The organism is Mesorhizobium sp. GW821-FHT04C10 (assembly GCF_059420305.1).
Map to the genome: position 1 here is coordinate 3,442,021 of NZ_JBWKTL010000001.1, position 110,604 is coordinate 3,552,624.

The following is a 110,604-nucleotide window of genomic DNA, read 5'->3' on the forward strand; positions in this document are numbered from 1 at the left end:
ATCGCCGCGCGGTGACCGAGGGCATTCCAAGGCTGGCGGCGCTGTTGAAGGCGTAGGCTTGGGGGAGCTTCGCCGCCGAAATGACGATCCGGCAGCGAAGCTTGTGGAGCAGGTCACCGTTTCACGGAAACGGCAAACCGCCCTAACTCTTTGTTTCCTGGAATTGCTCGAAGTCAGATGCGGTTGACGTCACGAGCTCCGTCGCGTCCGATTTCGTTCGAGCGGTAATTCTCGGCATCGGCGTCAAAGCCGGTCCAACCGTCGGCCTGGTATTCACCGCGCCGCTCTTCCAGGTTCACGGACTTGGCCTGCCCGAGAATCCTTTCAGCCTCGGGCACGAACTGGTCATCGACCTTGGCCGTGACCAATGTGCCGCCACGGCGCACGCCCTCCGCGTAAACGTGTGCATCGGTTTCAGACACGCCGGAGTCGGTCAGCGCGCCGACGATGCCGCCCGCGGCGCCACCAACCACGGCACCTCCCACCGCGCCGACCGCGGTGGCCGCCAGCCATCCGGCCGCCACCACCGGGCCGACGCCCGGAATGGCCATGAGGCCGAGTCCAGCCAGCAGCCCGCCAGCTCCGCCGATCGCAGCTCCAAGTCCAGCACCGCCCGCGGCGTCATCCGCGGTCCTGGAGCCGTCATTTTCGTGCCGGTTGTCCGCGTTGTTGGCGACGATGCTGATGTCGGAATGCGGAATGCCCGTGGCCTCCAGTTCGCCAACGGCATCGGAAGCGTCGTCATAATTGTCGAATAGTCCGGTTACGGTTTTCATGGTCTTGATCTCCTCGATTTCGGATTCAGTTGGTGCCGGCAACGACGTTGCCCTTGTAGTCCAGCGCGATGGTGGTGTTCTTGCCGCCCTTGCTCGCCTGTCCACGCCAGATGCCCTGGTCGTCCTTGGTCAGCTTCGAAACATCCGAGAAACCGGCATCCTGGATCCGGCCCTTTGCCTGGTCTTCGGTGAAGCTGTTCGCGCCCGAAAGCGGAGGGGCCTGGTCGGGCTTGTCGCCGACCGTGACCTTGGGCGTCTGCGAACTCGACGACTGGGTGCCCATGGTCGCCGCGATCTTTTCGATCATCTCCTGGTGCATCTTGAGCGTCGGCACGGTCTGCCCGGCGAACGTCTTCAGTTCGGCGTTGTCGCCGTCCTTGGCGTAGCTCTCGAACAGCTTCACGGCATCGGTGTGCGCGTCGCGCTGCATCTGGACGTAGGAGCCGTCGATCGGATCCTTGCCGTTCCGCAAGGTGTCGACATCACTCTTGTGCTTGGCGTCCAGTTCCTTGGGAACCGTCAGCTTCTGCTCGCCGGCGATCGTCTCCAGCTTGGCATTGGCCGCGCCGTGATCGTCGATCATCTTACGCGCAAAATCCTTGACGCTCTGATCCTGCGATCTGGTCTCGGCGATCTTGCTCGAATCTATTTCGAACATCGCACCGTTCGCTGCCTTGTCGACAAAGTCTTGCGCGCTGTCGGCAGCAAAGGCCGGCAGCGCGAAAGCCATAGCTGTGGCTGTGGCCAGTGAGGCCATAAGAAAGCGAGTTTTCATGAGGAAGGTCCTTGTTTATGCACATATGTGCTGAGGACTTAATCTGCGCTCGAGAGCTTTGTTCCGAGGGATAAGCAATAAAGCGATGTCGCCAATGACAAGAAAGTCGTTTCCCTACCTTTGCGATCAGCGAAGGAACTTGAAGCGGGGCGGGCTGCGCGGAAGCCACGTATCGGCGCTCCGTAGGCTTGTGGACGTCGCCACGAGCCGTTACGCCGGGACGCCGATCAAGAGCTTGATCTTCGAAAGCCTGGCGCGAGCCAGCTTGCGGATCGATTTCTCGAACCCTTCCTTGCCGCTTTCGATGACGAAGACCAATGTCTTGAAGTCCAGCATGAACTCGTCCACCGCCGCTGTGATCTCCTGCGACCTGCCCTTGAAGCGGCGCAGCAAAGCGGTCGCTTCTTCGATGCTGTCGCCGCCGGCGCCGTCGACGAGTGCTTCGAGCCTCTTAAAACTGTCCAATTCAATTCCTCCCTGACCGCGCCACAAACCCGGTCAGCAGTGGAAGGTTCCAGCTCGGAGCGGTCCCGCGAAAAGAAAATCGCTTCCGCCGTCTGAATTGCCGAGGTCCGACCTCTGTCGGCATTCTTTCGGCTTTGTTGGAACCTCCGTGGTCATCAGGGGTTGTCATTGCGTCTGAACCCCCGTCAGACATCTGAAAGCTCAATATCAGCTTTCCAAAGGCCCGCTGGATCCCCTCCTGGCGGGCTTTTTGTTTGAAGCTTGTTGTTTGAAGCTTGGGCCGAGGGCTGGCGATCCAATGGCGCGCCGACCGGTGCGGTGGGCTACGGGCCGTTATGCGTGCCCTTTATGGCGTCGCCTTCGAGCTTGGTGAACGGCACGAAGGACAGCGTGCCGCCATTGTAGATGTCGGCGCGCGTGACCTGGAACGTACCGTCAGCTTCCTGGTGCTTGGTGACCTTCAGCACATGCTGGGCGCCGGGCGGGCCGACCGGAATGACCATCATCCCGTTCGGCTTCAGCTGCTGCAGCAGCGGTGGCGGGATATGGTCGATGCCGCAGGTGACGATGACCTTGTCGAACGGGGCTTCTTCCTGCCAGCCATAATAGCCGTCGGCGTTGCGGGTGGTGATCGCCTTGTATTCGGAATAGCCCCTGGCGATCAGCGCGTCGTAGAGCGCGCGCGTCCTTGCCGCCAGCGGCTTGATGATCTCGATCGAGAACACCTTGTCGGTGAGGTTGGACAGATAGGCCGACTGGTAGCCGGAGCCGGTGCCGATCTCGAGCACCTTGTCGCCGGGCTTGATCTCCAGCGAATTGGTCATGCGCGCGACGCTGTGCGGACCGGTGATCGTCACGCCATAGCCGATATCGAGATAGTGCCACTCATAGGCGCGGCTCAGATTGGCCTTGGTGACGAACTCCTCGCGCGGCGTCATCAGATAGGCGCGCTTGTCGCGCAGGTCCCAGATATCCTTGTGGGCGAGCAGGGCCTGGAAGCGATCCCAGCGCTGGCCGAGGAAGCCGGCATCCTCGCCCCGGTTCTTCCTCATCCAGTCGATGAAGCCGGCGCGGCTGTCCATCGCCGGCATGGCGTTGGGATCATAGGCTACCGGCACATTGGCCTCGGCGGGCCCGGCCAGCAAGGTTGCGGCGGCGCCAAACAGGAATTGCCGGCGGTCGACGCGCAAGCGCCTGACCTCGATGCGTGTCTGGCGATCCTTCATGGCAGGATACCCCGCGGCTGACAGGTCAGTCCGAGGATCGTCCCGATCCGATGGTTTGACAACCGGGCCGGTCCATACATTTCGGTAAGATCGGCGAAACGCGCAAGTACGGGCTCAACCACCGCGAGTGTACGAAGGTCACTCGGGGGAGATGATTCCCGCGCGCCTGTATATTTCCGATTGTTTTGAAATTTCGAACGCCGGCTCGGGGAATATCGACTGAATTCTTGACCGGTACAGCAATGAAATTGTCGCGCAAGGCATAAACATCGCCAACTCTGGACAAGACGCAAGCAAGTTTCATACGGTGCATTTCCTGGAAGGCGCGGGAAGGGCCGGTTATTTTTGAAAAAGAACGTCTTCTCGTCGGTCGACCTGCCATCACATCTCGACGATCAAGCACGGTTCGCGCTCTGGCAGGATATCCATGTCGCGGAGATCTGGTCGGTCGAATATGCCATCTCGGCCAACCGGCCGTTCGCCGCGGCCATCGAGGCGACGGCGGTCGGGCCGCTGGTGCTGGGACAGATGGCCGGAACGATCCAGCATGCCAGCCGCAAGGCCCGCAACATCGCCGATGACGGCCGCGACGGCTATCTCCTGCTGATCAACAATGGCGACACCACGCTGAGCGGCGCCCAGGCCGGCCGCGACTACAGCGTCGGCAAAAACGAGGCCGCGCTGGTGTCGGCCTCCGAAGCCCTGGAAATGAGCGGCGGCGACAGCAATGTGTGGGCCAACATCGTCGTCCCGCGCGAGATCCTGGAGAATGCCTTCGCCCGTGTCGAGGACCGGCTGGCACTGACTGTCGCGGCCGACAATGAGGCGCTCGGCATGCTCAGGCGCTATTGCAGCTTCCTGGCGGCAGGCCCGGCCCTGGTCTCGCCCAACCTTGTCACCCATGCCACCGAAACCATCGTCGACCTGATCGGCCTGGTGACCGGCGCCAAGGGCGATCCCGCCGAACTCGCCGGCATGCGCGGCCTGCGCGCGGCGAGGCTGCAGGCCATACTGGACAAGATCCGCGACAATTTCGCCGATCCCGCCATCTCGGCTCAGCAGGTTGCCCAGCAGTTGCGGCTTTCCGTGCGCTATGTCCACGACCTCCTGCAGGAGACCGGGGTGAGCTTCGCCGAGCGCATTCTCGAATTACGCCTGCAGAGGGCCCACCGCATGCTGAGCGACCGGCGCAACGACCGCATGCGCATCAGTGAGATCGCGCTGCTGAGCGGCTTTTCCGACGTCTCCTATTTCAACCGCTGCTTCCGCCGCCGCTTCGGGTCGACGCCGAGCGGCGCGAGGTAAGGCAACTCGAGGAAAAGCGTGAAACGGCTTTCCCTTGGGATAGTCGGAGTTCGCCGTCGTCATGAGACGGTGAACCGCTCGACCGCATCGGACCCTTGGTCTCATCCGGCCGGTGCGAAACGGCCACACGGGGCGGGAAAGCACCACGGCACGCCCGAAGACAAATCCGGTGCGGTCCAGCCCAAGACGCGGGACGGCGAACAATGCAAGACACGTGATGTATCGCCGCGAAGCACTTCCGCGGTGGCGAGCATCTCGGGGACCGCGCACAAGCAATGAAAACGATACTTCTCGCCACAGCCTTCTTTCTCGGGCCCGCCGGCATGGCTTCAGCCGCCGACGCCGGCCTGCCGGTCTCGGCCGCCTACAACTGGTCCGGCGGCTATATCGGCGCGCAGGCCGGATACGGATGGGGCGACGCAAGGGTTGGTCAGACTTTCGCGCCTGACAGTTTTGGCGGCTACGGCTGGGGTTACGGCAGCCTTTCGGGCGGCTTCGGCGGCCTTTATGCCGGCTATATGAAGCAGTTTGACGGCGGCCTGGTCCTCGGCGTCGAGGGCGACTACAACTTCGCGAATCCCAAGGACACGACCGTCCATCAGGCGCTGGGCGTCTACGATCCCGGCTTCGGCGGTGTGCTGGAACTGAACTCGATCGGGTCCGCTCGTCTGAGGGCCGGCTACGCGATGGATCGGTGGCTTCCCTTCGTCACCGCCGGCGTGGCGATGGCGCACTACAAGCACAGCACCGTCTTCCTTCCGAGCGGAGATGTCTATGCCGATGTCGAGGACACCATCGCGGGCTATGCGCTGGGCGCCGGCGCCGAATATGCCGTCAGCGACAATTGGGTGGTCCGGGGCGAATATCGCTTTGCCGACTTCGGCCGCCACATCTCCATACGGCACTCGACCTTCGATGGGGCCGCCGTGAATCCCGATGCGATCGAACTGAAGACGCACGATATCCGGCTCGGCATCGCCTACAAATTCTGAACGGTGTCTCCGCTGATGCCGAATGGCCACACCGGTGCGTCAAGTGTGGCGGCGCACTCCAGGACAATTCGCATGCGGTCCAGCCCAAGACGCGGCACGGCGAACGATGCAACACGGGAAGGCCCGTCAGCGCCGCCGCGGTATCGGCCAATTGACGGTCATTTCGCCGGACGCGGGGTCCGGAACGCATATTTTTTCGGGGTTCTCAATGCATCGCTTTTTACTTGTCGTCGCTTCGCTGGCCGCCACGACCTCCGCTTTCGCCGCGGACGCCCTGCCGCCGCTGGCCGCGGAGACGGTGACGACGCCGCGGATTTCGGGTTACGGCGAACTCTATCTCGGCGGGCTGCGCTTTGTCGGCGACGATTACACGACTCGGTCCGGCGGTGGAGCAGCGCGCGTCAACATCGCATTCGCGCAGCGCTGGAACCTGCAGGGCGACCTGACCTACGACCGCATATGGGGTCACTACGACCCCCTCGATGATACACGCGGCGCGATCCATGGCTTCTATCGCGATCCCGACCGTTTTGCCGCCGGCATCTTCGCGGCCTACACATCGTTCGGCTTCGGCGACGACGTGACCGCCTACAACTATGCGGTCGGTCCGGAAGCCCAGCTCTACCTCGGTAACCTGACCCTTTACGGCCAGGCCAGTGTCGGCCAGCTCACCGTGAACGATTTTCACGGCGACCAATGGGGCGTGCGCGGCGTGGCGCGCTATTTCGTCCAGAAGAATCTTCGCCTCGATGCGGAGCTCGACTTCAACCAAACCGACTATAACGGCACCAGCGAGAACGTGATCGGTGCCGCCGTCCAGGCGATGTACCGGTTCGACGAAACGCCATGGGCGGTGTTCGGACGCTACGAATTCGAACAGAGGAAGTTCGAAACGTCCCCCGAGGGCCTCAAGTCCAACAAGTTCGTCATCGGCCTGCGCGCCAGCTTCGGCAGCGACACGCTGTTCGACGAAGACCGCAACGGCGCCACCATGGACACTTACCGGTCCTCCTCGGTGATCAACACGAAGTAACGCGGCTTGCCCTGCGCGGCGGATAGTGTCCGCCGCGCAGGGCCAGATCAAGGGAGATCCAGCGAAACCAGGCAAGGCATGTCAGCTGACACCGTCGCCCGTATTGACGGCGCCCGGTCCGAATCTACATTCGGAGCCTTGCGAGGAGGATTTGCATGGAAACCCAGGAACTGCATCGCGGCCGGCTCATAGACCATATCCAGCTGGTGGTAAGGGATCTCGCCGCCAGCCGGCGTTTCTACGAGGCGATCCTGCAAGTGCTCGATGTGCCGATCGGCGGGACGGCAGCGGATTATTTCTGGTGCGACGAGCTGTTCATCTCCAGTGCCGACAGCCGGGCCGCGCTGGGACAGCTCACCGGCCGTCACCATCTGGCTTTCCAGGCAAAGGACCACGCGATGGTCGACGCCTTTTACAAGGCCGGATTGGCGGCCGGCGGCAAGGACAATGGCGCGCCAGGCGAGCGGCCCTATCATCCCGGTTACTACGCCGCCTTCCTGCTCGATCCGGACGGCAACAACATCGAGGCCGTCCATCACGGTCCGCACGCGCGCAGTACCGCTTCGGTGAGGATCACCTTCTGAGAGACTGCCTGGACATTCCACCCTGGCGGCAAGAGCGAACTCGAAGCACTCTCCAAGCGTCGGCTTTTCTTTGATATCGTATCCTCGTATACGAGACCGGAATGAGCCGCCTCGAGGATTCGCATGAGCCCGTTGCCTGAAGCCGTGCCGTTTTTCAGCCAGTGGGAAACGCCCGACATGACGCTGGCCGTGATCGCCGATGGCGCCCAGGCCGCGTTGCGGCGGGATCCGCTGTGGCGAGGATCAGGCGCGGATACGCTCGACGAATACGCGGTCTGGGCCGACAACATCTGCGGCATGGCGTGCCTGAAAATGATCCTGGCGACGCGGGGCGAGATCGTGCCGACGATCGAGCTGGCCAGGCGATGCACCGGATATGGCGGCTATGTCGTCAATGAAGGCTCGATCAAGGGCCTGATCTACGCGCCCTTCGTGACCTTCGTGAAGGCGGAATTCGGCCTGGAGGCGCAGGTGATGACCAATGTCGCGACATCGGACATTCCGGCGATCCTCGGGCAGTCGCGCTTCTTCATCGCTTCGGTCAGCAGTTCGATCCGCTGGCCCGAGCGCGAGCCGCCATCGAAGGGCGGCCATCTGGTGCTGGTGACAGCGGCATCCGATGATGGTTTTCGCTTTCACAACCCATCCGGCCATACCAGTGCCACACAAGAGAACGCAGTGTTGGCGCCATATGATTTCGACCGTTTCTTTGCCAATCGCGGCATTGCCGTCGCCATTTGATTTTTGAGGGGTTTCAATGACCGGGAAGACAAGAGTTGCCATCCTCTATGGCGGGCGCTCGGCCGAGCATGAGGTGTCGCGCCTGTCGGCGGCCAATGTGCTGAAGGCAATCGACCGGACGCGCTACGAGGTGGTCCCGATCGCCATTACCAGGGACGGCAGATGGCTGCTGCAACCGTTGTCCGAGCCCGACGGCGACGGGGCAGGGGCCGCGATATCGGAAGACGGTATCGAGGTCGCCCTGTTGCCAGGCGGCAAGGGACGGCTGGTGGCCGTGCCGCACGGCGGAGCGCAGCATGACCTGCCGCCGGTCGACGTCGTCTTTCCCGTGCTGCACGGACCGTTCGGCGAGGACGGCTCGGTGCAGGGCTATGCCGAGGTCGCCGATGTCGCCTATGTCGGCTGCGGCATCCTGGCCTCGGCCGTCGCCATGGACAAGGACGTCGCCAAGCGGCTGATGCGCGAGGCGGGGCTTGGCGTTGCCCGCTCCGTGACCGTGCATCGCAACGACAAAGGCTCGTTCCAGGAAATTGCCGGCGCGCTTGGGCTGCCCTTCTTCGCCAAGCCGGCGCGCCAGGGCTCGTCCTTCGGCGTGAGCAAGGTGAATGACAGGGATGGCTTCGAGCAGGCCGTCGAAACGGCCTTCCGCTATGATGGCAAGGTGCTGATCGAGGAGTTCGTCGAGGGCCGCGAAATCGAATGTTCGGTGCTGGAGCGGGCCGACGGCTCGCTCACGGTGTCGCTGCCCGGCGAGATCATTCCGGCCGGCAAACATGGCTTCTACACTTATGAGGCCAAATATCTCGACGCCGACGGCGCGGTGGTCCAGGTACCCGCCAAAGTGCCGGCCGTGGTTGCCGACAGAGCCAAGGAGATGGCCGCGCAGGCTTTCCGGGCGCTGGGCTGCGAGGCCATGGCGCGCGTCGACTTCTTCCTGCGCGCCGACGGTTCGCTGCTGGTCAACGAGGTCAACACGCTGCCGGGCTTCACCGACATTTCGATGTACGCCAAGGCGCTGGCGGCGACAGGCATCGGCTACAGCAGGGTTATCGACGTGCTGATCGAGCATGCGCTGGCAAGGTACGCGGCGCGGTGAGTTGACTGATACCGTTCGGGAGCAATCTCCGCCCTCGCTTGCTTCTGGGTGGAAGCCGACGGCAATCGCTTTGACAGGATGTACAGATGCTCCCGTGCGGTATCATTTTTATGATCCCGCACGGTAACAAAGTGGCTTTGATTTCATCCCGGTAAAGCTTATGCTCCCGCTCGGGATCGGAATCATGACCAAGACCACACAGACACCCCCGCCTGAAAGCGCTGTCGAAATCGCGCGCCGTGCCGCACGATCCGCCCCCGCCGGGCAGGGGGATTTATTCGGGTCGCTGGCGCCGGCCGCCCCGGCTGACGGCGTTTCGAATAAGCATGATGGGAACCTTGAGGACCCCCGCGATGACTCCAGGCCTGTCCGTGCATCGCTGCCGCGGCGGCTTCCTTCGGTCCGCGACGATGACGGGGACGCCTTGGCGCAATCGGTCTTGCAGGACAGCGCCATAACGTCGCCGGCGGATCTCGGCCGGCTGGTGCGCGCGGCCCGTAAGCGGCGAGATTTCTCCCAGCAGCAGTTCGCCGATCTCGCCGGGGTCGGCCGGCGCTTCCTGTCGGAGTTGGAGAACGGCAAGCCAACACTCGAACTGGGGAAAGTCCTGAAGGTTGCCGGCGCTGCCGGCATCACGCTGTTTGCCAGGCAAGGCTGAGCTGACGGGTGCGTCAGGCTCCGCCCGGCCAGCCAACGCCGGTCAACTCCCGCGACACGTCCCAAAGCCGGGCGGCGACGGCGGTGTCGCGCGCGTGCCTGCCGATCCTTGCCTCGCCGACCGCGCCTTTCAGTTCGAACAGACCTTGCGGACCGTAATAGCCGCACGGCTTCGCATCGGGCGCGGTCGCGGCGAACAGCGTCGGCAGCGCGCCTGCGGCAGCCGATTGCGAAAGAACCGGCGCGAGCAGCACGCCGAGCCAATCGAAGGGTGAAGACCCGCCGCCGCGCCCCATGCGCGGACCGCTGGTCTGCAGGTCGGTGAGAGCGTAGCCGGGATGAGCCGCATTGCTCAGCAAGCCCCAGCCATTGATGTCGCTGCGGCGCTGCAGTTCGAAGGCGAACAGGATCATGGCGAGCTTGGACTGCGCGTAGGCGGCCCAAGGCCTGTAGCGCTTTTGCCATTGCAGATCGTCGAAATGGATCGCCGCCTGGATGCGGTGGGCGCCGCTGCTGAGATTGACGACGCGCGTCCTGTTGCCCTTGCGCAGCATCGGCAGCAGGCGTCCGGTCAGGGCGAAGTGACCGAGATAGTTGGTGCCGAATTGCAGTTCGAAGCCGTCGGCGGTTTCGTGGCGGGTCGGCGGGGTCATGACGCCGGCATTGTTGACCAGCAGGTCGATGGCCTCCCATTCGCCGGCGAGCTGGCCGGCGAAGGCTTCGACCGAGGCGAGGTCCGCGAGGTCGAGATGGGCATAGCGCACGGCGGCGCCGGGAACCGCGGCCTGGACGCGGCTCAGCGCATCCTTGCCCTTGGCTTCGTTGCGCCCGGTCATCAGCACGTCCGCGCCGGCTTGCGCCAGCGCCAGCGCCGTCTCGTAACCAAGGCCGCCCGTCGCGCCTGTGATCACCACCTTGCGTCCCTGCTGGGGCGGGATGTCGTGGGTGGTCCAGGCGCTCATGAGTGGCCCTCCCGGGACAGGAAGGAAAGGTCGACGCCCTCGATATCGACGGAGGTGCTGACCGGTGCCCATTCCTTCGCCGCCTGCTGGCGCGCGGCTTCTGCCTGGGCAAAGACATGCAAGGCGTCGCTGCCGAGGATCAGGTGAGCGGGCAAGGCATCGCGGCCGGCGAGATCGACGATGACGTCGGCGACCTTTCGCGGGTCGCCGATGGCATTGCCGACATAGGCCTTGAGCATGCCGAGCACCGCGCCGACGGTTGGCTCATAGTCGGGCAGCAAGGCCGGCGCGGCGGCCAGGGCGGTGGCTCCCCAATCGGTGCGCATGCCGCCCGGCTCGACCGAGATGACCTTGACGCCGAAGGGGGCGAGTTCCAGCGCAAGCACTTCAGTGAGGCCGCCCACCGCCCACTTTGCCGCCTGGTAGGCGCCGAGGCCCGGCGTGGCCGTCCGCCCGCCGACCGAGGAAATGTTGATGATATGGCCCGAGCGCTGGGCGCGCATGACCGGGATGGCCGCGCGGGCAAGATTGACGACACCGTAGAGGTTGGTCTCGATCTGTGCCCGGAAATCAGCCTCCCCGGTCTGCTCGAACGGGCTGATATGGCCGAAGCCGGCGTTGTTGACGAGAACGTCGAGGCGTCCGAACGTCTCCAGCGCAAAATCCACCGAGGCCTGCGCGGCGGCGGGGTCGGTGACATCAAGCGCGAAGCCGCGCAGATGCCCGGCGTAGCGCCTTTCGAGATCGGCGAGGCGGGTGACATCGCGCGCCGTCGCCACGACGCTGTTGCCGGCGGCAAGCGCCGCCTCGGTGATATCCAGCCCCAGTCCGCGGGCGCTGCCGGTGATCAGCCAGACTTTCGACATTGTCTTTTCCTTTCGGTGTGTTGGCAAATAAACGAGTGATTAGGCACTCATTCATTCGTGTTGATTTGGTCGCAGATTTGCGGTGGTCATGATCCGTGTGGTGCTGTTTGAGACCCGCCCGGAGCTACTTGGAGATACCGCTCCAGAAAAACGCGAAGCCGGCCTCCTTGTAGTGTTCGCGTTGCCGGGGATCGCGGGCGATGAATTCGAGCGTCGTCTCCGCGAGGGCCTCGAAAATGCCTCCGGCAAAGGCCATCGAGCAGCCCTTCAGCCCGCCGTCGTCGAGGCTTTCCTCGATCATCCTGTTGATGTCGCCGAAGGCCGCGTTGCCCTGCCGCCTGCTCTGCTCGGTGATCCGCTCCGAGACGCTGAGCTGGCGCATCGCCTTGCGCTTCATGGGAAATTTCGCACCCCAGTCGATGAAGTTGTTCCAGACGTGGTGGCTGCGGTCGCGCACGCTGGCCTGCGACGGATATGAAGTCAGCAAGGCGTTGCCGAGGCCGGTCTTGATCTCGAGGTAGAGCTGGTTGAGCAACTCATCCTTGCTGGCGAAGTAATTGAAGAGCGAGCCTTCGGAGAGGCCGGCCTCCCTGGCGATCTTGGCCGTGGCCGCGCCGGTTCCAAGCGTCGCCACCAGCTCGGTGGCCGAGGCCAGGATTGCCTGACGTTTTTCTTCGCTGAGGGGGCGTGCCATGTCCAAGCCATTTGAGTGAGTGGTCACTCATTTATTGACGTGTGTACAAAATGTCAAGCGTGTGGGAGCCATTCGGACCGGCGCCCGTTGGGGAGCAGCGCATTGCCGCCGGCCAAGGTTGCACGCCGGCTCAATATGTCAGACCATGGCCGTTGGCAGGGGAGATGTACCAAGTGGCGAACAATCGTCGGAATGGAATGGCGTCGCAGGGGCTGGACGACATTCTTTCGGCCGCCGCGCCCCACCCGCGAACATCACTGCCAAATGTGGCGACCACCGTCACCACGGTGGCTGCGCTGTATTTCGGGCGCGAGGTTTTCCTGCCGATCGCCATTGCACTGCTGCTGACCTTCGCGCTCGCGCCCTTGGTTTCGGCGCTCAAGCGGGTGGGCATTCCCCGGATCGCCGCTGTCATCGCCAGCGTGCTCGCCGCCTTCGCGGCACTTGCCCTGTTCAGCTTCATCGTCGCCACGCAGGTCAGCGAACTGGCGCAGAACATCCCGGTCTATCAGACCAACATCCTGGCCAAGATCCGCTCGCTCAAGGAAACCGGGGTCGGGGGAGGGATCATTTCGAGATTGAGCGGCGTGGTCGAGCGTGTCGGCCAGGAGATCGACAGGCAGGACGCCACGCTGCCGGCCGCCACGCCCGACAAGCCGCCGCGCGAGCCGGTGCCGGTCGAAATCGTCTCGCGCGAAAGGCCGCTCGAAGTCCTGCAGAACATCGTCGGTCCGCTGATCAGCCCGCTCGGATCGGCCGGGCTGATCATTGTCGTCGTCATCTTCATGCTGCTCGAGCGGGAGGATTTGCGCGACCGCTTCATCAGGCTTGTCGGCTATGGTGACCTTCATCGCACCACCGAGGCGCTTCAGGATGCCGGCAAGCGCGTGGGCCTCTATCTGCTCATGCAATTGGTCGTCAACATCGTCTACGCCATACCGATCGCGATCGGGCTGTGGATCCTCGGCATTCCCAATGCCCTGCTTTGGGGGTTGCTGGCGCTGGCGCTGCGTTTCGTTCCCTATATCGGCCCGGCCATCGGCATGCTTTTGCCGTTGTTCCTGGCGCTGGCCGTGGCGCCCGGCTGGGAGCTCGTGCTGTGGACGGCCGCCTTGTTCGTGGTGATGGAACTGGTCACCGGCAATGTCGTCGAGCCCTGGCTCTACGGTTCGCGAACCGGGCTGTCGCCGCTGGCGATCATCGTGGCGGCGATCTTCTGGACGTGGCTGTGGGGGCCGCTCGGGCTGGTGCTGTCGACGCCGCTCACCGTCTGCCTGGTGGTTCTGGGCAGGCACGTGCCGCAGTTCGAATTCCTCGACGTGCTGTTCGGCAACGAGCCCGTGCTGGAACCTCACGCGCGGCTCTACCAGCGGCTTCTGGCGGGCGATCCGGACGAAGCCACCGATCATGCCGAGGAGATGCTGGAAGAAAAGTATCTGGTCGAGTTCTACGACAAGGTCGCCGTTCCGGCCCTTCTGCTGGGCGAGCGGGACCGTGTGCGCGGCGTCATGGGTGACCTGCAAAGACGGCAAGTGGCGGCCAGCGCCCTGACGCTGGTGGCCAATCTGGAGGACGAGGCGAAAGAGGAAGCGGGTGAGGAGGATGAGCAGGCCGAGGAGGCGGGCGAGCCCGGTGACGCCGCCGATGAGGACGCGGCCGACCTGCCAGACGGCACCGGCCTATCGGTGCTTTGCGCCGGCGGGCGAGGCGAGCTCGACGATGCCGCCGCCGCGATGCTGGCGCAGGTGCTGGAAGTCCAAGGCGCGGCCGCGTCGAAGGCGGGCTTTGCCGACATGGAACCCGCCAGCATCCGCCGTCTTGAGCTCGAAGCCATCGATACGGTCGTGGTCGGCTTCCTCAACCGCGATTCCGTCAAGCATGCCCGCTTCCTGGTTCGCCGGCTGAAGCGGGCGAAGGCAGCACTTCGGGTGGGCGTCGTGTTCTGGTCGGAGACCGGCAACGGCGACAAGGAAGCGACCGCCAGGCTGGCCCAGGACATCGGCGCGGATTTCGTCGCGCATGGCATGGTCGGCGCGGTGACGGGCGCGCTGTCGAAAGAGCCGCCGATTGCGTTGAAGCTCGTCGCCAAACGGCGCCGGCCACGCGCTGCCCCTAGGAAGGTGGCTGCCGCGGCGGCTTAGGGGTGAAGCCAGCCGGATGGTTCAGCTCTGTCATTTCCTGAACGAGGATGCGGAGATGAGTGCACCGGAGGCCGTCGTGTCGTTAAGTCGACGTCCGCCCGACGGACGGAAATGCGGGAATGTCCGCGTTACCTGATTGGAGCCACCATCGGCGGCGGGAGGCGGCTGATCTTGTGGAGTGGCCAAAGGAGGAGAGGGCAAAGGAGGAGCGCGGCAGCGCCAAAATCGAGCGCGACGGCCGCGGTGCCGGCACAAGCAGCAAGTTTGCCACCGATCGCCGGCCCGGCGAGCATGCCGGCATAGTAGACGGTGTAGAACACTCCCATCCCGATCGAGCGCGTCTGCTGATTGAGCACGCGCGTCGGCAAACTCATGATCGCGCCGGCAGGCAAGCCGCACACGATCCCAATGGCTATGATGAGGGGCAGCACCGGTCCGTTTCGCGACAGAAGCAGCATCAGGAATGCAAAGGTGACACAGCCCGCGATGAGGACCGCGCCGCCGTGTTTGGTGCGATCAGCCAGGAAGCCACCCAGGGGGACCGAAAGCGCCGCCAGCCAAAGCACGATGCTGATCGTCGATCCCGCCGACGGATTGGACCAACCGCGTTCAACGAGCATCGACGGACCGAAACTGAAGACCATTGCGAAGCCGACATTGTAAAGGCACCAGATCAGGCCGGCGGCGACGAGAGCGTAAGTTACCCCTGCCGAAATGCCGCGGCGTTCACTTCCACTGAAGGATGGCACCTCTGGCGCGCGATAGATGAAGATCATCAGGCCGATACCGACGACAATCAGGACCGAAACAGCAATGCCGACGGCGGTCGTCCCGAATGTCGTCCCGATTGCAGGCAACAGCATGAGAGCGATGGCGATCCCCGCTGGCCAAGAGTTGATGTAGATGGCCATGGCGGTTGCGATTTCCCGGCCGGCAAACCATTCGGCGACCATCTTTGTCATCAGGACATTCAGCAGAATGCCGCCAGTGCCACCAATCAGTCGACCGCCGATTTGCAGGTTCCAGGACGTCGACGCCGTGGTCAGCATCTCACCCGCCAGCATCATCATGAGACCGGCGAGAACGGTCGCCTTGTCGCCGTAGCGCTCTCCGATGGCCGCGCCAGGCAGAGCCAACGCGATCCCCGGCGCAAGATAGAGACCAATTAGAATGCCGATGTCGGCCAGGTTCACGCCGGCAAGGGGCGCGACGGCGGCAACGCTCTGAAACTGAAACGCCATTGCGGTGCGGGCGACAAACAAGACAGCAAGGATCGTCCAGCGACTGCGCACGGGGTTCCCCACAATTCCTGGCTACGCAGGCCTGATGTTTTGGTTCAACCGGAAGAAATTGGTCGGATCATATTGCTTCTTTATGGCGGCAAGGCGCGCATAGTTCGCGCCATAGGCATCACGCACGCGCTCATCGCCCTCATCCCCGAGATTGTTGGCATAGACACCGCCGGTGGAGAATGGTCGGACCGCATTCCACAGATCGCGTGCCCAGCGCATATTCGCCTCGTCATCGGCAGGATTGTCCCAGATGGCGATCGGGAAGCAGTCGAGGGCGGCGTCGCGGTTGGCATAGGGGGAGTGCGACGCGGGCACGCGAGCGATCGCTCCGCCGACCTGCTGGAAAACCAGCAGGGACGAGTGGTTGGGAGCCCTCGCGTAGGCATCGAGCAGCGCCTCGATCGCGCCATCGCTGATCTCGCGCAGGAACTGCGCCTTCCAGTAATAGCGTCGCCCGCGTGGAAAAAGGCTGTCGCCCGCCGATTGAATCCGAAGATAAGGAATGGGCTGAAGGCGGCTTTCGACAGGGGATCCGAATTTCATAAGCGGTGCGATGACAGGCTCTCCCTCCTCGGGTGGCCCGACATAGCAGGCCGAGATGCTGAAGGCACGATCGCCAGAGGGCAGTGTCACGAGCGCGGCGTCGACGCTCATCTCGTCGGGGGCGTCGCGGGAGAATTTGTCGTAAAACCGCATGGCCTCGCGCGCATGATCGAAGACGTGCAGCACCGAGCCCACGAGAAGGGCCGGGCCGACCGTGTGCAGCCGGTATTCGAACGCCGTCACGATGCCGAAATTGCCGCCGCCGCCGCGCAAGGCCCAGAACAGGTCCGGATGCTCGCCGGCGCTTGTGCGCAGCAATTGTCCGTCGGCCGTGACGATTTCAGCGGCGATCAGGTTGTCGCAACTCAGGCCATGCTTGCGCCCGAGCTTGCCAAAACCGCCACCCAGCGTGAGGCCGGCAATGCCGGTGTCGCTGTTGACGCCCGTGGTCGTCGCGAGGCCGTGCGTTTGTGTGGCCGCGTCGAACTCGCCAAGGTTGACACCGGCTTCGGCCCTTGCGATGCGGCGCTCGGGATCGACAATAATCTTCTTCATGCGAGACAGGTCGATCACTATCCCATCGTTGCAGACCGACAGGCCGGCGACATTATGGCCGCCGCTGCGAACGGCTACGAGCCAACCTTTTGACCTGGCATGGCTCACGGCATGAACGACGTCGTCGGAATTGGCGCAAAAGACGATTGCGCCAGGCCGCTTGTCGATCGCTCCGTTCCAGACCGCGCGCGCCTGATCGTAGCCAACGTCCGTCGGCAATACCACTTCGCCTTGTAAGTGCTGTCGCAGTTGTTCGAATGTCGTGCTCGGAGAATGAGATCGGCCCGACAGCGTATCGGTCTGCCTGGGAATCTCCATCGTTACCGCCCTTGGCTCCAGCGAGACGATCATGGTCTCACAGGGGCCCGATCTTCTGCAAAGGCAAAATTCTTAGCTGGCAGATGAGGGGAATTCATCTAGATTGCCGATGTGAGCAACCGTCCGCCCCTCCGCGCCTTGTGCGCTTTCGAGGCCGTAGCCCGGCACGGCAGCTTCAAGGCCGCCGCCGCGGAACTCGGTGTGACGCCGACGGCGATTAGCCACCAGGTCCGCTTGCTGGAAGAGATATGCGGTTGCAAGCTGTTTCAGCGCAGGCCGCGACCGCTCATGCTGACGGGTGCGGGAGCGCGGCTGTTTCCGATCCTTCGCGACGGCTTTGATCTTCTTGCAGGTTCCCTTGCCGCAGTCGCCGAGCCCGATGCTCAAGCACCATTGCGGGTGACGAGTCCGAATGCCTTCGCGAGCCGATGGCTGGTGCCCCGGCTGCCGAAATGGCGGGAGGCCAACCCGGCGGTGCCGCTGGAGATCATCGGCACGGATGTGGTACTCGACCTGCGCGCCGGCGCCGCGGACGTGGCGATCCGCTATGCGCGTCGCCCGCCTATAGGCTTTGCAGCGCAAGAGGTGTGCCGCGATTCCTTCTTTCCCGTTTGCAGTCCACGATTGCTGGCAAGCGATGGACTGGCGATAGAGCGTGCCGCGGATCTCTTGCGTTATCCCCTGATCCATTTTGACTGGATGAACCGGGATCCGGACGCTCCTACCTGGCGCCGCTGGCTCGCGACGGCCCGTTCAATCGATCCGGACCTCAGTCCCGACAAGGGTTGGGACTTGAGCTTCCGCGAGGAACTGCATGCGATCGACGCGGTTGTCGCCGGGCAAGGCATTGCGATCTGCAGTGACGTCGTGGTTGGCCGTGAACTGGAAAACGGCTCGCTCGTCAAAGCGCATCCATTGTCTCTGCCGGGCTACAGTTTTTATGTCGTATGGATGCATTCCAGTCCGCGGTCCACGATCATAGAGTCTTTCTCGGCGTGGACGAGAACCGTCATATGAGATTGCCGAACATGGATAAGCTGCGCCGGCTTGCCGCCGAGGAACAGCGTTCATCCGATGAAGGGTGCCGAGGTTGGGCGGGCGGCTATGCGTCAATTACGAGAAGGAGGATCGGCACCTTGCTTCGGCAAGCGAGCTTGGAGCCGGAGCAATTACGAAGCCACAACAATCAACTGGTCAGTCTTGTCCCTACGGTCTGATAAATTTCGAATGAATCGAATAGGCTCCTTCTCGTCCGAGGACGGTTCCCTCGTCTCGCAACTGTCCCTCTACCGGTCCAGCATCGCCATGCCGCGCTCGCCATAGCGTGGGCCGGAGATTTTTCCCGGCGCGAGCGCCTCGTCGAGCGCGGCCATTTCGGCGGCGTCGAGCTTCAGCGAGGCGGCGGCGATATTCTCCTCCAGATATTTTCTGCGCTTGGTGCCGGGGATCGGCACGATATCAACCGCGAAATCGCTGCCCTTTTGCAGCAGCCAGGCCAGTGCGACCTGACCCGGCTTGACGGCCCGGGCGGCCGCGACGTCGCGCACCGTGCTCGCCGCCTCGACATTGGCGTCGTAATTCTCGCCCTGGTAGCGCGGGTCGTTGCGGCGGTAGTCGCCTTCGGGATAATCCTCGGCGCGCCTGACGTCGCCGGTGAGAAAGCCACGGCCGAGCGGTGAGAACGGCACCAGGCCGATGCCGAGTTCACCGAGCAGGGGGATGATCTCGGGCTCCAGATTGCGCTCCCACAGCGAGTATTCGCTCTGCACGGCCGAGACGGGATGCACGGCATGGGCGCGGCGAATGTTGGCGCTGCCCGCCTCCGACAGGCCGAAGAAGCGAACCTTGCCCTCGTCGACCAGTTTGCCGACCGCGCCGGCGACATCCTCAATCGGCACCGCCGGGTCTACGCGGTGCTGGTAGAGGAGGTCGATATGGTCGGTGGCGAGCCGGCCGAGCGAGGCTTCCACAGCTTCCCTGATTTGGCCGGGCCGGCTATCGACCCCAACCTGCTTGCCGTCTTCGATGCGGAAACCGAATTTGGTGGCGATGGCGACATGGTCGCGCTTGCCCTTCAGCGCCCGGCCGAGCAGGGCCTCGTTGGCGTACGGGCCATAGACCTCGGCGGTATCCAGGAAGGTGCAGCCAAGTTCAATGGCCCGGTGCAGCGTGGCGATGGACTCGGCCTCGTCCGCCGGACCATAGGACTGGCTCATGCCCATGCAGCCGAGGCCGATAGCCGAGACTTGCAGCCCCTGGCTGCCGAGTTTTCGTGTGGCGAGGGTCATGACTGGGCTTCTCCGGTTGCAAGCTTCCCGGATTATATAGGGCCCTTGTCAGCCCTGTCCCTGGATTACTGCATCGATGCCGGGTGACCGAGATCGAGTGGGGTGATCGCGCACTCCTCGTCATCCTCGACGAGATGGTTTCCAAGCACGACCAAGCCACTGTTCAAGGTGTCGAATTCGATTGCCGCGCCAAGCAGTTGGGCGGCCTGCAGCACCAGGTGCTCAAGGTCCTCGAGGGCGACGTTCTCGACCAGATTCCTCATCCGGACCTGTTCGGCCGTCGCCGAGATATTGACGATCCCAGCCATCTTGAATGCCTTCTGGACGGTTGAATTGACGTCGTCGCGCAAGCGCGTGGAGTAGTCATGCCGCATCGAAACCTCCCAGGGGGAACGGTTTTCTGTTCATATCAGAGCATGCGCCCAGTGTGACGGGATGACAAGTGAAATTCCAGAAAATACATAAATAAATCAGTTAGTTATGATAGTTACAGGAATGCGCATCCGGTGTTTGATACGCATCATGAGCTTGATGCGGGGAGCGCTCACTGGCCGGCCTTGACGCATCTTGAGAACTACCCTAATTATAAGCGAAATGAGTTAGATACTAACTCACCGTATTTTGGTCTTGAGCGGGGAAGGCGCACATGGCTGAACTGGAACGCCCGGAACGACTGCAGATCATGCTCACCGCCGACGAATTGGCGGCCCTGGAAAACTGGCGCTACGACAAGCGCATGCCAAGCCGCTCCGCCGCCGTCCGGGAGCTGTTGCGGCGCGGCCTTGCCTCGGACGGGTTCCTGACGGCCGAACAAGGCGTCAAATCGCAAGACTTCGGCGTCCTTCCCGAGGGCGACGGCAAGGAAACCGATCGGCCTTCGGAGTGAGGGCCGTTTCGGCCATGATGCGCCGCCTGTGCGAATTGCCCGGGGCGAGATTGCCTTGATCAATTTGCGCGCTACCTCATGCAAATGAGCGAGATCGTGGTGGTGACGGCTGACATCGGAACAACCGACCAAAAACAGACCGCAACCGCGGATGCGCGCCTTGCGGCGATCGTCGATTCCTCTTTCGACGCCATCATCAGCAAGGATCTGAACAGCATCGTCACCAGTTGGAACCTGGCGGCCGAACGCATGTTCGGCTACAGCGCCGAGGAAGCGATTGGCCGGTCGATCGTCATGCTCATTCCCGATCACCTCAAGAGCGAGGAAATCGAGATTATCAGCCGGGTTCGCGCCGGCGAGCGGGTGGCGAGCTACGAGACGACGCGAAAGCGCAAGGATGGAGTGCTCATCTCCGTCTCGCTGACGGTTTCGCCGATCAAGAACGCCAATGGCGAGATTGTCGGCGCCTCGAAGATCGCCCGGGACATTTCCGCCGCCAAGGAGAGCGAGCGCAAGATCAGGCTGCTGATGCGAGAGGTCAACCATCGCGTCAAGAACCAGTTCGCGGTCATCCTGTCGATGGTCCGGGAGACGAGCAAGCGCTCGAATGACCCGCACGAGTTCGAGGAACTGATCCGTGCCCGCATCATGGCGCTGTCGCGCTCGCATGATCTGCTTGTCACCTCGGAATGGGCCGGCGCCAGCCTGTTCGACCTGATCCAGGAGCATTTGAAGCCTTTCGGCCGCGAAGAGCAGATCCTGCTCTCCGGCCCGGTGCTGACGCTGCAGTCGAATGCGGTGCAGAATCTCGGCATGGCTTTCCACGAGCTCGGCACGAATTCGTCCAAATATGGCGCGCTGGGCAGCGAGGACGGCCGGGTCGAAGTCACCTGGACCATCGGCTCCGGCACCCACGATGCCGGTGCTTCGGGCGGGCGTGAGTTCCAGCTGCTTTGGAACGAGACATCCACGCCCCGTCCCGACGACAGGCGCGACGAGACCACACGCAAGGGGTTCGGCACCGTCGTCCTGCAGCGGGTGGCGCCGCAATCGCTTGGCGGTTCCGCCGTCCTCGAGCGGTCCGCGGGGCATCTCAGATGGCAGTTGGCCGCGCCATTGGCATCGATCATCGTGCCGCAACCCGGCGCCGAACCCGATGACGACGCCGCGCTCGGCTTCGGCATCTGACGCCCCGTCAAAAGAAGTTGGTGTCGCGCTTATCCGGCGGCGGGCAGCTGGCTGACGGTGATCTCCACTTCGATGGCGGAGCATGCGCGGTGCGCGTGGACAGCGACCGCTGCCTGAGCGGCGTTGCGCCGAGGTGGGGCGGCAGGTTTCTCCGCCGCCCCGGCCTGCCGGTCACCGATGATGCGGGAGATGCCTTTCGGCATCGACTTCTCCAACGGTGAAGCTCTGGAAGCCCGGCATGAGCTGCCATACTGCTGCAAGGCCTATGACCAGATAGGCCAGGCGGGCCAGCATGGCGCCCCCAAGGACCGTGCCGATTACGTCATGGCCGGTCACACCCATGGACAGCCAGTTGAGACCGCCAAGGATTATGAGGGCGAGCGTGACGAGATTCATGATGCGCATAAACGCCTCCTGATGTTGCCTGACAAAAAGACGCCTGCAAAAAAACGCCTGCCGTTTCAGGCGGTTCCATCGATCACGAGATTGTGAATAGCGGCTGCGGTCCGTGAACGGCCGGCCTTCTCGACCAGTCCCTACTCGACCAGTATGTGCGCTTCGCGCGCGGCCTCGACGAAGGCCTCCCTGGCGGTATCGGGGGATACGTCGCCGCTCGTCGCCCGGCGGCAGGCGCGCAGCGCGGACTGATGTTTCAGGCTGCCGGTATCGCGCCAATGGGTCGTGAGCAAGTCGATGGCCTGCTGTGTGTTGGACAGGTTGCGGGTGGCACCGGTGACACCGACGGAAACCACCACGGGTTTGGAAAACCAAGCAGTCTGCATTGGAGCCTCGACGGCGTTGCGGACATTAAACGTCCGCGCCGGTGCAAGGTTGCATCGCCGCCAATCACTGTCGCGTGAGGCTCGGCGGTCCCTGCCGGCGGCGAAGAACCATCCCTGGCCGGCGCCGGCAGCGCAGGGCCTAGAGGATGTTGGTCGTCACCTCGACGATGATCGCGGCGCCATCCAATGTGCCGCCGGGGACATGCACGACGCGCGAGACCCGCAGGTCCTGCGGGCTTCCGTCGACCGACAGCGAAACGCTTTCTCCGATCCTGGGCACCGCCTGGAAAATGGCGTCGGTGGCGTCCGGCCGGTTGTCGATGGATATGCGGCAGTTGACGGTCATGAAATGTCTCCTGTGTCTGGCCATGCCTCGGTCGTCAACGCAGGGTCGATGAAATGGTTTCAGGAGAACCGGTTCCAAAAGCGGAGTTCCTTGACGCAATTCCCTGGAATACCGCCTCACGGTGTCCTGGAATTGCTCCAGCCGGTCGAAGGGCTGGTTCCCGCTCATGGGCTCGAACCACGATTCACGCCTTCAAAGGGCGCTGTCCTACCATTAGACGAAGCGGGAGAAGCTGGAACGGTTATGGCGCGAGTACGGCAAAGCGTCAATTCGGTAAGTTGTTGACCGGCTCTTCGCAGCGGTAAACCGGGCAGTGTCCGTCGCGCGCCGGTATATAGGCCGACATCGGCACTTCGGGCCAGTCGCATTCATTGCCGAACTGCCTGACATAGCGGTCATAGGTGTTCGGGCCGGTGGTCAGCACCACCGCGTGACGGCTCTGGATCATGGCTTGGATCTCGGTGCAGCTCATGGCGCGGCTGTCGGGCCGCGCTTCGGCCAGACCGGTCGCCGCAAGCACGGCGCCCAAGGTCATCAACAAGATTCGAACGCGAGCTGACATCATTGTTTCTCTTCTAACGCGGTTTTGGACGAAAGCCGCTTCACTTTTGCCGGAGGTACCCCGAGCGGGCATCCTTTGTCCCATAGAACTCATTGTCCGTCCCGCCGGTTCCGCGACAGGCTACGCATGGGGCGTGGCGCGGCACGGCCGGCCTCCGGCGCAACCAAATCGCGTGTGGCGCATTGCTGGGAATGGACAGCAGGAAACCTTACGAAACACCGCAGTGGTGGCCCGGAGACGAGGGCCGCGAGGCCATGTGCTGTTCTTTCTGCGGCGGCCGCGACCACCGTTATGAGGAGTGCCCGCAAAGGGCCGACCCGCCCGCTGCCCCGTCAGAGGACGATGCCTGGAAATCTCGCTGATCCCGTCGCGGCCGACAACCGGACATGTCGTCGTTGGCTTTGATCCTGTCACCGCCTTGAGTGCCACCTTTTGCGCCGACAGACGTTGTCCCTGCGAATGGAAGGTCGCCACCGGCGGCCGCGCAGGAGAAGGAGGCCAAGATGAAACCTCTCGCCATCGCGTCCCTGATGCTGGTGTTGGCAGTGCTGCCGGCGGCGGCGCAGACGGCTCCGCAGCAGAACCCGGCCCAGCAGGCGGACAAATGCCGGGTCCAGCCAGAGCAAGGCAAGCAGCCGTCCGGCGACGGCAATCTGACCGAAAAGCTCAATGATTGCGGCGGCGTGCTGAAGCCGCCGGCCACCGGCGACCAGGGCATGGCCGCGCCGGCGCCCGATGAAGGCAATACGCCGGTGATCAAGCCCGGCCAAGTGCCCGCGCAGCCGCCGTCCAAGTAGAAGCGAGACCGGCGGCTTTATTGCCGGGCAACGGAACCTCGCCGACCGGGAAACGTTTCTTTAAAGAATTGGATTTGAAAGGACGGGAGCCTTGAGGGATATCGCCAACACCGCCACATTTATTGCCACGATCGCAATCGTGATCGCCCTGATGCTGATGGCGCCGAAGAGTTTCGGGTTCGAAAGCTCTCATCCTATTGTGGATGGCGACCTGCCTGCCCAATAAAAGACCTGCTCCGCAAAAAAGCAGGCGAGGGCATCGCCTGCTTTTTTGTTGGGCGAAACCGTCTCACACGTTTCCTGGACTGGTTCTAGCGAACCAGAACGCCGGCGTGATCGCACAGTGCGGTGAAGGCTTCCTGCGCCTGTGCCGCGCCGTCCTTGTTTTCCAGCGCCGCCTCCACCTTCTCGCGCGCGGCCTGGTAGAAGGGACCGCGGCTGGCATGCGGCCAGTCGATCAGGATCTCACTGGCGTCCTGAAGGCTCGCCACCTCACGGATCGTGTCCGAGCCGTGCGGCTTGATGCGCATTGGTGTCGACAGCATCACATCGGCCATTGTTTTTCCCGCCACCATTGTTCTCAGCTATTGGAGGATGTGTGCTTCGCGCGCGGCATCGATCATGGCCCGCATCGCCTTTTCCGGCGGTGTCCAGCCATCCAGCGCATCGCGGCAGCTGCGCAATGCCGCCCGGTATCGCCGGCCCTGGCCGGCCGGCCAGTCGCCGAGGCATTCCAGGCCCTCCCAGGCGCTGCGCACCACGCGCTCGTGCTCGGGGGCAAACTTCAGGCGGATCGGTCGGGGAAACATCTTGTCGTTCAACTGAAGTCTCCGTGACGGGTGCATGTGGCCATGCGGTTTGAAGGACCGCGGCATGCATGAGGGGCGCCGGATAACGTCGCTGGCAGGGGAGGGTTCCAGACCCGAAGGATCAATTTTCAATCGCCGGCGACGGCGTCCGACAAAGGTCTCGGCGCCGGCGGACCGGCGTCTTCGGCCTGCGGCCGGTCATGCTCGAATTGCTCGGCGCCGGGCAGGGCGTGCAGCCAGGTCTCGCGGCGGCTGATCCACAATTCATATTCGGGGGCAAGGTCGGTCGGCGCGACGTCGAGGCTGCCAAGCATGACCTCGGCCTCGGTGTCGCCGACCCAAGCCACGCGGCCGCCGCAGGTCGGGCAAAAGCTGCGCGTTCCGTAAGTGGCGACTTCGCCCGATGTCTCGAAGGCATCGCGCGGCCAAATGGCAAAGGCCGAATAGACCGAGCCGCCCGCCTTGCGGCAGTCCTTGCAATGACAGAGGCCGACCCGCGTCGGCTGGCCGGTGACGACGAAATGCACGCCGCCGCACAGGCAGGCGCCGGTCCTGCGTATGGTGTCGGACATGGTCGCGGCCCTCCGTTCTTGCGGCTCGCGGCAGCCGCCCTTTATCCGCGCGCCGCCATATGGTTGTCGAGCTTCTTGCGCGAAGGCCCGTAGCGCTTGATGATGGTCTGGGCTTCGCTCTGCGGGATGCCGTATTTGCGGGCAAACGCGGCAACCTCATAGGTTTCCTCGCTCGAAACCAGCTTGCGGTCCTGTTTGGTCTTGGATTTGTCGTCGGGCATGGCGGGCCTCGCTTTCTGTCAGCCGCATGGTCGCGCGGACATAATACCACGCGATGCCGCGATCAGACATAACAGCGATCGGCGCTGCTGGTTCCATGACGGCGCATCGCCCCGGCAGGAACGGCTTGCAAGCAGTTGTTCAGGCCGGCGAATGGACCGGGCCGGCGTCGCGGTGACCGGTGTCACCGCATTCGACGCAAGGCGCGCTGGCGCCCGGGCAGCCACGATGATGGGTGCCGGCGGGACAGCAAAGGCCGTTGGAGCTTGTCCAGCGCGGGCATTGGAAAACCTGTCCGCTGCCGCCGCAGCCATTACACTCTGCCACCGATAACCCGACCAGAAAGGATCTCGTCCCTAGCCTGACTCGCGCGCCCAATTCTTAACCCACCCAAAACACCGCATCAGACATAGCTGTGCATTAGCCCAAGCTAACGATACCACGATCACGGTTACGAACAAGTTTCGCGATTTTTATGGCGGGGGCCTCGCCCGGGAAGAGCGTTTGAAGCGGGGGGATCGCCTGCCGCCACCGTGGCGGCGGGCGGATGGCTTGTGGGTTTTCGGGTAAAATTCGCGAGGGGTGTCGGAACCGCCCCCGGCCGCACGTCCTTGGGAGCGAAACGGTTTTCAACCCTGGAGAAAGTCATGCCGTCGCAAATCGCTCAATCGCCGTGGCAGACCACGGCCCTTCTCATTGCCCGCCTGATCTTTGCCGCCGTCTTCCTCATGGCGGTGACCTTCAAGTTCATGGGCATGGGCGCCACCGCGGGTTTCATCGCCACCGCCGGCTTTCCCTTCCCGCTGTTCCTTGCCTGGTGCGCGGCGATCCTGGAGGTCGCGCTGGTGCTGTGTTTCCTGAGCGGCGCCTTCTTCACGCAGGCGGCCCTGGTCGCCGCGGCCTATGTGCTGTTCCTGGCCTTCGCCTTCCACGGCCCCAGCCACTGGGCCGGCAACCAGGCCGAGTTCGGCTTCTTCGTCGACCATTTTTCCTTCTTCGCCGGACTGCTGTTCGCGGCGGTGCACGGACCGGGACAGACGCTGGCGCTGAACCTGGGCTGGCCGGGCAGGGCTTGAGGGGAGCGAACCTCACATCTGGTCGTTATATGGCTCCTTCATCTGGCCGACCATGCGGGCCAGTTTCGAGAATGAGGGCATGTCCGCCTCCGGCTGGCATTGATTGGCGAGCTCCAGGAGCCGGATCGGGAAATTGACGGCGTCACGGCTCGACGCCGACATGCCCCCGGACCGCTCCTCGCTGGTCTCGCCGGCCTCGGCCTTGCGCAGGGCGATATCGATCTCCTCCGATGTCAGCACACCTTTGCGCACCAGCACATGGTTGATCGAGGCGACGGCCATCAGCAGGCCTTCGAGTTGCAGGTTGGCGACGTTCATGGCGATTGCTCCCTCTATTCACCGTAGCTGAAACGCGCCAGCCGCGTTTCCGATCCGGAGGCAGGCGAAGCCGCCCCAGATCCTGTCGGCGAACAGCAGGACCAGCAGCACCAGCAGGATCGCTACCGCCATCCCGGCCAGCCGATGAAGGCGCCCGGTACGGTCATCTTCAATCCGGACGACGGGCAGGTCGTCCGCCGCGGGAAACGATCTATTCCTGCGTCAGGCGCTCGCCATATTCGCGCCACAGCGCCTTGACCTCCTGGTTGCCGAGGCGCGGGATCGACGGATCGCCGCATGTGATGGCAACGGCGCCGATGTCGTAGTTGGGATAAGCGCCCGCGACGAAGCGGATCGCTTCGCCAAGCGAGTTCACGCGGATCACCGGATCGGCCTGGCCCTGGCCGGTACTTCGCACCCCGGAAACCGAGGCTGGAGCATGTCGCATCCTGAAAACGGATGCCATGGCTGGTCTGTCCATCGTCCTCTCCCACAAAGGCCGTGACGGGAATCATTCCATGAGCTTCAACTGATGATTCCACAGCTGCGGGCCGAAGAAAAGCCGGCTAGCCAATGCCGGATTTCGGCGATCTGCCGGTGGCCATCCGATTGTCCGGTGAGGGCAGTTGTGCCATGATGTCATCAATGGTGCTGATTTGCGCCGACGACCCGCCGCCGAGGCGGGTTTTGTTTTTCGGCCTCCCGCCGCCGCCGGCTTGTCGAAGCGGCCGCGCTCTGGCATCTTGCCAGTAATGGGAGATGTCTGGCATCTTACCAGTGATGGGAATGGGGTTCTCCCGAAACCGCCAGTGATGGCTGATGACTCCTGCCGCGAAAACCGCGGTGGGAATCTGTCGATTCCGCCGCCATGGCGGGCCGATGTGCTCGTCTCAGAGAGGATCGAGCATGTCTTTTTCGAACTGTCTTCTGGTCATGGCCGGTGGCGCCCTCGGCACGCTGGCGCGCTACCTCGTTTCCACCTGGGCGCTGCCGGTGAGCAGTGAACTGCCCTGGGGAACCATCATCATCAACATCAGCGGCTCGCTGCTGATCGGCTTCTTCGGCACGCTGACGCTGGCCGGCGGGCGCTATCCCGCCTCCGAAAGCCTGCGCCTGTTCGTGATGATCGGCCTGTGCGGCGGCTACACGACCTTTTCGTCGTTCAGCCTGCAGACACTCGACCTGTTGCGCGCCGGCGGCTTCGGCCGGGCGGCACTCAACATCGGCCTCTCAGTACTGCTGTGCGTGGGTGCCGTGGCGCTCGGACACATCATCGCCGCCCGGATCAATGGCGGCGCCACGCAGGTGGCGCAGAGCGTGATCGAGGAGGAGGCTTGAGGCGGCTTTGACTTAGGAATTTTTTCCTTGACCGGGTGAGGGCAGCCAAGCTATCATCTTGTCCATGGTGCTGATTTGCGCCAACGACCCGCCGCCGAGGCGGGTTTTGTGTTTTTGGCACCTTGTCATGTGACAGCGCTGAGGCTGCCGATTTTGAACGCCGGCGGGACAGCGCCCCCCTCTGTCCTGCCGGACATCTCCCCCACAGGTGGGGAGATTGGCTGTTATGCTGGCTTTCGCCAATCGCCTACGCTGCAAGATTGGCGAGGCGCCGAAGCTGCCAATCTCCCCCCAAGTGGGGGAGATGTCCGGCAGGACAGAGGGGGGCGCCGTAGAGCGCGACCTCCGCGAGAAATCCAATGACCCAACGCTACGCCACCATCATCACCGACGATGACGGCCGCGACATCGTCAGCGCAATCGGCGAGTTCGAGCACGCGCCGCCGCAGCCGCGTCTGGGCCGCGTCGAACCGGCCGCGTCCGGCGTACTGATCGGCATGGTGCGGGATGTGGGCGGCGGCTTTGGTTTTCCGCGGTCCGGCATTGGCGGGCATGCCATCGGTCTCGTCTTGGCGCGACTGAAGGCGCAGGCCAGCACGGCAAAACGCGCGGGTGCTGCAAAACCTGCCGCGGTGCCCAAGCCGAAGCGCGCCAAGCGGACGAAGAAGAAAACCGCCCGCTCGAAGAAGCCATCAGGATCGATGCCGAAGGCGGGCGGCGATACCGCTGCGAAGGCGATGGGCCAGGTCGATGGCTGACGAAGCCGACGCCGGGCCGGCGCGCCGCAAGACAAGGCCAGCAAGGCGCAAGCCGGTCCGCGAGACGGCCGCGCCGACGCCTCGTCCGAAGCGGACGAAAAAGACGCTCGGCGACGACTTTCTCGCCGCCGTGCGGGCCGATTTCCGCGCACATGGCGCCGGCGTCATCGCCGAGGTGCGGGCCGACAAGCCGGACCAGTATCTGAAGATCGTGCTGTCGGTGCTGCCCAAGGAATTCGATGTCGCCATCAACCATCTGGATGCCCTGAGCGATGAAGAGATCCGCAGCCGCATCCGCAGCCTCGAAGCCGTCGTCAAGCCGTTCCTCGAAGAACCCGCCGATCGCCGTGAAGACGGAATATCTGGCGCTGCTGGCGGAACTTGACCGCCGCAGACGCAACAACCAGCTGGCGGCGTACAGACCGTATCAGCGCCAGGCCGAATTTCACGCGGCCGGGGCGGTCAACCGCGAAAGGCTGTTCATGGCCGGCAACCAGCTTGGCAAGACCAGGGCCGGCGGCGCGGAATGGGCGATGCACCTGACCGGCCGCTATCCCGCGTGGTGGCAAGGCAAGGTTTTCGACACGCCTGTCCGGCTATGGGCCGCCGGCGTGACCGGCGAGGGCACGCGCGACAACCCGCAGCGCGTGCTGGTCGGGCCGCCGCAACAGCAGGCGGCCTGGGGCACCGGCATGATCCCGGCCGATGCCATTGTCGACACCATCATGGGCCGTGGCGCGCCGGGCGCGCTCGACAGCGTCGTGGTGCGCCATGGCGGCGGCGGCGATGTGCAGGCCGGCGAGAGCGTGCTGTCGTTCAAAAGTTTCGAGAAGGGCCGCGAGAAATGGCAGGGCGAGACGCTGCACGGCGTCTGGTTCGACGAGGAGCCGCCGCTCGACATCTATTCTGAAGGCCTGACCCGCACCAACGCGACCGGCGGGATAACGATCGTCACCTTCACGCCACTGCTTGGGATGTCGGATGTGGTGCTGTTGTTTCTGTCGGCGGGGGAGGTGGAGAAGATGGGGAAGGGGTAACCTTTCAGGACTTGGGTTCCTCGCCCCGCCAGAGGCGGGGGAGAGGTGGCCGCGAAGCGGACGGAGAGGGGGCTTCGCAGGGCGCTGGCTTAACAGGAACCGCTCGCCTCATCTCGCCAGGTCCGCGCCATCCCCCTCTCCGTCTCGGCTTCGCCGCGCCACCTCTCCCGCACTCAGTGGGGGCGAGGAACCCAAGATTTCCGAGGCCACCTCATGTCCCGTCACGTCACCTTCATGACCATCGACGATGCCGCGCATTATTCGGCGCAGGAGCGCGCGGCGATCGTCGCCGCCTATCCCGAACATGAGCGCGAGGCGCGCGCCCGCGGCATTCCGGTGCTGGGCTCGGGCCGCATCTTTCCTGTCGCCGAGGCGCTGATTGTCTGCGAGCCGTTCCGGCTGCCGCGCTATTGGCCGCGCATCGGCGCGCTCGATTTCGGCTGGGACCATCCTTCCGCCGCCGTCGAGCTCGCCTGGGATACGGAGGCCGATGTCGTCTATGTCACCAACGCGAACCCGTGCGCCTGGCGACCACGGCCAGCATTGCCCTTTATGGGCTACAGACCATCGACAGCGTGGCTACCGAAGTGGGCGACCGGGTGCTGGTGAAGAACCAGGCCGATGCCAGCGAGAACGGCATTTATACGGCGAGCGAGGGCCAGTGGTTCCGCGCCGCCGACGCGCGCACCGCGCGCACGATGCAGAAGGGCACGACGGTGCACGTGCAGCAGGGTGCGGCCGGCGGCGGCAACGTCTATGCCTTCCAGACCGACAAGCCCGTAATCGGGACGTCTGCCATCATCTTGGCATTCTATCTGTCCGATGACACTGTCGGTGACGTCAACGCCTCGGCGACAGCTGCAGCGGCATCGGCGACGGCTGCTGCTGGGTCGGCAAGTGCAGCCTCCACCAGCGCGACCAATGCTGCGAACTCGGCATCAGCGGCCAACACCTCCAAGACCAATGCCGCGACCTCTGAGACCAACGCCGCGACCTCGGCCACGAATGCGGCGAACAGCGCGTCGGCGGCGAACACGTCGAAGAACAACGCAGCCACGTCGGAAACGAATGCCGGCAACTCCGCGACTGCTGCGGCTGGCTCGGCAACTGCCGCGTCGGGATCTGCCACCACCGCATCGACGCAGGCCACGAACGCGTCGAACTCGGCGACGGCGGCGGCGGGATCGGCGACGGCGGCGGCCAATACCGTGGCGGCGGTGCCGTACACCTTTTCCACGACCACGACCGATGCAGATCCTGGCAGCGGCATATTCCGGCTGAACAATGCGACCATCGCTTCGGCGACTGCCGCCTATGTCGACAACCAGGACAGCGACGCCGTCAGCCAGACGGGTTTTCTCGATACGTTCGATGACAGCACGAACATCATCAAGGGAAAGCTGACGATCCGGTCAAAGACCTCGGCGGCGGTCAAGTATGTGTTCAACGTGACCGGTTCTGTGGTCGATGGGACGGGCTATCGAAAACTGACGCTTGCTTACGTCAGTGGGTCGGGATCGATTACGAATGGCATGGCCTGCTGGTTGATGTTCGATCGGACCGGTGACAAGGGCGCCGACGGGCTAGGGGCGGGGGATTTTACCGGGCCTGCTTCATCGGCGACGAGCAATCTCGTTGGCTTCAATGACACGACAGGCAAGGCCGGCAAGGATAGTGGTCTTGCCGCAGCGAGCGTCGCCACGGGTCCGGCATCCGCTGTCTCGGGCAACCTGGCAAGCTTCAACGGAACGGGAGGCAAGACGCTGCAGGACAGTGGCGTTGCGGCGTCCAATGTCGCGAAGCTCAACGCCGTCAACGCTTTCACCGCCGGCCAAGGCATCAATACCACCGTGGGCCAGGCCATCGGCGTAACCGGAGGCCCCACCACAGGGGCATCGGGCATCATCATCAACGCTGTCGCCGGGGTTGGCAATGCGGCGTTTATGTCGTTCAACCGGAACGGATCTTACGCGGCCCACCTCGGCATCGACACGGACAACGTGTGGAAGGTCGGCGGCTGGTCGATGGGCGGCAGCGCCTACAAGCTTCTGCACGAGGGTTTGGCCACGGGTACGTTCACGGGCGCTTACAGTTGGTCCGGGGCTCAGACGTACACAGGTCTTTCCACGATCGCGGGTGTGGTCTCGGCGGGTGTGTCCGATGGAACCATTGCCTCGGGCACCTACACCCCGAACCCGACCACCAGTAATTTTCGCACCGTCACTTTCAATGGGGCACTGACCTTGGCGGCGCCGTCTCTTGCCGGCGCGTACAACATGGAGATCGATATCACAAACGGGGCCTCGGCCGGGGCTATCACGTGGTCGGGGTTTGTGTCCGGGTTCCCCAAGGGGGATGCCTACGTCACCACCAGCGGGGCCAAGTTCAAGCTCCACATTTCCAAGACTGCTGCAGGTGTTACCGCTGTTCTGGAGGCCCTCCAGTGAGCCTCATCATGCCAGGATACATTCAGAGGGACCCAGACTATTACGTCACGGATTTCTCTGAATACACAGTGGGGGCGGCTCCCCCGGACTGGACATCGCGCCAGGTCGCAGGAGATTTTTCTGTCGCCGTGCAGTCTGTTGCCGGGTCGCTCAGCGGCAAAGCCCTTCGCTGGACCAAGACTGTCGCGAGCCGCCATGGCCTGTCCTGGGACAAGGTGCCTCCCGGCCCGGATGTCGAGGTACTTGTCCGCACGAGAATGATCGAGGCCGGTCTGAACGGCCAGATCTTGATGTGCCCCTGGGTCAGGGGCTCTGGCGGTGCGGGTACCGAGACTGGATACCGCTTCACCACAGGTGTCACGACTACCGGCTCGCTCTACTACCATCAGCCGTTCTCATTTGTATCGGGTACAGCTACAGCGTTCTCTACAGTCGTATCCCCAGCAGGCGGGACGCTGACAACCAATGCCTGGTACTGGATAAGAGCCCGGGCAATCGGGAACAGCTTCTCGCTGAAGGCTTGGCTTGCTGTCAACTCCGAGCCAGTCTCGTGGGACAGCACCGCAACGAACTCGGCCATCAGTGCTGGTGGCTGGATTGGTCTTCACGACTCCAGCTCAAATCCAGACATGGAAGTTGACTTCTACTCAGCTGCCCTCAACGGCAAAACCGCGCCATCTGTCAGGAGATAAAAATGCTTGCACTCATCAAAAACGGGGCTGTCAAAGATGTGGTTGCCGAAGGAGGTGGTTCACCTGTGAGGTCACAATCCGCACGACTGTCTCTGTCGAAGGGCCGCCCGACAATGACGGGAACCCAACCTGGATCGATAGCACCGAGGAGAGGACGGAAGTGGCATACACGAGTCCCGCCGTCGATGGATGGCAGGGGCATGGCTACAAGCTGATGACCATTGCCGACGCTGTGCCAGGCCCGGTCGGCAAAGTGATCGTCGATACGCAGGTCTGGTTGATCGAGGGCATTCCAACCTACGTCAACACCTATGAGGACGCGCCGCCCCCTATCGGCCCGCGGCGCGCGATGGTCGCCAAATCGACCGTGATGCAACGCCTGATCGACATCGACAAGATGGACCAGGCCTATTCCATGCTGACAGCGCAACCGAAGTTTTTCGCGCGATGGTTCGCGCCCGATCATCCCTCGGTCTACTGCGACGATCCCGACGCCATGGCGTTCGTCACGGCCCTCGATCTCGACCCGGCCACGGTGCTTGCGGCTGAATAACCGCCTATTTCAGTGGGCCGAACCACCGAGTGCCGAACGCGGCCTCGATTATCGTGATCAGCGAGAAGATTGCGATGAGCATGAAGATGCCGAAGCTGAACCATTTCAGAACCACGAACTGGAATAGCTGCGGTTGCCATGTGTCATGCAAGCCATGCAGCAGGGCGAGCGATAGGAAGATACCGGCAAGACTGCCGCATATCGCAAACCCGCGTTCTACCAGCCTTTTGATCATCACGGCTTAGGCTCCGGCTCCGTAAGCGGCTCTGCTCTCCAACTACCTCAAACTCCAAACTCAAACAACCTGCCGCTAGGGCGGAAAGGATATCGCATGGCTGTTTCCCGCGAAAAGGAATCGCTTGCTCGCGTGCTTGCGCATGGGGGCGGCTACAGCAACCATCCAAACGACCCGGCGGCCCGACGATGAAGGGCGTCACCTGATGCTCGGCTAAAAATATCAAGCGGCTACTGTTTTCGCGTCCCCCGACCTCATCCTGCGCCGGTTCGTAAACCCCGCAAGGATCAGCCATGGACCGCAGCGCATTTTATGCCGCTCTTCGCTCTCGAAACTCAAGCGTGTTCGGCACCAGCCTGACCACGAGACAGGCTCCTCTCTTCATCACCCGAAAGGACCACCCCATGGACCGCAACTTCGCGCGGGCGCTTGCGCTCGTCCTGAAATCCGAGGGCGGCTGGTCGGACAATCCGGCCGACCCTGGCGGCGCCACGATGAAGGGCGTCACGCTGGCGAATTTTCGCCGTTATGTGAAGGCCGATGCCAGCAAGGCCGATCTGAAAAAGATCGGCGACGACCAGGTCGCGACCGTCTATCGGCGGTTCTACTGGGACGCCGTGCTCGGCGCGGAGCTGCCTGACGGTGTCGACTACGCCGTGTTCGATTTCGCTGTGAACAGCGGGCCGGGCAGGGCGGTAAAATACCTGCAGGCAGCCGTGGGCGTCTCCCAGGACGGGCGCATCGGTCCGGCCACGCTGGCGGCAGCCAGGGCAAGACCCGCCGGCATCGTCATCGACCAGCTTTGTGATGCTCGTCTGGCGTTTCTCAAGCGATTGCCGACATGGGGGACATTCGGGCGGGGTTGGTCCGATCGGGTCAAGTCCGTGCGGGCCCAGGCCTTGCTGATGTCGGCTCCCGCGACAGTGCCCGCGCAGCCCGCGACGCCAGCGGTGGTTCCTGGGCCTGTCCCGCTGCCACCCGATGCCGAAACGTCCGCCCCCGAGGCGCCCGCGGCCGAGCCTGCGTCGGCGACAGGTTCGGGGATTCCGGTTGCCGCCAAGGCTGGCGGGGTCATCGCCGCCTGCCTGCTCATCGCCTATGCCGCCTGGCACCACATTGCCGTTGCCCTACAAGGGATATTCTGATCATGGCCACTGTCATCCAACCGACCATTCGCCCGACCAACAAGCTGACGGCCGCGACCATCGCGGCCGCGGTCCTGTCGGTTTGCGGCGTCTTCGTGCGCAACCTCTGGCCGTCCTGGTATGACGCCGAGACATGGGCGACGCTCCTGCCGATCGCCGTCTTTGCCATCGGCTATCTGGTCAAGGATGAGCCGAACCGATGAGCGCGCTGCTGTCCTTCCTGCTCGGCAATCCGACGCTTCTCGGCATCGGTGCGGCCATCCTTGCGACGCTCGGCTGGGGTGTTCGCCAGCGGCTTGCCGGCGAACGCAGTGAACGTGCCAGGCAGGCCGCCGCCGAGGCCGCCGCGCACGACATCGCGGACCAGGTCCAGAACGATATCGGCGCGCTACCGGCCGCCACCGCGCGAGAGGAGCTCAAATCATGGGCAAGGGATTGATGCTGGTGTCGGTGCTGGCCGCGATGGCCGGCTGCACAACCGTCAAGGGGGGGGTCTGCGCGGTGTCGAGCCCGCTGCGCCTGTCGGCGGCCACGGTCGATACATTGCCGGACGCCGAGGTCAAGGCGTTGCTGGCACACAACCGCAAGGGCGAAAAACTGTGCGGGTGGAAGCCATGACACTCGCGGCACTTACCCCGGACGCAGCGATGGTGCTCGGCCGGCTGGTCATTTCCGGCGCCGGATCGGTCTTTGGTCTCCTGATCGCAAGGGCGATGAGATGATGCACGATTTTTTCGATCTGCTCGGCATCAAGGGACCGGTCGTTGTCGCCGGCTTGGCCGGCGGCGTCTTGCGCGCGCTGTCGCGGCACCGCTACAAGCTCCGTGAAATGGTGGCATCGCCGATCTGCGGCGCGCTCGCCGCCGCCTATCTGACGCTGCCCCTGGTCCAATATTCCCGCGCCACGGGCCTGCCGCTGGCCAATGACGACACGACAACGCTGGCGGCGGCCTTTCTCATCGGCGTCTGCGCCATGTGGATTTCGGATATTCTGTTCGAGGTGATCGTGCGTAAATTCAGGCCAACCCCGGAGGAATAGCCGCAGGCGTTGCGGTGCCGGAAATCTCCACCTGACGGCTCGCGCCGGGGCGAGCTTTTTACATTTGTGGCATCTGACGGGCCGCTGCTATATCCAGAGCAGGGCTGCCGAACTCGCGGTGGCGTTGATCCCGTCCGGACCTGTGAATGCTTATTGAACGATACGACGGAAACCGCGAGGCTTTACGGCCTCTGTTTGCCCTGGCAGACGATTCCCCCATGCAGATTTCCAGCTATATCGATCGGGGCGAGGTGCTTGTCGCGCGCGATGGCAACAGGATCATTGGCCATGCGCAGATCATCGAGACAGGTGAGGGCGGTATGTTCGAACTCAAGAGCCTCGCGGTCCGCCCGGCAAGGCAGAGCGAGGGGGTGGGGCGTGCCCTCGTCGCGGCGGCAATCACCCGCTGCCGCGAGCGCGACGGCCGGCGCCTGATCGTCTCGACCGCAACGGCCGATATCGGCAATCTGCGCTTCTACCAGCGACAGGGATTTCGCATGTGCCGTATCGTGCAGGACGCGTTCGGGCCATCGACCGGTTACCCCGAAGGCTTGGCTGTGAACGGCATTCCGCTGCGCGACCAGGTGGTTTTCGAACGCGACCTCGGCGCGGATTGAGGGGTAGTGGATCCTCCACCTCGCGCTCCGGCTTCACGACAGTAGCAGACAGTCCAACAGCCCGCTCCGGTTCGCCGGAGCGGGCTTTTTTGCGTTTCGGCCTGAAGCGCGTCGCGGCGAAGTGCATTCATGCCACGCGCTTCAGGGCTTTGTTTTTTATCCATGGCGTCTTCCCAAAACCGAGGTCGCCTTTGCGCGACACGCATCAGGCCAGGATGTTGACGGCGCGGGCCGCGACCAGTGCGATCGTCAGCAGGGAGATCATCGCCTCGGCCATCATCAAAAGCTTCGCGCGCTGGGAGAGTGGCAAAGTGTCGGTCGGCGAAAACGCCGTCGCGTTGGTGAAGGCGAGGAAGACATAATCGACGAAGCCCGGCAGCCAGTCGCGGATCTCGCGGTCGTTCAAGGTCATTTGCGGGAACAGGAAATCGGAATGGGCGCGGTTGACGAGGCCGCAGGTCGGCGGCCCGCCGCGATCGGTGCTCCAGAACCACAGGGCAAAAATGATGACATTGGTGACCCAGATGTTGAGCGCGTCGATCAGCAGCGTCTGGCCGCTGGAGCCGGCATGGCCCGCCAGCAGCGCGCGCACCAGGAACACCAGCGAACCGCAGTTCATGACGCTGACGACGCCGGTCATGACCAGGGCCGTCCTGCGGATCATGACGCGGAACCGGCCGACCAGATACCAGTGCTCCTCCTCGACCGCCTTCTGGGTGGCGACCTGTGTCCAGGCCGTGGCGACCGACAGCGGCACGAGCAGCGCCGCCTCAAGGGCCGGCGCCAGCCAGCGGGGGCCGAACGAAAGATCGTTGATCACCAGAAGCTGCAGGCAGATGATGACAAGGACAGCCGCGCGCGCCAGCCAGAAATCGAACGCGCGGTGGTGGATGACGGCATGCTGGTGACGCATCGAGTATCCGGGAGGTTCAGACAGGATCAGATATGCGGGTTGTTCTGTCGGGGGAGGGCAACGGAGCGCTGAAATTCCCGCTCAATCTTGGTCTTGCAATGGCCTGCAAGTATACTTTTTCGTAAGCTTTGACGTTGGGGCTGTTCGGCAAACCGGTCGGTGTGATTTAAGCGCCGCATGACGGGAATTGACGACTCCATAGATGGTTGGCTGCCGGCCGGGTTGCCTGTCGCGGGCATCGACCGTTCGTCGGTCTGGTCCGGCCTGCTTCGTCATCCCTGGTATTTGCTGGCGCTCTTGTGCCTGGTGCAGATCGTGTGCTGGACGGTGGTGCCGGCGCTGATCGACCCCGCGCCGCCTGGCGATGTCGTGGAAGGTTTCATGTGGGGCCGCGAATGGGTGCTGTTGACCTACAAGCATCCGCAGCTTCCCGGCTGGCTGCTTGAAACCAGTCATCTTCTGACCGGATCGTTCCGCTGGCCGCAATATCTGCTCGCCCAGCTGACGATCTCGTCGACCTTCGTCCTGGTCTATCTGCTGGCCCGCGACATGCTTGGGCAAAGCCGCGCGCTGGCCTCCGTGCTTTTGATGCCGTCGGTCTATTTCTTCGGCTGGCCCACCCCGCAATTCAATCATGACTATGCGCAGATGCCGTTCTGGGCGGCCATATGCTGGCTGCTTTGGCGTGCCGGCCGCGGTGGTGGGCCGGGCTGGTGGCTGGCGCTTGGACTGGTGTCGGGCGTCGGACTCTATGCCAAGTTCTCCACCGGCCTGCTGGTTGCATTCGGCGCTCTCTGGCTGTTGTCCGACGCACGCGCGCGCAGCCGGCTTGCGACGCCTTGGCCATGGCTCGGCCTTGCCATTTTTCTCGCCGTCGCCGCGCCGCTGGCCATCGAACTGTACCGCATCGACTTCCTGCCGCTGACCTATTTCGCCGACCGCGACGCCTGGGTGACCGAACACCGTGCGCGCCTATATTACATCGGTGTCCAGGTGGCCGGGCTCTCCGGCTTTCTGCTGGTGCTGTCCATATCAGGGCTGCTGCGGCGCTCGCCTTACCCCGAAGCGCCCGTCGAACGCGGCATTCTGGTCTATCTCGTATGGATGGGGCTCGGCCCGGCGGTCCTGATCATGCTGGCCTCGTTGTTCACCGGCACCGGTGAATCCTGGGGTGCGCCGATGTACAATCTTGTCGGCGTCGTGGCGCTCGCCTTCCTCGGCCACCGGCTCGGCGCCTTCGAGATGCGAAGGTTGGCGATCTGCGCATTCGCCTGCATCGTCACCATGTCGGCCGCCTATGCGGCGATCCGCTGGACGGACTGCAATGTGCGGGGGCGCATGGACGCCGTCTGCTGGCCGGCGCAGCCGATCTCGGACGAGGCCGAGGCGGTGTGGCACGCGGCAGCACCCGGCCGGCTCGACATTGTCGGCGGCGATACCAATCTGGCCATGCTGGCTGGCCTCAATGCCTATGACAAGCCGTCGATCTTCACCGACCTCAACATGCGGTTCGCGCCGTGGATAACAGGGCGGCGCTTGCATGATCACGGCATGCTGATGGTCTGGTCGGGGCGTGGTGTGCCGCCGTCGCTGCGGGCATGGTTGGGCAACATCCCGGTCAAGACCGTTCTTTTCAACTGGTCGCGCGAGGCACCGCCCGTGCCAATCAATTTTGCCGCCATTCCGCCTGGCACGCGCTATCTGCCGCTTGCCGTGGACAGCCGAACCCGGCATCAGCGCAGCTGAAGCCTGTCGCGCGGTCCGATCGCGTTCCGCATCGTGATATTTCGTTCGTGCATGGCCGTACGCGGCCTGCAGGCGCCGCGTTCACTTCCAGTCGACTGGACGAAGCCGCCGACAATGCCCATTTATGGGAAATCCAATTTTGTTGTTGTGCAATTCAGGTCGGAAACGGCTACCGTTTCCCCCTTGAATTGCTTTCTTGAGGAGACGTGACATGGCGACTTCGACCGAACGCGCAGTGCTTGCCGGTGGCTGTTTCTGGGGCATGCAGGATCTGATACGGCGCTATCCCGGCGTCATCTCCACTCGTGTCGGCTATAGCGGTGGCGACGTACCCAACGCCACTTACCGCAACCACGGCACCCATGCCGAAGCCATCGAGATCAATTTCGATCCGGCCGTGATCAGCTATCGCACACTGTTGGAGCGCTTTTTCCAGATCCACGATCCGACGACGCGCAACCGCCAGGGCAACGATGTCGGGATGAGCTACCGCTCCGCGATCTACTATACCAGCGACGAGCAAAAACGCGTCGCCGAAGACACCATTGAAGACGTCGATGCGTCCGGCCTGTGGCCCGGCAAGGTCGTTACCGAAGTCGCACCTGCTGGTGCCTTCTGGGAGGCCGAGCCCGAGCATCAGGATTATCTGGAGAAATATCCCAACGGCTATACCTGCCATTTCGTGAGGCCAGGCTGGAAGCTGCCGGTTCGTGAGAAGGCCGTCTCATAGGTTTACGGATAGGCTTTCGCGCGGCATGGGGGTATAAATGCTTCGCCGATTGCCGCGCGACCAGCCATCGCATGGCGATTGACGGGAGGTGGCATTTACCGAAATGCGCGGGCTGATCTGACGGGGGTGAGCATGAAGAAGATCTATCGGAAGCCAGTCCTGGTGAAAAAGGGCCGCCTTTCAGACGTCACCGCCTTGATACCGCCTTCGCAAATCAAGGCCACCTGATCGACAGCCTTCATTGGCAAGTGTGGTCGGCCGCTCGAAAAGGCCTGGCTCGACCGCCGTTTGAATGGGGTGATCGGCTTGACGGGCGCTTTGAGAGGGTGCCGCTTTTGAGCCCGCAGACCGGGCAAGACCGGCTTTCGGCCGTGTTCATACTCGACGTCAACCACTATACCGGGCCGCTGCTGGCAGGGTGGCTTGAAGCTGGCCATCACATCGGTGCGATTGTTGTGCCGGGGTTGCGTCGGCGCCCAAAGCACTTCAGCACCGGCAATTTACGCCGAAGACTGAAACGCAGATTGCTGCTCAGACGCTATATCGGCGACACGCCGGCAAGGCTGATCGAATTTGGGCGACCTTATGACTGGGACACGCTCGGCAAGCAATTGTCGCAGGTCGAGGCCGCTGTGTTGATCTGCTATGCTTTCCCCACATTGGTCCCACCGCAATTGCTGAGCATCTTTCCCAAGGGCGGGCTCAATCTTCACCCGGCGCTGCTGCCCAACTATCGGGGCCCGCATCCTCTCCACCGCCTGGCGGTGGACGACCAGCATGCCGTTCATGGCGGTGTGACGCTGCACAAGATGTCCGCCGCCTTCGATGACGGCGACATCCTTGGGCAGGTGTCGTTTTCGGAAACAGACTGGGCGTCGCGGCGGGCCTTGATCGACGGCCTGGCAAGCGCGATGCGCACGCTGGTGAGCGAGGTGGCACCCGCCTACTGCAAGGGCAGCCTTTCGGGGACACGGCAGCCGGCCGGCGATTTCATCTGGGCGCGGCTTGAATCTGCCCACACGATGATCTCGCCGGCCATGTCGATCGAGCATGTCGATCGGTTGTGGCATGTGCTGGGCAATATTCCAGGGATCTATCTCGATGTCGCCGGCCGCAAGCTCAGGCTGGGGTTCCAGATCGGACGGCTAGGCTCGCCGACCGGACAAGTGCCGGTCGCACGATGGGGCACCGTGGAGTTCGATCTCGCCGATGGCAGGGTCCGGTATCTCGCCTATGGCCGCCTGCTCAAACGGCTCTTGAAATTGCGCGACGCTTTCGCGCGCTCTCAAGTCAAACGTCGCGTCCTGAAATAGCGGTCAGCGAGAAACGATCGAGCAAGGGACTTGCCGAAAGCAGACCACCCCGGTCATCAAGACCGGTAAACGCGGAAAAGTCGCGGCGCTTGCGCTCCGCGACTTTCCTGGCTGCTATCGAAATTACTTGCCGCAGTTGTTGTCGTTCACCGTCGGTGCGGTTGCGTTGCCGTTGGCATCGCTCTGCGCGCCTTGGGGATTGGTCGGGCAGTTCTTATCCGCATTGGAATTCATGTCGCCTGGCGCGGTGGTGGTGCTGTTGGTCGCCGCCGGATCAACCGTATTGGGTGAGGCCGGCGTGCTGGGGTCCACTGTGATCGACTGGCCGCTGCCGCCCGACCCGTCCGTGCCGTTTGCGCTATTGCTTTGCGCCATCGCGGATGTGGCAAGAGCAACGGTGAACGCCGAAGCTGCGAGGATTTTCATGAACATGGTTCTGTCTCCATTTCTGTGAACTCGTCGCGTTGCGACTGGTGGGTCAACCTCGCGGCTTGGCGAAGGTTCCCGATAAAATTCGCGCGGGGAGGACCCTCCGGCGTCCATCCCGTGATCAGATCTGGTGCAATGTTTTTGGCCCATTGCGCCGAAAAAACAGCTTCCCCTTCAGTTCGAATGGTGCTTTAACGCGTCCATCCACAGGGGTGCTCCGTACGGTCGGGGCTGAGACGGGGGCGGCAAGCCCACAGACCCTAGAAGCTGATCTGGGTAATACCAGCGGAGCGAGGCGGGCGATGTTTTCAGGCGCACAGATTTCCCTATATCCCATGGCCGACGATTTCGTCGGTGTCATCCTTGGTGCGCTCGGCGCACTCGATCCCTACCGGGACAGGCTCAGGATCGAGACCGACGACATCTCGACCTTGCTGGTCGGACCGCCCGAGGTGTTGTTCCCGGCGCTGCGCGATCTGTTCGTGGCGGCGGCGCGGAGCGGCAAGCATTGCGTGCTGTCGGCGGCCATTTCGCGCGGCTGCCCGGGTGAGCCGGACGATCCGATCTGCCGCTCCGACGCGTTTGGCGGACCTGTCGGGCCGCTCGGCCCACGCAAGGAAGCCGCCATCGCCGCGGTGCGCGATGCTGCTGCCACCGGCCAGCCGGCGGCGGCGCAATTCTCGCTCTATGTGATGGGCACCGGCGACCACATGGACGAGATCTATGGCTGCATCGATTTCCTGAAGCAGTCGGGCGTCTACGATCGCTCCAAGAACTTCTGCACCAAATTGCGCGGCGACACGGGCGCGATCTTTTCAGCGCTGAACGAGGCCTTCTGCCGCTTCGGGCCGGGTGCCGGCCACGTAACCCTCGACGTCACGGTTTCGGCCAACAGCCCGTCGGCTGTCTAAGCCGGCCGCGCTTCCGCGCGACCCCGTCAAAGGTTATGCCCGTGGTCTCATCATCAGTGCCGCGCCCGCTCGCGGAGTCCCTTGCCAAGGCAGTACCCGCCGTCATCTCGGTCGGGTTGCTGCTCGTGGCGTGGCAACTCTACGCTACCTATTCCGGTATCAAGCCGACGATCCTGCCTGCGCCGTCACGCGTCTTCGAACAGGCGATGCTCAATCGCGGGGCGCTGGTCGACAACGCTATTCCGACCATCCGCGCCACGCTGATCGGCTTTGCCTGTTCGCTCAGTGCCGCCTTTCTGCTGTCCATGCTGGTCGATTTCTTCCAGCCGCTGCGGCGCGCGCTGTTTCCTGTCTTCATCATCAGCCAGACCTTGCCGCTGGTGGCGATCGCGCCGCTGGTGGTGCTGTGGTTCGGCTTCGGGCTGGCCCCGAAGATCATGCTGGTCGCGCTGGTCACCTTCTTTCCCATGCTGGTGGCTCTGGTGCAGGGCTACGAGGCGACCGAGACCGAGATCGGCCAGATGCTGCGCGCCATGGGAGCAGGGCGCTGGCGCGTCTTCTTGCTGGCGCGGCTGCCTTCGGCGCTGCCCTATTTCTTCGCGGGCCTGCGGATCTCCATCACCTATGCGGTAGTCGGCGCCATCTTCGCCGAATATGCGGGTGCGGCGAAAGGGCTGGGCATCTACATGCTCAACGCCAAGAACAATTTCCGCCCCGACCTTGTGCTGGCCGCCGTCGGTGTCAGCGCCGCGCTGACGCTTGTCCTGTTCGGGCTGACGGCGCTCTTGCAGCGCTTTGCCATGCCCTGGGAACGGGCCGGTCGGCAGCCGGCGGGGAAGGGCGCGCGGAGATGAGCCGGCTCGAATTGCGGCATGTGCGCAAGGCATTCGGTGGGCTCGACGTGCTCGTCGATATTTCGCTCAGCGTTGGCGCCGGCGAATTCGTCTCCATCCTTGGGCCTTCGGGTGCCGGCAAGTCGACGCTGTTCCAGCTCCTGACGGGTGCCGAGCATGGCGAGGGCGACATGTTGTTCGACGGCGCGCCGCTCGACGATCATGGCAGGCATTTTGCCTTCATGCCGCAGCGCGACGCGCTGATGCCGTGGCGGCGCATCATCGACAACACGACGCTCGGGCTGGAAGTGCAAGGCACCAGGCGCAAGGTGGCGCGGGCTCGCGTCGCGCCGCTGTTTGCCGAGTTCGGGCTTGCCGGCTTCGAGCGGCATTTTCCGGCACAGCTTTCGGGCGGCATGCGCCAGCGCGCGGCGCTTTTGCGCACGGTGGTGCAGGAGCGCGACATGCTTCTGCTGGACGAGCCGTTCGGCGCGCTCGACGCGCTGACCCGCGCGGCCATGCAGCGCTGGCTCGAGCAGATGTGGCGGCACCATCGCTGGACGGCGTTGCTGATCACGCACGATGTGCGTGAGGCCGTGTTCCTGTCCGACCGCATCTATGTGCTGTCGGCACGCCCGGCCCGTGTGCTGCGTGAAATCAGGGTGCCGCTGCCGCGCCCGCGCGATCCGGCCGGTGCTGCCGCGCGACAGGCCGGCGCACTCGAGGCCGAGATCCTCGACATCTTGCTCAACCCTCAACCATCCAAAGGACACGACCATGACTGAATTGACGCGCCGGCAGGCTTTGCTGCTCACCCTTGCCAGCGGTCTTCCGCTGGTCGCGGGATCGAGCCGCTCCTTCGCGGCAACGCAAAAAGTCTCTGTCGCGCTGGACTGGACCGTCAACACCAACCACGTCGGGCTGTTCGTCGCCCGCGACAAGGGATTTTACCGCGAGGCCGGCCTCGAGGTCGACATCCTGCCCTACAGCGACACCGGCGCCGGCACGCTGGTCGCCAACCGCGTTGCCGATTTCGGCATCAACGGCACCATCAGCCTCTTCACCCAGAGGACCGCCGGTGCCGACTTGAAGGCGGTCTATGCGGTGGTGCAGGCCGAAACCGGCCGGGTGGTCTTCAATGCGGTGCGCAGCGAGATCAAAAGCCCGAGGGACCTCGACGGCCTGACCTATGGCGGTTTCGGCAGCGCCTGGGAAAATGCGCTGATCTCGACCATCATCCGCCATGACGGCGGCAAGGGCAATTTCGAGACGGTGACGCTCGGCACCTCCGCCTATGAAGCGCTGGCCAATGGCTCGGTCGACTTCACGCTGGAGGTCGCGACCTGGGAAGGCGTCGAGGCCGAACTCAAAGGCGTCAAGCAGCGCAGCTTCGTCTATGCCGACTACGGCGTCCCCGACGAGCACACGACACTGATCTCGTCGAGCGAAGCGTATCTCAAAGCAAACCCGGCATTGGCATCGGCCTTCGTCGAGGCAACGCGGCGCGGCTATCAGTTCACCGTCGATCATCCGGAAGAAGCCGCCGTGCTGCTGATCGCCGCCAACAAGGATGCCCTGACCAATCCGTCTTTGATCGAGGCGTCGCTGAAAGTGCTGATCGACGGACACTATCTGCGCGCGGAAAACGGTGCCATCGGTACGATGGACCCGGCCAAGATGGACGCGATCGGCGGCTATCTCTTCACTGCGGGCATTTTGCACGACGCCGACGGCAAGGTTCTGACGCAACGTCCGGATTTCGCCAGGTATTTCGCAAATTCATATCTGGGTTGAGGCTGGATGCGCGTCACCGGTGGCGCTCGGTGAGCTACGTCGGTTTGGCGTCGGGGCGCATCTTTCTCCAGCCTTCCGGTCGATCCCGTCAATCCTGATCCGGTCTTGCCGGTTAACCGCCCGGCAATGGTTGCATGCAATGGTCCCGCCGAGGGGATCATCGGGGTGTTTGCCTTGTTCACGTCAAAAAGTGGAACGCTTCCAAGCGCCGGCCGGGACAGGATCTTATCCGACGTGCGCAAGCGCGAGATCCTTGCCGACCTGCGTGAAGGCTTCTTTCGCGCCTGTGCCCTGGCCTGCGCGGGGCTGTTCGTCTATCGCGGCCTTTATCAGGTCGTGGAGGATCCGACCCGGCTCAACGCCGCCTTGGTGGCGATTTCCGAGATACTCACCTTCACCTGGCTGCTTCTGTCGCGGCGTCCGGTGACGCGTGACTGGAATCCGCTTACGGTCATCGTCTCCGTGAGCGCCAGTTTCGGGGTTGCATTGATCAGCCTTGAACCTGGCACGGCGCTCGTTCCAGTCTATATCGCGGCGCCGTTGCAGGTCGCGGCGCTGCTATTCGTCATCTGGGGCAAGATATCGCTTGGCCGTTCCTTTGCCATCCTGCCCGGCAACCGTGGCGTGATGACGGGCGGCGCCTACCGTATCGTGCGGCACCCGATCTATGCCGGCTACCTTGCCGGCCACGTGCTCTACCTGCTGTCGGCCTTTTCCTTCCACAACCTCGCGGTCTATGCGGTCATCACCTATTTGCAGCTGTATCGCATCCTGCGCGAGGAGGCCCTGCTGGCGGCCGAGCCGGAATATCGCGCCTACATGGAACGGGTGCACTACAGGCTGTTCTACCGGATATTCTGAGAGCAGGACTGTCGACGAAGAGGCTGGGGGCGATCCTGTCGGGCTTGGGGATGGCTGCAGCGCTTGCCCGAAGCGGTTCCTCGTTTCTGTCCTGATCGCTGAGTGATGTCCGATCTTCCGGGTTGCGCCAAGCGGAGATCAGCAATGGCGGGAGTGACGCTTCCGTGGAAAATCGTTTTTATCTCCAGATAAGCCACTATATCGATAATACGAACTCTTTGATGTAAAATTTTTCTTACGCATCTATTATATTTTTATTCATCTTATAATTTCTGTATTTTTTCAATAAACACCATGGCCTCCGTAAGTATACGTTGATTTGAAACCTGATCTCTCCTGTCACGTAGTTGAATCTGCAATCGGCTGTACGCCGACTGCCTTAGCGCAACGACAACAGGAGAGTGTTATGGCTTTTACCATCAAGACAGTCGCCAGTGTGTTGGCCGGTAGTGCGATAGTCGTCGTTCTTTCCTTGCCAGCGAATGCGGCAGGGCTGGGTGTCGGCGCCTCGGTGGGGGGTGGCGGCGGCGTCAACGCCGGTGCCGGAGCATCTGTTGGCGGGGGCGGTGGCGTCAATGCTGGCGCCGGTGCCAATGTCGGCGGATCTAACGGCGTCAACGCCGGATTGGGGGCCTCGGTCGGTGGAAGCAACGGCATCAATGGCGGGGCAAGTGCGAATGTCGGCGGCACGGGTGGCGTTACCGCCGGGCTCGGCGCCAATGTCGGCGCCACGAGCGGCCTCGGCGTCGGGGTCGGCATCGGCGGAACCAATCCGACAACTCCGTCCAACCCAAGCAATGCGTCGAAGGCGAGCCTCCCGGGTGTCGTGGCCCAGATGTCAGGCAGCCAGGTGGCGCGCATGAAGAAGCGGTGCGTCGACGTGCTTAGCAACGCAGGCACCTATGACCGCGATCTGCGTCAACTCTGCCTGCTGATCGCCCGTCGTTGAGGCAAGGGGCGCCAGGGACGGAAGTGCCAAACCAGCCGTGAGGCTTTGACAGCACTCTCCTGGCTACGGCCGGTCGGAAGCCCGCCATTCAGGCGGGCTTCCTGCGTGTCGAGCGCTTTCAATCACCGGCGCTTTGTTGTCTGAGATTTCATTCGCCAGCGAAAATCATCTCCGTGCGGATGTCGTGCCACAATCGCGCGGAACGGTAGGGCTGCTCGAACGTTCTCGTCTTCGAAACATCGCATGCAGCGATGTTAAAACCGGCGTGGCAGCGCCTACAGGAGCGGGAAAACCATGAGCTTAGGCACCATACTCATCATCATCCTTGTCATTGCGCTGCTTGGCGGTTTCAGCGGGCTCGGCGGCGGGCCGTTCTATGGAACTGGCTACTATGGTGGCGGCGGGCTCGGGCTTGTGCTGCTGATCATTATCGTCCTTGTCGTGCTAGGGCGGATCTAGAGGCCCACAAGGCTTCGGATAATCGCAATCTCGTGACCGTGTCCAGGTCGGAGCGCACCGGATTGTGATGAAAGCGAGCCGGCTTGTGATCCCAAATTTTTCGCGATTCTCGTATTGTGAATTCGGTCCACACCCCCCGTGGAAACAAGAGGAGAGGGTCCCACCCCTTTATCCTCCTCCAAGGCCCGCCCCGGCATCCGGAGCGGGCTTTCTTTTTTTCCCAAGGCAAGTGTTTTGAAGGGCAGGCAGCATTGGCCACCAACAACGAGGATTCTGGCCTAACCGCCGGCAACCTTCAGTCGGTGCCCTCAAGGGCTGTCCGCCTTGAGTTGAGGATCGTCCATTCGCTGCTCATCGAGCGATCGTTGACAGCACTGCCACGGCCGTATATTGAACAGGACTATACAGGTTCACTGAACAGGTGTGCATATGAAGCGGCGCGCGGTTCAATTGTCTCCCGGCACGGGCAAGCCCGAGCAGATCGCGACCGTTCTGGAACATGAAATCCGTTCCGGCCTGCTCGGTTTCGGCGACCGCCTGCAAAGCGAAAATGAACTCGTCCAGCGCTTCTCCGTCAGCCGCAACACGGTCCGCAAGGGTCTCGAGGAGCTGTCCAGCCGCGGGCTGATCACCACCAAGGTCGGCATCGGCTCCTTCGTCACCTTCGACGGCAAGCCGGTCGACGACGCCATCGGCTGGTCGCGGGCGCTGGCCAATGCGGGCGCCAATGCCGAGACCAGGACGCTGCGGCTGGAAGTGATCGAAGACGCCGATCTGGCAGCCTTGCTTAGCATCGAAAGCCCGTTCTTCATCGCCGTCGACCGCGTGCGTACCAATGCCAGCGACGGCCATGCGATTTCCATCGAGCGCAGCCGCCTGCCGCTGTCGCCGGAGCTGGAGGATGTGCCGCTGCGCGGCCTGCGCGAAGGATCGCTGCACCAGACGCTGCGCGGCGCCGGCCTGATCCCCGACCATGGCGAGGAATGGGTGGGCATCGAGATGCTCAATGCCGAGGATGCGGCCATCCTGGGCTGCCCGCAAGGCACGCCCTTCCTGCGCGGCCGCCGGCTGACGCGTGCGGCCGACGACCGGCCGATCGAATATGTCACCAGCCTGCTCAATCCCGCGCATTTCGCGCTGCATATGAGGTTCTGAGCGATGCCGGACAACATCACGCTTGATCGCGCCATGGGCGCGCTTGTCGGCGGAGCGCTGGGAGACGCGCTCGGCATGCCGACGCAACTTCTGTCGCCGGCCCGCATTGCCGAACTCTACGGCCATGTCGAGGATTTCATCGCGCCCTTCGCCGATCATCCGGTGTCGAAGGGGCTCGCGGCCGGCACTATCACCGACGATACCGAACAGGCGCTGCTGCTCGGCCGCATTTTGGTCGAGTCCGGCGAGCGCTTCGACCATGCGCGCTGGGTCAACGCGCTGCTCGACTGGGAGCGCGAGGTCAAGGCGCGCGGCAGCTACGATCTGCTGGGACCATCGACCAAGCGCGCCATCGATGCCATCAACAATGGCGTGCCAGCGGAAGAGGCGGGGCGCGGCGGCGACACCAACGGCGCGGCGATGCGCATCGCGCCGGTCGGCATCATGATGCCGCTGGAGCCACTCGATGCGTTGGTCGCCAAGGTGGCCGAGACCTGCCGGGCGACGCACAACACCTCGATCGCCATAGCGTCGGCCGCCGCCGTCGCGGCCGCCGTCAGCCACGGCGTGTCCGGCGGCGATTGGCGCGCCGCATCCGGCAGTGGCGTCGCTGCGGCGAGGCAAGGGGCGACGCTTGGCCATTGGGTGACCGGCGGCGACATCGCGGCGCGTATCGTCTGGGCGCAGGATCTGGTGCGCGGCAAGGTGATGAGCGATGCAATCCGGCTGATCACCGATCTGGTCGGCACCGGCGTCGCCAGCCAGGAATCCGTTCCGGCGGCCTTCGCGGTGCTCGAGCTTGCCGGCGGTGACCCCTGGCAAGCGGCTGAAATCAGCGCCAACCTCGGCGGCGACACCGATACGATCGGCGCCATCGCGGCCGGCATGGCCGGCGCCTGCACCGGCTTTTCGCGATTGCCCGGGGATCGCGTCGCCGGCCTCAGGGGGATCGACATGGCGGAGGTTCGTGCGCTCGCCGCCGACCTTGTTGCGGCGCGAACGTCCAAAACCGGTTCCGGCAAGGACGCCGCGGCATGAGCGGGCGTCTCGTCCATATCGGCAGCGCGGTGGTCGACTATGTCTACCGCATCGACGCCTTGCCGGCGCCGGGTACGGAGAAGACGGCATCCAGCTACGCGCAGGTCGCCGGCGGCGGCTTCAACATGATGGTCGCTGCCACCCGCACCGGCATGACGGTGGTGTTTGGTGGCCAGCTCGGCAGCGGGCCGAATGGCGATTTCCTGCGCGCCGCGTTCGCCGCCGAGGAAATCGGGACGCTGACGGCCCCATCGCCTCATATGGACAGCGGCAATTGCGTCGCCATGATCTCGAGCGACGCCGAACGCACTTTCGTGTCATGGCCCGGTGCGGAGAGCGTTCTCAACCTCGACATGATGGCACCGGTATCAGTGGCGCCGGGTGATTGGGTGTTCACCTCGGGCTATACGCTGAGCTACCCGGGCAGCCGCGACGCGCTCGCCGACTGGATCGAGGCGCTGCCGGAGAACATTCCCTTTGTCTTCGACCCGACGCCCGTCGTTTCAGACATTCCACGACCGATCCTGGCGCGGGTACTGGCCCGCTTGGCATGGCTGAGCTGCAACATGGCCGAAGCCGCCGAGATCGCCGGCCAGGGCGATGTCGAGACACTCGCGGCGCGGCTGCTTGCCGATCATTGTCCAAGGGCGGCCGGTGTCGTGATCCGCTCCGCCGCCAAGGGCTGCCATGTCAGGCTGGCCGACGGTTCGGCGCGAACCATTGCCGGTTTCAAGGTCGATGCCGTCGACACCAATGGCGCCGGCGACACCCATATCGGCGCTTTCGTCAGCGCGCTGGCGCGGGGTGCATATCCTTTCGAGGCGGCGCGCTACGCCAATGCGGCGGCCGCCATTTCGGTGACCCGTCATGGCGGCTCGTCGGCGCCGACCGACACCGAGATCCAGACTTTCCTGAGCCAGGCCGCCGCGACCGGCACGCCGGGCCAGAACCAGAAGGCCCATCAGACAGCCTGACAAGCCCCGCCAAGCGGGCAAACAAAGAGAGGAACCAACATGCGCATGCCAAGACTGACTGCTCTCTTGACGGCGACCGCCGTCTTCACCACCGCGCTCACGCTGGCCGCCAGTGCCGCCGAAGTGCATGTGCTCAACTGGAAAGGCTACGGCGCCGACGAACCATGGGCCGTCGAGGCCTTTGAGAAAGCGACCGGCAACAAGGTCGTCAACGACTTCTTCAATTCCGAACAGGAAATGCTCACCAAGATCCGGACCAATCCCGGCCTCTATGACGTGGTCATGATCAACGCCGCCTTCAACGACCAGGCGATGGCGGAAAAGCTGATCCAGCCGATCGATGTGTCGAAACTGCCGAACTATGCCGACATCAGCAAGGACAAGGCGGGTTCGCCGATGCTCGACCATGACGGCAAGGTCTATGGCGTGCCGTGGGTGTGGGGGCTGACCGCGCTCGCCATCAACGAAAAGTCCTTCGACAAGCCGCCGACGTCGATCGCCGAAATGTGGGATCCCGCGCATAAGGGCCGCGTCGTCATTCGCGACGACGCCGTCGAGGCGGTGCAGTTCGGCGCCATCGCCACCGGCCAGAACATCAACGACATCAAGGATATGGATGCGGTCAAGACGAAGCTCACCTCGCTGATGCCGCAGATCAAGACCTTCTGGAGCTCGGAGAACGACTGGAACCAGATGGTCGCTTCCAACCAGATCGACATCGGCACCTACTGGAGCGGCTCGGCCGACCGCGCCAAGACGCACTTCAAGCTGCCGGTTTCGCTGGTCATTCCGCAGGAGGGCGCTGTCGCCTGGCTCGACGCGTTCTCGATCCCGGCAGGTTCGAAGAATGTCGAAGGCGCTCAGGCCTTCATCAACTGGATGATCGACCCGAAATTCTATGTCGAATGGGTCACCAAGGTCGGAGCCCCCGTCTCTGCCAACACCAAGGCGGTGGAAGCGCTGCCCGAGGATGCCTTCAACCGCAAGGTCATGGGTGATCCCGAGGTTGCCAAGCGCATCCAGTTCCAGGCGCCGATCACCGACGCGCAGCGCGAGGCCTATCTGGCGCTCTGGCAGCAGCTCAAGGTCGACGTGAAGTAAAACGCACGTCCAGGCCAGCCGGCGGTTCGCGCCGGCTGGTCCTTCAATCCTGGGGAGGAGGCTTATCATGGCAGCGCAGGGTGCGCCGCGCAGCGGGCTGAGATCGGCCCTGCCGCTGCTGGCGCCAGCCTATCTCTGGCTGACGGTGGCGATCTTCCTGCCGCTCTCGGCCATGGTCTTCTTCTCCTTCATGACCGACCTGCCGCTGACGGGGAAGCCCTGGGCTTTCACGCTTGGCAATTACGCCGCCTTCTTCTCGCAGAGCCTCTATCTGACGCTGCTGCTCGCTTCGCTCAGGCTCGGCCTGGAAGTGACGCTGTGGTGCATCGTCATCGGCTATCCCGCCGCCTATGTGCTGGCCAAGGTGCTGAAGGGCCGCAGCCGCGAGGCGATCTTCCTGCTGGTCATCCTGCCGTTCTGGTCCAATGGGCTGGTGCGGATCTTCTCCTGGGCGATGGTTTTGCGCGAGGGCGGCATCCTCGATACGGTGCTCAATGCGGTGCTGCCGTTCAAGATCAACATCGACCTGATGTATTCCTATCCCGCCGTCATCATCGGCCTGGTGCACTCCTACGTGCCCTACATGGTGCTGACCTGTTATCTCACCTTGCAGGCGATCGACGACTCGCTGATCGAGGCTGGTCGCTCGCTTGGCGCCTCGCGGCTACAAGTGCTCAAGCGTGTGATCATCCCGCTGTCGATGCCCGGTCTCGTGGCGGGGGCCGCGCTCATCTTCGTTCCCGTCGTCGGCTCGTTCATGGAGCCGCGCATCCTTGGCGGGCGCACCGGCACCTTCTACGGCACCGTCATCGAGGACCAGTTCGTCGCCGTGTTCAACTGGCCGCTAGGTGCCGCGCTGTCCTTCATCCTGCTGGCCGTCGTGCTGGTCATCCTGGCAATTGCCTCACCAGTGCTGCGGAGGGCCGCGTGATGGCAACGACGCGTATCCTCGAAGGACTTGGCCGGATCTACATCTTCCTGCTGCTCGCCTTCCTCTATCTGCCCATCATCATCATGGCGCTGATGTCGTTCAACGTCTCGCCCTTCTACCAACTGCCGTTCGAGTGGACGACGGAGTGGTATCAATCGCTGTGGCAGAACGACCAGCTGATCGCAGCCACCTGGAACAGCCTGGAGATCGCAATCATCACCACGCTCATCAGCGTGGTGCTCGGCTCGGCGGCGTCGCTGGCGCTTTTTCGCTATGACTTCCGCGGCAAGAAGGTGCTGCAGGCGCTGCTCTTCCCGCCGATCGCCATTCCATGGCTGATCACCGGCACGGCGATGCTGATCTTCTTCTTCGGCGTCGGCATCGGGCGCGGCCTTTTCGCCATCCTGCTCGGCCATGTCGCGCTGGCGCTGCCCTATGTCATCGTCGTCGTCTCGGCCCGGCTGCAGACTTTCGCGCCGGAGCTGGAAGAGGCGGCACGCTCGCTCGGCGCCAACCAGTGGCAGGTGACCAATCGCGTCACGCTGCCCTGGATCATGCCGGGCGTCATCGCCGGTGGGCTGTTCGCATTTGCCGTGTCGTTCGACCAGTTCGTCGTTTCCTACTTCCTGTCGACACCCGGCCAGACGACGCTGCCGGTCGAAATCTACGCCGCGATCCGCAAGGGTTTCACGCCCGAGATCAACGCGGTCTCGACCATCATCATTGTCGTGTCCATGGCGCTCATGCTGCTCACGGCGCGCTTCTTCAAATTCGGCGGAGAGAAATAATGGCCGGCGTGCAGGTAGCGAACGTCTCGCGGAGCTTCGGCGCGCACAAGGCGCTGGACGATGTCTCCATCGATTTCGCCGATGGCGGCTTCTATGCGCTGCTCGGGCCGTCGGGCAGCGGCAAGACCACGCTGCTGCGCCAGATCGCCGGTTTCGATTTTCCCGATAGCGGCCGTATTTCCATTGGCGGCGAGAGCGTCGAGCGCGTGCCTGTTGAAAAGCGCCGCATTGGCATGGTGTTCCAGAACTACGCGCTGTTTCCCAATATGAGCGTCGCCGACAATGTCGCCTTCGGCCTGTCGGTGCGCGGCGAGGCCAAGGCGGTGATTGCGACCGAAGTACAGCGCGCGCTCGACCTTGTGCAACTCGGCAAGCTCGGCGGCCGCCGCCCGCACCAGCTTTCCGGCGGCCAGCGCCAGCGCGTGGCGCTGGCGCGCGCCATCGTCACCAAGCCGCGTGTGCTTCTGCTGGACGAGCCGCTCGGCGCGCTCGACAAGGCGCTGCGCGTCGACATGCAGATCGAATTGAAACGCATCCAGCGCGAGATCGGCATCACCACCATCTTCGTCACCCACGACCAGGAAGAAGCGCTGACCATGAGCGACCGCATCGGCATATTGCGCGACGGCAGGCTGGTGCAGGAAGGGCCGCCGGAGGAAATCTACGACCGGCCGAAAAGCGAATTCGCCGCCACCTTCCTCGGCGACGCCAACATCTTTCGCGGCGACGCGACCGGCAACGGCATTCGGCTGCCGGACGGCACGGCGATCGCCGCCGGCGTGGGGGCAACGCTCGCTGCCGGTGCCAAGGCGAGCTGCGCCGTGCGGCCCGAGCGAATTCGCATTGCCACTGATGGCGGGGCCTCCGATGCCGCCAATGCGAACATGCTGAAGGGCCAGGTCTCCAAGCGCATCTTCGCTGGCAACAACAGCACCTACTTTGTCGAGCGCGCCGGCCAGACGTTGAAGGTCATCGTGCAGAACACCGGCGCTGAGAGGCTGGCGGAGGGGCAGGATGTGGTGCTGCGCTGGTCACCGGAAAGCACGGTGCTGATCGCGGCGAGCTGATCCTCGTTCTGGCTCTTGCCAGACAGCGGGCAATAAGGAACAGCATAGCCGAGCATAAGCCCGGAGCATTCCGATGACGCCTGAACTGACCGCACGGGACCGATCCATCCTCGCCGGCGAGCAAGGCCCATCCGTTGCGGCGGCCATGAAGATCCTCGTCGCCTTTTCCAACGCGGTCGGTGCGCGCGGCCTGCTCGACATTTCGGGTGCCCATATCGATGGCTGCCTCTATCACGGCAAGGCCGGGCTCGATTTCGTCGAACGGTTGGTCGAGGGCGGCGGGCGGGTGCAGGTGCCGACGACGCTGAATGTCGGCTCGTTCGACCTCATCCATCCGGGCATGGTGAAGATGCCGGCGGCGCAAGAGGTGCCGGCGCGGCGGCTGATGAAGGCGCATCTGGAACTCGGCTGCCAGGCGACCTTCACTTGCGCGCCCTATCAGACGCGCTTCCGGCCTGAATTCGGCCAGCAGATCGCCTGGGGCGAATCCAACGCCATCGTCTTCGCCAATTCGGTGATCGGCGCGCGCACCAATCGCTATGGCGACTTCATCGATCTGTGCTGCGCCATGACCGGTCGAGCGCCGGCCTGGGGCCTGCATCTCAGCGAGAACCGGCGTGGTCGCATCCTGTTCAAATTGGACATCGCCGAGGCCGAACCAAGCGACAGCCTGTTCGTCGGCATCGGGCTGATCATCGGGCAAGCCAGTGGCGACCGCATTCCAGTCATATCAGGCCTGCCTCAGCCGCGTGATGAGGACCAGTTGAAGGCGCTGGGCGCGGCGGCGGCAACGACGGGTGCCGTGGCGCTGTTCCACGCGGTGGGCATCACGCCGGAAGCGGGGACGCTCGACGAACCGTTGCACGGCCACGCGCCGGAAGAGACGATCATCGTCACCCGCGCCGATATCGATGATGCGCTGGCCAGGCTGTCGATGGTGCCGGACGGAGCCCCGCTGGCGGCCGTGTCGCTCGGCACGCCGCATTTCTCGCATGAGGAATGGATGCGCCTGTTGCCGGTGCTGCGCGAGGCATCCCCTGGCAAGGGCATCCCGATCTACGTCAACACCGGGCGCGCGACGCTGACGCGACTGCAGGAGGAAGGCGCGCTTGCCGGCATGGAGGCATTCGGCCTGATCCCGGTCGCCGACACCTGCACCTATGTCACCGCGATTCTCGAGCGGCTCGACGGCGTGGTGATGACCAACTCCGGCAAATGGGCGCATTACGCGCCGGGCAATATCGGCGTGACCGTCGCCTTCGCCGACATGAGGGATTGCGTCCGCTCCGCCGCGGTCGGCCATGTCGTGAGGAGTGGTTCATGACGCGATCGGTGGAGCGATCCGGCACCTTCCAACTTGCTGGTAAGGCCGAGGGCCAAGCTTTGGTGTTTTCGCAGCCGCTCAGTTTCTGGGGCGGCATCAATGCCGAGACCGGCGAGATCATCGATCACTCGCATCCTGGCCTTGGCCTGAACGTGGCCGGCAGGATCCTGGTCATGCCGAGCGGGCGGGGGTCGTCGTCTTCGTCGTCTGTCCTGGCCGAAGCGATCCGTAGGGGCACGGCGCCGGCCGGCATTCTGCTGCAACGGCCGGACCCGATCCTGGCGGTGGGCGCCATCGTGGCGGAGTTTCTGTACGGGATCAGCATGCCGCTGGTGGTGTGTGAGGTTGCGGGGATTGTTCCCGGCGATGAGATCGCAATTGACGTTGGTGCGGATGGCGCGGCGGTTATCCGCAAAGTCTAGGGAGGGGTGCTTGGCTCAGGTCAGCGCCGCCCCTCATCGCCCTGCCGGGCGATGAGGGGCGGCGCCAACGCTTGTCAGCTCGCTGCAATCAAACTGACCTCAAACCTCAGCCCGCCATCAACCCCGCAGCCCCGCGCCGCCAATAGGCGGCTGCCAGCGTCCGGTCTCGTCCCAAGCCCAGCGTTTCGCGCCAATATTCGCGCACGATCCTGGCGGCACCGGCTTCCGCGGCGAACCAGCCGAAGGTCGAGCCGTCCTGCGGCCATGCCACCGAGCGGACGGCCTCGGCGAGCAGCTTGTCCTCGCCCGCCGGCACGCCATCCCTTGTCAGCCAGTGCAGTTCGATGCCGGTGACGTTGTCGATCTGCTGCTTCTCGCCCTCGTCGGCGATTTCGACAAAGGCGACGCCCCTGGTTTGCGCCGGCAGCGTTTCCAGCAGCCGCGCCAGCGCGGGAAGACCGGTTTCGTCTGATCCCATGACATACCATTCAGCCTGCCGCACCGGGCGGCCGACCGGTCCCATGATGCCGACCTTCATCCCGGCTGCCGCCTGCATGGCCCAGGCGGAGCCGATGCTGTCACCAGGATGGACGAGGAAATCGACATCCATGATGCCCCTGGCGACGTCGAGGGCGCGGATGGTGTAGACGCGCGCCACCGGGCGCCGGTCGTCAGCGGGCCAGACCGGCAGGCCATTGTCACCGAGTATCGGCCAGAGCGGATCGGGCACTTCCCCGGTTGGGAACAGCATGCGGATATGCATGCCGCCGAATTTGGCGAAACGACCGAGGTCCTGGCCGGCAAGACGGATGCGGCGCATATGCGGGGTGAGGTCACGAACCTCAATTACCGTCATCTCGCGGAACTGGGCGAGGCTGGTTTCGCCAGAGAGATCGCCGGTCCAGACGATCTCCAGGCTTTCCTCCTTGGCGTAGACCTGGACCGCCGTGGCGAGCAGGTCCTTGATGCGGGCGAGCCCATCACGATCGGGCGCGTTGGCCCGCATCACCAACTGCTCCATGTCGATGGAGGCACCGCCAAAGGCGAAGCGGAAATCGATGCGCCGGCCATGATGCGAAGCATCGGCCTCGAAGCTCCGCAGCCTGTCGCTGATGCTGTCCATGTAGTCCGGCAGGCGCCGCAGGTTGAGCCGCGCCTCGCAGGCAAGTTCATGCACCGATGCTTCGCTCATTGTCATCCTCCGATCCTGCCGGTGAGGGCCAGCTTGAAGGTGCGGCCCTTGCCCTGTTCCGTTGCAGCCGTTGTCGACCATGCGCTTTGCGGGTCGGTGTAGGCGGTGTTGAAGACGTTATCGACGCCGAAATCGAGCTTGAGATTGTCGTTGATGGTCCAGTTGGCGAAGACGTTGACGAGGTTGAAGCCGTCGTTGACCACGGGTACGGCGTTGGGATTGGTGCGGCTGGTGCGGGTGATCTTGCCGACGCTGAGATATTGCGCGCCAATGGCGAGCTGGTCCTCCAGCATGCGCAAGCCGATCGTGGCCGAGAAGCGGTCGAGCGGCGTGTTGTTCAAAGCCTGGCCGGAATAGACCCCGCTGACGACCTTGGCGTCGATCAGCGCGCCTGCAAGATTGAGGAAGCCCCAGTTATAGTCGTAGACCATCTCGGCCTCGACACCCCTGAGGCGCGCGTCGCCAATGTTGATTGCCGTGCGCGGCAGGACGGTGAGGTCGACGTCGATGTAGTCCTCGACATCGGTGTGGAAGACGTTGACCTTGGCGCGCAGCCGGTCGCCCGCCGTCAGCACATCGTCGTACTTCACGTTGATGCCGGCCTCCCAGTTCTTCGCCGTTTCGGGCTGCAGCAGGAGATTGGGCCGGTAGCTGTCGGCGCCGCCATGCGCGCCGCCGCCACGGAAGACATCCTGCAGGCCGGGTGCCCGATAGCCTTCGGAATAGGTGCCGTAGAGCTGGAAGCCTTCGAAGGGCGTGACACCGACGGTCACGCGCGGCGACCAGCGGTCGCCGGAGATCGAGGCCTGTTGCGGCGGCACGGAGCGGGTCTCGCCGTCGAGCTGATAGCCGTCATAGCGCAGGGCCGTGATCACCTGCAGCCAGTTCTCGTAGTCGCCCTGCCATTGCAGGAAGCCGCCATAGCCCTGCTGTTCGCCGGCGCCGAAATGCGCTGCTTCCGAGGAGGCCTCTAGATAGTAATAGTCGAGCCCATAGGTCAGCGTGTGGGCGATGCCCAAGGCGTCGAAGCGCGAGGAGTTCCTCACGTTGAAGCCTGATGTCGCGACATCATAGAAGCGGAAGTTGCCGATCGCCGAAGTGGGCCAGACCTGCGTCTGCTCGGCGCGGGTGCGGTTGTGATAGGCGTTGGCGCTGAGGTCGATCAGGTCGTTGTCGTCAGGCTTCCAGGTGTAGGCGGCGGTGTAGGTCTGGTTGGTCGTGTTGGTGTCGTAGCGGCTCAGTGTCGGCGAGGTCGAGCCGCTCGAACCGGTGATCTGGTCGTTGTAGCGCTGCAGGATGGCGCCGAGCTTCAGCTCATGGCCGTCGGCCGGACGCAGCGTCGTCTTCAGATAACCGCTTGTCACGCGCTCGCCGGTCCATGGCACGGTGGCGCCATTGCCGTCGGTGTAACTGTCGCGGTCGCGATAGATGAGGTTGCCGATGATGTCGGCATCATCGCTGAATCGGTAAGCGCCGGTGGTGCTGGTGGTGAAGCCGTTGCCATTGCTTTCATAGCCGAGCTTCTCGCTCAGCGCCCAGCTCTCATCTTTCTTGAGAAAATCGCCGGCGTCCTTGGTCTCGAAGGAGACGACGCCACCAATGCCGCCCGAGCCATAGGCGTTGGACACCGGGCCGCGAATGACGGTGGCTTCCTTGATCAGGTCCGGCTCGACATAGAACGAGCCGGAGCCATGGCCGACGCGCCAGTAATCCTGGCGGGCACCGTCGAGGGTGACGACAACGCGGCCATACTGTTCCAGGCCGCGAATGTTGATGGCGGTCGCCGGGTCGTCGCCATTCATCGAGGCGGCGACGCCGGGCGTGGTGCGGAAAATGTCGGCGGCGGTGTCGGGCTGGATGCGGTTGAGCTCATCCTGGTCGACGGCGCTGATGGCGGCCATCGATTCGATGACGGCGGTCTTGATCATCGTCGCCGAGATGGTGATCACGTCGAGCATGGTCGCAGGCTGGCTCTGCTTGGCAGTGGCCGGCGCCAGGCGGTCGCTCTTGGTGGCGGCCTTTTTCTCCTGTTCCTGTTCCTGGGCGTTGGCGAAAGGCGCGGCGCAGAGGCCGAGCACGAAGGCGAGCGCGGTGCTGGCCATCAAAGTCGTGTTTGTTGTCGTTGTCATGCAAGCCCCCAAGCAAATGCAAACTGCTGGCGGTGGCTGAACGGCCCTGGCTGGCATAATTGGAATCCCTCGACCCAAACGGTCAGAGCAGGGGTCACATATTAAAACATGATGACATGAGTCAACTTTAAATTTATAGGCCAAGCCAGTCATCGAAAAGGCAAATGGACAGGAGTGAACGATGCAGGGCAGCGTAGGCGAGGGCAGGCGGAGTCCATGGTTCCAGCCGGGCAGGATCGTGGCGGTGCTGTTTCTGGCGCTGTCGGTGCTGGCACCGTCCTGCGGCTTCAAGGCGCTGGCCGCCGAGAGCGTTGTCGATGCGCTGGGGCGAACCGTCGCGCCGGGGCCGGCAACGAGAATCCTGACGCTTGGCTCCGATGTCACCGAGATCGTCCATGCGCTCGGCGCCGGCGAGCGCGTCATCGCGGTCGACCGGGGCAGCAAATATCCGCCCGAGGTGACCGAGAAGCCCAATGTCGGTTATCGCCGCCAGCTTTCGGTGGAAGGGCTGGCGGGCCTGCGTCCCGACCTGATCCTGGCGGCCGAGGACAGCGGGCCGCCGGAAGCGGTGGAGGTGCTGAAGTCGCTGGCGATCCCGATCATCTTTGTCCCGCAGGACAACACGCCAGACGGCATCGAACGCAAGATCACGCTGATCGCCGCCTCGCTCGGGCTCGAGGACAAGGGCAAGGCGGTTTCCGCCGAGGTGCTCGCCGCCTTCCAGGCCGCCGCCGAGCTGTCCGCGAAAATCCCGCTGGAGCGGCGCAAGAAGGTGGTGTTCTTCCATGGGCTGGTGAAGTTGAGCGCCGCCGGCGCCGGCACCTCGGCCGACGCCATCATCCGCTATGCCGGCGGCCTCAATCCCATGGATGTCGTGCAAGGCTACAAGGCCGCCTCGGAGGAGAAACTGGTGGAGATGGCGCCCGATGTGATCCTGATGATGAGCGACGGCAAGGGCGGGCCGACGCCGGAGCAGGTCTTCGCAAACCGCGCACTGGCGGCCACGCCCGCGGCGGCCAACAAGGCACTGATCGTGCTCGACGGCGCCTACATGATCGGCTTCGGCCCGCGCACATCGGACGCGATCCGCGACCTGGCGAAGGCGCTTTATCCGGAAGGGTGACCGCTGATCGATAACGCTGAACGGGGCTGACGGTTGGAGGTCAGCAAGATGCCCTCCTTCGGTTGATCATCGCTGAGATTCGGGGGTTGGCGAAAGCGCCTCCTCCCTTCGTCATCCACGGGCGGAGCAAGGAGCGAAGCGACGCGGCGCAGACCCGAGGATCCATGCCGCGACTCCTGAACGCCGCAACGGGTGCAGAATTTTGCGCCGCTGTGCCTCTCGTTGATGTCGCGGCATGTATCCCAGGGTCTCCGCGACGCCGCTTCGCGGCTGCTACGCCCTAGATGACGAAGTTATGGACGCTTCGGCCAATAGCCAAGGTATGCCGCTATGCCGCAGACCCGCACGGCGGGCTCTTTGCGTCGGAGAGCTCCCCTCCCGAACAAACTTGCCGGGCCGGCACAAACCTTGGCACGATATTCTAGTCCTTGCGGTTGACCGCAAAGGCGTTCTTCAGCCTATAATTCTACTAAATTCATAGACTAACTGCGGTCGTTCAGCGCGCCCGTGGCATAGCCCGTGAAACAGGTGGAAAAGGGAGCGCATCGATGCCGAAGACAGAATCCAATCCGATCGAGCTTGGCACCAAGGCGGCAGACTTCCTGTTGCCCGACGCGCAGGGCGTGTTGCACCGGCTGGCCGATTTCGACGCCAGGCCGGCCCCGCTCGTCGCCTTCATCTCCAACCGCTGCCCGTTCGTCGTGCTGATCCGCGAGCAACTCGCCGCCTTCGCCAGGGATTATGCGGCCAAGGGGCTGCAGGTGGTGGCGATCAACGCTAACGACCATGAGGCGCACCCCGAGGAGACGCTCGCCCGCATCGGTGAGGAAGCTGAGAAATTCGGCTATTCCTTCCCCTATCTCAAGGACGCCTCGCAGCAGACGGCCAAGGCCTATGGCGCGGCCTGCACGCCTGATTTCTTCCTGTTCGGCGCCGATCGCCGGCTGGCCTATCACGGCCAGTTCGACGATGCGCGGCCGGGCAATGGCAAGGAGGTGACGGGTGCCGATCTGCGCGCCGCGGTCGATACGGTGCTGGAGGGCGGCAAGCCTGCAACCGATCAGGCGCCGTCGATCGGCTGCAACATCAAATGGAGCGCCGGCAATGAGCCGGTGTGGTTCGCGGGCGCGGCCCGTGCCGCCTGAAGCGGCCGCGGCCAGCCTTGAATCGATCGCCGAGTAGCCATGCCCCAGCCACAACGATCCGTGTCCGACAGCTTGCATCTGCAGGCCGATGTGCTGGTGCTCGGCGGTGGGCCGTCCGCGGCCTGGGCGGCGGTCGCGGCGGCTGAGAGCGGCGCCAAGGTCGTGCTGGCCGACAAGGGCTATCTCGGCACCAGCGGCGCCACCGCGCCGTCCAACACAGGCACATGGTGCGTGCCGCCGGGTGACAACAGGCATGCCGTGGTCGAGCGGCGCTGGCAGCGCACCGGCGAGCTTGCCGACCAACGCTGGATGCTGCGCTGCGTCGACACCGCCTACCGCAATCTGCTCCGGCTTTCCGAATGGGGTTATCCCTTCCCCAGCGAGGAGGACGGCCGGCTCTACATCGCCAATCTGCGCGGGCCCGACTACATGCGCTTCATGCGCCGCCGCGTGCTTCTGGCCGGCGTCACCGTGCTCGACCATCACCCGGCACTCGAACTGCTTTCGGACGGCGATGCCATCGTCGGCGCCGCCGGTGTCGCCCGGCAGGCGGGCCATGACTGGCGCGTCGACGCCAGTGCCGTGGTGCTGGCGACCGGCGGCTGCGCCTTTCGGGAGCGCATCCTCGGCGGCACCGGCCTGACCGGTGACGGCTATCTGATGGCGGCGGAGGCCGGCGCCAGCCTGTCGGGCATGGAGTTCACCGGCAAGTACACGCTGGCGCCTTATGGTTCGTCGCTGAACAAGGGGCTGCCGTTCCGCTGGGCCTCGTTCCATCGCGAGGATGGTTCGCCGATCCTGGGACCCACCGGCGAGCCGTTGCGCAACGGCATTGGCGACCGCGAGGAAGAGGTGGCGCGCGCGCTGATCGACGGCCCGGTCTATGCGCGGCTCGATCAGGCCGAGCCGGCGCTGCAGGGCTGGCTGCGCCAGGGCCAGCCGAACTGTTTCGCGCCCTACGATCGCGCCGGCATAGATCCGTTCACCGAACTGTTCCGCATCACGTTGCGCGCCGAAGGCACAGTGCGCGGCACCGGCGGCATCGACATCGTCTCCGACGATTGCGCCACCGGCGTGCCCGGTCTCTACGTCGCCGGCGACGCTGCCAGCCGCGAGATCATGACCGGTGCGGTGTCGGGCGGCGGCGCCGTCAATTCATCCTGGGCGCTGGCCAGCGGCTGGTGGGCCGGCAAGGGCGCCTCGACCCACGCCAAGCGTCGCGGCGGCAAGGCGTTCCGCAATGCTTCACGGCCGCTCGGTCAGGCTGGCTTGAGGCCGGCGGCATCGCCGCGCGCCGACATCGCCGCAAGCGAGGTGATCGACGCCGTGCGCAATGAGGTGACGCCGCTCGACGGGAATTTCTTCCGCACAGGCGCCGGCCTGGAGCGAAGCCGGGAGCGGCTGGAGAGCGTCTGGCGCGACGTGCGCGACCATCTGCAAAGCGAGGGGCTGGACCGGGTCCGCGCCCGCGAGGCGGCATCGATCGCCGCTGCCGGGCGCTGGTCGGTGGCGGCCGCGCTGCATCGCACCGAGAGCCGTGGCATGCATCGGCGCACCGATCTGCCGGGCAAGAGCCCTGATTTGGCGCATCGGCTGGTGATCACCGGCGTCGACCAATTCCGTATCGAAGGCGCCCCCGAGCGGCTCGCGGAGCTGGCGTCATGATCGAGATCGTCTCCGCCACGCGCTGCATCGAGTGCGACATCTGCGTCAAGGTATGCCCGACCAACGTCTTCGACGCGACTGACAACGGCGCCCCCATTATCGCGCGCCAGGACGACTGCCAAACCTGCTTCCTCTGCGAGATCTATTGCCCGACGGACGCGCTTTACGTCGCCGAATTCGCCGAAGGGCCGACCGGCATCAGCGAGGCGGAAGTCGAGGAGCGGCTTCTGTTCGGCTCCTATGCCCGGGCGCTCGGCTGGAAGCGCGGCAAGGCCGGCGGCTCGGAATTCGACCCGACGCACCACATCCGCGTGGCGCAATAGGAGGGGACAAGATCATGGACCGCATCGTCGTCAGCGACATCAAGAAAACCTTCCAGCTCAAGCCCGGGCAGTTCGTCACCGTCGACGGCGAGGCGACCGATCGCGTCACCGTGCTCGATGGCGTCGACCTGTCCATCCGCAAGGGCGAGTTCATCACGCTTGTCGGGCCGAGCGGCTCCGGCAAATCGGTGCTGCTCGACATTATCGGCGGGTTGACGCAGGCGACTGCCGGGGACGTTCAGCTCGACGGAAGGCGGATCACCAGGCCCGATCCCAAGACCGGCTATGTCTTCCAGCAATACGCGCTGTTCCCCTGGCGCACGGCGCTGGCCAACATCGAATACGCGCTGGAGGTGCGCGGCGTCGGCAAGGCGGAGCGTACGGCCACCGCCCGTCACCTGCTGTCGCTGTTCGGCCTTGCCGGCTTCGAGGACCGTTTCCCCAACCAGCTCTCCGGCGGCATGCAACAACGCGTCGCAATTGCGCGGGCGCTGGCCAGCAACCCTGAAGTGCTGTTGATGGATGAGCCCTTCGCCGCTCTCGACCAGCAGACGCGCGAGTTGCTGCAAGGCGAACTGCTCAGGATCTGGGGCAAGATCAAGACGACGGTCATTTTCGTCACCCACTCCATCGACGAGGCGATCTTCCTCGCCGACCGGGTGGTGGTGATGACCGCACGGCCAGGCGCGGTGAAGGAGATCATCGATATCGACCTGCCACGGCCGCGCGATGGCGATATCCGCGCCAGCATCGCCTTCAACGATTATCGCGCCCGCGTCTGGGACGTGCTGCGCGACGAGGTCAACAAGGCGCAGAAGGACTGGACGCTGTCGCCAGCCTTCAGCCATTGAGGAGCTAGAGCCATGGCCTATCTGACCGAAAAGCTTGGCCCCGCCATCGGTTTTCGCAGCGTTGCCGGGGCGGCGCCAAAGGTTGGTCGAGCCGCCAAGGCCCGACGGAAGAGTGCGCATTTCGGCACTTTCGTCTACGGCTTGCCGCTGCTCGGCCTGTTCTTCCTGCTGTGGGAGATCGCGCCGCGGTTGGGCTGGCTCAACCGCATCTTCTTTCCGCCGCTGAGCGAGGTGATGGTGGCGTGGTGGAACCTGCTCGCCTCGGGTGTGCTGATCGAACATATCGGCATCAGCCTGCAGCGCGCGGCGATCGGCTTCGCGCTCGGCGTGGTGGTGGCCATACCGCTTGGCCTCTTGATGGGGCGCTATGCGCTGTTCGAGAAGGTCAGCGACCTCCTGGTGCAGACGCTGCGCAACACCTCGCAATTCGCGCTGCTGCCGGTGTTCATCCTGCTGCTCGGCATTGGCGAGGAATCGAAGGTGGCGATCACCTTCTACTCCTCGGTGTTCTTCCTGCTGGTCAATACGATCAGCGGCGTCAAATCGGTCGATCCGCTGCTGATCAAGGCGGCACGCTCGATGGGCACGTCCGACTTCGACCTGTTCCGCAAGGTCATCCTGCCGGCCAGCATTCCCTCGATCGTCGCCGGCGCGCGGCTGGCGGTCAAATCCTCGCTGTTCGCTGTCATCGGCGCCGAGATGCTGGCGGCCAAATCCGGCCTCGGCTTCCTCATCCAGAACTCGCAGCTGATGATGGAGACGGCCGACATGTATGCCGGCATCCTGACGCTCACCGTCATCGGGCTCACCGTCAACTACCTGCTCGTCTGGTTCGAACGCTGGGCGACCGCCTGGAAGGGCCAGTCCGAGTCTTCGCTCATTTAAGCCATTCATTCCAATCAGGAAGGATTTTCCCATGACCAGCATCGCATTCGATGGATTTCGCCGGCTGCTCCTGAAGGGCGCCATTGCCGTCGTCATCGGCCTTGGGGGCATGCCCGCCTTCGCGCAGGACAAGCCCGATGTGATCCGCATCGGCAGCACCGCGCCCGGGCATCTCAAATTCATCCTCGCCCAGAAGGACGGCTGGTGGGACAAGGAATTCGCCAAGGACGGCATCAAGGTTGAACTGGTGACCTTCAATGGCGGCTCGGAGGCGACGACGGCGTTGGCCACCGGCGCCATCGAGGTGACCTACACCGGCAACAACCCCGCGCTGCGCGTCGCCGCGTCCGGCGCCGATGTCAAGCTGATCGGCCTGTCGAGCTATGTCAGGGCGGGCGGCTCCTACGTCGTCGTCAAGGCCGACTCGCCGCTGAAGACCCTGCAAGACCTCAAGGGCAGGAAGGTCGCCTATCTCACCGGCACGGTGCGGCATTCGAATTTCAGCAAGGCGCTGAACAGCGTCGGCCTGACGACGAATGACGTCGAGGGGCTGAACCTGCCTTTCGAGGCCTCCGGCCCGGCACTGCTGCGCGGTGATATCGACGCCATCGTCGAGACGGACTCGACAGCGGCCAAGCTGGTCGACACCGGCGAGGCGCGTGTGCTGTTCGACACCGGCACGCATCCGGAATGGAACGTGCCCAACGTCATCTCGGTCAATGGCGCCTTCGCGGCGAAATATCCTGACCTGGTCAAGCGGCTGCTGAAGGTCGATATCGAGATTTCACGCTGGGCCGACGCGCATCCCGACGAGACGATCAAGACCTTTGTCGAGGCGACCAAATCGTCGGAAAAGTCAGTGCGCAAGACCTATGCCGACGGCGTGTTCCACCAGGATCCCAAACTCACCGACGAGGCCATCGACGCCCTGAAGGGCGAGGAGAAATTCATGGCTGGCGCCGGGCTTTTGAAAGGTTCGATCGATTACGGCAAATGGGTCGACAAGAGTTTTGTCGACGCCGCTGAAGCCCAGCTGGCCGCCGTCCAATAATTGTAACCCGGACATTCATGAGGTCGCGCCAACCAGGCGCGACCGTCGTTTCCGGCAGCAGCTCGTCTGCCCGGTGATCCTGTCGCTGATGGCAATGGTGATGGGAATTGATGGTGCTGGCCTTGGCTGACCGGCAAGCCATGGCGCTATATGCTGTCCTCCAGGGAGGAATGGATGGCAGGCACGGATTTCGAACCAGATGTGAAGGTTCGCACCAGGGAATGCCGGATCGGCTGCGTCGGTGCGGGCATGATCATGGCGGAATGCCATCTGGCCGCCTATGCGCAGGCTGGCTTCCCGGTGGTGGCGATCGCCTCGCGGACGAAGGCCAGCGCCGAGAAGGTGGCCAGGCGCTGGGATATTCCGATCGTTCACGACACGCCCGAGCAATTGATCGAGGATTCCAAGGTCGAGATTGTCGACCTTGCCTTTCCGCCGGACCAGCAGCCGGCTCTCATCCGTCACGCGCTGAGGCAGCCCCACATCAAGGCGATCCTGGCGCAGAAGCCTTTGGCGCTGTCGGTTGAGGAAGCCGTCAAGCTGCGCGACGAGGCGGCCAGGTCCGGCAAGATCCTCTCGGTCAACCAGAATATGCGCTACGACCAGTCGATGCGCGTGCTGAAGCAGATCATCGACAGCGGCGCGCTGGGCGACATCGTCTTCGCCCAGATCGACATGCACGCCATCCCGCACTGGCAGGCTTTCCTTGCCGACTACGACCGGCTGACGCTCGCCAATATGAGCGTGCATCATCTCGACGTGTTGCGCTTCCTGTTCGGCGATCCCCAGGAAATCACGACGCTGACGCGCAAGGATCCGCGCACGGCCTTCGACCATTCCGACGGCATCACCGTGTCGACTTTGCGCTTTCCTTCCGGGGTGCTCGCCGTTTCGCTGGAGGATGTCTGGTCCGGTCCGCGTGAGCAGGGCTATCGTGACGACCAGCACATCAACTGGCGTGTCGACGGCACCAGGGGCGTCGCCAAGGGCACGATCGGCTGGCCGACGGGCGTCGCTTCGACGCTGACCTATGCCTCGACGGAGACGACGGGCGGCGAATGGGTGACGCCCAGCTGGGACACGATGTGGTTTCCACACGCCTTCATCGGTGTGATGGAGCAACTGCAATATGCGGTGAAGACCGGCACGCCACCGGCACTCTCCGTTGCCGACAACGTCAAGACCATGGCGCTGGTCGAGGCCGGCTACCGCTCGATGGCGGAAGGCCGCACCGTCCGGCTTTCCGAAATCCCGACCAACTGAAATACGGACCGCGCAAAAAGCGTGGCGGCTGAATCGCTTACCGGGAGGAGTTCACATCATGATGCAGGCAGGGATATTCACCGGCTACTTTCCCTACGAACTCGACGAGGCTGCCAGGCGCATCCGCGCGCTCGGTTTCAACACCGTGCAGCTCGATCTGCATTTCCGGGATATCGATCTCACCGCCGGGCAGATCACACGGGACAAGGCCAGAAAAGTGCGAGACACGTTCCGCGATCACAATCTGCCGGTGTGCTGCATTTCCGGCTATACAAACATCATCCATCCCGACAAGGCCGAGCGCGAGCAACGCGTCGGCTATCTCAAGGAAATCATCCGCAACGCGCGCGAATTCGGTTCGCCCTACGTGATTTCGGAGACCGGAACCTACAACACCGAGTCCGACTGGGTGCATGACCCCAGGAACAAGACCGAGGAGGGTTTCGAGGAATGCCGCAAGGTGATTTCGGACCTTGCCCAGACCGCATATGACCACGGCGCGGTCTTCCTGCTCGAAACCTATGTCAACAATGTCGTGGGTTCGGTCGAGGAGACGGTGAAGATGTTCGCGCAGGTCGACCATCCCGGCCTCGGCCTGCTGATGGACCCGACCAATTACTTCGAAGCGCATAACATCGACCGCATGGACCAGGTGCTGAACCAGGTGTTCGACACGCTGAGCGACAAGATCCGGATCGCGCATGCCAAGGATGTGAAGCGCTCGGGCAGCGACAAGACGGAGAAGCATGCCGACATCGGCGATGCAGACGCGCATGAGGGACTGACGTTCCGTGGTGTCGGCGAGATCGAGCTGCCGGCGCCTGGCCTGGGCTCGCTCAACTATGATCTTTATCTGAGGCGCCTCAGCGAAAAGCACCCGAACATCCCTGTCATCATCGAGCATCTGACCGAGGATGACGTGCCGCGCGCGAAAACATTCCTCGACGGAAAATTCCGCGCCAACGGTCTCTAAGTCCAAAGAGATAGAGCAGGATGTCGTCCAAAAACCGCTTCACACTTTTCGACATCATGCTCTCGAGGCGACGATGACGACGATGGCAAGAAAGCGCGATTACAGCCTGGTCGGCGAAAGCACACGCAGGGCGATCGAGACCGGCCTGGCCTCTGCCGAGTGGTACCACACCGACGTGCCGCGCAAGGCGATGAAGGAACTGATGCAGCGCTTGGACGGGCCGGCCATCCGCGACACGGTGATCTGGCTCGCTGTCATCGTGGGTTCGGCCGCCGGCATCGTCTGGTTCTGGGGTTCGTGGTGGGTGGTGCCGTTCCTGTTCGTCTATGGCGTGCTCTACGGCTCGTCGAGCGACTCTCGCTGGCACGAATGCGGCCACGGCACGGCCTTCCGCACGCGCTGGATGAACGATGTCGTCTATCACATCGCCTCCTTCATGCTGATGCGCAATCCCGTGCAATGGCGCTGGAGCCATGCCCGCCACCACACCGACACCATCATCGTCGGCCGCGACGCCGAGATCGCCGTGATGCGTCCGCCGGATCTGTTGAAGGCAGCGCTCGCCTTCACCGGCATTCTCGATTTCCGCTATTCGCTGCCGACGCTGGTGCGCCAGGCCTTCGGCACGCTGTCGGCGGAGGAGAAGAGCTACATCCCCGAAATGGAACAGCACAAGGCCGTGGTCGCCGCCCGCTGGCACGTGGCCATCTATGTCGCGACGATCGCTCTTGCGATCGCGCTGAGGTCATGGATACCGCTGGTGCTGATCGGCCTGCCGCGCCTTTACGGCACCTGGCACATGGTGACGACCGGCCTGCTGCAGCATATCGGCCTTGCCGACAATGTCGTCGACCACCGGCTCAACACGCGCACCGTCTACATGAACCCGATCAGCCGGTTCATCTACTGGAACATGAATTACCATGTCGAGCACCACATGTTCCCCATGGTGCCGTATCACGCGCTGCCCAGGCTGCACGAACTGATCAAACACGATCTGCCGGAGCCGAACCCGTCGATGTGGCATGCCTATCGCGAGGTCTGGCCAGTCCTGCTCAGGCAGCTGAAATACGAGGATTTTTATCTCAAGCGCGAATTGCCGCCGACGGCCAGGCCCTATCGTGGCGAGTTCCACGAGGTCGATATGTCGGCGGCCGCCGAATAGCGATCGCGAAGTGTTGGCAGGAGACCGAGATGGCCGATTGGGTTGAAGCGTGCGCGGTGGATGACGTCGAGGAGGAGGATGTCATCCGCTTCGACCATGGCGGCCGTACCTTCGCGGTCTACCGCTCACCGGACGATCAGTTCTTCGCCACCGACGGCTATTGCACGCATGAGAAGGCGCATCTGGCCGACGGGCTGGTGATGGACGACATCATCGAATGCCCCAAGCATAATGGCCGTTTCAACTACAAGACCGGCCAGGCCAAGGGCGCGCCGGTCTGCGTCAATCTCGCGACCTATCCGGTGAAGATCGAGGCCGGTAAGGTGATGATCCAGATTTGACGCGCGGCAACCGACCCAGCACCTGGCAAGCAATAGAGGGGATGTTCTAATGAGCCGAAAGAGACCGACCGTCGCCGATCTGCGCGCCATGAAGGGCAAGCGCCAGCTGACCATGCTGCGCGTGCTGACGCTTGATGAGGCGGAGGCCGCCGAACGGGCAGGGGTCGACATCGTGTCGGTGTCGCCCGAACTGGTGCTCAACCCGCAATATCGCGATGCCGCACCCAGCCTGTTCACCATGCCGGGCGAAAACTTCTTCGAGATCGGCACGGCGGATGATTTCCTGCGCTGGGCGTTCCGGCTCTACAAGGCCGGTGCCGACGCGGTCTATTGCAGCGCCGGCTATGCCACGATCAAGCGGATGGCCGACGATGCCATTCCCGTCATCGGCCATGTCGGCCTCATTCCGTCCCGCGCCACCTGGACCGGCGGCTTCAAGGCGGTCGGCAAGACCGCCGACACCGCCATCCAGGTCTTCGAAGCGGTGAAGCAGCTGGAGGCCGCCGGCGCCATCGGCGCGGAGATCGAAGTGGTGCCGGTGGAGGTGGCCAAGGCCATCTCGGAGCGGACCTCGCTGATCATGCTGTCGATGGGGGCGGGCACCGGCTGCGACGCGCAATATCTGTTCGCCGAGGATATCCTTGGCCAGAACCGGGGTCACATGCCGCGCCACTCCAAGGTCTATCGCAATTTCGCCGCCGAATATGACCGGCTGCAGGCGGAGCGGGTGGCGGCATTCTCCGAATATGTCGCCGACGTCAACAGTGGCGCCTATCCCGAGGACAGGCACATCGTGCACATGGACCCGGCCGAACTCGGCCTGTTCATGAAAAGGGTAGACGCAAAGAGCTGATTATTCGGTTTCCTGGCTGACCGTCGCAGCGCCTTGCCACGCTCCATCGGCGAGCATGGCGTGGAGCACCTCGGCGTCGGTTCCCAGCGGCCGGTCGTCTTTCAGCATCGATACATGCGCGCGCACCGCCGCATAGATCGAGCCGGTGCGTGGTCCCAGCGTCGACCCTTCACGCAGGTCGACGGCCTGGGCGGCGGCCATCAGCTCGAAGGCTATCAGCCGCCGCCACAGCGCGATCATCCCGGCGCATTTGGCAACGGCGAGGGGGGACTGGGTCGCATGGTCCTCGACACCTTCCGATACCGGCAGGAAGTCGAGCATCACAGGATTGGCCTTGTGGCGAATGGCGGCCAGGATCGATGTCGCCGTCTTCTGCAGCGGCACGAAGCCGGCCGACGCGCCGCCGACCGGCGACAGGTATTTCGCCAGGCCGTTGCGTCCCGAGCCGGTGAGCTGAATGAAGCGGGCGACGCTAGCGGCGGCGCATTGCGCGATCGCCAGGCTGAGCGTCTCGAAAGCGAGCGAAAGAGCGGCCGTGTGGAAATTGCCGGTCGACAGCACCAGTTCGTCATCGCCGAGCACCAGCGGGTTGTCGGCGGCGGCATTGAGCTCGATCTCGACGGCACGTTTCGCCTGGCCGATCGCCTCGATCAGCGCGCCGTGGATCGACGGCATGCAGCGGATCGACAGCGGGTCCTGCAGGGTGGTCGGCGCCGGCGGCTCGTCGCGGGCCAGCAGATCGTGCAGGGCCTTGGCGGCTTCCTGTTGGCCGGCGGCCGGTCGTGCCATGTGCAGGCGCGGATCGAGGATGGTGCGGTTGGCGCCAAGACCTTCCATGGTCAGCGCGCCGGCCTGCTGCTGCTGGGCCAGCGCCGACAGCGCATCAGTTACCGCCAGCGCGCCGCTGCCGGAGGAGACCGCCGAGGCGTTGATCAGCGACAGCCCGTCCTTGGGTGCCAGGCTGATGGGCGCAAGGCGGCCCATCATCAGCGCCTTGGCCGCCGGCATGCGGCGGCCCTGATAGTCGACTTCACCTTCGCCGATCAGCACACGGGCAAGCGCGGTCATGAGCACGAGGTCGCCGGCGCCGATCGAGCCGAGCGACGGCATCACCGGGTGGACACCCGCATTGAGCACGTCGACCAGAGCGACGAAGACAGCGGGCGAGAGGCCGGAGCCGCCGGCCGACAGCATCGCCAGGCGGGCGACCATTGTTGCCCGCACCGCCTCAACCGGTAGCGCCTCGCCGACCGCGCCGCTGCGCCCTTCCAGCAATTGGCGCTGGAAGGCACTGGCGTCGCCCTCGACCGCTGTGCCGAGATTGGCGCCGAGCCCGGTGTTCAGCCCGTATATGGGCTGGCCGGAGGCTGCGGCCTGGTCGAGCACTTTCCGTGCCTTGTCCAGCCTGCCGAGGACATCGGGGCCGATCTCCACCTTGCGGGCTGCGCGGGCGACGGTGGCGATATCGCCGACACTGACAGCGGCTCCGGTGAGGACGAGCGCGCTCATGCGAAACGCAGCCTCTGGCCGATGCCTTTTTCTCCTGCCTTGGCGAGCATCGCCTTGCCGAGCGCAATGTCGGACAGCGACAGGCCGCGATGCCAGAACAGGATGGTCTCGTCGTCGCTCTGCCTGCCAGGCTTGAGGCCGGCGGCGATCTGGCCGAGTTCGGCATGCAGCGTCTTTTCGCTGAGCCGCCCGGTCTCGACATGGGCCCGCAGCGAGCCGAACTTGCCGCCCTTGCACTGGCCCCAGTCGTCGACCACCATCTTCTGCATGATGTCGGTCAGCGACAGCTCCACCGCGCTCATCGTGCCATAGGGCACGACCAGCGCGCCGGGCTTGATCCATTCGGTCTTGAGCAGCGGCTGAGGCTCCGGCAGCCGCGAGGCCTCGACAACGATGTCGGCACCTTCGATGCAGCTCTTCCAGTCGGCGACCGCCGTCACTTTCTTGCCGAGGTCGGCGGAGAGCCTGGCGGCAAAGCCGTCACGGCTTTCCGGGCGGCGCGAATGGACGCGGATCTCGTCGAAGTCGAAGAGATGGTCAAGCAGGCGCACGTTCCAATAGGCGGTGCCGCGCGCGCCGATATGGGCGAGCACCTTGGAGTTCTTGCGTGCCAGATGCTTCGCGCCGATGGCGGTGACGGCGCCGGTGCGCATGTCGGTGATGACCGTGGCATCGAGGATGGCACGCGGCGTGCCGGTGCGCGGATCGAACAGGTTGAGAATGCCGAATTCAGAGGGCAGGCCATGCAGATAGTTGTCGACATAGTCGCCGACGATCTTCACGCCCGCCGCATCGAGTGGCGCCACATAGCCGCGCAGGACGTTGAAATGGCCGTGGAAGGATGGGTCCGGTTCCAGGTGAACACGCGGCTCGATCACGGTCTGGCCCTTGCCCTGAGCGACCAGGCCGGCCTCGACGGCGGCAATGATTTCGCCGTCGGTCATGGCAAGCGCATCGATGTCGAGAGCATTGAGGTAGTCGATGTAGATGGGCTTCATTTTATGCGCGCCCTTTTCCTTTGTCGCCCCGCTCATCCCATAGCAGGCCGCGAGGCGACACGAAAGTTTGTTGCGCTGGCTATGGACGCAGTCGGTCAAATGCTGTTCAACCCGGTTTCGACATGACTGCCATTCCCGAAACTGAAGCCTTACCGGCAACGGCCACCAGTGCGCGGCGCGTGGCGCTGATCGTCGCCATCGCCTTCTTCATGCAATTGCTGGATTCGACGATCATCTCGACCTCGTTGCCGCAGATGGGTGCCTCCTTCGGCGTGCCGGCGGTGGCGATGAGCATCGGCATCACGGTCTACATGCTGACCATGGCTGTTTTCGTGCCGCTGTCCGGCTGGCTTGCCGACCGGTTCGGCGCGCGCAACATTTTTCTCGTGGCGATCGCGTTGTTCACTCTGGCCTCGCTCGCCTGCGGCTTTTCGGAAAACCTGACCCAATTTGTCGCTGCTCGCGCCGTGCAGGGGCTGGGCAGCGCGCTGATGACGCCGGTCGGCCGCATTCTTGTCCTGCGCAATGCGTCGAAGTCCGAGCTGCTGAACGCCACCGCGCTGATCACCTGGCCGGCGCTGTTCGCGCCCGTGGTCGGGCCGGTGCTCGGCGGCTTCATCACCACCTACCTGTCCTGGTACTGGAATTTCTTCATCAACGTACCGCTTGGGCTGATCGGGCTGGCGCTGGTCGCCCGCTTCATTCCGGGTGACCGGGAAGCCGATCCCAAGCCGCTCGACTGGCCGGGGTTTTTCCTGACGTCGCTCGGGCTCGCCTGCCTGCTCTACGGCCTCGAGCGCATCGCGCATCCCGAGGACGGCCTGCGGCCGACGGTGCTGCTGATCGCGGCGGGCATCGTCATCGGCTGGCTGGCGGTGCGGCATCTCCGGCGCGCGGCTCATCCGCTGCTCGATCTCTCCTCGTTCAAGGTGCTGACCTTCGCCCTCTCGACACTCGCCGCGGGCACCATATTCCGGATGGCGATCAACGCCACGCCGTTCCTGCTGCCGCTTTTGTTCCAGGTTGGCTTCGGCCTCTCGCCCGTCGATGCCGGCTTGATGATCCTGGCCTATTTTCTAGGCAATCTCGGCATGAAAACGGTAACGACGCCAACGCTGCGGCGTTTCGGCTTCCGCTCGGTGATGGTCGTCAACGGCATCATCGCCTCGGCCTCGATCATGGCTTGCGGAGCGATCTCGCCGCAGACACCGCAGGCGCTCGTTGTCGTGTTGATGCTGATCGCCGGCCTGTCGCGGTCGATGCAGTTCACCGCGCTCAACACGCTGGCCTTCGCCGATATCGATGCGGCGCAACGCAGCTCGGCGGCGACGCTGTCGTCCATGCTGCAGCAGGTGGCGATGCTGTTCGGCGTGGCGGTGGCTGCGGCGATCCTGAACCTGTCGCAGATCGCCAGGGACCGGCCGGCGCTCGACCTCGCCGATTTTCGAATCGCCTTCCTGGCGATCGGTGTCATCGGCCTGGTCGCGGCATTGCGTTTTCTCGTGCTGCCGCCCGCGGCGGGGGCAGAGGTTTCCGGCCACGTACCGGCGAACTGAGATCGAATTTTTCGCCTGATGCGGAGATAAATTCCGCCTCATCCTTTCGCCTTGATGCGACGCTTTCGTAAATGGCTGCGATGGCGCAATCGATTGCCAAAAATGCAGGAGTTTCCGCGCATTGCGCCAGTTTCGGCAATCAATGTGTCCACCCGGTGAATATCGACATCAGCCGGTGTTCTGAACGCGGATTCATTTGACGAACCGGCGCTGAGCCGATTAGCTCTGGCTTTCGGGATGGCAGCGCTGCCATCGGGGCAAATGCAGACATGAACACGACCGGCTGGCTAAATCCGAGGAGCCTGAATCAGGAAGGCATTGTCTTTGCCATTGCCGTGGTGCTTTTCGTTGCCGCGGCAATAGGGCTGCCGGGCTTCATAGATCCCAACAACCTCGTCGCCATTGTCCGCTCGGTGTCGGTGCTGGGCATATTGGCGCTCGGCATGGCTGTCGTCATCATCGGCCGCGGTATCGACCTGTCCGCCGTGGCGATCATGGCGATGTCGGTCGCCTGGTATCTGCAACTGCTCAATACGGGGACCTCGGACGGGCTGGCCTTCGCCTATGTGCTGGCCGGCGTGCTCGCCATCGGGCTGCTCAACGGCTTCCTCGTCGCCTATGCCGACGTGCCGGCGATTTTCGTGACGCTGGCCACCGGCTCCTTCGTCTTCGGCTATGTGCGCTCGCAACTGATCACGCAGGATGCGGTGCCGGTGCCGCAGGGACATTGGGTCGAACTGCTCGGCGGCCTGCGCTTCCTCGATATCCCGATCGAGGTGTTCGTCTTCGCGGGCCTCGCCTTCCTGTTCTTCCTCTTCCTGCGTTACACCAAATGGGGGCGCTATATCTATTTTGCCGGCGACAATCCGGTGGCGGCTCGCAATATCGGCATCCCGGTGCGGCCGATGCTGGTGCTGCGCTACGTGCTGTCTGCCTTCGTTGCCCTGATCGCCGGCCTGCTGACGGCGGCTAGCCTGCATTCGATCAACACGCGCGTCGTCAATTCGACGCTGCTCTACGACATCGTGCTGGTGGCGGTGATCGGCGGGATCGGCCTGTCGGGCGGACGGGGCGGGGTGCGCAACGTGCTGGTTGGGGCGGCGCTGATAGGCATCCTGCTCAACGCCATGACCATCATCGACATTCCGCTACTCTACCAGAACCTCATCAAGGCAGCGATCCTGCTCGGCGCCATCATCGTCGACGGCATCATCAATCCACGCGACGAACAGACCGCGCAGCAAGGCGACATTTAGGGGTACCCGGAACGATCGCGACGATCGGCCGGCAATGACAATCGAAACAGAGGATGTGACATGAAACTGATCAGAACACTGATGGCCGCCGCCACGGCGCTGGCCGTGACCGCCTTCGTGGCGCCGACCTTCGCCGCCGATGATCCGGGCCCGGCCGCCTATGCGCAGGCGCTCAAGGGCAAGCGCGTCATGCTGGTGCCGCTGGCGATGGGCTTCGACCTGGCGCAGGGCTGGGCGCATTATCTCAAGACCGAAGTCGAGGCCTGGGGCGGCGTGTTCGAGACGCGTGATCCGAACTGGGTGGTCGATGCGGGCGCCCAGGCGATCACCGACGCGATCTCGTCCGACACCAGGCCCGACGTGCTGATCATCCATGCACCGGACCTCAACTCCTATTCCAAGCTGATGAAGAAGGCGCAGGCCGCCGGCACCTATGTTCTTCTGGTCGACAACCCCGCCAACTTCCCGGCCGATGCCTTCGTCGGCAGCGACTGGGACCGGCTCGGCCAACTCGAGGCCGAAGCGGCGATCAAGGGCTGCGGCGAAAACTCATCGAAGAAGATCGGGCTGGTGCAGGGCGACCAGGCAAACTCTTCCAGCCTCTATCAGTATGCCGGCATCATGAAGGTGCTGGAAAAGCATCCTGACTTCAAGGTAGTGGCCAAGCCCGACTCCAACTGGGATGCGACGACCTCGCGCAACGTGACGACGACGATGCTGCAGCAGAACCCGGACATCTGCTCGATCATCGACTTCTGGGATGGTGACGCCACCGGCGCATCCGCCGCGATCCGCGACGCCAAGCTCGACGGCAAGGTGTTTCTCGTCACCACCGGCGGCGGCGAGAAGGCTGCCGATTGCGACAAGCTGCAGGATGGCACCTATGGCGCCGTGGTGATGACCGATCTCGCCCGCCAGTCGGGCGACATGAACGCCATCATCAAGTTCCTGCTGCAGAGCGGCCAGCCGGCCGGTACCTCGCACACCTATATCTATACGCTGGAGAAGGCGACGACCAAGGCCGATCTCAAGCCCGACAGCTGCTGGGACCTGAAGGCGCTGCAGGCCGAAGCGGCGGCGAAATAAACCGCACGTTCCCGACAGATATCAATGAGGTGGCCGGATTGCCCGGCCACCTCTTTCTCGTACCGCAGTGAGCCGATGTCCTTTCGCGAACGCCTTCAGTCCTGGCGCTACAATCTCGTGCCCGACCATCTGGTCGGCGAGATCCTGACCAAACGCTGGACCGACAATGCCATTCCGTTCCTGGCGCTGGTGGCAACGCTCGGCGTGTTCGGCTCGATCATTCCGGGTTTCTTCAAACTGACGTCGCTGCAGGAATCGACCCGCCAACTCGGCGAATTCTCCATGGTGGTCACCGGCATGACGGTGGTGATGCTGGGCGGCGGCATCGATCTCTCGGTCGGCTCGATCTTCGCGCTGTCCTGCTTCTCGGCCGTCTATGTATTCTTCATCCTCGAACAGTCGATCTGGCTGGCGCTGGCCGCTTCGCTCGCCACCGGCCTCGTCTTCGGCGCCATCAACGGCTACCTCGTCGGATATCTCAGGCTGCGCGCCTTCCTCACCACGCTGGTCACCTTCATCTTCGGGCGGGCGCTGTTCGACATCCTCGTCACCACCTATGCCGCCGACGTGCAGCTTTCGACCGCCACGTCTGATGTGTTGGATTTCATCGGCGACAGCACCTTCTGGGGCCTCTCGGTCTCGGTGTGGCTGGCGATCATCCTCGCCGTGGTCACCCATATCGCGCTGACGCGCTCGCGGCCGGGATGGCATGTGCTGGCGGTCGGCGGCTCCAGGCGATCGGCGCACAATGCCGGCATCCGCGTGCGCCGCACCGTGTTCATGACCTATGTCTTCTCGGGTTTCTGCGCCTCGATCGGCGGTTTCCTCATTGCCTGCCGCTTGAGCGGTGCAGGGCCGGGCACCGGCCTCAACCTCGAAATCATGGCGCTGACGGCCGCGGTGGTCGGCGGCGTCAGCCTTGGCGGCGGGCGCGGCTCGGTGATCAAGGGGCTGATGGGCGCCATCATCGTCTTGACCATGACCAACGGGCTGATCCGGCTGGGCTACGGCACCGGCACCAACCAGATGGTGCTCGGCATCATGCTGGCGGTGGCGGTCACAATCGACATCCGCTGGCTGAAGAACCGCCACAAGGTGCTCAACGAAGTCTATGTCGCACCGGTCTATCTCAAGATGGGCGAGACACAGTCTGCGGTGCCGGGCTCCGGCACGCCTTACGAGCTCGACAACCGTCTGTCCGCGGCCGATCATATCGGGCTCGGTGAGCTGGAAGGGCCCGAGGATGTCATCCTCGACCGTGACGACAATCTCTATTGCGGCACCCGGCATGGCGAGATTGTCCGCTTCTTCGCGCCGGACTATGTGAAATCTGAAGTGTTTGCCCATATTGGCGGCTTTCCGCTGGGGCTTGCCTTCGATAAATCGGGCAACCTGATCAGCTGCGTCGGCGCCATGGGGCTCTATTCCGTTTCGCCGCAGCGCGAAGTCAAACGGCTGTCGGCGGAAACGTCACGCTCCTGGACCTCGATCGTCGACGATGCCCGGCTGCGCGATCCCAATGATTGCGACATCGCGCCGGACGGCCGCATCTATTTTACGGATTCGACGAAGCGATATGACGCCCACGATTGGGCGCTGGACTCGATCGAGAACCGCGCCACCGGGCGCCTGCTGGTCTACGATCCGAAGGACGGTTCGACGAAGACGCTGCTCGACGGCTATCGCTACACCAATGGGGTGTGCATGGCCCATGACGGCAAGTCGCTGTTCTTCGCCGAAAGCTGGGCCTGCCGCGTGCATCGCTATTGGCTCGAAGGGCCGAAAGCCGGCACCGCCGAATGCGTCATCCGCGACATGCCGGGCTATCCCGACAACATCAACCGGGCGTCGGACGGCAATTACTGGATGGCGTGGCTGGGCATGCGCACGCCAAGCTTCGACCTGTCGCTGCGCCATCCCGACATGCGCAAGCGCATGACGCGCCGGCTGCCGCAGGACGAGTGGCTGTTCCCCAACATCAACACCGGCGGCGTGGTGAAATTCAACGAGAAGGGCGGCATCGTCGAGGCACTTGGCGACCTCACCGGCGATGCGCATCCGATGGTCACCTCGATGCGCGAGCACAAGGGATATCTTTTCGTCGGCGGCATCCTCAACAACCGCATCGGCCGTTACAAGATTTCGGGCGCCGACCCGAACTGGACCAGCCCCGCTTCCTATTGGGGGGCAAAGCCATGATCCTCGATCCGATCCTGGATATGTTTCGCGGCAAGGCGGTCACCATCCCGCCGCTCGACGGCGCCTTCCGGCCCAACACGCGGCTCGATGACGCGCCTGCGTTTGCCGAACTGACCGAGCCGGACAATCTGCTGGCCTCCGGTGAGAGGTTGCTCGCCTCAAGCGGCAACGCCGTCTATTCGCTTGGCGCCGGAGCCGAGCCCAAGCTTGTCGAGACCTTTGCGTCCCCCGTCTCGGCGCTGGCGCTGTCGCCATCGGGTGAACTGACGGTGGCGCTCGAAAGCGGCAAGCTGCTGATATCGGGCAAGGAGGTGTCGCTGCCGGCGGATGTGCGTTGCATCACCGCACTTGCCTATGCCGATGACGGCACGCTCTGGCTCGCCAATGGTTCGGCTGAGCACGCGCCATCGCAATGGGCCGCCGACCTGATGAAGAAGGGCGCGTCCGGTTCGCTGTGGCGATGTGGCCCGGGAGCGATCGGCTTCCAGAAAGTCGCCGGCGACATCGCGTTCCCCAATGGTCTCCATCCGGCAGGCGAGGGCGTTCTGATGAGCGAAAGCTGGCGCCACCAGCTTGTCCGTTTCAGCGGCGCGACGGGCAACCGTTCGACGGTGCTGACACATCTGCCCGGCTATCCCGCGCGGCTCGCGCCGGCGCGCGACGGCGGGGCGTGGCTGACCTTGTTCGCGCCGCGCAACCGGCTGATCGAATTCGTGCTGCAGGAGACGCACTACCGGCAGGACATGATCGAACAGGTCCCGCCGGCCTACTGGATCGCGCCGGCGTTGGCCTCCAACCGCAGTTTCCTCGAACCGCTGCAATGCGGCGGCATCCGCACCATGGGCATCCACAAGCCATGGTCGCCGAGCCGCTCCTACGGGCTGGTGGTCAAACTGGATCGGAACATGCAGCCGCAGTACAGCCTGCACAGCCGCGCCAACGGCACGCGCCATGGCATCTGCAGTGTGGCGGAAAAGGACGGCCGGCTGTTCATCGCCTCCAAGGGCGGCGACTGTGTGCTGGCCGTCGACTCGGGAGGTTTCTGATGGAGCCGATCGTTCGCCTGGAGAACGTCACCAAGACCTATCGCGGCGTGCCCGCGGTGAGACAGGTCAGCTTCGACCTGCGTAAGGGCGAGATCCACGCGCTGCTCGGCGAGAATGGTGCCGGCAAATCGACGCTGACCAAGATCATCGCCGGCGTCGTCGACGCCACCTCCGGCAAGATGTTCCACAAGGGGCGCGAGATCGCCTACGCCTCGCCGCATGCGGCACTCGAGGCCGGGATCGCCATGGTGTTCCAGGAGACCAGCCTGGTGCCGTCGATGACGGTGGCGCAAAACCTTTATCTCGGTACTGAAAAATTCCTCAACCGGCTGCGCGGCACGTATATTTCAGCACAGCAGTTCCTGCAGTCGCTGAACTTTCCTGTCGATCCCAACGCGATGGTGGCGACGCTGGGCGCTGCCAAGCGGCAGATGGTGGAGATCGGGCGTGCGGTGCACCACAATGCCGAAATCATCATCTTCGACGAGCCGACGGCGACGCTGACGCCTGAGGAGAAGCGGCATTTCTTCGCGCTGATCCGCCGATTGAAAGCGAATGGGGTCTCGATCGTCTTCATCAGCCATGCGCTGGAAGAGGCGCTTGCCATTGCCGACCGCATCACCATTTTGCGCGACGGCGAACTGGTCGTCACCGACGATACAGCCGCCTTCGACCGCGACAAGATCGTGGCCGCCATGGTCGGGCGCACACTGTCGGGGCAGATCTACCGACAGCGCGACGAAGCCAAGCTGCGCAAGGCCGGCAAGAAGGTGTTGTCGGTGCAGGACATTTCGATGAGCAATGTCGTGCGCAACAATTCCTTCTCGATCTTCGAAGGCCAGATCACCGGTGTGTTCGGGCTGATCGGCTCCGGCCGCACCGAGACCTTCAAGATCGTGTCCGGCATCTACAAGCGCGATTTCTTGCGCGGCGGGGCGATCGAGCTCGATGACAGGCCGGTGCGCTATCTCGTGCCGAGCGAGGCGGTGGCCGACGGCATCGTCTATGTCACCGAGGACCGCAAGAGCGAAGGCATTTTCGAGACGATGGGCATTGCCGAGAACCTGTTCGGCGGACTGCTGGCGGCCGGCCGCGAAAAGGCCTGGGTGATCAATGCGCAAGAGATGCGGCAGCTCTCGGCCGAATGGACCAAGACGCTCAATATCAAGGCGATCAACGACAATGCGCGCGTGGTCGAGCTTTCTGGCGGCAACCAGCAGAAGGTGGTGATCGGCAAGGGGCTGGTGCAAAAGCCGCGCATCGTCATCTTCGACGAGCCGACGCGCGGCGTCGATGTCGGCGCCATCGCCGAGATCCACCAGATCATCAACCGGCTGGCCGACGAGGGGCTGGCGGTCGTGGTCATCTCCTCCTACCTGCCGGAGATCATGAACCTGTCCGACCGGATTCTCGTTTGCCGCCAGGGCCGCATCGTCGAGGAGTTTTCGCCGGCCGAGGCCACGGAGGAGAAGATCATGTATGCGGCCGTGCATTAGGTTGCGGGGTAAAGCGGATGATCGCGCCGTTGGATCGAACACCGGAGATTAGCCGAGGCATCCCTCATTTCGTCATCCACGGGCGGAGCAAGGAGCGTAGCGACGCAGCGCAGACCCGAGGATCCATGCCGGGACTCGGATGCGCCGCCACGGTGCAGGATTCTGCTCCGCTGCACACTTCGATAGACGTCACGGAATGGATCCCAGGGTCTCCGCGACGGAGCTTCGCTCCTGCTCCGCCCTAGGATTGTTTGAGAAGGATCGGGTAGTCTGGCGGCCGGGACTGCGGCCCATCACAACCGGCAGTCCCGGCGGCAGGCGACCGTCCCTGGGATCGGGCAACACCCGACGTCATCATGGTCCCTGCCGTCTTTGTCCGCCATCGCTTGGAGAGTTGATTGGCCGCTGGCTGGCGCCACGCCCGCAAACAATCCGAAGCCTGACAAGGATACCACCAGCATGGCCTTCTTGCACCAACAACCGAAACTGTGCCTCGGCCTCGATATCGCCAAGGACACCATCACCGCCGCCGACGGCACCACCACCCATGTCATCGACAACCAGCGACGCACGATCCGCGCCTTCCTCAAGAGCCACAAGCAGGCAGACCTTGTGGTCTGTGAACCGACCGGTGGCCATGAAGGCCTGCTGCTCGAAGAGTGCCTGCGTGCCGGCATCGCCTGCCATCGCGCCGACACGCTCAAGGTCAAGAGCTTCATCCGCTCCTACGGCACCCACGGGAAGAGCGATGCCATCGATGCCGCGATGTTGAGGGCCTACGGCCGCGAACGCTGGGAAAAGCTGACCCTTTGGCAGGCTCCGGACCCCGACGAGACCCGCTTGCGCGCCTTGGTGCGCCGCCGCCAGGAGCTCATCGCCATCAAGATCGCCGAGAAGAACCGCGCCAAGGCACCTAGTGCTCGAGACCTCGCCGCCTCCTTCGAGGCCGTGATCAAAGTCGTCGAGCGTCAGATCCAGGCGATCGATGCAGCCATGCGCGAGCTGATCGCCAACAGCAGCGCCCTCAAGCATCGAGCCGCCATCTGCACGGCCATGGACAGTCTCGGCCCAATCGTGGCCGCCAAGCTGCTGGCCATCTTGCCCGAACTCGGCACCATGACACGTCGAAAGGCTGCCGCGCTTGCAGGGCTCGCGCCTCATCCAAACGACAGCGGGCAAAAGCAAGGCTACCGCAAAATCCGTGGCGGACGACCGGAGATCAGGAGCATGCTCTACATGCCCGCATTGCACGCCGCTGCCGGAAGGGGCGAGTTCGCAACCTTCTACAAACACCTCATCGCCAACGGCAAAAAGCCAATGGTGGCCATCGCTGCAGTCATGCGAAAGATCGTTGTCACTCTAAACGCCAGGCTCAGAGACGCCACCATTCCTCAGAGTTGATGACGAAAGGTGAGGAGGGGCTCCGCAAACCTCCACGGTTCTGCTCAAATCTGCATCAAAAACTGAATCAGAGATGCTGGTTAGCCGCCTTTGCTCCAAGCTTGATTCAACGACCTAATTCATCGATCGAAACGGAAGGACCACCCCATGGCCACCACAAAACTCCTCAGCGATGCCGAGGTAGAAAAAATCCCGGCGGTGAAGGCCGTGTTCGACGATATCCGCGCGACGCGCAAATCGGATTTCGTCAACAATTTCTGGCGCGGGCTGGCCAATGATCCGGTGTCGCTGAAGCGGGTGTGGGAGCAGCTCAAGGTGGTGATGGTGGCCGACAGCGCCATCGATCCGCTGACCAAGGAGATGATCTATATCGCCGTCTCGACCGCCAATGGCTGTTCCTACTGCGTCCATTCGCACACGGCGGCGGCGCGCGCCAAGGGGATGACCGATGCGCAGCATGGCGAGCTGGTGTCAATCATCGGGCTGGCGGGGCAGACCAACCATCTGGTCACGGCGATGCAGATTCCGGTCGACCCGCAATTCGAGGTGAAGTGAGCGTGATTTCCCGCCGCGCCGTCGCAAGATTGTGAGCGCGGCTGTTCTGTAGCCAAGTAGTGGCAAGCGACTGAAATCCGGACGCTTTCCACGCTGCGCCGGTTGCCGCCGGCTACCCTTCGCCGGCCGCTGCCCGCAATTGCGCGGATTACCCCAGCGGCTGTTAAGGAAGTGACATGGAACGGCACTAAGGAAGCCCCATGCGATGCCGCTCGCCGGGAGGCTCGGCTCGCATGGTGGAGCCGGCATGAAAATCGTTCAGATCACAGACACTCATTTCAGCCCGACCAAGCCGCATTTCAACGGCAATTGGCAGCCGCTTGCCGCCTGGATCGAGCAGAGCGGTGCTGACCTTGTCATCCACACGGGCGACCTCAGCGTCGACGGTGCCGACCGGGACGACGACATTGCCTTCTGCATGGATCTGATGCGGGAGATCTCGAAGCCGATGCTGCTGGTGCCCGGCAATCACGATGTCGGCCATCTGCCCGGCTCGCTGCAGCCGGTCAATGCCGGGCGCCTCGAGCGCTGGCGCCGGCTGGTTGGCCCGGATTACTGGATGGAGGACGCTGGCACCTGGCGCTTCATCGGGCTGGACAGCCTGCTGATGGGTTTTGACGATGCCGAGGAAGAGGCGCAGTTCGAATGGCTGCGGACCGCACTGGAAAGCCGCGGCGGCCGGCGCGTCGCGCTCTTCGCCCACAAGCCGCTCTTCATCGACGAGCCCGGCGAGGGCGACACGGGTTACTGGAGCGTCAGGCCGGCGCAGCGGCAGCGTCTTTATGAGCTGATCGGCGCCCACGATGTTGCGCTGTTCGCCAGTGGTCACCTGCACCGGGCATGGCAGGGCGAATATGAAAACACGTCGCTTGTATGGGGTCCGTCGGCGGCCTTCGTCGTCGGCGACATGGAGCGCGATATGCCGGGCGAGCGGCTGCTTGGCGCCGTTGTCCATCAATTCGCCGACACGATCGCCAGCGAGATCGTCACCATCCCCGGCATGACGGTCCATGTCCTGGATGACGTGGTCGAGGAGGTCTATCCGCACGAGGCGCACAAGGTTCGCAAGAAGGTCGCGTCATGAGCGCGCTTTCGCTTCGCGGCGTGAAAAAGTCGTTTGGCGGCAATGCCATTCTGAACGGCATCAGCCTTGATGTGGAGCCCGGCGAGTTCATCGCTCTTGTCGGTCCTTCCGGGTGTGGCAAGAGCACCTTGCTGCGCATCCTGGCAGGGCTCGACCATGCAGACAGCGGCGAGATCTTCGTCGGCGACAGGGACATGTCGCCGGTTGCCGCGGCCGATCGCAACATCGCCATGGTGTTCCAGTCCTACGCCCTCTATCCGCATCTGACGGCCGGCCAGAACATCGCCGTTCCGCTTGCCATGAAGCGGCTGAGCCGGTCGCAGCGCCTGCCGCTCGTCGGCCCGCTGCTGCCCGGCCAGAAAGATATCCGCACCGGCATCGCGCGCGATGTGCGCGAGATGGCGGGTCTGCTCAAGATCGACCATCTGCTCGACCGCAAGCCGGGGCAGATGTCGGGTGGCCAGCGACAGCGCGTGGCGCTGGCGCGCGCCATGGTGCGCCAGCCCTCGATCTTCCTGATGGACGAGCCGCTCTCCAATCTCGACGCCAATCTGCGCGTCCATGCCCGCGGCGAGATCGTCGAACTGCACCGCCGCGCCGGCGTGCCGACGCTCTATGTGACGCACGACCAGGCCGAGGCGCTTTCGATGGCCGACCGCGTGGCGGTGATGATCGGCGGCAATCTGCTGCAACTTGCTGCGCCCGACGTGATCTACAACGATCCCGCCCATATCGAGGTCGCGCGCTTCGTCGGCCAACCGAGGATCAACATCATCCAGGCACAGGCCGAAAGCGGCCGTGTCGGCTTCGAGGGCATCCGGCTGGCCCTGCTGGAGAAGGTTGCGACCGGTCCGGTCAGCCTCGGCATCCGGCCCGAATTCGTAGGACTTTCCCCCAGCGGCCGGAGCGGCCTTGCCGGACGGATCGAGCGCCTCGAATTCCTCGGCTCGGAAGTTATTGCCCATTGCCGCCTCGACGCCTCCGGCGACATCATCATCGCCAAGCTGGCGCCGCACGAGGCGAGAGACCTGATTGCCGGAATGCCGGTGGGCATCCTTCTGTCGCCCGAACAGGCGATGGTCTTCGGGCCGGAGGGACGGCGGTTGCGCACTGCGGATGTGGCGGGCGCGCGGCAGGAGCCGGCTTATGTCTAGCGTTGCGCTGGCGGGCAACGTCCCGAGCGCGGCGGCGCTGCGCGCGCGCAGCGAGGACCGGACCGCCTGGCTGCTGGCGGCGCCGGCCATCGTGCTGTTGCTGCTGTTCGTGCTGTTGCCGGTGGCCGCCGTCATCTTTCTCGGCTTCACCGATTTCGAGCTCGGCTACGGCAAGTTCCGCTTCGTCGGCTTCGAGAATTACGCGCATCTCCTGAACGACCGTACCTTTCGCCGGTCGCTGTGGAACACCTCGGTCTATACAGCCATCGTCGCGCCGGTCTCGATCGTGCTTGGCCTGGGCGTTGCCCTGCTGATCGAAGGCGAGGGCCGGGCGCGCGGTTTTTTCCGCACCGTCTATTTCCTGCCCGTCGCCTCGCTGATCGTCGCGATGGCGACCGTCTGGCAGTACATCTTCCACCCGACGATCGGGCCGCTCAACGCGTTGCTTTCGCTTGCCGGTATTCCCGGCCCGAACTGGCTCGGCGCGTCGAACACCGTGCTTTACAGCCTGTCGATCATCGGCATCTGGCAATCGGTCGGCTTCAACATGGTGCTGTTCCTGGCGGGCCTGACGGCGATCCCGCGTGAACTCTATGCCGCCGCCCATGTCGACGGCGCGAAATCGGCGCTCGACCGGTTTTTCCTGGTCACCTGGCCGATGCTTGGGCCGACGACGCTGTTCGTCGTCACCATCAGCATCACCAATGCGGTGAAGGTTTTCGAAACGGTGAAGATGCTGACCGATGGCGGCCCCAACAAGGCGTCGGAAGTGCTGCTCTTCACCATCTACCAGGAAGGGTTCGTCTATCTGCGGGTCGGCTACGCCTCGGCAATGACCGTCGTCTTCCTGGCGATCCTGGTCGTGCTGATGCTTGTGCAATACCGCGTGCTCGACCGGCGGGTGCACTACACATGACGAGCATTCCGGCCGGCCGCATCATCCGCTTCGCGCTGCTTTCGCTCGGCGCGCTGATGATCCTTGCGCCCTACATCTTCATGATCTCGACGGCGGGCAAGACGCAGAGCGATATCTTCACCTCGTCGTTGTCGCTCATCCCTCAGCATTTCTACTTTGCCGAGAATTTCGCCAAGGCGTTGGCCAAGGTGCCGATGGCAACGCTGCTGTGGAACGGCGTCGTCGTGTGCGGCCTGATCTTCTTCTTCCAGGTCGTGGTGGCGATCCCTTGCGCCTACGCGATGGCCAAGCTGAAGTTCCGGGCCGCGCGGCTGATGATGGTGCTGGTCATGCTCGGCCTTCTGGTGCCGATCCACGCGACGGCGCTGCCGCTCTATGTCGCCTTCGACAGGATGTCGCTCTTGAACAGCTACACCTCTCTGGTCGCGCCCTTCACCATATCGGTGTTCGCGATCTTCATGTTCCTGCAGTTCTTCCGTGCCATGCCCGACGACCTGCTCCACGCGGCGCGACTCGACGGCATGTCCGAACTCGGCATCGTCGCGCGCGTCATCGTGCCCAATGCGTGGCCGGCGGTCACAGCCTTCGCGATCTTTTCCGTCGTTGCGCACTGGAACGACCTCTACTGGCCGCTGATCGTCGTCAGCAAGCAGGCCTACGCCACGCCACCGCTCGGCCTGATGTATTTCCGCGCGGCCGAGGCCGGCGACGACTACGGCGCGCTGATGGCCGCCACGCTGATCATCACCCTTCCTCTCGTCGCCGCCTTCCTGCTCGCGCAGAAGCGTTTCGTCGAGGGCATCACCATGACCGGTCTCAAAGGTTGAATCTGCGAATAATTGACTGGGCCAACAAGGAGCACGAGCAATGAAGCATTTTTCCAGGATTTTCGCCGCGGCGGCGGTGTCGCTGGCGGCGGCCCTTCCGGCCTATGCCGAGACGACGCTGACGGTTCACTACCCGATGCCCGGCTTTTTCAAGAACGTGATGGACACGATCTCGAAGAAGTTCATGGAGGAAAACCCTGATATCAAGATCCAGTTCGCCAGCCCGTCGGCGACCTATGAGGAAGGCATCCAGACCATTCTTCGCCAGGCCGGCACCGACGAGATGCCCGACATCACCTTCATCGGCCTCAACCGCCTGCGTATGCTGAACGAGCGCGACGTCGCCGTCGATCTTGGCCCGCTGGTCAAGAAGGAAGGCAATATGGCGGAGCTCGGCTTCTCCGACACGATCCTGAAGCTCGCGCAGGTCAACGGCAAGCAGGTTGGTCTCGCCTTCGCCACCTCCAACCCGATCATGTATTACAATGCCGACCTGGTGAAGGCGGCCGGCGGCGATCCGGACAATCCGCCCAGGACCTGGGACGAGGTGATCGCGCTCGGCGGCAAGATCAAGGCGCTCGGCAATGGCGTCGACGGTATCGACTTCCGCTGGCAGGGCGATGACTGGATGTTCTCGGCGCTGCTGTTCGGCGCCGGCGGCAAGATGCTGAACGAGGACGAAAGCAAGGTCGCCTTCAACGGGCCGGAAGGCGAGAAGGCGGTGGAGATCCTGGAGCGGATGGTGAAGGAGGGCGGCATGCCGGTCTTCACCAAGCCTGCGGGCGAGCAGGCTTTCGCGGCCGGCAAGGTCGGCTTCGAATTCCAGACCACCGGCGCGCTGGTCAACACGATCAAGAATGTCGGCGACAAGTTCACGCTGCGCACCGCCAAGATCCCGCTGATCGATCCGGTCAACGGTCGTCTGCCGACCGGCGGCAACGCCGTGGTCATCCTGACCAAGGATACGGCCAAGCAGGAGGCCGCCTGGAAGTTCGCGAAATTCGCCGCCGGCCCCTATGGCGCTTCTGTCGTCGTGCCGGGCACGGGCTATGTCCCCAACAATGAGCTGGCGGCGAAATCGTCAGATTATCTCGGCGATTTCTACAAGAAGAACCCGCTGTTCCAGGCCGGGCTCAGCCAGATGCCGCTGATGGTTCCGTGGTATGCCTTCCCGGGCACCAACGGTGTGAAGGTGACGCAGACGATCGTCGACAATCTGTCGCGCATCGTCGACCAGTCGGCCTCGCCCAAGGAAGCGCTCACTGACGCGGCCAGCGACGTCGAAGGCATGCTGCCGACGCAGTGAGGGCTTGTGGCGGGGACTTACCTTCTCCCCTTGTGGGGGCAGAAGGACGGGGCGAGACCCGTGGCTCGCCCCAGGGCGGTGGCCTCGCGAAGCGAGGTCGGATGAGGGGTGCTCCAGCTGGACGCCAACGCCTCACTCCGCTGGAACACCCCTCATCCGTCTCGGCGCTGCGCGCCGATCCACCTTCTCCCACAAGGGGAGAAGGAAGAGAGCGCTACACCGGCCGATACACTCGCTCCGCCGTGTTCCAGAAGATATCAGCTTCCGCCGCCGCGCCGTGCTTCGCCACAGCTTCGCGGTGCGCCTTGATCAGCTCGGCGTGGCTGGTCCAGAGCTTCTCGATCGGGAAGTTCGAACCGAACATCAGATGATCGGACCCCAGGATATCAATCGCGTTGTCGACGATATAGGCGATCAGCGCCGGGTCGTTGCGGTGGACGAAGGTGCCGAGGCCGGAGAGCTTGGCATAGAGATTGGGTGCCGCTGAGAGCGTGCGCAGCCCCGCCTTCCAGGCCTCGGTGGTCTCCTGATCCGTGCCCGTCAGCATGCCGGCATGGGTGAGGATGAAGTTGGTCTCGGGATTCTCCCCGACCAGCGTCAGCCCGTCCTTCATCTGGGCTGGGAAAAGCTGCAGGTCGAAGGACAGGCCATAGTCCTTCAACCTCGCGACGTTGCCGCGCACTTTTGGGTCGATCACCTGATCGGCCGAAGCGGCGAAGCGGAAGGCTGGCGTTTCGTGCCAGTGCAGCTGCATGCGCACGCCGCGCAGCAGTTTGTATTTCATCAGCCGGTCGATCTGGGGCCTGACATCATCCACCGTCATGTCGGCATAGCCGACGATGGCGTGCGGCCAGCCGGTTTCATCCGCTGTCTTCTGCAGGAAGGCGACCTCTTTCTCGAAATCCTCCTTCGCCCAGTTGGTCTGGACATAGACGGCCTTCTCGACGCCTGATCCCTTCTGGTCGTCGAGGAATTCGCCGATCGGATAATCGCGGCGGATCGGCTCGTAGGGGCCGAAGATGCGCGGCACCATCGGTCCGACCAGCCATGGCTGGTCCTTCTGGCGCCAGATGTGGAAATGCGCGTCGATGGCTTTCTGCATCACGATACCCTTTTCCAGATGGTCTCGGCCGCCGGGGCGGGGCGGGCGAGCGAGAGGATGAAATCGGTGAGGCTGGTCAACGACGAGCCATCGATGAGATCGTCGAGATCAGGCAGGATGGCGCGCAGTGCCGCCGTTGCCGGGCGGAAGCGCGGGTCGCCGGCCAAGGGTGTTGCTAGCGACAGCCGGAAGGCGCGGGCGCTCAGCCTGCGTATGGCCGTCTCCATCTCGGCATGGTCGCCGCGCTCGAGAGCGTCAGACAGGATCACGACCGCCGCACCGCGGGCGAAGGACGAAAAGCGGGGCACAGAGAGAAAGGCGAGCAGTGTCGGTCCCATGCGGGTGCCGCCGTCCCAGTCGTCGACCTGGGCCGCCGCGCGCGCCAGCGCCTGGTCGCGGTCGCGGACGCGCAGTGCGGTAGTGATGCGGGTCAGCCTTGTGCCGAAGGTGAAGATCTCGGCGCGGTCGGCGCCTTGCACGATGGCGTGCGCGAGCTTGAGATAGTCCGCCGTGTGCAGCTTCATCGAGCCGGAGACGTCGATCAGGAGCAGCAGCTTGCGTGGCACGGTCTGGCGGCGACGCAGCAGCGGTGAGGGCACGTCGCCATCGGCGCTGACGATTTCGCGCATCGAGCGGCGCAGATCGAGCTTGCCGCGCGAAGGCGTGCGCACGGTGCGGAAGGAGCGGCGGGCGGGCAGGGCGGACCAGAGCTTGCGTTGAAAGGCGGTCAGCCTGTCCTCGTCGCGCTGGAAGTCGCGGCTGCTCAATTGCTCCAGGGCGGAGGACAGCTCGCCGCCTTCCTGGCTGTGCTCGGCTTCGATCCGCTCGTCATCAGCGCCGCCATCATCCTTGATCCGGGTTTCCTCGTCCGCGTCGCCTTCGACCACGGCCGAAGTGTTGCCGTAGAAATGGCTCTGAAAATGCGCTTCGAATTCGTCGCGGCGATCGGGCGGCGGCGCCAGCGTGGCAAGGGCCGCCTCGCGGATATCGGCCATCGAGCGCGGTCCCAGCAATGTCACCGCCTGCATGAAGCCGGAGACTTGCTCGGGGGCGATGGCGAAGCCGTAGCGGCGCAGCAGCCGGCCGAAGCCGAGCAAGGGCGTGGCGGCGTGGGGCAACACGCTCACGCAAGCGCCTCCTCGACAATGCGGCCAAGCTCCGGCGCGATATAGGACAGGTCTTCCTCGTCCTTGATCAATACGCCGATGGCGCGGCGGAAGGCTTCGGGCCATGGGCTGCCGCCTTTTTCAAGGATGGTGGCGGCATTGGCCCATTCGACGGCCTCGGCGATGCCGGGCGGCTTGGCCAGCGGGCGGGCACGGATGGTCTGCACGGCTGCCGCCACGGCTCGCGCGGTGCCTTCAGCGACATCGCCGGCACGCAGCATGATGATGGCGGCTTCGCGCTCGGCATCGGGATAACCGATCCAGTGGTAGACGCAGCGCCGCCGCAGGGCTTCGGCAAGTTCGCGGGTGCGGTTGGAGGTCAGGATGACGATCGGCTGCGCGGCGGCGCGGATGGTGCCGCGCTCGGGAATGCTGATCTGGAAATCGGAAAGGAATTCGAGCAGCAGCGCCTCGAATTCATGATCCGAACGGTCGATCTCATCGACCAGCAGCACGCGCTGCTCCGGCGCCCGCAACACCTGCAGCAGCGGCCGGGCGATCAGGAAGCGGTCGTCGTAAATGTCGATTTCGTGTTCGCCGGCATGCCGGATGGCGAGCAACTGGCGCTGGTAGTTCCATTCGTAGAGTGCGTGCGCAGCGTCGATGCCTTCATAGCATTGCAGGCGCACCAGATCGCGGCCGAGCAGCTCGGCGACAGCCTTCGCGGCCTCGGTCTTGCCGACGCCCGGCGCGCCTTCGAGCAGCAGCGGCTTGCCTAATCGGATCGCCAGGAAGATGGCGGTGGCCAGGCTGTCGTCGGCCAGATAGCGCGAGGCGGCGAGATGAGACACCACCGCCTCCGGCGTGGTCGCGACAGTCTCGGCTTTCACCTCGGGCATGTCAGTTCGCCGCTTGCGCCTTGAGCGCGCGCAGGATGCGCTCCGGTGTGATCGGCAGCGTGTCGATGCGCACGCCGACGGCGTCGAAGACGGCATTGGCAACCGCCGGTATCTGCGGATTGGCGCACATTTCGCCCGGCCCCTTGGCGCCGTAGGGCCCATCCGCCGACGGCCGCTCCAGAACGATGATCTCGGTCCTGGCGAGGTCGCCGGGACCCGGCATCAGATACTGGTTGAAGTCGGTGCCGCCATGATCGCGGTTGGGGTAGTAGGGCTCTGTCGTCTCGTAGAGCGCGTGGCTGATGCCCATCCAGGAGCCGCCAACCAGCTGCTGCTCGACCATTTTCGGGTTCAGCGCACGGCCGATCTCGAAGACGTTCTTGACCGTCAGCACGGTGACCTCGCCGGTCTCGTCGTCGACTTCGACCTCGGCCACCGTGCAGGCGTGCGCGTAGCAGGTCGAGGGCTTCATCGCGCCGGTTTCCTTCTCGGGATAGGAACGCGGGATCAGGAACATGCCGCGGCCCGAGATCGAGCGGCCGCGCTTGAAATGCGCCGACAGCGCGACGTCGAAGATCGAGATCGATTTCTGCGGCGCGCCCTTGACCAGTATGTTGCCCTGGCCGTCGGTCTCGAGGTCGGAGGCGTTGACCTCCAGTTCTTCCGCCGCCACTTCCAGCATAACCTGGCGAGCCTCTTTCGCCGCCTGGATGACGGCGTTGCCGGCGCGGTGCGTGCCGCGCGAGGCGAAGGTGCCCATGCAGTGCGGGCCGGTATCGGTGTCGGCGGTGTCGACGACGACGCGGTCGGTCGGCACGCCGATGGTTTCGGCACAGATCTGGGCCATGATCTGCTTCATGCCCTGACCGAGATCGACCGACGACAGCGTCACCATGAAATTGCCGGTCGGCGTCGAGTGGACCAGCGCCTGGGTCGGATCGCCGCCGAGATTCATGCCGGTGGGATAGTTGATCGCGGCGACGCCGCGTCCGCGCCTGATCGCCATCTCAAGCTCCCTTCACGTAGGACGACATCGCCATGTATTTCTCCGCCACCGGCCAGTTGGCGGCGCGCGAGGCTTCCTGCATGCACTCGATGAGTGCTGCCCCTTCCGTCGGCTGGCGATGCGCCTTCATGTCGCCGTCGCGATAGGCGTTGATGAAGCGGAATTCGAGCGGGTCCATGCCGATCAGCCGTGCCAGCTTGTCCATCTGCACCTCGAGCGCGAAGTCGCCGATGGTGACGCCGAAGCCGCGCATGGCCGACGACGGCGTGCGGTTGGTGTAGACGCAGTAGGTGTCGATCCAGACATTGGGAATGGTGTAAGGGCCGGGATAATGGCCCGCACCCTTCTGCGCGCCATAGGGCGAGTGACGCGAATAGGCGCCGGCATCGGTGTAGCCGGTGACCTTGCGCGCAACGATGCGGCCGTCCTTCATCACGCCGTCCTTGATGACCACCTTTTCGGCCGCGCGGGGTGACGAAATCTGCATCTCCTCCTCGCGGCTGTAGATGAAACAGACCGGTCGTCCGGTGAGCTTGGCGCCGAGGATGGCGATCGGCTCGACGATGACGTCGACCTTGCCGCCAAAGCCGCCGCCGACCGTGCCACCGACGAAATGCAGCTTCGAGCCCGGCATCTGCAGGATGATCGACGTGTTATCGAGGGTGAAGAACATTGCCTGCGTGTTGGTGTAGCAGGTGAAGCGGTCATTACCCTCGGGCATCACCACGCAGCCGGTGGTCTCGGTCGGCGCATGCTCGATGGGCGACGACTGATAGCTTTGTTCGAGGATGTGGTCGGCCTCGGCGAAGCCCGCCTCCACATCGCCGAAGCGTACCTTGCGGCACTCGCCGCTGTCATAGAGATAGTAGTTCTGGCCGTGATATTCGTTGACCAAGGGTGCGCCGGGCTTCAGCGCTTCCTCCATGTCGAAGACGGCCGGCAGCACTTCATAGTCGACTTTGACCTTGGCGGCGGCTTCCTGCGCGGCGCGCTCCGTCTCGGCCAGCACCGCCACCACGGCCTCGCCCTTCCAGCGCACCTTGCCGTCGGCCAGCACCGTCTCGTCCTCAGGACCGACCTGGATCAGGATCAGGATGGTGTAGACATTGTGCGGCACGTCCTTGGCGGTCAGCACCTTGACCACACCTGGATGTTTCTCCGCCTCCGACGTGTCGATCGAGCGGATGCGGGCGTGGTGGTGCGGACTGCGCACCATCTTCAGGTGCAGTATGCCGGGAAAGTTGCGGTCGGCGAAAAAGGCTGTCTTGCCGGTGACATGGCCGGGCGAATCCGAACGGGCCCTCGGCTGGCCGATCTCGTGCAGATCGTCCTTGCGGATATCGGCGAAGTAGTTCTTGCGCAGTTCCATTCTCTTGGTCCCTCAGGCGGCATTCTGCGAATTGGAACGCGCAGCCGTCAGCACCGCCTGGATGATGGGCTCGTAGCCGGTGCAGCGGCAGATGTTGCCCGACAGCGCTTCGACCACGTCGTCGCGGGTGGGGTTGGGCGTGTGGTCGAGCAGCACCTTGGCCGCCATAATCATGCCCGGTGTGCAGAAGCCGCATTGCGTGGCGAACGTGTCGAGGAAGGCGCGCTGCAGCGGATGCAGCACGCCGCCCTCGGCGAGGCCCGATGTCGTGGTGATGGCTGTTCCGTTGCAAGTTTCAGCCAAGGTCAGGCAAGACAGCCGGAGCTCGCCATCGATGATGACGGAGCAGGCGCCGCAAGTGCCTTGGTGGCAGCCGCCCTTCGGCGAAGTGTCGCCGATCTTGTCGCGCAAGGCGTTGAGCAGCGTCGTGCCGCTGTCGATGAATTCGGCTTTTTCGGAGCCGTTGAGCGTGAATTGAACCGGGACCTTCGCCATGTTTCCTCCTTGCGCGTCCGCCCGAAGGATCGGACAGACGCGCGCCCCCCAACTCGTTATTTCAACTCAGCAGCAGCCGGCCGAGATGGACCGGCAGGACCTCAGCGCGGTACCAGGCGCTGGCGATCGGATCGGTGATGGGCGTGGTGCCTTCGGCGGCGGCGGCCAGTGCGGGTGCGATGCCGTCCTGGTCGAGCGTCTTTCCCTTGAGCGCCTTTTCCGCCGCCCTGGCACGCACCGGCCGGTCGGCCATGCAGCCGAGCGCGATCCGTGCCGAAGAGACGGTGCCGTCCGCGGCCTGCTCCAGAACGATGGCGATGCTCAGCACCGAGACGCCCTTGGGTTTGATCCGCGACACTTTCAGGAAGCGGAAGCCGTCGGCCTTCGGCAGCGTGAAGCCGACCGACGTGACAATGGAGCGGCTGCCGTCCCGTCCGGCCAGGAAGGTCTCGATCGGCAACTCGCCGTCATCGGTGCCGACCGTGGCGTCGAGTGCCAGCAAGGCAACGGCGAAATCGCCGTAGGGCGCGGGCGCGAACAGATTGCCGCCGACTGTCGCCATGTTGCGCACCGCCGGGCCGCCGACGGCGCGCGCGGCCTTGGCGAGCGTGCCGAGTTCCGGATGGCGCGCGATCGCCGCCATGGTCACCGAGGCGCCGATGCGGATCTTGCCGTCGGCGACCGTGATGGCCGACAGGGTCGGGTCGGTCGACCTGACAAGGCCGGAGACCGAGACGTCGCCTTCATTGGCCGCGCGGACCACGAGTGTGCCGCCGCCGAGATAGCGGGTGCCGGCCGTCTTCAGCGCCGCATTGGCATCCTTCACGGTCGGGAATGTCTGGAGGGCAAGCGCCATGGAACACTCCTGTTCTGAAGCCCGATTCAGCCCTGGCCGGCAAAGTGGCTCTTCAGGGCGTTGAAGCCGCCCTGGAAGACATTGGCGCCCATGCCCTCGGCCAGCTTGTCCGCATCCTCCGGGGCGGCGTCGAAGCTGGCGGTCCATTCGGCATAGGTGCGGTCGCCATCGGTGACGCGCCGAAGCTGCAGCGTCGCCTTGTGGTTGGTGAGCGGCTGCGGCGTTTCGAGGATGGAATAGCTGACGAGGAAATTGTCGTCGGAGAAGTCGAGCAGTTTCTCACGGATGCGCGCGCCGCTGGCGAGCTGGAAGTTGCGCACGCAGCCGATCGTGGCGGCGTCCTTGCCATCCTCGATGTGGCTTTCGACCATGCGTGGATGCCAGCCCGGCAGGCCGTTGAAGTCGCGTATGCGCGCCCAGACTTTTTCGACCGGCGCGTCGATGACGCTGGAGATGGTGACCTTGGCCATAAGATGTTCCCTTGCGAATGATCGTTGCGGCAAGGGTAGGGGGCCGGCGCGGGTGACGCTTATCAATGCGTCTTGAGCCCGTATCAAGGAGTCTGAAAAAACAGGCGGCTGGAGCTCAGGGCGTTGCCCGCGCTGCCTCGCGGTAGAGTGTCGGCGGCACGCCGACATGGTCGCGGAAGAAGCGCGAAAAATTGCCCTGCGTGGTGAAGCCGAGATTGCAGGCGACCGAGATCAGCGGCTCCTGCGACCATTGCAGCTGGCGCACCGCCTCTTCCATGCGCAGCGTGTTCCAGTAGACGTTGGGCGTCAGGTTGGTCTGTTCCTTGAACAAGGCAAAGAAATGCGGCCGCGACAGCCCGACGCTGCGCGCCACGTCATCGAACGAGATGCGCTCGCAGACATTGGCCTTCATCAGCTGGATCGCCTTGCGGACGCGGAAATCCTGCATCGTGCTGATGCGGATGCGCGTGTCCTGCGGCGCCGAGGCGTCGGCGGCATCGAGCACGCTATCGATGAAGCGCTCGATCTCGTAGTTGGCGACGTCGTCGACGCTTTCATTGTCGGTCAGATGGTCGAGCAGGCTGGCGGCGGCCTGGTGCAGCCAGGGCTCCAGCGTGATCGCCGCCTGGGCAAACAATGGCGCGGAGGAGGGCAGGTCGCGGCGCCGGCGCGCCCAGTCGGGATCGATGTAGAAGGCCAGGAAAAGGCCCGGCCTGCCATCATGCGACAGGACGTGGCTGTGCGGCTGCAGCGAATTGATGCCGGCGGCGGTGTGTGGTCCCAGCCGGACTGTCTCGCGGCCGATCGTCATTTCGCCGGCCGTGCCTTCCAGCCAGATGATCAGGTGTGCCTCGACATGGGCATGGGTGACGAAGTCGCTTGCGACATTCAGGATAGAAACATGTCCGAACCGGCCCCAGTAGAGCCTGATCGCTTCCGTCATGGGTATATCCTCCCGCAGGCGACTGGCCTCCCTTCGCCTGCATCGGGATTGTGCGGCCGGTTTCCGGTTTCCGTCAAGGCATCGGCTCGGGGCCGACACTGATGGCGGGTCGCCTCAGCCGATTTTCAGACTGAGCGATACGGTTTTCCCTTCTCCCCTTGTGGGAGAAGGTGGCCTCACGAAGTGAGGTCGGATGAGGGGTGTTCCAGGGAACACCAACGTCTCACTCCGCTGGAACACCCCTCAACCGTCTCGGCGCTGCGCGCCGATCCACCTTCTCCCACAAGGGGAGAAGGAAAAAACAGGCGCTAATCGCTGCGCCTGAAGTTGCGGATGCGGTCGAACAGCACCGCCAGCAGGATGGCGCCGCCGATGAAGGTGCCTTGCCAGAAGGCATTGATGCCAAGCAGGCCAAGGCTGTTGCGGATCACCTCGATGAGGGCCGCGCCGACGATGGCGCCAAAAGCGGTGCCGACTCCGCCGGCAAGGTTGGCGCCGCCGATCACGGTGGCCGCGATGACCTGCAGCTCCATGCCGGTGCCGAGATTGGTGGTGACGGCGCCGAGCCATCCGGTCTGGATGATGCCGGCAATGCCCGCCGACAGCGCCGAGATCATGTAGACGGCGACCTTGATCTGGCGCACCGGCACGCCGGTCAGGGTTGCAGCGTGCTCGTTGCCGCCGATGGCGAAGATGTGGCGGCCGAACTTGGTCCAGCGCAGGATGAAGCCGGTGATCAGCGCCAGCAGGATCATGTAGAGCACGGGATTTGCGATGCCGAACAGCCAGGCGCCGCCGCCCAACGCCAGCAGCTTGTTATGGTCCGGCCCGAACTGGAAGACGACGGTGTTGTTGGAGGCGACCATGGCCAGGCTGCGGGCAATCGACAGCATGCCGAGCGTCACCACGAAAGGCGGGAAACCGAGATAGGCGATCATGACCCCGTTGAAGGCGCCGATCGCAAGCGCGGTGGCGATCGAGGCCAGGATGCCGATTTCGATCGAATAGCCGGCATGCATGGTGACGGCCAGCACCATCGACGACAGGCACAGCACCGAGCCGACCGACAGGTCGATGCCGCCAGTGATGATGACGAAGGTCATGCCGAGCGCGACGATGGCGACGAAGGTGACGTTGCGGGTGATGTTGTAGAGGTTCTTCGATGTGGCGAAGGCGTCGGTGGCAAACGACAGGAAAATGCAGGCGAGGATGACGGCGATCACCACCCAGAACGTCTGGCTGGAGAACATCCGCGACAGAAAAGTGTGCTGCTTCTGCGCGATCGTCTGGTCAAGGGTGACTGCCATTATCGACCTTTCCTGCCGGCGGCGATGCGCGCCAACGTGGTGAAATACGGGTTTTGCGCCGTCATGCCGCCTGCTCGATGGCGCCGGTGATCAGCCCGGTGACTTCCTCGGGCGAACTCGACGCGATCGTCTTGTCGGCGACCTTCCTGCCGCGCCGCATGACGATGACGCGATCGGCGACGTCGAAGACGTCGGGCATGCGGTGGCTGATCAGCACCACCGCGATGCCCTGGTTGCGCAGATTGCGGATCAGGTTGAGCACTTCGGCGACCTGCCTGACCGAGATCGCCGCCGTCGGTTCGTCCATCAGCACGATCTTGGCCTGCGACAGCATGGTGCGGGCGATGGCCACCGCTTGGCGCTGGCCACCCGACATCTGCTTGACCAGGTCGCGCGGCCGGGTTTCGGATTTGAGCTCGGCGAAGATCTGGCCGGCGCGCTTGTACATGGCCGCATAGTCGAGAATGCGGAACGGACCGACGCCGCGCCGCAACTCGCGCCCGAGATAGACGTTCGCCGCCGCGGTCAGATTGTTGCAGAGCGCCAGGTCCTGGTGGACGATCTCGATGCCGTGCTGGCGCGCCTCGACCGGCTTGTGCAGGATCAGTTCCTTGTCATCCATCCGCATCGCGCCGTGGCTCGGCCGGAAATTGCCGGCGATCATCTTGACCAGCGTCGACTTGCCGGCGCCGTTGTCGCCCATCAGGCCGACGACCTGGCCGGGCTCGATCGACAGCGACACGTCGTTGACCGCCTGGATGGCGCCGAAATGCTTCGAGATGTTGGTGAGTTCGAGAACCGCCACCAGCCTTTGCCTCCCTGTGCTTGCCGCATGCCCGGGACAGGGGCGGCTTTCGCGTCGCTCTCCCAGCTCCTCCCGGAAACAGCGATATCAGGCATTTACGCAAATGCCCGTGCGGGCGTCAATTGTCCGATGAATAGGAAATAGGGCAATTGTCGGACGAATAGTGGATGGCGGTTCCGAAAAATCCGTTTTGTAGGACAAATAGCAATTGACGTTGGCGGCTTGCCGTTATTAGCTGAGGGTCGGAGGAAGATTTGCCGGCCCCGAACCATGATCGACGGTGGGGTTGGCGCGAGATCATCGACCGTGCCGGCGCTGCCGGTCCGGCCGCATCTGAAAATGCTTATCGGTCTTGCCAGGCGGCACGGGCATTCGCCCTGCCATCTCGCGTTGGGGCCGATTTGTGTGGCGGGCACGCCGTGTCCGTCTGTTTTTCAAGGGAGGACTGATATGAGGAAAACAGTTTTGCTCGCCGCCGTCGCCGCCATGGCGTTGGGCGCCGGGCCGGCCTTGGCCAAGAAGCAGCTCGTCATCGTGGTGAAAGGTCTCGACAATCCGTTCTTCGAGGCCATCCACCAGGGCTGCGAGAAATGGAACAAGGAAAACGCCAGCTCGGAATATGAATGCTTCTACACTGGTCCGGCGTCGACTTCCGACGAGGCCGGCGAGGCCCAGATCCTTCAGGACATACTGAGCAAGCCTGACACGGCGGCGGTGGCGATCTCGCCGTCCAACGCGCCGCTGATCGCGCAGACGCTCAAGACCGCCAATCCGACGATCCCGATCATGACCGTCGACGCCGACCTCGCCAAGGAGGACGCAGCCCTTCGCAAGACCTATCTCGGCACCGACAACTACCTGATGGGCAAGAAGATCGGCGAATACATCAAGAAGGCCAAGCCGAATGGCGGCACGATCTGCACCATCGAGGGCAACCCGGCAGCCGACAACATCCTGCGCCGCGCGCAAGGCATGCGCGACGCCCTGACGGGCAAGGAAGGGCTTGCGGCACTCGCCGGCGAAGGCGGCTGGACCGAAGTCGCCGGCTGCCCGGTGTTCACCAATGACGACGGTGCCAAGGGCGTGCAGGCAATGACCGATATCCTTGCCGCCAACCCCAAGCTCGATGCTTTCGGCATCATGGGCGGCTGGCCGCTGTTCGGCGCGCCGCAGCCTTATCGCGACCTGGTTGGGCCGTTGAAGGACCGGCTGGCCAAGAACGACTTCGTCATCGGCGCCGCCGACACGATCGGCGACGAGGTGGCGATCGCCAGGGATGGCCTTGTCACCGCGCTGGTCGGCCAGCGGCCCTTTGAAATGGGCTACAAGGCGCCGTCGGTGATGATCGACCTGATCACGGGCAAGAAGGTCGACGATCCGGTCTTCACCGGCCTCGACGAATGCACCAAGGATACGGTCGACACCTGTATCCAGAAGTAGCTTTTAGATCCGGGGCGCTCGGCAAACGGGCGCCCCGTCAATTCCTGAGCGAGACGCAGTGGCGAGGGGCAACAGGCTCCGGCCTTGTCGCGTCCATGGTTTGGATTTTCGGCAACGGGATCGGCGCGCGCCACGCAGGTACGGATCCATCCGGACGACAGGCAGCCGACCTATTGGAACGTGGATGCCGCACGAGAAGGCAGAAAGAAAAGCCAGCCGGGCCAAGGCGCAAGCCAGCCGCGATCCGGCGGTCATGCGCAGGGCCGACGCGGCGCACTTTCCCGGATCCAGTGTTCATGCCTCGCTCGCCAGCGAGATCGGTCTGCGGATCGTGCGCGGCGATTATCCGCCCGGCAGCATCCTGCCCAACGAGGCCAAATGGGCCGAAACCTTCAATGTCAGCCGTTCGGCGGTGCGCGAGGCGATCAAGATGCTGATGGCCAAGAGCCTTTTGGCATCACGCCCCAAGATCGGCAGTTGGGTCGAGCCGAAGGAGCGCTGGAACCTGCTCGACCGCGACGTGCTTGCCTGGTACGCGACCGCACCCGACCGCGAGGCGTTCCTGCGCACCGTGCAGGAATTCCGCCATATCATCGAACCGGAAGCGTCGGCCTTTGCCGCCATGCGGCGCAGCGACGAGCAGATGGCCGAGATCAGCCTTGCCTGCCGCGAGATGGGCGAGGCGGCGAACCTGCCGGAACGCATCCGCGCCGACACACGCTTTCACCTCGCCATCCTGCGGGCCTCGGGCAATGACCTTCTGGTGCCGCTCGGCGTGCTGATCGAGTCCGCGCTCGACCATCTCTTCGTCTTCACCACGCGGCAGGTCGGCGACCAGCGGCGAGCGCAGAAACTGCATGAGGCGATCGAGAAGAACATCCGCCTGCAACGGCCGGCGGCGGCTCGCAATGCCGTGCACAAGCTGCTCGCCGACACCGATGAGGGCATTGGGAGCAGGCGGCGGTGAGCCGCCCGCCCGTTTGAGCCTCAGATCGTCTGCTTCTTGCCATCCTTCATCGGCATCAGGTCGACGCCGTTGACCTTGGCGATATGGGTCGCCAGCATCGGCACGAACTGCTCGGCCGGACCGGTGGCATGGGCGCCGGCGAAGGAATTCTTGGTGGCGTTGCCGAGCGGGTTGGCGATGCCGGCCGCACCCGCCATGGACTCCAGATAGGTCAGGTCCTTGAAGGCGTTGGAGATGGTGAATTTGTGGGCGTCGCGGTCGCCTTCCAGCGTCCAGCGCATGAAGGTCTGGTAGAAGCCGCAATCCATGCGGCCGTTGCGGATGACGCTGTCGAAACGCGGCGGCGAGATGCCGACCTTTTCAGCCAGGGCCAATGCTTCGGAATAGATGGCGGCATAGCCCAGCGAAATGAAATTGTTGAGCAGCTTCATGCGGTGGCCGTCGCCGGTGTCGCCGATGTGGACGATGCGGCCGGCCCAGGTTTCGATCACCGGTTTCACCCTGGCAAAGACGGCGTCCGGCGCGCCGACCATGGCATCGAGCGTGCCTTCCCAGGCCTCCTTCGGCGTGCGGCTGAGCGGCGCGTCGACATAGTCGATGCCAAGCGCGTTGAGTTCGGCCGCGAGCGCGACGGTCGAGACCGGGTCCGAGGTCGAGCAGTCGACGACGACCGAACCTTTCTTCAAGCCTTCCTTGAGGCCACCGGGGCCGCGGATGATGGCTTCCACCTCGCGTGACCCGGTGACGCAGATGAAGACAATGTCAGACGCCACTGCCACCTCGCGCGAGGTCGATGCTTCCCTGGCGCCTCGGCCAAGAAGGTCCTCCGCCGGCTTGCGGTTCTTGCGGCCGAGGAATGTCAGGGGATAGCCCTTGTCGACGATGTTCTTGGCGATGCCGTGCCCCATCAGGCCAAGGCCGATGAAGCCGATCGTCTCGCGCGCGGCGGAGGTGTTCATGTCGTCTGTCCTATCCCGGATTATCGATAATTGCGCCGCCGTTTTAGCCATATGTGGTTGCGGAATGCAATATTGTCTGACAATAGACGGGAATTCCAGAGCCTGTCATGGAGACGAGAATGACGAAGCGGATCATGTTCACCGGCGGCAGCGGCAAGGCTGGGCGCCATGTGGTGCAGTATCTTGTCGAGCAGGGCTGCCAGGTGCTCAACATCGACACCAAGCCGCTCGACAATCCCAAGGTGCGCACGCTGATCACCGACATCACCGACAGCGGGCAGGTGTTCAACGCGCTGTCGAGCTATATGGGCCTGCACGAATTCGACCCGTCGCTGCGCCCGCAGCCGGTGGATGCGGTGGTGCATTTCGCCGCCATCCCGCGCATCATGATCACGCCCGATAACGAGGTGTTCCGCATCAATGCGATGGGCACGTACAATGTCATCGAGGCGGCGGTGAAGCTGGGCATCCGCAAGGTCATCATCGCCTCCAGCGAGACCACCTACGGTCTGGTGTTCGCCAACGAGCCGCGCGATCCCAAATATTTCCCGCTCGACGAGGAGTATGATGTCGATCCGATGGACAGCTACGCGCTGTCGAAGATCGTCAACGAGAAGACCGCGCGGGCCTTCGCGCAACGCAACGGCACCGACATCTATGCCTTGCGCATCGGCAATGTCATCGAGCCGCACGAATATTCGCTGTTTCCGAAATGGTTCGCCGATCCCGGTTTTCGCAAGCGCATTGCCTGGAGCTATATCGACGCGCGCGATCTCGGCCAGATCACGCTACGCGCCATCGAGAAGGACGGTCTCGGCTACCAGGTGTTCAACGCGGCCAATGACGATACCTCGTCCGACCTGCCGACGGCGGAACTTCTGAAGCGCTTCTATCCGGGGGTGCCAGTGAAGGCCGAGCTTGGTGAATACGAGACGCTGCTGTCGAACCGCAAGGCGCGCGACATGCTCGGCTTCCGCCCGGAACACAGCTGGCGCAAATACGTCAAAACCGCCTGAGCGACCGGGCAGAAGCGGCTGGGCTGTGCATAGCGGGGCGCTTTGCGGCCCAACCGTTCCGTGGTGCTTGACAGCTTCCACAAACCAGCCTTTCTGAAGCGTATGCGGGACGCGAAGCCGAACAAGGAAAAATCGCCTGACAAGGCGGCTGCCGCCGAGCGCTCGACCGGTGTTCGACGGCCCGACGCGGCGCGTATTCCCGGCGCCAGCGTGCACACGTCGCTGGCGAGCGAGATCGGGCTGCGGATCGTGCGCGGCGACTATCCGCCCGGCACCATCCTACCCAACGAAGCCAAATGGTCTGAGACCTTCAGCGTCAGCCGCTCGGCGGTGCGCGAGGCGATCAAGATGCTGATGGCCAAGAGCCTGCTTGCCTCACGCCCCAAGATCGGCAGCTGGGTGGAGCCGAAAGAACGCTGGAACCTGCTCGACCGCGATGTGCTCGCCTGGTACGCGACGTCGCCGGACCGCGAAGTGTTCCTGAAGACGGTTCAGGAGTTCCGCCACATCATCGAGCCGGAAGCGACCGCTTTCGCGGCGATGCGGCGGACCGACGAACAGATGGCCGAGATCAGCCAGGCCTGCCGCGAGATGGGGGAGGCCGCCAGCCTGCAGGAGCGCACCCGCGCCGACACGCGCTTTCACCTTGCCATCCTGCGCGCCTCCGGCAACGATCTTCTGGTGCCGCTTGGCGTGCTGATCGAATCCGCGTTCGATCACCTGTTCACCTTCACCACCCGGGAAGTCGATGATCTCAACCATGTGCAAAAGCTGCATGAGGCGATCGAGAAGAACATCCGGCTGCAACGCCCGGACGCGGCGCGCGCCGCGGTTCGCAAGCTGCTGGCCAACACCGACCACGTGATCAAGTCGCGCTAGGGCGTATTGATGTTCAGGTGATGCCGGCCTGTCCTGAATCTCAACAAACACTAGACCGGAGCTAATCTTCCTTTTCGCGGCCGAAGGCCACGCGCAGTTCGTCCTTGGCGTGCTCGAGCACTTGCCTGCGCGCTGCGGGCAGGTTCTTGCCGGCGCGGTTGATGTAGAAATTCAGCATCGACATCGCTGACTGGAAGGGTTCGGCCTTGCGGCGGTGGCTGTGCTCGGCCGACCGCTTGAGCGAGGCAGCGATCTTTTTGGCGTCGTCGAATTCGAAGACATGATCCTCAAGATCCATCGCGTCGCTGTGCTCGGTCACCTCGGCCGACCATTTCTTCCTGGCTGTGGTCATGGCTGGGAGTCCTTTGCGGGTTCGCTGATCGGAAAACTCCAGACATTGGCGTCGGTTCCCGCCTTCGTGCCCGCTCTGGAGCCACGGATTTGCTCGCCGTGGCGCTGCTGTGGGCCGAGAATGTGCCGATAGTGGCCAAAACGGCAGCCGATTTCGAGACCGCCGACAGGAAACGCCTTTGACCCGAACCGACTTGAGCCGGCCCAGTCCCGGCATCGACAGTTCCTACGCGTGGATGCGGCTGGCCATTTCAATGCTGCTGGCGACGATTGGTGCGGTCGGCATGTGGGCGGTGGTCGTGGTGCTGCCCGCCGTGCAGGCCGAGTTCGGCGTCGACCGTGCCGCTGCATCGATGCCCTACACCGCGACCATGGTTGGCTTCGCCGCCGGCAATGTGCTGGTCGGCCGCGCCATCGATCGCATGGGCTATTGGATCCCGGCGCTGTTCTCTTCCGTGGCGCTCTCCGCGGGCCTGCTGCTCGCCGCACTTTCGACCTCGATCCTGCAGTTCACCCTTGCGCAAGGGGTGCTGATCGGTGTCGGCACGTCAGTGATCTTCGGGCCGCTGATCGCCGATATCTCGCACTGGTTCAACCGTCGGCGCGGCGTCGCGGTCACGGCGGCGGCCGCCGGCAACTACCTCGCCGGCGCGCTCTGGCCCACCATCATGCCGACGCTGATCAAGGCGGAAGGCTGGCGCTTCACCTACGCGGCGATCGGTGTTTTCTGCCTGGTCACCATGGTGCCCCTGGTGCTGTTGCTGCGACGCGGTGCTCCTGACGCGGCCGCTGCCGGCTCTCCCGGGAGCCGGCCCGTGCAGCCGATTCCCATGTCGCCGGCGGCGCTGCAGACGCTGCTGGTCATCGCTGGCCTCGGCTGTTGCGTGGCGATGTCGATGCCACAGGTGCACATCGTCGCCTATTGCATGGATCTTGGCTACGGCATGGCGCACGGCGCCGACATGTTGTCGATCATGATGGCGGCGGGCGTCGTCAGCCGGCTTGCCTCCGGCTTCATCGCCGATCGCATCGGCGGCGCGAAAACCCTGCTGATCGGTTCGGTGCTGCAGTGCCTGTCGCTGCTGTTCTACATTCCGTTCGACGGGCTGGCCTCGCTCTACGTCGTGTCGCTGGTGTTCGGCCTGTCGCAAGGCGGCATCGTGCCTTGCTATGCGATCATCGTGCGCGAGTACCTGCCCGCCAAGGAGGCCGGCCAGCGTATCGGCATCGTCATGATGGCGACGATCTTCGGCATGGCGATCGGCGGCTGGATGTCGGGTTGGATCTACGACCTGACCGGTTCCTACGCCGCCGCCTTCCTCAACGGCATTGCCTGGAATCTGCTGAACATAGTGGCGATCGGGCTGTTCATGTGGAAGGCAAGGCAAAGGACTGCCATGGCGGCCTGAGCACCTCGGCTTGACAACAGGCAGGCACTGCGCGACCCCAGAGGCCGAAGGGTGCGGTAACAGGCCGGTGAAATGGCGACAGCTCAGATGATCATGTTGCGGGCGCGTTCCGGTGATCGCGCGCATGGGCCGTGGCCATGATCAAGCCGCGCTCGCGCCGGGGCGGCGGCCGCCCGACCATATCGGACGTCGCGCGCAAGGCCGGCGTCGGCGCCATCACAGTGTCGCGCGCGCTGCGCGAGCCAGAGCGTGTCAGCCTGGATTTGCGCCGTCAGATCCAGGCCGCCGTCGATGAGCTTGGCTATGTGCCGGACCCCAATGCGCGGGCGCTGGCCTCGGCGCGCGCGGAAGTGTTCGGCGTGCTGGTGCCGTCGCTCACCAACAACGTCTTCGCCGAGGTGGTGCGCGGCATCTATGACAGCCTGTCGGACAGCCCGTTCCGCATTCAGCTGGGCAACACGCATTATTCGGGACTGGAGGAGGAGCGGCTCTTGCAGGTGTTCGGCTCGCAGCGGCCGGCGGCGCTGATCGTGGCCGGCATCGACCAGACGCCAACCTCGCGAAAACTGCTGGAAAATGCCGGTTGCCCGGTGGTGCAGGTGATGGAGACCGGGCCGGATCCCGTCGATATGATGGTCGGCTTCTCGCATTTCGACGGCGGCAGGACGGCGACCGAGCACCTGATCGAGGTGGGGTATCGCCGCATCGGTTTTATCGGCGCGCGCATGGATCCGCGCTCGCAGCGGCGCCTGGCTGGTTATCGCGCTGCGATGGAGAAGGCCGGCCTGTTCGACCCGCGCCTGATCACCACCACGCCGGTGCTGTCCAGCGTATCGCTCGGCCGTGAAATGTTTCGCGATGCCCTTGCCAAGATGCCGACGCTCGACGGCGTGTTCTGCAACAATGACGATATCGCGCTCGGCGTGCTGTTCGAATGCCATCGCGCCGCGATCGATGTGCCGAAGACCATCGGCATCGTCGGCTTCAACGATCTCGATATGATGCAGGTGGCCTTTCCCTCGATCACCAGCATCCGCACCCATCGCTACGAAATCGGCAGGCGCGCGGTGGCCATGGCGCTGGCGGCGATCGCCGGCGACCGACCGGAGCAACGCATCGTTGACCTCGGATTCGAGCTCAAGCGCCGCGAGAGCACGGCCCGCTGAACACACTTTCGAGACCGACCGCAAATGGCGCTTTACACAACGTCATGGTAGCGCTACCATTTTCTCTGGACGGGCATCGCCAGCGAAGGTGCCAAGCCTGTTTATTATACATAAGCAACAGCTCATGCTTGTTTATTATGTATAATATGATAAATTTCCCCCCGATCGATGGGGACGGCAAGGGGAGGGATCGCGGAGGTCTTCGGCACCTGGCAGGCGTGACTGGACAAGGCGGAGGGGCCAGCCGGAAACGCGAAAATTCCATAAACTGAACCGACAAATCAGAACTGCAATCGGGAGGATTATCGATGATCAAGTCACTTGTCGGTGGCATTGTTGCCGCCAGCGCATTCGTCATGCTCAACTCGGCCGCCATGGCCGCCGGCCCGGAAATCGTATCCGGTCCCGCCGCCCAGGCCGACTGCTTCGCGCCGTGGGGCGCGGACACGAAATTCTTCAAATATCCTAAGAAGGAAGGCCCGTTCCGCATCGCCTTCGCCAATGGCTATATCGCCAATACCTGGCGCATCCAGATGGTGCAGACGGCCAAGGCCTATGCGGCCCAGCCCGACGTCAAGGCCAAGATCAAGGAATTCAAGGTCGTCTCGACCGGCGAGGATGTGCCGGCGCAGATCTCGGCGATCAACAATTTCATCGATTCCGGCTATGACGCCATCGTCACCGACGCCCAGAATCCGACCGCTTTCGGTCCGGTCATCAAGCGCGCCAAGGAAGCCGGCATCGTGCTGGTTGCCTTCGACAACATCCTCGACACCAAGGATGCCATCAACGTCAATGTCGACCAGAAGGGTCTTGGCGAATTGTGGGCCAAGTGGCTGGTCGAGAAGGTGCCGAATGGCGGCAAGATCCTCGAGGTGCGCGGCGTGGCCGGCACCTCTGTCGATACCGATCGCCACAATGGCATCCATGAAGTGTTCGATGCCTCCGGCAAGAAATGGGACGTCACCGAAGTCGCCGGCAAATGGGATGACGGCGTGGCGCAGAAGGTGACCGCCGACGCCATCGCCACCAACGGCCCGTTCGACGGCATTACCGGCCAGGGCGGCGATACCGGCATCGTGCAGGCGATGATCGACGCCAAGCATCCGTTCGTGCCGTTCGGCGGCGAAACCGAAAACGGCTTCCGCAAGTTCTGCGCGGCCCATTCCGCCGATGGCCTGAAATGCACCTCCGCCGGCTCCGGTCCGGCCCAGGTTGCCGTCGCCATCAAGACCGCGATCGCGGCACTCGAAGGCGAGGTGGTGCCACAGGAAGTGAAGCTGCCGCTGGCTGTCGCCACGGATCCGAACATGAAGGAAGGTACGGATTACTTCCCGAAGGAATCCGACAATTTCTTCGTCGGCAATTCCTTCCCGACCTGCGGCATCAATTTCAGTGCCCAGGAAATCATGGGGCAGACCAAGGAAAACCAGTAATCGCTGGCCAATGGCTGGCGCCGCGGCTTACCCCGCGGCGCCAGCCTGCAATCCCACAATGGCCCTGGAGGGTTGATGGACGGTGCGGCTCCTCTCTTTCGCATGGAAGGCATATCCAAGCGCTATGGCGGCGTGCGGGCGCTGGAAAAGGCCGAGCTTGCGGTCGAAGCCGGCAGCATCCACGCCATTCTCGGTGAAAACGGCGCCGGCAAATCGACGCTGATCAAGGTCATGGCCGGTGTCGTGGCGCCCGACGAGGGCCGCATGATGCTGGACGGCCGCGAAGTGACCTTCGCTTCGCCCGGTGCGGCGAACAAGGCCGGCATCGTCTGCATCTTCCAGGAACTGTCGCTGATCCCCGAGCTCAGCGTTGCCGACAACATCGTCATTTCCGATCCGCCCAAACGCTTCGGCATGATAGATCGCACGGCGCAGCGCCGCATCGCGGAGGAAGCCCTTGCCCGCGCTGGCGCGGCCGACATCCATCCACTGGCGCTGGTCAAGGACCTGCCGCTGTCGCGCCGGCAGATGGTCGAGATCGCCAAGGCGCTGGCCAGAAAGCCGCGCATCCTTATCCTCGACGAGGCAACATCGGCGCTGACGGCGGCGGATGTCTCGAAGATATTCGGCGTCTTGAAGCGGCTGCGCTCGGAAGGGCTGGCGCTGCTCTACATCTCGCACCGCATGAACGAGATCGCCGAACTCGCCGATCAGTGCACGGTGTTCCGCAATGGCCGCAACGTCGCCAGCTACGAGGCCGGCTCGAAGAGCGACAATGAGGTGGTCGAACTGATGATCGGCCGCGAATACAG

At 63.8% G+C, this 110,604-nt stretch carries 123 protein-coding genes, 1 tRNA gene and 2 riboswitches (2 of these 126 cut by a window edge); of the genes, 81 read left to right on the forward strand and 43 right to left on the reverse strand.

The genetic code is table 11. The annotated features are described in order from the left end of the window. Nucleotides 1-56: the 3' end of an aminotransferase-like domain-containing protein gene (locus tag AC07UC_RS16645; protein WP_494908949.1), read on the forward strand. 1,114 nt of this gene lie to the left of the window's left edge; the window shows 56 of its 1,170 coding nt (coding positions 1,115-1,170); the start codon falls outside the window, past its left edge; it ends in the stop codon at nt 54-56. Nucleotides 57-173: 117 nt separating this feature from the next. Here the strand turns inward: AC07UC_RS16645 and AC07UC_RS16650 are convergent, their stop codons facing one another. From AC07UC_RS16650 to AC07UC_RS16665, 4 genes are all read right to left on the reverse strand, one after another. Beyond that, on the reverse strand, nt 174-776 hold the full coding sequence (locus tag AC07UC_RS16650; protein ID WP_140771265.1) for a general stress protein: 603 nt from the start codon (nt 774-776) through the stop codon (nt 174-176). A gap of 25 nt (nt 777-801) precedes the next feature. After that, nucleotides 802-1,551 carry a DUF4142 domain-containing protein gene (locus AC07UC_RS16655; protein ID WP_494906772.1) on the reverse strand — a complete coding sequence of 250 codons (750 nt, stop codon included), beginning with the start codon at nt 1,549-1,551 and terminating at the stop codon, nt 802-804. 210 nt (nt 1,552-1,761) lie between these two features. Further along, a complete protein-coding gene (locus tag AC07UC_RS16660; protein WP_244735465.1) occupies nt 1,762-2,016 on the reverse strand; it encodes a hypothetical protein in 255 nt (84 codons plus the stop codon). Nucleotides 2,017-2,339: 323 nt separating this feature from the next. Further along, nucleotides 2,340-3,242, reverse strand: coding sequence for a protein-L-isoaspartate O-methyltransferase family protein (locus AC07UC_RS16665; protein ID WP_202326823.1), 903 nt, complete (start codon nt 3,240-3,242; stop codon nt 2,340-2,342). Between the two features lie 345 nt (nt 3,243-3,587). Here AC07UC_RS16665 and AC07UC_RS16670 point away from each other — a divergent pair, with 345 nt between their 5' ends. From AC07UC_RS16670 to AC07UC_RS16700, 7 genes are all read left to right on the forward strand, one after another. Continuing rightward, nucleotides 3,588-4,547 (forward strand): AraC family transcriptional regulator, encoded by a 960-nt coding sequence (locus AC07UC_RS16670; protein ID WP_140771270.1) that lies wholly within the window; start codon nt 3,588-3,590, stop codon nt 4,545-4,547. Between the two features lie 275 nt (nt 4,548-4,822). Then, nucleotides 4,823-5,539: an outer membrane protein gene (locus AC07UC_RS16675; protein WP_494906773.1), complete on the forward strand. Its 717-nt coding sequence runs from the start codon at nt 4,823-4,825 to the stop codon at nt 5,537-5,539. Nucleotides 5,540-5,747: 208 nt separating this feature from the next. Beyond that, nucleotides 5,748-6,572: an outer membrane beta-barrel protein gene (locus tag AC07UC_RS16680; protein ID WP_494906774.1), complete on the forward strand. Its 825-nt coding sequence runs from the start codon at nt 5,748-5,750 to the stop codon at nt 6,570-6,572. 155 nt (nt 6,573-6,727) lie between these two features. Beyond that, nucleotides 6,728-7,156: a VOC family protein gene (locus AC07UC_RS16685; protein ID WP_494906775.1), complete on the forward strand. Its 429-nt coding sequence runs from the start codon at nt 6,728-6,730 to the stop codon at nt 7,154-7,156. 123 nt (nt 7,157-7,279) lie between these two features. Beyond that, complete coding sequence (locus AC07UC_RS16690; RefSeq protein WP_140771277.1) at nt 7,280-7,897, forward strand: C39 family peptidase; 618 nt, start codon at nt 7,280-7,282, stop codon at nt 7,895-7,897. 16 nt (nt 7,898-7,913) lie between these two features. Then, a complete protein-coding gene (locus AC07UC_RS16695) occupies nt 7,914-8,993 on the forward strand; it encodes a D-alanine--D-alanine ligase family protein (RefSeq protein WP_494906776.1) in 1,080 nt (359 codons plus the stop codon). A 424-nt stretch (nt 8,994-9,417) separates the two neighbouring features. Further along, nucleotides 9,418-9,651 carry a helix-turn-helix transcriptional regulator gene (locus AC07UC_RS16700; RefSeq protein WP_494906777.1) on the forward strand — a complete coding sequence of 78 codons (234 nt, stop codon included), beginning with the start codon at nt 9,418-9,420 and terminating at the stop codon, nt 9,649-9,651. A 13-nt stretch (nt 9,652-9,664) separates the two neighbouring features. Here the strand turns inward: AC07UC_RS16700 and AC07UC_RS16705 are convergent, their stop codons facing one another. The 3 genes from AC07UC_RS16705 to AC07UC_RS16715 all read right to left on the reverse strand — a co-directional run bounded on the left by AC07UC_RS16705 (nt 9,665) and on the right by AC07UC_RS16715 (nt 12,172). Then, nucleotides 9,665-10,612, reverse strand: a complete 948-nt coding sequence (locus AC07UC_RS16705) for an oxidoreductase (protein WP_494906778.1) — start codon at nt 10,610-10,612, stop codon at nt 9,665-9,667. Continuing rightward, nucleotides 10,609-11,478: an SDR family NAD(P)-dependent oxidoreductase gene (locus AC07UC_RS16710; protein ID WP_494906779.1), complete on the reverse strand. Its 870-nt coding sequence runs from the start codon at nt 11,476-11,478 to the stop codon at nt 10,609-10,611. The genes AC07UC_RS16705 and AC07UC_RS16710 overlap by 4 nt, the downstream gene beginning before the upstream one ends. A 124-nt stretch (nt 11,479-11,602) precedes the next feature. Beyond that, nucleotides 11,603-12,172 (reverse strand): TetR/AcrR family transcriptional regulator, encoded by a 570-nt coding sequence (locus AC07UC_RS16715; RefSeq protein WP_494906780.1) that lies wholly within the window; start codon nt 12,170-12,172, stop codon nt 11,603-11,605. A gap of 173 nt (nt 12,173-12,345) precedes the next feature. On the opposite strand from AC07UC_RS16715, the gene AC07UC_RS16720 reads away from it, so the two are divergent. Next, the gene (locus tag AC07UC_RS16720; protein ID WP_494906781.1) at nt 12,346-14,313 is read left to right on the forward strand and encodes an AI-2E family transporter; all 1,968 of its coding nucleotides are present in this window, start codon (nt 12,346-12,348) and stop codon (nt 14,311-14,313) included. A 128-nt stretch (nt 14,314-14,441) separates the two neighbouring features. Here AC07UC_RS16720 and AC07UC_RS16725 read toward each other — a convergent pair whose 3' ends face one another. Together AC07UC_RS16725 and AC07UC_RS16730 are read right to left on the reverse strand one after the other, a co-directional pair. Then, on the reverse strand, nt 14,442-15,605 hold the full coding sequence (locus AC07UC_RS16725; protein WP_494906782.1) for an MFS transporter: 1,164 nt from the start codon (nt 15,603-15,605) through the stop codon (nt 14,442-14,444). A 21-nt stretch (nt 15,606-15,626) separates the two neighbouring features. Further along, complete coding sequence (locus AC07UC_RS16730) at nt 15,627-16,928, reverse strand: FAD-binding oxidoreductase (RefSeq protein WP_494908950.1); 1,302 nt, start codon at nt 16,926-16,928, stop codon at nt 15,627-15,629. Between the two features lie 204 nt (nt 16,929-17,132). Between AC07UC_RS16730 and AC07UC_RS16735 the strand changes: the two genes are divergently transcribed. Continuing rightward, the gene (locus AC07UC_RS16735) at nt 17,133-18,038 is read left to right on the forward strand and encodes a LysR substrate-binding domain-containing protein (protein WP_494906783.1); all 906 of its coding nucleotides are present in this window, start codon (nt 17,133-17,135) and stop codon (nt 18,036-18,038) included. Nucleotides 18,039-18,307: 269 nt separating this feature from the next. On the opposite strand, the gene AC07UC_RS16740 is transcribed toward AC07UC_RS16735, so the two are convergent. Together AC07UC_RS16740 and AC07UC_RS16745 are read right to left on the reverse strand one after the other, a co-directional pair. After that, nucleotides 18,308-19,309, reverse strand: a complete 1,002-nt coding sequence (locus tag AC07UC_RS16740) for an aldo/keto reductase (RefSeq protein ID WP_494906784.1) — start codon at nt 19,307-19,309, stop codon at nt 18,308-18,310. A 65-nt stretch (nt 19,310-19,374) separates the two neighbouring features. Then, nucleotides 19,375-19,683 (reverse strand): hypothetical protein, encoded by a 309-nt coding sequence (locus AC07UC_RS16745; protein WP_140771297.1) that lies wholly within the window; start codon nt 19,681-19,683, stop codon nt 19,375-19,377. A gap of 272 nt (nt 19,684-19,955) precedes the next feature. Here AC07UC_RS16745 and AC07UC_RS16750 point away from each other — a divergent pair, with 272 nt between their 5' ends. Then, on the forward strand, nt 19,956-20,195 hold the full coding sequence (locus AC07UC_RS16750; protein ID WP_140771299.1) for a hypothetical protein: 240 nt from the start codon (nt 19,956-19,958) through the stop codon (nt 20,193-20,195). A gap of 84 nt (nt 20,196-20,279) precedes the next feature. Then, on the forward strand, nt 20,280-21,383 hold the full coding sequence (locus AC07UC_RS16755) for a sensor histidine kinase (protein ID WP_494906785.1): 1,104 nt from the start codon (nt 20,280-20,282) through the stop codon (nt 21,381-21,383). A 29-nt stretch (nt 21,384-21,412) separates the two neighbouring features. Here the strand turns inward: AC07UC_RS16755 and AC07UC_RS16760 are convergent, their stop codons facing one another. From AC07UC_RS16760 to AC07UC_RS16785, 6 genes are all read right to left on the reverse strand, one after another. Next, nucleotides 21,413-21,586, reverse strand: coding sequence for a hypothetical protein (locus tag AC07UC_RS16760; RefSeq protein WP_181179761.1), 174 nt, complete (start codon nt 21,584-21,586; stop codon nt 21,413-21,415). Further along, a complete protein-coding gene (locus tag AC07UC_RS16765; RefSeq protein ID WP_140771303.1) occupies nt 21,555-21,788 on the reverse strand; it encodes a DUF378 domain-containing protein in 234 nt (77 codons plus the stop codon). Before AC07UC_RS16765 ends, AC07UC_RS16760 begins: the two co-directional genes overlap by 32 nt. 131 nt (nt 21,789-21,919) lie before the next feature. Further along, nucleotides 21,920-22,165: a DUF982 domain-containing protein gene (locus AC07UC_RS16770; RefSeq protein WP_202326839.1), complete on the reverse strand. Its 246-nt coding sequence runs from the start codon at nt 22,163-22,165 to the stop codon at nt 21,920-21,922. A 139-nt stretch (nt 22,166-22,304) separates the two neighbouring features. Beyond that, complete coding sequence (locus AC07UC_RS16775; protein ID WP_140771307.1) at nt 22,305-22,511, reverse strand: hypothetical protein; 207 nt, start codon at nt 22,509-22,511, stop codon at nt 22,305-22,307. Between the two features lie 154 nt (nt 22,512-22,665). Further along, nucleotides 22,666-22,739: transfer RNA gene (locus tag AC07UC_RS16780), tRNA-Gln, on the reverse strand. 37 nt (nt 22,740-22,776) lie between these two features. Beyond that, nucleotides 22,777-23,046 (reverse strand): hypothetical protein, encoded by a 270-nt coding sequence (locus AC07UC_RS16785; protein ID WP_202327326.1) that lies wholly within the window; start codon nt 23,044-23,046, stop codon nt 22,777-22,779. 530 nt (nt 23,047-23,576) lie between these two features. On the opposite strand from AC07UC_RS16785, the gene AC07UC_RS16790 reads away from it, so the two are divergent. Both AC07UC_RS16790 and AC07UC_RS16795 read left to right on the forward strand, forming a co-directional pair. Then, nucleotides 23,577-23,870 carry a hypothetical protein gene (locus AC07UC_RS16790; protein ID WP_140771311.1) on the forward strand — a complete coding sequence of 98 codons (294 nt, stop codon included), beginning with the start codon at nt 23,577-23,579 and terminating at the stop codon, nt 23,868-23,870. Between the two features lie 91 nt (nt 23,871-23,961). Continuing rightward, entirely contained in the window at nt 23,962-24,096 is a 135-nt protein-coding gene (locus AC07UC_RS16795; protein WP_281406815.1) for a hypothetical protein, read from the forward strand. Nucleotides 24,097-24,181: 85 nt separating this feature from the next. Here AC07UC_RS16795 and AC07UC_RS16800 read toward each other — a convergent pair whose 3' ends face one another. From AC07UC_RS16800 to AC07UC_RS16815, 4 genes are all read right to left on the reverse strand, one after another. Beyond that, a complete protein-coding gene (locus tag AC07UC_RS16800; RefSeq protein ID WP_140771313.1) occupies nt 24,182-24,427 on the reverse strand; it encodes a DUF982 domain-containing protein in 246 nt (81 codons plus the stop codon). A gap of 27 nt (nt 24,428-24,454) precedes the next feature. Continuing rightward, a complete protein-coding gene (locus tag AC07UC_RS16805) occupies nt 24,455-24,691 on the reverse strand; it encodes a DUF982 domain-containing protein (protein ID WP_140771315.1) in 237 nt (78 codons plus the stop codon). Between the two features lie 116 nt (nt 24,692-24,807). Next, nucleotides 24,808-25,251: a GFA family protein gene (locus tag AC07UC_RS16810; RefSeq protein WP_494906786.1), complete on the reverse strand. Its 444-nt coding sequence runs from the start codon at nt 25,249-25,251 to the stop codon at nt 24,808-24,810. Nucleotides 25,252-25,292: 41 nt separating this feature from the next. Continuing rightward, on the reverse strand, nt 25,293-25,472 hold the full coding sequence (locus tag AC07UC_RS16815; RefSeq protein WP_015317039.1) for a DUF3606 domain-containing protein: 180 nt from the start codon (nt 25,470-25,472) through the stop codon (nt 25,293-25,295). Nucleotides 25,473-26,117: 645 nt separating this feature from the next. Between AC07UC_RS16815 and AC07UC_RS16820 the strand changes: the two genes are divergently transcribed. Then, on the forward strand, nt 26,118-26,546 hold the full coding sequence (locus tag AC07UC_RS16820) for a DoxX family protein (RefSeq protein WP_494906787.1): 429 nt from the start codon (nt 26,118-26,120) through the stop codon (nt 26,544-26,546). A 12-nt stretch (nt 26,547-26,558) separates the two neighbouring features. Here AC07UC_RS16820 and AC07UC_RS16825 read toward each other — a convergent pair whose 3' ends face one another. Both AC07UC_RS16825 and AC07UC_RS16830 read right to left on the reverse strand, forming a co-directional pair. Then, nucleotides 26,559-26,864, reverse strand: coding sequence for a hypothetical protein (locus AC07UC_RS16825; RefSeq protein WP_056571591.1), 306 nt, complete (start codon nt 26,862-26,864; stop codon nt 26,559-26,561). A 211-nt stretch (nt 26,865-27,075) separates the two neighbouring features. After that, entirely contained in the window at nt 27,076-27,345 is a 270-nt protein-coding gene (locus tag AC07UC_RS16830) for a hypothetical protein (RefSeq protein ID WP_494906788.1), read from the reverse strand. A 292-nt stretch (nt 27,346-27,637) separates the two neighbouring features. After that, nucleotides 27,638-27,700, forward strand: a riboswitch (Fluoride riboswitch). A 70-nt stretch (nt 27,701-27,770) separates the two neighbouring features. On the opposite strand from AC07UC_RS16830, the gene crcB reads away from it, so the two are divergent. The 8 genes from crcB to AC07UC_RS16870 all read left to right on the forward strand — a co-directional run bounded on the left by crcB (nt 27,771) and on the right by AC07UC_RS16870 (nt 33,689). Continuing rightward, nucleotides 27,771-28,202: a fluoride efflux transporter CrcB gene (crcB, locus tag AC07UC_RS16835; RefSeq protein WP_140771322.1), complete on the forward strand. Its 432-nt coding sequence runs from the start codon at nt 27,771-27,773 to the stop codon at nt 28,200-28,202. 359 nt (nt 28,203-28,561) lie between these two features. Then, a complete protein-coding gene (locus tag AC07UC_RS16840; protein WP_494906789.1) occupies nt 28,562-28,960 on the forward strand; it encodes a hypothetical protein in 399 nt (132 codons plus the stop codon). Then, on the forward strand, nt 28,953-29,345 hold the full coding sequence (locus tag AC07UC_RS16845) for a hypothetical protein (protein ID WP_494906790.1): 393 nt from the start codon (nt 28,953-28,955) through the stop codon (nt 29,343-29,345). The genes AC07UC_RS16840 and AC07UC_RS16845 overlap by 8 nt, the downstream gene beginning before the upstream one ends. After that, on the forward strand, nt 29,308-29,997 hold the full coding sequence (locus tag AC07UC_RS16850; RefSeq protein ID WP_494906791.1) for a terminase large subunit domain-containing protein: 690 nt from the start codon (nt 29,308-29,310) through the stop codon (nt 29,995-29,997). The genes AC07UC_RS16845 and AC07UC_RS16850 overlap by 38 nt, the downstream gene beginning before the upstream one ends. Before the next feature lie 129 nt (nt 29,998-30,126). Continuing rightward, complete coding sequence (locus AC07UC_RS16855) at nt 30,127-30,606, forward strand: terminase large subunit domain-containing protein (protein ID WP_494908951.1); 480 nt, start codon at nt 30,127-30,129, stop codon at nt 30,604-30,606. Beyond that, complete coding sequence (locus tag AC07UC_RS16860) at nt 30,516-32,444, forward strand: hypothetical protein (RefSeq protein WP_494906792.1); 1,929 nt, start codon at nt 30,516-30,518, stop codon at nt 32,442-32,444. The genes AC07UC_RS16855 and AC07UC_RS16860 overlap by 91 nt, the downstream gene beginning before the upstream one ends. Continuing rightward, nucleotides 32,441-33,136 carry a hypothetical protein gene (locus AC07UC_RS16865; protein ID WP_494906793.1) on the forward strand — a complete coding sequence of 232 codons (696 nt, stop codon included), beginning with the start codon at nt 32,441-32,443 and terminating at the stop codon, nt 33,134-33,136. The genes AC07UC_RS16860 and AC07UC_RS16865 overlap by 4 nt, the downstream gene beginning before the upstream one ends. Nucleotides 33,137-33,296: 160 nt before the next feature. After that, the gene (locus AC07UC_RS16870; protein ID WP_494906794.1) at nt 33,297-33,689 is read left to right on the forward strand and encodes a hypothetical protein; all 393 of its coding nucleotides are present in this window, start codon (nt 33,297-33,299) and stop codon (nt 33,687-33,689) included. Nucleotides 33,690-33,693: 4 nt separating this feature from the next. Here the strand turns inward: AC07UC_RS16870 and AC07UC_RS16875 are convergent, their stop codons facing one another. Then, nucleotides 33,694-33,927 (reverse strand): hypothetical protein, encoded by a 234-nt coding sequence (locus tag AC07UC_RS16875; RefSeq protein WP_494906795.1) that lies wholly within the window; start codon nt 33,925-33,927, stop codon nt 33,694-33,696. 401 nt (nt 33,928-34,328) lie between these two features. On the opposite strand from AC07UC_RS16875, the gene AC07UC_RS16880 reads away from it, so the two are divergent. The 6 genes from AC07UC_RS16880 to AC07UC_RS16905 all read left to right on the forward strand — a co-directional run bounded on the left by AC07UC_RS16880 (nt 34,329) and on the right by AC07UC_RS16905 (nt 36,725). After that, nucleotides 34,329-35,069: a glycoside hydrolase family 108 protein gene (locus tag AC07UC_RS16880; protein ID WP_494906796.1), complete on the forward strand. Its 741-nt coding sequence runs from the start codon at nt 34,329-34,331 to the stop codon at nt 35,067-35,069. A gap of 2 nt (nt 35,070-35,071) precedes the next feature. Continuing rightward, nucleotides 35,072-35,272 (forward strand): hypothetical protein, encoded by a 201-nt coding sequence (locus AC07UC_RS16885; RefSeq protein WP_494906797.1) that lies wholly within the window; start codon nt 35,072-35,074, stop codon nt 35,270-35,272. Continuing rightward, nucleotides 35,269-35,508, forward strand: coding sequence for an ABC transporter permease (locus tag AC07UC_RS16890; protein ID WP_494906798.1), 240 nt, complete (start codon nt 35,269-35,271; stop codon nt 35,506-35,508). Before AC07UC_RS16885 ends, AC07UC_RS16890 begins: the two co-directional genes overlap by 4 nt. Continuing rightward, nucleotides 35,493-35,687 (forward strand): hypothetical protein, encoded by a 195-nt coding sequence (locus AC07UC_RS16895; RefSeq protein ID WP_494906799.1) that lies wholly within the window; start codon nt 35,493-35,495, stop codon nt 35,685-35,687. Before AC07UC_RS16890 ends, AC07UC_RS16895 begins: the two co-directional genes overlap by 16 nt. 103 nt (nt 35,688-35,790) lie before the next feature. After that, nucleotides 35,791-36,108: a hypothetical protein gene (locus AC07UC_RS16900; RefSeq protein ID WP_494908952.1), complete on the forward strand. Its 318-nt coding sequence runs from the start codon at nt 35,791-35,793 to the stop codon at nt 36,106-36,108. 218 nt (nt 36,109-36,326) lie between these two features. After that, nucleotides 36,327-36,725 (forward strand): GNAT family N-acetyltransferase, encoded by a 399-nt coding sequence (locus AC07UC_RS16905; protein ID WP_494906800.1) that lies wholly within the window; start codon nt 36,327-36,329, stop codon nt 36,723-36,725. 205 nt (nt 36,726-36,930) lie between these two features. Here the strand turns inward: AC07UC_RS16905 and AC07UC_RS16910 are convergent, their stop codons facing one another. After that, a complete protein-coding gene (locus tag AC07UC_RS16910) occupies nt 36,931-37,638 on the reverse strand; it encodes a hypothetical protein (RefSeq protein ID WP_140775652.1) in 708 nt (235 codons plus the stop codon). Between the two features lie 177 nt (nt 37,639-37,815). On the opposite strand from AC07UC_RS16910, the gene AC07UC_RS16915 reads away from it, so the two are divergent. The 3 genes from AC07UC_RS16915 (at nt 37,816) to AC07UC_RS16925 (ending at nt 41,427) form a co-directional block, all read left to right on the forward strand. Continuing rightward, nucleotides 37,816-39,384, forward strand: a complete 1,569-nt coding sequence (locus AC07UC_RS16915) for a glycosyltransferase family 39 protein (protein ID WP_494906801.1) — start codon at nt 37,816-37,818, stop codon at nt 39,382-39,384. A 211-nt stretch (nt 39,385-39,595) separates the two neighbouring features. After that, on the forward strand, nt 39,596-40,114 hold the full coding sequence (gene msrA, locus AC07UC_RS16920; RefSeq protein ID WP_056571625.1) for a peptide-methionine (S)-S-oxide reductase MsrA: 519 nt from the start codon (nt 39,596-39,598) through the stop codon (nt 40,112-40,114). Between the two features lie 335 nt (nt 40,115-40,449). Continuing rightward, entirely contained in the window at nt 40,450-41,427 is a 978-nt protein-coding gene (locus AC07UC_RS16925; protein ID WP_494906802.1) for a formyltransferase family protein, read from the forward strand. A 123-nt stretch (nt 41,428-41,550) separates the two neighbouring features. Here AC07UC_RS16925 and AC07UC_RS16930 read toward each other — a convergent pair whose 3' ends face one another. Continuing rightward, nucleotides 41,551-41,859, reverse strand: a complete 309-nt coding sequence (locus AC07UC_RS16930) for a hypothetical protein (protein ID WP_202326852.1) — start codon at nt 41,857-41,859, stop codon at nt 41,551-41,553. A 195-nt stretch (nt 41,860-42,054) separates the two neighbouring features. Then, a riboswitch (TPP riboswitch) is annotated at nt 42,055-42,168 on the forward strand. Here AC07UC_RS16930 and AC07UC_RS16935 point away from each other — a divergent pair. From AC07UC_RS16935 to AC07UC_RS17010, 16 genes are all read left to right on the forward strand, one after another. Further along, nucleotides 42,159-42,767 carry a YkoF family thiamine/hydroxymethylpyrimidine-binding protein gene (locus AC07UC_RS16935; protein WP_140775655.1) on the forward strand — a complete coding sequence of 203 codons (609 nt, stop codon included), beginning with the start codon at nt 42,159-42,161 and terminating at the stop codon, nt 42,765-42,767. Its footprint overlaps the riboswitch before it by 10 nt. Nucleotides 42,768-42,802: 35 nt before the next feature. Further along, nucleotides 42,803-43,621 (forward strand): ABC transporter permease, encoded by an 819-nt coding sequence (locus AC07UC_RS16940; RefSeq protein ID WP_202326854.1) that lies wholly within the window; start codon nt 42,803-42,805, stop codon nt 43,619-43,621. Next, the gene (locus AC07UC_RS16945) at nt 43,618-44,385 is read left to right on the forward strand and encodes an ABC transporter ATP-binding protein (RefSeq protein ID WP_494906803.1); all 768 of its coding nucleotides are present in this window, start codon (nt 43,618-43,620) and stop codon (nt 44,383-44,385) included. The genes AC07UC_RS16940 and AC07UC_RS16945 overlap by 4 nt, the downstream gene beginning before the upstream one ends. Beyond that, a complete protein-coding gene (locus AC07UC_RS16950) occupies nt 44,378-45,394 on the forward strand; it encodes an ABC transporter substrate-binding protein (protein WP_494906804.1) in 1,017 nt (338 codons plus the stop codon). Before AC07UC_RS16945 ends, AC07UC_RS16950 begins: the two co-directional genes overlap by 8 nt. A gap of 234 nt (nt 45,395-45,628) precedes the next feature. After that, entirely contained in the window at nt 45,629-46,255 is a 627-nt protein-coding gene (locus AC07UC_RS16955) for a methyltransferase family protein (RefSeq protein ID WP_244735475.1), read from the forward strand. 406 nt (nt 46,256-46,661) lie between these two features. Then, nucleotides 46,662-47,204: a hypothetical protein gene (locus AC07UC_RS16960; RefSeq protein WP_494906805.1), complete on the forward strand. Its 543-nt coding sequence runs from the start codon at nt 46,662-46,664 to the stop codon at nt 47,202-47,204. 294 nt (nt 47,205-47,498) lie between these two features. Beyond that, entirely contained in the window at nt 47,499-47,663 is a 165-nt protein-coding gene (locus AC07UC_RS16965) for a DUF3309 family protein (RefSeq protein WP_064988046.1), read from the forward strand. Between the two features lie 429 nt (nt 47,664-48,092). Continuing rightward, nucleotides 48,093-48,818: a GntR family transcriptional regulator gene (locus AC07UC_RS16970; protein WP_494906806.1), complete on the forward strand. Its 726-nt coding sequence runs from the start codon at nt 48,093-48,095 to the stop codon at nt 48,816-48,818. A 3-nt stretch (nt 48,819-48,821) separates the two neighbouring features. Then, entirely contained in the window at nt 48,822-49,856 is a 1,035-nt protein-coding gene (locus tag AC07UC_RS16975) for an ADP-ribosylglycohydrolase family protein (protein ID WP_494906807.1), read from the forward strand. After that, on the forward strand, nt 49,853-50,830 hold the full coding sequence (locus AC07UC_RS16980; RefSeq protein ID WP_494906808.1) for a PfkB family carbohydrate kinase: 978 nt from the start codon (nt 49,853-49,855) through the stop codon (nt 50,828-50,830). Before AC07UC_RS16975 ends, AC07UC_RS16980 begins: the two co-directional genes overlap by 4 nt. Nucleotides 50,831-50,869: 39 nt before the next feature. After that, nucleotides 50,870-51,931: an ABC transporter substrate-binding protein gene (locus AC07UC_RS16985; RefSeq protein ID WP_172349693.1), complete on the forward strand. Its 1,062-nt coding sequence runs from the start codon at nt 50,870-50,872 to the stop codon at nt 51,929-51,931. Between the two features lie 67 nt (nt 51,932-51,998). After that, nucleotides 51,999-52,862: an ABC transporter permease gene (locus AC07UC_RS16990; RefSeq protein WP_494906809.1), complete on the forward strand. Its 864-nt coding sequence runs from the start codon at nt 51,999-52,001 to the stop codon at nt 52,860-52,862. Continuing rightward, nucleotides 52,862-53,650, forward strand: a complete 789-nt coding sequence (locus AC07UC_RS16995; protein ID WP_494906810.1) for an ABC transporter permease — start codon at nt 52,862-52,864, stop codon at nt 53,648-53,650. The genes AC07UC_RS16990 and AC07UC_RS16995 overlap by 1 nt, the downstream gene beginning before the upstream one ends. After that, the gene (locus tag AC07UC_RS17000) at nt 53,650-54,717 is read left to right on the forward strand and encodes an ABC transporter ATP-binding protein (protein ID WP_494906811.1); all 1,068 of its coding nucleotides are present in this window, start codon (nt 53,650-53,652) and stop codon (nt 54,715-54,717) included. The genes AC07UC_RS16995 and AC07UC_RS17000 overlap by 1 nt, the downstream gene beginning before the upstream one ends. 73 nt (nt 54,718-54,790) lie before the next feature. Next, entirely contained in the window at nt 54,791-56,041 is a 1,251-nt protein-coding gene (locus AC07UC_RS17005) for an aconitase X (RefSeq protein WP_494906812.1), read from the forward strand. Beyond that, nucleotides 56,038-56,463 carry an aconitase X swivel domain-containing protein gene (locus tag AC07UC_RS17010; protein ID WP_494906813.1) on the forward strand — a complete coding sequence of 142 codons (426 nt, stop codon included), beginning with the start codon at nt 56,038-56,040 and terminating at the stop codon, nt 56,461-56,463. Before AC07UC_RS17005 ends, AC07UC_RS17010 begins: the two co-directional genes overlap by 4 nt. Before the next feature lie 106 nt (nt 56,464-56,569). On the opposite strand, the gene AC07UC_RS17015 is transcribed toward AC07UC_RS17010, so the two are convergent. Then, nucleotides 56,570-57,655, reverse strand: coding sequence for an SIP domain-containing protein (locus tag AC07UC_RS17015; RefSeq protein ID WP_494906814.1), 1,086 nt, complete (start codon nt 57,653-57,655; stop codon nt 56,570-56,572). Nucleotides 57,656-57,657: 2 nt separating this feature from the next. Then, nucleotides 57,658-59,784 (reverse strand): TonB-dependent hemoglobin/transferrin/lactoferrin family receptor, encoded by a 2,127-nt coding sequence (locus AC07UC_RS17020; protein WP_494906815.1) that lies wholly within the window; start codon nt 59,782-59,784, stop codon nt 57,658-57,660. A gap of 181 nt (nt 59,785-59,965) precedes the next feature. On the opposite strand from AC07UC_RS17020, the gene AC07UC_RS17025 reads away from it, so the two are divergent. The 12 genes from AC07UC_RS17025 to AC07UC_RS17080 all read left to right on the forward strand — a co-directional run bounded on the left by AC07UC_RS17025 (nt 59,966) and on the right by AC07UC_RS17080 (nt 71,422). Next, a complete protein-coding gene (locus AC07UC_RS17025) occupies nt 59,966-60,907 on the forward strand; it encodes a heme/hemin ABC transporter substrate-binding protein (RefSeq protein ID WP_494906816.1) in 942 nt (313 codons plus the stop codon). A 548-nt stretch (nt 60,908-61,455) separates the two neighbouring features. Then, nucleotides 61,456-62,052, forward strand: a complete 597-nt coding sequence (locus tag AC07UC_RS17030; protein ID WP_494906817.1) for a thioredoxin family protein — start codon at nt 61,456-61,458, stop codon at nt 62,050-62,052. 39 nt (nt 62,053-62,091) lie between these two features. Continuing rightward, nucleotides 62,092-63,717 carry an FAD-binding protein gene (locus tag AC07UC_RS17035; RefSeq protein ID WP_494906818.1) on the forward strand — a complete coding sequence of 542 codons (1,626 nt, stop codon included), beginning with the start codon at nt 62,092-62,094 and terminating at the stop codon, nt 63,715-63,717. Then, nucleotides 63,714-64,040, forward strand: a complete 327-nt coding sequence (locus tag AC07UC_RS17040) for a 4Fe-4S dicluster domain-containing protein (RefSeq protein ID WP_140775674.1) — start codon at nt 63,714-63,716, stop codon at nt 64,038-64,040. The genes AC07UC_RS17035 and AC07UC_RS17040 overlap by 4 nt, the downstream gene beginning before the upstream one ends. Nucleotides 64,041-64,054: 14 nt before the next feature. Continuing rightward, nucleotides 64,055-64,891 carry an ABC transporter ATP-binding protein gene (locus tag AC07UC_RS17045; RefSeq protein WP_140775675.1) on the forward strand — a complete coding sequence of 279 codons (837 nt, stop codon included), beginning with the start codon at nt 64,055-64,057 and terminating at the stop codon, nt 64,889-64,891. 12 nt (nt 64,892-64,903) lie between these two features. Further along, entirely contained in the window at nt 64,904-65,776 is an 873-nt protein-coding gene (locus tag AC07UC_RS17050; protein WP_140775676.1) for an ABC transporter permease, read from the forward strand. A gap of 31 nt (nt 65,777-65,807) precedes the next feature. Next, on the forward strand, nt 65,808-66,827 hold the full coding sequence (locus AC07UC_RS17055; protein WP_494906819.1) for an aliphatic sulfonate ABC transporter substrate-binding protein: 1,020 nt from the start codon (nt 65,808-65,810) through the stop codon (nt 66,825-66,827). Between the two features lie 174 nt (nt 66,828-67,001). Then, entirely contained in the window at nt 67,002-68,090 is a 1,089-nt protein-coding gene (locus AC07UC_RS17060; RefSeq protein ID WP_494906820.1) for a Gfo/Idh/MocA family protein, read from the forward strand. A gap of 58 nt (nt 68,091-68,148) precedes the next feature. Beyond that, nucleotides 68,149-69,063 carry a sugar phosphate isomerase/epimerase family protein gene (locus AC07UC_RS17065; protein ID WP_494906821.1) on the forward strand — a complete coding sequence of 305 codons (915 nt, stop codon included), beginning with the start codon at nt 68,149-68,151 and terminating at the stop codon, nt 69,061-69,063. Between the two features lie 73 nt (nt 69,064-69,136). Beyond that, nucleotides 69,137-70,228 (forward strand): fatty acid desaturase family protein, encoded by a 1,092-nt coding sequence (locus AC07UC_RS17070; RefSeq protein ID WP_494906822.1) that lies wholly within the window; start codon nt 69,137-69,139, stop codon nt 70,226-70,228. Nucleotides 70,229-70,257: 29 nt separating this feature from the next. Next, the gene (locus tag AC07UC_RS17075) at nt 70,258-70,569 is read left to right on the forward strand and encodes a MocE family 2Fe-2S type ferredoxin (RefSeq protein ID WP_140775681.1); all 312 of its coding nucleotides are present in this window, start codon (nt 70,258-70,260) and stop codon (nt 70,567-70,569) included. A gap of 49 nt (nt 70,570-70,618) precedes the next feature. Next, a complete protein-coding gene (locus AC07UC_RS17080) occupies nt 70,619-71,422 on the forward strand; it encodes a 3-methyl-2-oxobutanoate hydroxymethyltransferase (protein WP_494906823.1) in 804 nt (267 codons plus the stop codon). Here the strand turns inward: AC07UC_RS17080 and AC07UC_RS17085 are convergent, their stop codons facing one another. Then, nucleotides 71,423-72,931 carry an HAL/PAL/TAL family ammonia-lyase gene (locus AC07UC_RS17085; RefSeq protein WP_494906824.1) on the reverse strand — a complete coding sequence of 503 codons (1,509 nt, stop codon included), beginning with the start codon at nt 72,929-72,931 and terminating at the stop codon, nt 71,423-71,425. Then, entirely contained in the window at nt 72,928-73,929 is a 1,002-nt protein-coding gene (locus tag AC07UC_RS17090; RefSeq protein WP_140775684.1) for an ornithine cyclodeaminase family protein, read from the reverse strand. The genes AC07UC_RS17085 and AC07UC_RS17090 overlap by 4 nt, the downstream gene beginning before the upstream one ends. Nucleotides 73,930-74,051: 122 nt before the next feature. Between AC07UC_RS17090 and AC07UC_RS17095 the strand changes: the two genes are divergently transcribed. From AC07UC_RS17095 to AC07UC_RS17155, 13 genes are all read left to right on the forward strand, one after another. After that, the gene (locus AC07UC_RS17095) at nt 74,052-75,485 is read left to right on the forward strand and encodes a DHA2 family efflux MFS transporter permease subunit (protein ID WP_202326882.1); all 1,434 of its coding nucleotides are present in this window, start codon (nt 74,052-74,054) and stop codon (nt 75,483-75,485) included. A gap of 269 nt (nt 75,486-75,754) precedes the next feature. Further along, nucleotides 75,755-76,741: an ABC transporter permease gene (locus AC07UC_RS17100; protein WP_140775686.1), complete on the forward strand. Its 987-nt coding sequence runs from the start codon at nt 75,755-75,757 to the stop codon at nt 76,739-76,741. A gap of 60 nt (nt 76,742-76,801) precedes the next feature. After that, nucleotides 76,802-77,827: a sugar ABC transporter substrate-binding protein gene (locus tag AC07UC_RS17105; RefSeq protein WP_140775687.1), complete on the forward strand. Its 1,026-nt coding sequence runs from the start codon at nt 76,802-76,804 to the stop codon at nt 77,825-77,827. Between the two features lie 75 nt (nt 77,828-77,902). Next, complete coding sequence (locus tag AC07UC_RS17110) at nt 77,903-80,026, forward strand: ABC transporter permease (protein WP_140775688.1); 2,124 nt, start codon at nt 77,903-77,905, stop codon at nt 80,024-80,026. Next, nucleotides 80,023-81,072 carry an SMP-30/gluconolactonase/LRE family protein gene (locus AC07UC_RS17115; protein WP_494906825.1) on the forward strand — a complete coding sequence of 350 codons (1,050 nt, stop codon included), beginning with the start codon at nt 80,023-80,025 and terminating at the stop codon, nt 81,070-81,072. Before AC07UC_RS17110 ends, AC07UC_RS17115 begins: the two co-directional genes overlap by 4 nt. Beyond that, the gene (locus AC07UC_RS17120; protein ID WP_494906826.1) at nt 81,072-82,568 is read left to right on the forward strand and encodes a sugar ABC transporter ATP-binding protein; all 1,497 of its coding nucleotides are present in this window, start codon (nt 81,072-81,074) and stop codon (nt 82,566-82,568) included. The genes AC07UC_RS17115 and AC07UC_RS17120 overlap by 1 nt, the downstream gene beginning before the upstream one ends. 459 nt (nt 82,569-83,027) lie before the next feature. Then, complete coding sequence (locus AC07UC_RS17125) at nt 83,028-83,969, forward strand: IS110 family transposase (protein WP_494903677.1); 942 nt, start codon at nt 83,028-83,030, stop codon at nt 83,967-83,969. 147 nt (nt 83,970-84,116) lie between these two features. Beyond that, nucleotides 84,117-84,524 carry a carboxymuconolactone decarboxylase family protein gene (locus AC07UC_RS17130; protein WP_494906827.1) on the forward strand — a complete coding sequence of 136 codons (408 nt, stop codon included), beginning with the start codon at nt 84,117-84,119 and terminating at the stop codon, nt 84,522-84,524. Between the two features lie 247 nt (nt 84,525-84,771). Then, the gene (locus AC07UC_RS17135; protein ID WP_494906828.1) at nt 84,772-85,608 is read left to right on the forward strand and encodes a metallophosphoesterase family protein; all 837 of its coding nucleotides are present in this window, start codon (nt 84,772-84,774) and stop codon (nt 85,606-85,608) included. After that, a complete protein-coding gene (locus AC07UC_RS17140) occupies nt 85,605-86,762 on the forward strand; it encodes an ABC transporter ATP-binding protein (protein WP_494906829.1) in 1,158 nt (385 codons plus the stop codon). Before AC07UC_RS17135 ends, AC07UC_RS17140 begins: the two co-directional genes overlap by 4 nt. Beyond that, nucleotides 86,755-87,678, forward strand: coding sequence for a carbohydrate ABC transporter permease (locus AC07UC_RS17145; RefSeq protein ID WP_140775694.1), 924 nt, complete (start codon nt 86,755-86,757; stop codon nt 87,676-87,678). Before AC07UC_RS17140 ends, AC07UC_RS17145 begins: the two co-directional genes overlap by 8 nt. Further along, entirely contained in the window at nt 87,675-88,505 is an 831-nt protein-coding gene (locus tag AC07UC_RS17150) for a carbohydrate ABC transporter permease (protein WP_140775695.1), read from the forward strand. Before AC07UC_RS17145 ends, AC07UC_RS17150 begins: the two co-directional genes overlap by 4 nt. A 40-nt stretch (nt 88,506-88,545) precedes the next feature. Beyond that, nucleotides 88,546-89,811 (forward strand): ABC transporter substrate-binding protein, encoded by a 1,266-nt coding sequence (locus tag AC07UC_RS17155; protein WP_494906830.1) that lies wholly within the window; start codon nt 88,546-88,548, stop codon nt 89,809-89,811. Between the two features lie 214 nt (nt 89,812-90,025). Here AC07UC_RS17155 and AC07UC_RS17160 read toward each other — a convergent pair whose 3' ends face one another. The 11 genes from AC07UC_RS17160 to AC07UC_RS17210 form a co-directional block, all read right to left on the reverse strand. Further along, a complete protein-coding gene (locus tag AC07UC_RS17160; RefSeq protein ID WP_494906831.1) occupies nt 90,026-90,913 on the reverse strand; it encodes an amidohydrolase family protein in 888 nt (295 codons plus the stop codon). Continuing rightward, nucleotides 90,913-92,031 carry a vWA domain-containing protein gene (locus AC07UC_RS17165; RefSeq protein ID WP_494908953.1) on the reverse strand — a complete coding sequence of 373 codons (1,119 nt, stop codon included), beginning with the start codon at nt 92,029-92,031 and terminating at the stop codon, nt 90,913-90,915. Before AC07UC_RS17165 ends, AC07UC_RS17160 begins: the two co-directional genes overlap by 1 nt. A gap of 5 nt (nt 92,032-92,036) precedes the next feature. Beyond that, nucleotides 92,037-92,918: an AAA family ATPase gene (locus AC07UC_RS17170; protein WP_494906832.1), complete on the reverse strand. Its 882-nt coding sequence runs from the start codon at nt 92,916-92,918 to the stop codon at nt 92,037-92,039. Nucleotide 92,919: 1 nt separating this feature from the next. Further along, on the reverse strand, nt 92,920-93,924 hold the full coding sequence (locus AC07UC_RS17175) for a xanthine dehydrogenase family protein molybdopterin-binding subunit (RefSeq protein WP_140775700.1): 1,005 nt from the start codon (nt 93,922-93,924) through the stop codon (nt 92,920-92,922). 1 nt (nt 93,925) lies between these two features. Further along, nucleotides 93,926-95,293, reverse strand: coding sequence for a xanthine dehydrogenase family protein molybdopterin-binding subunit (locus AC07UC_RS17180; protein WP_494906833.1), 1,368 nt, complete (start codon nt 95,291-95,293; stop codon nt 93,926-93,928). Between the two features lie 12 nt (nt 95,294-95,305). Beyond that, complete coding sequence (locus AC07UC_RS17185) at nt 95,306-95,788, reverse strand: (2Fe-2S)-binding protein (protein ID WP_065005353.1); 483 nt, start codon at nt 95,786-95,788, stop codon at nt 95,306-95,308. A gap of 61 nt (nt 95,789-95,849) precedes the next feature. Beyond that, nucleotides 95,850-96,644 carry an FAD binding domain-containing protein gene (locus tag AC07UC_RS17190; RefSeq protein ID WP_494906834.1) on the reverse strand — a complete coding sequence of 265 codons (795 nt, stop codon included), beginning with the start codon at nt 96,642-96,644 and terminating at the stop codon, nt 95,850-95,852. A 26-nt stretch (nt 96,645-96,670) separates the two neighbouring features. Then, nucleotides 96,671-97,114, reverse strand: a complete 444-nt coding sequence (locus AC07UC_RS17195) for an SRPBCC family protein (protein ID WP_494906835.1) — start codon at nt 97,112-97,114, stop codon at nt 96,671-96,673. 115 nt (nt 97,115-97,229) lie between these two features. Then, nucleotides 97,230-98,057 carry an AraC family transcriptional regulator gene (locus AC07UC_RS17200; protein WP_202326897.1) on the reverse strand — a complete coding sequence of 276 codons (828 nt, stop codon included), beginning with the start codon at nt 98,055-98,057 and terminating at the stop codon, nt 97,230-97,232. A 308-nt stretch (nt 98,058-98,365) separates the two neighbouring features. After that, complete coding sequence (locus AC07UC_RS17205; protein ID WP_140775705.1) at nt 98,366-99,364, reverse strand: ABC transporter permease; 999 nt, start codon at nt 99,362-99,364, stop codon at nt 98,366-98,368. 61 nt (nt 99,365-99,425) lie between these two features. After that, the gene (locus AC07UC_RS17210) at nt 99,426-100,169 is read right to left on the reverse strand and encodes an ATP-binding cassette domain-containing protein (RefSeq protein WP_056571811.1); all 744 of its coding nucleotides are present in this window, start codon (nt 100,167-100,169) and stop codon (nt 99,426-99,428) included. A 450-nt stretch (nt 100,170-100,619) separates the two neighbouring features. Between AC07UC_RS17210 and AC07UC_RS17215 the strand changes: the two genes are divergently transcribed. Continuing rightward, complete coding sequence (locus AC07UC_RS17215) at nt 100,620-101,609, forward strand: sugar-binding protein (RefSeq protein ID WP_140775706.1); 990 nt, start codon at nt 100,620-100,622, stop codon at nt 101,607-101,609. A 184-nt stretch (nt 101,610-101,793) separates the two neighbouring features. Continuing rightward, nucleotides 101,794-102,576, forward strand: a complete 783-nt coding sequence (locus tag AC07UC_RS17220; RefSeq protein WP_140775707.1) for a FadR/GntR family transcriptional regulator — start codon at nt 101,794-101,796, stop codon at nt 102,574-102,576. Nucleotides 102,577-102,596: 20 nt separating this feature from the next. On the opposite strand, the gene AC07UC_RS17225 is transcribed toward AC07UC_RS17220, so the two are convergent. Further along, nucleotides 102,597-103,586 (reverse strand): NAD(P)-dependent oxidoreductase, encoded by a 990-nt coding sequence (locus AC07UC_RS17225; RefSeq protein WP_494906836.1) that lies wholly within the window; start codon nt 103,584-103,586, stop codon nt 102,597-102,599. Nucleotides 103,587-103,654: 68 nt separating this feature from the next. Between AC07UC_RS17225 and AC07UC_RS17230 the strand changes: the two genes are divergently transcribed. Continuing rightward, entirely contained in the window at nt 103,655-104,551 is an 897-nt protein-coding gene (locus AC07UC_RS17230) for an NAD-dependent epimerase/dehydratase family protein (RefSeq protein WP_494906837.1), read from the forward strand. 102 nt (nt 104,552-104,653) lie between these two features. Then, a complete protein-coding gene (locus AC07UC_RS17235) occupies nt 104,654-105,430 on the forward strand; it encodes a FadR/GntR family transcriptional regulator (protein ID WP_140775710.1) in 777 nt (258 codons plus the stop codon). Nucleotides 105,431-105,491: 61 nt separating this feature from the next. On the opposite strand, the gene AC07UC_RS17240 is transcribed toward AC07UC_RS17235, so the two are convergent. Then, on the reverse strand, nt 105,492-105,782 hold the full coding sequence (locus AC07UC_RS17240) for a DUF3175 domain-containing protein (protein ID WP_140775711.1): 291 nt from the start codon (nt 105,780-105,782) through the stop codon (nt 105,492-105,494). Between the two features lie 178 nt (nt 105,783-105,960). On the opposite strand from AC07UC_RS17240, the gene AC07UC_RS17245 reads away from it, so the two are divergent. The 4 genes from AC07UC_RS17245 to AC07UC_RS17260 all read left to right on the forward strand — a co-directional run. After that, a complete protein-coding gene (locus AC07UC_RS17245; protein ID WP_140775712.1) occupies nt 105,961-107,190 on the forward strand; it encodes an MFS transporter in 1,230 nt (409 codons plus the stop codon). A gap of 137 nt (nt 107,191-107,327) precedes the next feature. After that, entirely contained in the window at nt 107,328-108,356 is a 1,029-nt protein-coding gene (gene gntR, locus AC07UC_RS17250) for an HTH-type transcriptional regulator GntR (RefSeq protein WP_494906838.1), read from the forward strand. 308 nt (nt 108,357-108,664) lie between these two features. After that, complete coding sequence (locus AC07UC_RS17255; protein ID WP_140775714.1) at nt 108,665-109,792, forward strand: sugar ABC transporter substrate-binding protein; 1,128 nt, start codon at nt 108,665-108,667, stop codon at nt 109,790-109,792. 75 nt (nt 109,793-109,867) lie between these two features. Continuing rightward, nucleotides 109,868-110,604 carry the start of a sugar ABC transporter ATP-binding protein gene (locus AC07UC_RS17260; protein ID WP_494906839.1) on the forward strand. Its footprint extends 811 nt past the window's final position, so only the first 737 of its 1,548 coding nucleotides appear in the window; it begins with the start codon at nt 109,868-109,870; the stop codon falls past the right edge of the window.

Coding starts and splice junctions, on each gene's coding strand:
- AC07UC_RS16650 (WP_140771265.1), bottom strand. CDS start 776: ATGAAAACCGTAACCGGACTATTCGACAATTATGACGACGCTTCCGAT.
- AC07UC_RS16655 (WP_494906772.1), bottom strand. CDS start 1,551: ATGAAAACTCGCTTTCTTATGGCCTCACTGGCCACAGCCACAGCTATG.
- AC07UC_RS16665 (WP_202326823.1), bottom strand. CDS start 3,242: ATGAAGGATCGCCAGACACGCATCGAGGTCAGGCGCTTGCGCGTCGAC.
- AC07UC_RS16675 (WP_494906773.1), top strand. CDS start 4,823: ATGAAAACGATACTTCTCGCCACAGCCTTCTTTCTCGGGCCCGCCGGC.
- AC07UC_RS16680 (WP_494906774.1), top strand. CDS start 5,748: ATGCATCGCTTTTTACTTGTCGTCGCTTCGCTGGCCGCCACGACCTCC.
- AC07UC_RS16685 (WP_494906775.1), top strand. CDS start 6,728: ATGGAAACCCAGGAACTGCATCGCGGCCGGCTCATAGACCATATCCAG.
- AC07UC_RS16690 (WP_140771277.1), top strand. CDS start 7,280: ATGAGCCCGTTGCCTGAAGCCGTGCCGTTTTTCAGCCAGTGGGAAACG.
- AC07UC_RS16695 (WP_494906776.1), top strand. CDS start 7,914: ATGACCGGGAAGACAAGAGTTGCCATCCTCTATGGCGGGCGCTCGGCC.
- AC07UC_RS16705 (WP_494906778.1), bottom strand. CDS start 10,612: ATGAGCGCCTGGACCACCCACGACATCCCGCCCCAGCAGGGACGCAAG.
- AC07UC_RS16710 (WP_494906779.1), bottom strand. CDS start 11,478: ATGTCGAAAGTCTGGCTGATCACCGGCAGCGCCCGCGGACTGGGGCTG.
- AC07UC_RS16715 (WP_494906780.1), bottom strand. CDS start 12,172: ATGGCACGCCCCCTCAGCGAAGAAAAACGTCAGGCAATCCTGGCCTCG.
- AC07UC_RS16740 (WP_494906784.1), bottom strand. CDS start 19,309: ATGACCCTCGCCACACGAAAACTCGGCAGCCAGGGGCTGCAAGTCTCG.
- AC07UC_RS16745 (WP_140771297.1), bottom strand. CDS start 19,683: ATGCGGCATGACTACTCCACGCGCTTGCGCGACGACGTCAATTCAACC.
- AC07UC_RS16750 (WP_140771299.1), top strand. CDS start 19,956: ATGGCTGAACTGGAACGCCCGGAACGACTGCAGATCATGCTCACCGCC.
- AC07UC_RS16755 (WP_494906785.1), top strand. CDS start 20,280: ATGAGCGAGATCGTGGTGGTGACGGCTGACATCGGAACAACCGACCAA.
- AC07UC_RS16760 (WP_181179761.1), bottom strand. CDS start 21,586: ATGCCGAAAGGCATCTCCCGCATCATCGGTGACCGGCAGGCCGGGGCG.
- AC07UC_RS16765 (WP_140771303.1), bottom strand. CDS start 21,788: ATGCGCATCATGAATCTCGTCACGCTCGCCCTCATAATCCTTGGCGGT.
- AC07UC_RS16770 (WP_202326839.1), bottom strand. CDS start 22,165: ATGCAGACTGCTTGGTTTTCCAAACCCGTGGTGGTTTCCGTCGGTGTC.
- AC07UC_RS16775 (WP_140771307.1), bottom strand. CDS start 22,511: ATGACCGTCAACTGCCGCATATCCATCGACAACCGGCCGGACGCCACC.
- AC07UC_RS16785 (WP_202327326.1), bottom strand. CDS start 23,046: ATGACCTTGGGCGCCGTGCTTGCGGCGACCGGTCTGGCCGAAGCGCGG.
- AC07UC_RS16790 (WP_140771311.1), top strand. CDS start 23,577: ATGAAACCTCTCGCCATCGCGTCCCTGATGCTGGTGTTGGCAGTGCTG.
- AC07UC_RS16800 (WP_140771313.1), bottom strand. CDS start 24,427: ATGGCCGATGTGATGCTGTCGACACCAATGCGCATCAAGCCGCACGGC.
- AC07UC_RS16810 (WP_494906786.1), bottom strand. CDS start 25,251: ATGTCCGACACCATACGCAGGACCGGCGCCTGCCTGTGCGGCGGCGTG.
- AC07UC_RS16815 (WP_015317039.1), bottom strand. CDS start 25,472: ATGCCCGACGACAAATCCAAGACCAAACAGGACCGCAAGCTGGTTTCG.
- AC07UC_RS16820 (WP_494906787.1), top strand. CDS start 26,118: ATGCCGTCGCAAATCGCTCAATCGCCGTGGCAGACCACGGCCCTTCTC.
- AC07UC_RS16825 (WP_056571591.1), bottom strand. CDS start 26,864: ATGAACGTCGCCAACCTGCAACTCGAAGGCCTGCTGATGGCCGTCGCC.
- AC07UC_RS16830 (WP_494906788.1), bottom strand. CDS start 27,345: ATGGACAGACCAGCCATGGCATCCGTTTTCAGGATGCGACATGCTCCA.
- crcB (WP_140771322.1), top strand. CDS start 27,771: ATGTCTTTTTCGAACTGTCTTCTGGTCATGGCCGGTGGCGCCCTCGGC.
- AC07UC_RS16840 (WP_494906789.1), top strand. CDS start 28,562: ATGACCCAACGCTACGCCACCATCATCACCGACGATGACGGCCGCGAC.
- AC07UC_RS16845 (WP_494906790.1), top strand. CDS start 28,953: ATGGCTGACGAAGCCGACGCCGGGCCGGCGCGCCGCAAGACAAGGCCA.
- AC07UC_RS16880 (WP_494906796.1), top strand. CDS start 34,329: ATGGACCGCAACTTCGCGCGGGCGCTTGCGCTCGTCCTGAAATCCGAG.
- AC07UC_RS16885 (WP_494906797.1), top strand. CDS start 35,072: ATGGCCACTGTCATCCAACCGACCATTCGCCCGACCAACAAGCTGACG.
- AC07UC_RS16890 (WP_494906798.1), top strand. CDS start 35,269: ATGAGCGCGCTGCTGTCCTTCCTGCTCGGCAATCCGACGCTTCTCGGC.
- AC07UC_RS16895 (WP_494906799.1), top strand. CDS start 35,493: ATGGGCAAGGGATTGATGCTGGTGTCGGTGCTGGCCGCGATGGCCGGC.
- AC07UC_RS16900 (WP_494908952.1), top strand. CDS start 35,791: ATGCACGATTTTTTCGATCTGCTCGGCATCAAGGGACCGGTCGTTGTC.
- AC07UC_RS16905 (WP_494906800.1), top strand. CDS start 36,327: ATGCAGATTTCCAGCTATATCGATCGGGGCGAGGTGCTTGTCGCGCGC.
- AC07UC_RS16910 (WP_140775652.1), bottom strand. CDS start 37,638: ATGCGTCACCAGCATGCCGTCATCCACCACCGCGCGTTCGATTTCTGG.
- AC07UC_RS16915 (WP_494906801.1), top strand. CDS start 37,816: ATGACGGGAATTGACGACTCCATAGATGGTTGGCTGCCGGCCGGGTTG.
- msrA (WP_056571625.1), top strand. CDS start 39,596: ATGGCGACTTCGACCGAACGCGCAGTGCTTGCCGGTGGCTGTTTCTGG.
- AC07UC_RS16930 (WP_202326852.1), bottom strand. CDS start 41,859: ATGTTCATGAAAATCCTCGCAGCTTCGGCGTTCACCGTTGCTCTTGCC.
- AC07UC_RS16935 (WP_140775655.1), top strand. CDS start 42,159: ATGTTTTCAGGCGCACAGATTTCCCTATATCCCATGGCCGACGATTTC.
- AC07UC_RS16940 (WP_202326854.1), top strand. CDS start 42,803: ATGCCCGTGGTCTCATCATCAGTGCCGCGCCCGCTCGCGGAGTCCCTT.
- AC07UC_RS16945 (WP_494906803.1), top strand. CDS start 43,618: ATGAGCCGGCTCGAATTGCGGCATGTGCGCAAGGCATTCGGTGGGCTC.
- AC07UC_RS16950 (WP_494906804.1), top strand. CDS start 44,378: ATGACTGAATTGACGCGCCGGCAGGCTTTGCTGCTCACCCTTGCCAGC.
- AC07UC_RS16960 (WP_494906805.1), top strand. CDS start 46,662: ATGGCTTTTACCATCAAGACAGTCGCCAGTGTGTTGGCCGGTAGTGCG.
- AC07UC_RS16965 (WP_064988046.1), top strand. CDS start 47,499: ATGAGCTTAGGCACCATACTCATCATCATCCTTGTCATTGCGCTGCTT.
- AC07UC_RS16970 (WP_494906806.1), top strand. CDS start 48,093: ATGAAGCGGCGCGCGGTTCAATTGTCTCCCGGCACGGGCAAGCCCGAG.
- AC07UC_RS16975 (WP_494906807.1), top strand. CDS start 48,822: ATGCCGGACAACATCACGCTTGATCGCGCCATGGGCGCGCTTGTCGGC.
- AC07UC_RS16980 (WP_494906808.1), top strand. CDS start 49,853: ATGAGCGGGCGTCTCGTCCATATCGGCAGCGCGGTGGTCGACTATGTC.
- AC07UC_RS16985 (WP_172349693.1), top strand. CDS start 50,870: ATGCGCATGCCAAGACTGACTGCTCTCTTGACGGCGACCGCCGTCTTC.
- AC07UC_RS16990 (WP_494906809.1), top strand. CDS start 51,999: ATGGCAGCGCAGGGTGCGCCGCGCAGCGGGCTGAGATCGGCCCTGCCG.
- AC07UC_RS16995 (WP_494906810.1), top strand. CDS start 52,862: ATGGCAACGACGCGTATCCTCGAAGGACTTGGCCGGATCTACATCTTC.
- AC07UC_RS17000 (WP_494906811.1), top strand. CDS start 53,650: ATGGCCGGCGTGCAGGTAGCGAACGTCTCGCGGAGCTTCGGCGCGCAC.
- AC07UC_RS17005 (WP_494906812.1), top strand. CDS start 54,791: ATGACGCCTGAACTGACCGCACGGGACCGATCCATCCTCGCCGGCGAG.
- AC07UC_RS17010 (WP_494906813.1), top strand. CDS start 56,038: ATGACGCGATCGGTGGAGCGATCCGGCACCTTCCAACTTGCTGGTAAG.
- AC07UC_RS17015 (WP_494906814.1), bottom strand. CDS start 57,655: ATGAGCGAAGCATCGGTGCATGAACTTGCCTGCGAGGCGCGGCTCAAC.
- AC07UC_RS17020 (WP_494906815.1), bottom strand. CDS start 59,784: ATGACAACGACAACAAACACGACTTTGATGGCCAGCACCGCGCTCGCC.
- AC07UC_RS17025 (WP_494906816.1), top strand. CDS start 59,966: ATGCAGGGCAGCGTAGGCGAGGGCAGGCGGAGTCCATGGTTCCAGCCG.
- AC07UC_RS17030 (WP_494906817.1), top strand. CDS start 61,456: ATGCCGAAGACAGAATCCAATCCGATCGAGCTTGGCACCAAGGCGGCA.
- AC07UC_RS17035 (WP_494906818.1), top strand. CDS start 62,092: ATGCCCCAGCCACAACGATCCGTGTCCGACAGCTTGCATCTGCAGGCC.
- AC07UC_RS17040 (WP_140775674.1), top strand. CDS start 63,714: ATGATCGAGATCGTCTCCGCCACGCGCTGCATCGAGTGCGACATCTGC.
- AC07UC_RS17045 (WP_140775675.1), top strand. CDS start 64,055: ATGGACCGCATCGTCGTCAGCGACATCAAGAAAACCTTCCAGCTCAAG.
- AC07UC_RS17050 (WP_140775676.1), top strand. CDS start 64,904: ATGGCCTATCTGACCGAAAAGCTTGGCCCCGCCATCGGTTTTCGCAGC.
- AC07UC_RS17055 (WP_494906819.1), top strand. CDS start 65,808: ATGACCAGCATCGCATTCGATGGATTTCGCCGGCTGCTCCTGAAGGGC.
- AC07UC_RS17060 (WP_494906820.1), top strand. CDS start 67,002: ATGGCAGGCACGGATTTCGAACCAGATGTGAAGGTTCGCACCAGGGAA.
- AC07UC_RS17065 (WP_494906821.1), top strand. CDS start 68,149: ATGATGCAGGCAGGGATATTCACCGGCTACTTTCCCTACGAACTCGAC.
- AC07UC_RS17070 (WP_494906822.1), top strand. CDS start 69,137: ATGACGACGATGGCAAGAAAGCGCGATTACAGCCTGGTCGGCGAAAGC.
- AC07UC_RS17075 (WP_140775681.1), top strand. CDS start 70,258: ATGGCCGATTGGGTTGAAGCGTGCGCGGTGGATGACGTCGAGGAGGAG.
- AC07UC_RS17080 (WP_494906823.1), top strand. CDS start 70,619: ATGAGCCGAAAGAGACCGACCGTCGCCGATCTGCGCGCCATGAAGGGC.
- AC07UC_RS17085 (WP_494906824.1), bottom strand. CDS start 72,931: ATGAGCGCGCTCGTCCTCACCGGAGCCGCTGTCAGTGTCGGCGATATC.
- AC07UC_RS17090 (WP_140775684.1), bottom strand. CDS start 73,929: ATGAAGCCCATCTACATCGACTACCTCAATGCTCTCGACATCGATGCG.
- AC07UC_RS17095 (WP_202326882.1), top strand. CDS start 74,052: ATGACTGCCATTCCCGAAACTGAAGCCTTACCGGCAACGGCCACCAGT.
- AC07UC_RS17100 (WP_140775686.1), top strand. CDS start 75,755: ATGAACACGACCGGCTGGCTAAATCCGAGGAGCCTGAATCAGGAAGGC.
- AC07UC_RS17105 (WP_140775687.1), top strand. CDS start 76,802: ATGAAACTGATCAGAACACTGATGGCCGCCGCCACGGCGCTGGCCGTG.
- AC07UC_RS17110 (WP_140775688.1), top strand. CDS start 77,903: ATGTCCTTTCGCGAACGCCTTCAGTCCTGGCGCTACAATCTCGTGCCC.
- AC07UC_RS17115 (WP_494906825.1), top strand. CDS start 80,023: ATGATCCTCGATCCGATCCTGGATATGTTTCGCGGCAAGGCGGTCACC.
- AC07UC_RS17120 (WP_494906826.1), top strand. CDS start 81,072: ATGGAGCCGATCGTTCGCCTGGAGAACGTCACCAAGACCTATCGCGGC.
- AC07UC_RS17125 (WP_494903677.1), top strand. CDS start 83,028: ATGGCCTTCTTGCACCAACAACCGAAACTGTGCCTCGGCCTCGATATC.
- AC07UC_RS17130 (WP_494906827.1), top strand. CDS start 84,117: ATGGCCACCACAAAACTCCTCAGCGATGCCGAGGTAGAAAAAATCCCG.
- AC07UC_RS17135 (WP_494906828.1), top strand. CDS start 84,772: ATGAAAATCGTTCAGATCACAGACACTCATTTCAGCCCGACCAAGCCG.
- AC07UC_RS17140 (WP_494906829.1), top strand. CDS start 85,605: ATGAGCGCGCTTTCGCTTCGCGGCGTGAAAAAGTCGTTTGGCGGCAAT.
- AC07UC_RS17145 (WP_140775694.1), top strand. CDS start 86,755: ATGTCTAGCGTTGCGCTGGCGGGCAACGTCCCGAGCGCGGCGGCGCTG.
- AC07UC_RS17150 (WP_140775695.1), top strand. CDS start 87,675: ATGACGAGCATTCCGGCCGGCCGCATCATCCGCTTCGCGCTGCTTTCG.
- AC07UC_RS17155 (WP_494906830.1), top strand. CDS start 88,546: ATGAAGCATTTTTCCAGGATTTTCGCCGCGGCGGCGGTGTCGCTGGCG.
- AC07UC_RS17160 (WP_494906831.1), bottom strand. CDS start 90,913: ATGCAGAAAGCCATCGACGCGCATTTCCACATCTGGCGCCAGAAGGAC.
- AC07UC_RS17170 (WP_494906832.1), bottom strand. CDS start 92,918: ATGCCCGAGGTGAAAGCCGAGACTGTCGCGACCACGCCGGAGGCGGTG.
- AC07UC_RS17175 (WP_140775700.1), bottom strand. CDS start 93,924: ATGGCGATCAGGCGCGGACGCGGCGTCGCCGCGATCAACTATCCCACC.
- AC07UC_RS17180 (WP_494906833.1), bottom strand. CDS start 95,293: ATGGAACTGCGCAAGAACTACTTCGCCGATATCCGCAAGGACGATCTG.
- AC07UC_RS17185 (WP_065005353.1), bottom strand. CDS start 95,788: ATGGCGAAGGTCCCGGTTCAATTCACGCTCAACGGCTCCGAAAAAGCC.
- AC07UC_RS17190 (WP_494906834.1), bottom strand. CDS start 96,644: ATGGCGCTTGCCCTCCAGACATTCCCGACCGTGAAGGATGCCAATGCG.
- AC07UC_RS17195 (WP_494906835.1), bottom strand. CDS start 97,114: ATGGCCAAGGTCACCATCTCCAGCGTCATCGACGCGCCGGTCGAAAAA.
- AC07UC_RS17200 (WP_202326897.1), bottom strand. CDS start 98,057: ATGACGGAAGCGATCAGGCTCTACTGGGGCCGGTTCGGACATGTTTCT.
- AC07UC_RS17205 (WP_140775705.1), bottom strand. CDS start 99,364: ATGGCAGTCACCCTTGACCAGACGATCGCGCAGAAGCAGCACACTTTT.
- AC07UC_RS17215 (WP_140775706.1), top strand. CDS start 100,620: ATGAGGAAAACAGTTTTGCTCGCCGCCGTCGCCGCCATGGCGTTGGGC.
- AC07UC_RS17220 (WP_140775707.1), top strand. CDS start 101,794: ATGCCGCACGAGAAGGCAGAAAGAAAAGCCAGCCGGGCCAAGGCGCAA.
- AC07UC_RS17225 (WP_494906836.1), bottom strand. CDS start 103,586: ATGGCTAAAACGGCGGCGCAATTATCGATAATCCGGGATAGGACAGAC.
- AC07UC_RS17230 (WP_494906837.1), top strand. CDS start 103,655: ATGACGAAGCGGATCATGTTCACCGGCGGCAGCGGCAAGGCTGGGCGC.
- AC07UC_RS17235 (WP_140775710.1), top strand. CDS start 104,654: ATGCGGGACGCGAAGCCGAACAAGGAAAAATCGCCTGACAAGGCGGCT.
- AC07UC_RS17240 (WP_140775711.1), bottom strand. CDS start 105,782: ATGACCACAGCCAGGAAGAAATGGTCGGCCGAGGTGACCGAGCACAGC.
- gntR (WP_494906838.1), top strand. CDS start 107,328: ATGATCAAGCCGCGCTCGCGCCGGGGCGGCGGCCGCCCGACCATATCG.
- AC07UC_RS17255 (WP_140775714.1), top strand. CDS start 108,665: ATGATCAAGTCACTTGTCGGTGGCATTGTTGCCGCCAGCGCATTCGTC.